Origin of the sequence: Paenibacillus sp. Root444D2 (assembly GCF_001426375.1) — a bacterium.
Lineage (GTDB): Bacteria > Bacillota > Bacilli > Paenibacillales > NBRC-103111 > Paenibacillus_E.
Map to the genome: position 1 here is coordinate 115,344 of NZ_LMEO01000051.1, position 115,343 is coordinate 230,686.

115 protein-coding genes, 1 tRNA gene and 4 pseudogenes (2 of these 120 cut by a window edge) are annotated in these 115,343 nt (G+C 44.5%); 91 read left to right on the forward strand and 29 right to left on the reverse strand.

Features of this window, described 5'->3' with window-relative positions; genetic code table 11:
• The 7 genes from ASD40_RS31955 to ASD40_RS31985 form a co-directional block, all read left to right on the forward strand.
• On the forward strand, window positions 1-228 hold the 3' end of the coding sequence (locus ASD40_RS31955) for a HEAT repeat domain-containing protein (RefSeq protein ID WP_057307187.1). Its footprint begins 1,587 nt before the window's first position; only the last 228 of its 1,815 coding nucleotides appear in the window; the start codon falls outside the window, past its left edge; it ends in the stop codon at window positions 226-228.
• Window positions 204-1,295, forward strand: a complete 1,092-nt coding sequence (locus tag ASD40_RS31960; RefSeq protein ID WP_057307451.1) for an ATP-binding protein — start codon at window positions 204-206, stop codon at window positions 1,293-1,295. Before ASD40_RS31955 ends, ASD40_RS31960 begins: the two co-directional genes overlap by 25 nt.
• Window positions 1,253-3,625: a DUF5682 family protein gene (locus ASD40_RS31965; RefSeq protein WP_057307188.1), complete on the forward strand. Its 2,373-nt coding sequence runs from the start codon at window positions 1,253-1,255 to the stop codon at window positions 3,623-3,625. The genes ASD40_RS31960 and ASD40_RS31965 overlap by 43 nt, the downstream gene beginning before the upstream one ends.
• A 3-nt stretch (window positions 3,626-3,628) precedes the next feature.
• The gene (locus tag ASD40_RS31970; protein ID WP_057307189.1) at window positions 3,629-4,837 is read left to right on the forward strand and encodes a VWA domain-containing protein; all 1,209 of its coding nucleotides are present in this window, start codon (window positions 3,629-3,631) and stop codon (window positions 4,835-4,837) included.
• Window positions 4,838-4,912: 75 nt separating this feature from the next.
• Window positions 4,913-6,163: a stalk domain-containing protein gene (locus tag ASD40_RS31975; RefSeq protein ID WP_057307190.1), complete on the forward strand. Its 1,251-nt coding sequence runs from the start codon at window positions 4,913-4,915 to the stop codon at window positions 6,161-6,163.
• Window positions 6,164-6,248: 85 nt separating this feature from the next.
• Window positions 6,249-6,557, forward strand: coding sequence for a hypothetical protein (locus ASD40_RS31980; protein ID WP_057307191.1), 309 nt, complete (start codon window positions 6,249-6,251; stop codon window positions 6,555-6,557).
• 96 nt (window positions 6,558-6,653) lie between these two features.
• A complete protein-coding gene (locus ASD40_RS31985; RefSeq protein ID WP_057307192.1) occupies window positions 6,654-7,610 on the forward strand; it encodes a 3'-5' exoribonuclease YhaM family protein in 957 nt (318 codons plus the stop codon).
• Between the two features lie 63 nt (window positions 7,611-7,673).
• On the opposite strand, the gene ASD40_RS31990 is transcribed toward ASD40_RS31985, so the two are convergent.
• Window positions 7,674-8,135: an Lrp/AsnC family transcriptional regulator gene (locus ASD40_RS31990; RefSeq protein ID WP_047676635.1), complete on the reverse strand. Its 462-nt coding sequence runs from the start codon at window positions 8,133-8,135 to the stop codon at window positions 7,674-7,676.
• A 268-nt stretch (window positions 8,136-8,403) separates the two neighbouring features.
• Between ASD40_RS31990 and ASD40_RS31995 the strand changes: the two genes are divergently transcribed.
• The 11 genes from ASD40_RS31995 (at window position 8,404) to ASD40_RS32045 (ending at window position 21,674) form a co-directional block, all read left to right on the forward strand.
• Window positions 8,404-9,789: an amidohydrolase family protein gene (locus ASD40_RS31995; protein WP_057307193.1), complete on the forward strand. Its 1,386-nt coding sequence runs from the start codon at window positions 8,404-8,406 to the stop codon at window positions 9,787-9,789.
• Window positions 9,790-9,846: 57 nt separating this feature from the next.
• A complete protein-coding gene (locus ASD40_RS32000) occupies window positions 9,847-10,842 on the forward strand; it encodes an aromatic ring-hydroxylating dioxygenase subunit alpha (RefSeq protein ID WP_057307194.1) in 996 nt (331 codons plus the stop codon).
• A gap of 199 nt (window positions 10,843-11,041) precedes the next feature.
• Window positions 11,042-12,142 carry an ABC transporter substrate-binding protein gene (locus tag ASD40_RS32005; protein WP_057307195.1) on the forward strand — a complete coding sequence of 367 codons (1,101 nt, stop codon included), beginning with the start codon at window positions 11,042-11,044 and terminating at the stop codon, window positions 12,140-12,142.
• 37 nt (window positions 12,143-12,179) lie between these two features.
• Window positions 12,180-13,559, forward strand: coding sequence for an amidohydrolase family protein (locus ASD40_RS32010; protein WP_235549465.1), 1,380 nt, complete (start codon window positions 12,180-12,182; stop codon window positions 13,557-13,559).
• Between the two features lie 8 nt (window positions 13,560-13,567).
• The gene (gene wrbA, locus ASD40_RS32015) at window positions 13,568-14,284 is read left to right on the forward strand and encodes an NAD(P)H:quinone oxidoreductase type IV (protein ID WP_057307196.1); all 717 of its coding nucleotides are present in this window, start codon (window positions 13,568-13,570) and stop codon (window positions 14,282-14,284) included.
• A gap of 119 nt (window positions 14,285-14,403) precedes the next feature.
• Window positions 14,404-15,219, forward strand: a complete 816-nt coding sequence (locus ASD40_RS32020) for a creatininase family protein (RefSeq protein ID WP_327205317.1) — start codon at window positions 14,404-14,406, stop codon at window positions 15,217-15,219.
• 37 nt (window positions 15,220-15,256) lie between these two features.
• The gene (locus tag ASD40_RS32025; RefSeq protein ID WP_057307453.1) at window positions 15,257-16,054 is read left to right on the forward strand and encodes an ABC transporter ATP-binding protein; all 798 of its coding nucleotides are present in this window, start codon (window positions 15,257-15,259) and stop codon (window positions 16,052-16,054) included.
• 21 nt (window positions 16,055-16,075) lie between these two features.
• On the forward strand, window positions 16,076-17,413 hold the full coding sequence (locus ASD40_RS32030) for an FAD-binding oxidoreductase (RefSeq protein ID WP_235549467.1): 1,338 nt from the start codon (window positions 16,076-16,078) through the stop codon (window positions 17,411-17,413).
• Window positions 17,414-17,547: 134 nt separating this feature from the next.
• Window positions 17,548-18,327 carry an ABC transporter permease gene (locus ASD40_RS32035; RefSeq protein WP_235549482.1) on the forward strand — a complete coding sequence of 260 codons (780 nt, stop codon included), beginning with the start codon at window positions 17,548-17,550 and terminating at the stop codon, window positions 18,325-18,327.
• A gap of 59 nt (window positions 18,328-18,386) precedes the next feature.
• Window positions 18,387-19,607 carry an amidohydrolase family protein gene (locus ASD40_RS32040; protein ID WP_057307456.1) on the forward strand — a complete coding sequence of 407 codons (1,221 nt, stop codon included), beginning with the start codon at window positions 18,387-18,389 and terminating at the stop codon, window positions 19,605-19,607.
• Between the two features lie 168 nt (window positions 19,608-19,775).
• Window positions 19,776-21,674, forward strand: coding sequence for a sensor histidine kinase (locus ASD40_RS32045; RefSeq protein WP_057307198.1), 1,899 nt, complete (start codon window positions 19,776-19,778; stop codon window positions 21,672-21,674).
• Between the two features lie 46 nt (window positions 21,675-21,720).
• Here the strand turns inward: ASD40_RS32045 and ASD40_RS32050 are convergent, their stop codons facing one another.
• The gene (locus ASD40_RS32050; RefSeq protein ID WP_057307199.1) at window positions 21,721-21,960 is read right to left on the reverse strand and encodes an NHLP leader peptide family RiPP precursor; all 240 of its coding nucleotides are present in this window, start codon (window positions 21,958-21,960) and stop codon (window positions 21,721-21,723) included.
• A gap of 76 nt (window positions 21,961-22,036) precedes the next feature.
• Window positions 22,037-22,969 carry a hypothetical protein gene (locus ASD40_RS32055; protein WP_057307200.1) on the reverse strand — a complete coding sequence of 311 codons (933 nt, stop codon included), beginning with the start codon at window positions 22,967-22,969 and terminating at the stop codon, window positions 22,037-22,039.
• 157 nt (window positions 22,970-23,126) lie between these two features.
• Between ASD40_RS32055 and ASD40_RS32060 the strand changes: the two genes are divergently transcribed.
• The 6 genes from ASD40_RS32060 to ASD40_RS32085 all read left to right on the forward strand — a co-directional run bounded on the left by ASD40_RS32060 (window position 23,127) and on the right by ASD40_RS32085 (window position 28,866).
• Window positions 23,127-23,567 carry a MarR family winged helix-turn-helix transcriptional regulator gene (locus tag ASD40_RS32060; protein WP_057307201.1) on the forward strand — a complete coding sequence of 147 codons (441 nt, stop codon included), beginning with the start codon at window positions 23,127-23,129 and terminating at the stop codon, window positions 23,565-23,567.
• 35 nt (window positions 23,568-23,602) lie between these two features.
• A complete protein-coding gene (locus ASD40_RS32065; protein WP_057307202.1) occupies window positions 23,603-24,523 on the forward strand; it encodes an AEC family transporter in 921 nt (306 codons plus the stop codon).
• 89 nt (window positions 24,524-24,612) lie between these two features.
• Entirely contained in the window at window positions 24,613-24,915 is a 303-nt protein-coding gene (locus ASD40_RS32070) for a hypothetical protein (protein WP_057307203.1), read from the forward strand.
• Between the two features lie 38 nt (window positions 24,916-24,953).
• Window positions 24,954-25,316, forward strand: coding sequence for a DUF423 domain-containing protein (locus tag ASD40_RS32075; protein ID WP_056835112.1), 363 nt, complete (start codon window positions 24,954-24,956; stop codon window positions 25,314-25,316).
• A gap of 134 nt (window positions 25,317-25,450) precedes the next feature.
• Entirely contained in the window at window positions 25,451-26,974 is a 1,524-nt protein-coding gene (locus ASD40_RS32080; protein WP_057307204.1) for a PAS domain-containing sensor histidine kinase, read from the forward strand.
• Window positions 26,975-27,000: 26 nt separating this feature from the next.
• Window positions 27,001-28,866, forward strand: a complete 1,866-nt coding sequence (locus tag ASD40_RS32085) for a putative bifunctional diguanylate cyclase/phosphodiesterase (protein WP_057307205.1) — start codon at window positions 27,001-27,003, stop codon at window positions 28,864-28,866.
• Between the two features lie 48 nt (window positions 28,867-28,914).
• Here ASD40_RS32085 and ASD40_RS32090 read toward each other — a convergent pair whose 3' ends face one another.
• Window positions 28,915-29,412 (reverse strand): hypothetical protein, encoded by a 498-nt coding sequence (locus ASD40_RS32090; RefSeq protein ID WP_057307206.1) that lies wholly within the window; start codon window positions 29,410-29,412, stop codon window positions 28,915-28,917.
• Window positions 29,413-29,643: 231 nt separating this feature from the next.
• Here ASD40_RS32090 and ASD40_RS32095 point away from each other — a divergent pair, with 231 nt between their 5' ends.
• From ASD40_RS32095 to ASD40_RS32160, 13 genes and pseudogenes are all read left to right on the forward strand, one after another.
• The gene (locus tag ASD40_RS32095; RefSeq protein WP_057307207.1) at window positions 29,644-30,156 is read left to right on the forward strand and encodes a DUF1003 domain-containing protein; all 513 of its coding nucleotides are present in this window, start codon (window positions 29,644-29,646) and stop codon (window positions 30,154-30,156) included.
• Window positions 30,157-30,292: 136 nt separating this feature from the next.
• Window positions 30,293-30,595, forward strand: a complete 303-nt coding sequence (locus ASD40_RS32100) for a YunC family protein (RefSeq protein WP_057307208.1) — start codon at window positions 30,293-30,295, stop codon at window positions 30,593-30,595.
• 233 nt (window positions 30,596-30,828) lie between these two features.
• Complete coding sequence (locus ASD40_RS32105; RefSeq protein ID WP_057307209.1) at window positions 30,829-31,617, forward strand: basic amino acid ABC transporter substrate-binding protein; 789 nt, start codon at window positions 30,829-30,831, stop codon at window positions 31,615-31,617.
• Window positions 31,618-31,700: 83 nt separating this feature from the next.
• Window positions 31,701-32,348, forward strand: coding sequence for an amino acid ABC transporter permease (locus tag ASD40_RS32110; RefSeq protein WP_047676658.1), 648 nt, complete (start codon window positions 31,701-31,703; stop codon window positions 32,346-32,348).
• Between the two features lie 13 nt (window positions 32,349-32,361).
• Window positions 32,362-33,084, forward strand: coding sequence for an amino acid ABC transporter ATP-binding protein (locus ASD40_RS32115; RefSeq protein ID WP_057307457.1), 723 nt, complete (start codon window positions 32,362-32,364; stop codon window positions 33,082-33,084).
• 256 nt (window positions 33,085-33,340) lie between these two features.
• On the forward strand, window positions 33,341-34,009 hold the full coding sequence (locus tag ASD40_RS32125; RefSeq protein WP_057307458.1) for an ABC transporter ATP-binding protein: 669 nt from the start codon (window positions 33,341-33,343) through the stop codon (window positions 34,007-34,009).
• Window positions 33,993-35,033: an efflux RND transporter periplasmic adaptor subunit gene (locus ASD40_RS32130; RefSeq protein WP_063860178.1), complete on the forward strand. Its 1,041-nt coding sequence runs from the start codon at window positions 33,993-33,995 to the stop codon at window positions 35,031-35,033. The genes ASD40_RS32125 and ASD40_RS32130 overlap by 17 nt, the downstream gene beginning before the upstream one ends.
• 19 nt (window positions 35,034-35,052) lie before the next feature.
• Window positions 35,053-37,947, forward strand: a complete 2,895-nt coding sequence (locus ASD40_RS32135; RefSeq protein WP_057307211.1) for an ABC transporter permease — start codon at window positions 35,053-35,055, stop codon at window positions 37,945-37,947.
• Window positions 37,948-37,949: 2 nt separating this feature from the next.
• Window positions 37,950-38,834, forward strand: coding sequence for an ABC transporter ATP-binding protein (locus ASD40_RS32140; protein ID WP_057307212.1), 885 nt, complete (start codon window positions 37,950-37,952; stop codon window positions 38,832-38,834).
• A gap of 176 nt (window positions 38,835-39,010) precedes the next feature.
• The gene (locus ASD40_RS32145; RefSeq protein ID WP_057307213.1) at window positions 39,011-40,306 is read left to right on the forward strand and encodes a homocysteine synthase; all 1,296 of its coding nucleotides are present in this window, start codon (window positions 39,011-39,013) and stop codon (window positions 40,304-40,306) included.
• A gap of 569 nt (window positions 40,307-40,875) precedes the next feature.
• Window positions 40,876-41,263, forward strand: a pseudogene (locus tag ASD40_RS39560) (M15 family metallopeptidase); the annotation flags it as partial.
• 174 nt (window positions 41,264-41,437) lie between these two features.
• A complete protein-coding gene (locus ASD40_RS32155) occupies window positions 41,438-42,457 on the forward strand; it encodes a Gfo/Idh/MocA family protein (protein WP_057307215.1) in 1,020 nt (339 codons plus the stop codon).
• 30 nt (window positions 42,458-42,487) lie between these two features.
• On the forward strand, window positions 42,488-43,444 hold the full coding sequence (locus ASD40_RS32160; RefSeq protein ID WP_057307216.1) for an AraC family transcriptional regulator: 957 nt from the start codon (window positions 42,488-42,490) through the stop codon (window positions 43,442-43,444).
• 57 nt (window positions 43,445-43,501) lie between these two features.
• Here ASD40_RS32160 and mtnA read toward each other — a convergent pair whose 3' ends face one another.
• Complete coding sequence (mtnA, locus tag ASD40_RS32165; protein WP_057307217.1) at window positions 43,502-44,593, reverse strand: S-methyl-5-thioribose-1-phosphate isomerase; 1,092 nt, start codon at window positions 44,591-44,593, stop codon at window positions 43,502-43,504.
• Window positions 44,590-45,816: an S-methyl-5-thioribose kinase gene (gene mtnK / locus ASD40_RS32170; RefSeq protein ID WP_057307218.1), complete on the reverse strand. Its 1,227-nt coding sequence runs from the start codon at window positions 45,814-45,816 to the stop codon at window positions 44,590-44,592. The genes mtnA and mtnK overlap by 4 nt, the downstream gene beginning before the upstream one ends.
• 206 nt (window positions 45,817-46,022) lie before the next feature.
• Between mtnK and ASD40_RS32175 the strand changes: the two genes are divergently transcribed.
• From ASD40_RS32175 to sufB, 8 genes are all read left to right on the forward strand, one after another.
• Complete coding sequence (locus tag ASD40_RS32175) at window positions 46,023-46,475, forward strand: Dps family protein (protein ID WP_057307219.1); 453 nt, start codon at window positions 46,023-46,025, stop codon at window positions 46,473-46,475.
• A gap of 90 nt (window positions 46,476-46,565) precedes the next feature.
• On the forward strand, window positions 46,566-46,736 hold the full coding sequence (locus ASD40_RS37625; protein ID WP_156390256.1) for a hypothetical protein: 171 nt from the start codon (window positions 46,566-46,568) through the stop codon (window positions 46,734-46,736).
• Between the two features lie 766 nt (window positions 46,737-47,502).
• On the forward strand, window positions 47,503-48,072 hold the full coding sequence (locus tag ASD40_RS32185) for a DUF1802 family protein (RefSeq protein ID WP_057307221.1): 570 nt from the start codon (window positions 47,503-47,505) through the stop codon (window positions 48,070-48,072).
• 167 nt (window positions 48,073-48,239) lie between these two features.
• Complete coding sequence (sufC, locus tag ASD40_RS32190) at window positions 48,240-49,070, forward strand: Fe-S cluster assembly ATPase SufC (RefSeq protein ID WP_056834503.1); 831 nt, start codon at window positions 48,240-48,242, stop codon at window positions 49,068-49,070.
• An 88-nt stretch (window positions 49,071-49,158) separates the two neighbouring features.
• On the forward strand, window positions 49,159-50,454 hold the full coding sequence (sufD, locus tag ASD40_RS32195; RefSeq protein WP_057307222.1) for a Fe-S cluster assembly protein SufD: 1,296 nt from the start codon (window positions 49,159-49,161) through the stop codon (window positions 50,452-50,454).
• Complete coding sequence (locus ASD40_RS32200; RefSeq protein WP_057307223.1) at window positions 50,451-51,677, forward strand: cysteine desulfurase; 1,227 nt, start codon at window positions 50,451-50,453, stop codon at window positions 51,675-51,677. Before sufD ends, ASD40_RS32200 begins: the two co-directional genes overlap by 4 nt.
• The gene (gene sufU / locus ASD40_RS32205; protein WP_056834496.1) at window positions 51,664-52,098 is read left to right on the forward strand and encodes a Fe-S cluster assembly sulfur transfer protein SufU; all 435 of its coding nucleotides are present in this window, start codon (window positions 51,664-51,666) and stop codon (window positions 52,096-52,098) included. Before ASD40_RS32200 ends, sufU begins: the two co-directional genes overlap by 14 nt.
• A 66-nt stretch (window positions 52,099-52,164) precedes the next feature.
• A complete protein-coding gene (gene sufB / locus ASD40_RS32210; protein ID WP_056834494.1) occupies window positions 52,165-53,562 on the forward strand; it encodes a Fe-S cluster assembly protein SufB in 1,398 nt (465 codons plus the stop codon).
• 73 nt (window positions 53,563-53,635) lie between these two features.
• On the opposite strand, the gene ASD40_RS32215 is transcribed toward sufB, so the two are convergent.
• Window positions 53,636-54,064 (reverse strand): PH domain-containing protein, encoded by a 429-nt coding sequence (locus tag ASD40_RS32215; protein WP_057307224.1) that lies wholly within the window; start codon window positions 54,062-54,064, stop codon window positions 53,636-53,638.
• Window positions 54,065-54,287: 223 nt separating this feature from the next.
• Between ASD40_RS32215 and ASD40_RS32220 the strand changes: the two genes are divergently transcribed.
• From ASD40_RS32220 to ASD40_RS32245, 6 genes are all read left to right on the forward strand, one after another.
• Complete coding sequence (locus ASD40_RS32220; protein ID WP_057307225.1) at window positions 54,288-55,391, forward strand: C40 family peptidase; 1,104 nt, start codon at window positions 54,288-54,290, stop codon at window positions 55,389-55,391.
• A gap of 114 nt (window positions 55,392-55,505) precedes the next feature.
• On the forward strand, window positions 55,506-55,727 hold the full coding sequence (locus ASD40_RS32225; RefSeq protein ID WP_057307226.1) for a hypothetical protein: 222 nt from the start codon (window positions 55,506-55,508) through the stop codon (window positions 55,725-55,727).
• Window positions 55,724-56,386 (forward strand): hypothetical protein, encoded by a 663-nt coding sequence (locus ASD40_RS32230; RefSeq protein WP_057307227.1) that lies wholly within the window; start codon window positions 55,724-55,726, stop codon window positions 56,384-56,386. The genes ASD40_RS32225 and ASD40_RS32230 overlap by 4 nt, the downstream gene beginning before the upstream one ends.
• Window positions 56,387-56,391: 5 nt before the next feature.
• Complete coding sequence (locus ASD40_RS32235; protein ID WP_082562596.1) at window positions 56,392-57,588, forward strand: glutathionylspermidine synthase family protein; 1,197 nt, start codon at window positions 56,392-56,394, stop codon at window positions 57,586-57,588.
• Window positions 57,585-58,232, forward strand: coding sequence for a hypothetical protein (locus tag ASD40_RS32240; protein ID WP_057307229.1), 648 nt, complete (start codon window positions 57,585-57,587; stop codon window positions 58,230-58,232). Before ASD40_RS32235 ends, ASD40_RS32240 begins: the two co-directional genes overlap by 4 nt.
• Window positions 58,229-58,618: a DUF350 domain-containing protein gene (locus ASD40_RS32245; RefSeq protein ID WP_057307230.1), complete on the forward strand. Its 390-nt coding sequence runs from the start codon at window positions 58,229-58,231 to the stop codon at window positions 58,616-58,618. Before ASD40_RS32240 ends, ASD40_RS32245 begins: the two co-directional genes overlap by 4 nt.
• Here the strand turns inward: ASD40_RS32245 and ASD40_RS32250 are convergent, their stop codons facing one another.
• From ASD40_RS32250 to ASD40_RS38905, 3 genes are all read right to left on the reverse strand, one after another.
• Window positions 58,619-59,668 carry an HD-GYP domain-containing protein gene (locus ASD40_RS32250; protein WP_057307231.1) on the reverse strand — a complete coding sequence of 350 codons (1,050 nt, stop codon included), beginning with the start codon at window positions 59,666-59,668 and terminating at the stop codon, window positions 58,619-58,621.
• 45 nt (window positions 59,669-59,713) lie between these two features.
• On the reverse strand, window positions 59,714-60,736 hold the full coding sequence (locus ASD40_RS32255; protein WP_057307460.1) for a ThiF family adenylyltransferase: 1,023 nt from the start codon (window positions 60,734-60,736) through the stop codon (window positions 59,714-59,716).
• Between the two features lie 64 nt (window positions 60,737-60,800).
• The gene (locus ASD40_RS38905; protein ID WP_057307232.1) at window positions 60,801-61,502 is read right to left on the reverse strand and encodes a molybdenum cofactor biosynthesis protein; all 702 of its coding nucleotides are present in this window, start codon (window positions 61,500-61,502) and stop codon (window positions 60,801-60,803) included.
• A 127-nt stretch (window positions 61,503-61,629) separates the two neighbouring features.
• Between ASD40_RS38905 and ASD40_RS32265 the strand changes: the two genes are divergently transcribed.
• From ASD40_RS32265 to ASD40_RS38915, 18 genes and pseudogenes are all read left to right on the forward strand, one after another.
• Window positions 61,630-62,100: a hypothetical protein gene (locus tag ASD40_RS32265; protein WP_057307233.1), complete on the forward strand. Its 471-nt coding sequence runs from the start codon at window positions 61,630-61,632 to the stop codon at window positions 62,098-62,100.
• Between the two features lie 68 nt (window positions 62,101-62,168).
• The gene (locus ASD40_RS32270) at window positions 62,169-63,629 is read left to right on the forward strand and encodes a bifunctional metallophosphatase/5'-nucleotidase (RefSeq protein ID WP_057307234.1); all 1,461 of its coding nucleotides are present in this window, start codon (window positions 62,169-62,171) and stop codon (window positions 63,627-63,629) included.
• 112 nt (window positions 63,630-63,741) lie between these two features.
• A complete protein-coding gene (locus tag ASD40_RS32275) occupies window positions 63,742-64,554 on the forward strand; it encodes an undecaprenyl-diphosphate phosphatase (protein WP_057307235.1) in 813 nt (270 codons plus the stop codon).
• A 118-nt stretch (window positions 64,555-64,672) separates the two neighbouring features.
• Window positions 64,673-65,806 (forward strand): HD-GYP domain-containing protein, encoded by a 1,134-nt coding sequence (locus tag ASD40_RS32280; RefSeq protein WP_057307236.1) that lies wholly within the window; start codon window positions 64,673-64,675, stop codon window positions 65,804-65,806.
• A gap of 64 nt (window positions 65,807-65,870) precedes the next feature.
• On the forward strand, window positions 65,871-68,099 hold the full coding sequence (locus ASD40_RS32285) for an MMPL family transporter (protein WP_156390257.1): 2,229 nt from the start codon (window positions 65,871-65,873) through the stop codon (window positions 68,097-68,099).
• A 129-nt stretch (window positions 68,100-68,228) separates the two neighbouring features.
• Window positions 68,229-69,356: a radical SAM/CxCxxxxC motif protein YfkAB gene (gene yfkAB / locus ASD40_RS32290; protein ID WP_057307237.1), complete on the forward strand. Its 1,128-nt coding sequence runs from the start codon at window positions 68,229-68,231 to the stop codon at window positions 69,354-69,356.
• A gap of 25 nt (window positions 69,357-69,381) precedes the next feature.
• On the forward strand, window positions 69,382-70,719 hold the full coding sequence (locus ASD40_RS32295) for a hemolysin family protein (protein ID WP_082562597.1): 1,338 nt from the start codon (window positions 69,382-69,384) through the stop codon (window positions 70,717-70,719).
• Between the two features lie 14 nt (window positions 70,720-70,733).
• Entirely contained in the window at window positions 70,734-71,780 is a 1,047-nt protein-coding gene (ytvI, locus tag ASD40_RS32300; RefSeq protein ID WP_057307238.1) for a sporulation integral membrane protein YtvI, read from the forward strand.
• Window positions 71,781-71,809: 29 nt separating this feature from the next.
• Complete coding sequence (locus ASD40_RS32305; protein ID WP_057307239.1) at window positions 71,810-72,517, forward strand: HAD family hydrolase; 708 nt, start codon at window positions 71,810-71,812, stop codon at window positions 72,515-72,517.
• Between the two features lie 378 nt (window positions 72,518-72,895).
• Window positions 72,896-73,132 carry a spore coat associated protein CotJA gene (locus ASD40_RS32310; protein ID WP_442952756.1) on the forward strand — a complete coding sequence of 79 codons (237 nt, stop codon included), beginning with the start codon at window positions 72,896-72,898 and terminating at the stop codon, window positions 73,130-73,132.
• Window positions 73,129-73,395 (forward strand): spore coat protein CotJB, encoded by a 267-nt coding sequence (locus ASD40_RS32315; RefSeq protein ID WP_047676707.1) that lies wholly within the window; start codon window positions 73,129-73,131, stop codon window positions 73,393-73,395. The genes ASD40_RS32310 and ASD40_RS32315 overlap by 4 nt, the downstream gene beginning before the upstream one ends.
• Before the next feature lie 15 nt (window positions 73,396-73,410).
• Window positions 73,411-73,641: pseudogene (locus ASD40_RS32320) on the forward strand (manganese catalase family protein); the annotation flags it as partial.
• A 75-nt stretch (window positions 73,642-73,716) separates the two neighbouring features.
• Window positions 73,717-75,192: a recombinase family protein gene (locus ASD40_RS32325; RefSeq protein WP_057307240.1), complete on the forward strand. Its 1,476-nt coding sequence runs from the start codon at window positions 73,717-73,719 to the stop codon at window positions 75,190-75,192.
• A gap of 202 nt (window positions 75,193-75,394) precedes the next feature.
• Complete coding sequence (locus tag ASD40_RS32330) at window positions 75,395-76,021, forward strand: HNH endonuclease (RefSeq protein WP_057307241.1); 627 nt, start codon at window positions 75,395-75,397, stop codon at window positions 76,019-76,021.
• A gap of 18 nt (window positions 76,022-76,039) precedes the next feature.
• Window positions 76,040-76,612, forward strand: coding sequence for a hypothetical protein (locus ASD40_RS32335; RefSeq protein ID WP_057307242.1), 573 nt, complete (start codon window positions 76,040-76,042; stop codon window positions 76,610-76,612).
• A gap of 86 nt (window positions 76,613-76,698) precedes the next feature.
• Complete coding sequence (locus ASD40_RS32340; protein ID WP_057307243.1) at window positions 76,699-76,935, forward strand: hypothetical protein; 237 nt, start codon at window positions 76,699-76,701, stop codon at window positions 76,933-76,935.
• 89 nt (window positions 76,936-77,024) lie between these two features.
• Window positions 77,025-77,849 carry an AbiJ-NTD4 domain-containing protein gene (locus ASD40_RS32345; protein WP_057307244.1) on the forward strand — a complete coding sequence of 275 codons (825 nt, stop codon included), beginning with the start codon at window positions 77,025-77,027 and terminating at the stop codon, window positions 77,847-77,849.
• Window positions 77,850-77,863: 14 nt separating this feature from the next.
• The gene (locus ASD40_RS38915; RefSeq protein ID WP_057307245.1) at window positions 77,864-78,466 is read left to right on the forward strand and encodes an NUMOD4 domain-containing protein; all 603 of its coding nucleotides are present in this window, start codon (window positions 77,864-77,866) and stop codon (window positions 78,464-78,466) included.
• Between the two features lie 172 nt (window positions 78,467-78,638).
• Here the strand turns inward: ASD40_RS38915 and ASD40_RS36790 are convergent.
• Window positions 78,639-78,832 (reverse strand): annotated as a pseudogene (locus ASD40_RS36790) (recombinase family protein); the annotation flags it as partial.
• A gap of 133 nt (window positions 78,833-78,965) precedes the next feature.
• Here ASD40_RS36790 and ASD40_RS32355 point away from each other — a divergent pair.
• Window positions 78,966-79,045: transfer RNA gene (locus ASD40_RS32355), tRNA-Gly, on the forward strand.
• A 33-nt stretch (window positions 79,046-79,078) separates the two neighbouring features.
• Here ASD40_RS32355 and ASD40_RS37635 read toward each other — a convergent pair.
• Complete coding sequence (locus tag ASD40_RS37635) at window positions 79,079-79,246, reverse strand: hypothetical protein (protein WP_156390258.1); 168 nt, start codon at window positions 79,244-79,246, stop codon at window positions 79,079-79,081.
• Window positions 79,247-79,450: 204 nt separating this feature from the next.
• On the opposite strand from ASD40_RS37635, the gene ASD40_RS32360 reads away from it, so the two are divergent.
• The 5 genes from ASD40_RS32360 to ASD40_RS39565 all read left to right on the forward strand — a co-directional run bounded on the left by ASD40_RS32360 (window position 79,451) and on the right by ASD40_RS39565 (window position 85,278).
• Complete coding sequence (locus tag ASD40_RS32360) at window positions 79,451-80,590, forward strand: hypothetical protein (protein ID WP_057307246.1); 1,140 nt, start codon at window positions 79,451-79,453, stop codon at window positions 80,588-80,590.
• Window positions 80,591-80,602: 12 nt separating this feature from the next.
• Window positions 80,603-82,579, forward strand: a complete 1,977-nt coding sequence (locus tag ASD40_RS32365; protein ID WP_057307247.1) for an McrB family protein — start codon at window positions 80,603-80,605, stop codon at window positions 82,577-82,579.
• A complete protein-coding gene (locus tag ASD40_RS32370; protein WP_057307248.1) occupies window positions 82,563-84,395 on the forward strand; it encodes a DUF2357 domain-containing protein in 1,833 nt (610 codons plus the stop codon). The genes ASD40_RS32365 and ASD40_RS32370 overlap by 17 nt, the downstream gene beginning before the upstream one ends.
• A gap of 504 nt (window positions 84,396-84,899) precedes the next feature.
• Window positions 84,900-85,142 carry a hypothetical protein gene (locus tag ASD40_RS32380; RefSeq protein ID WP_156390259.1) on the forward strand — a complete coding sequence of 81 codons (243 nt, stop codon included), beginning with the start codon at window positions 84,900-84,902 and terminating at the stop codon, window positions 85,140-85,142.
• On the forward strand, window positions 85,135-85,278 hold the full coding sequence (locus ASD40_RS39565) for a lecithin retinol acyltransferase family protein (RefSeq protein WP_082562598.1): 144 nt from the start codon (window positions 85,135-85,137) through the stop codon (window positions 85,276-85,278). Before ASD40_RS32380 ends, ASD40_RS39565 begins: the two co-directional genes overlap by 8 nt.
• Window positions 85,279-85,458: 180 nt before the next feature.
• On the opposite strand, the gene ASD40_RS32390 is transcribed toward ASD40_RS39565, so the two are convergent.
• The 6 genes from ASD40_RS32390 to ASD40_RS32415 form a co-directional block, all read right to left on the reverse strand.
• Window positions 85,459-86,043: a recombinase family protein gene (locus ASD40_RS32390; RefSeq protein WP_327205316.1), complete on the reverse strand. Its 585-nt coding sequence runs from the start codon at window positions 86,041-86,043 to the stop codon at window positions 85,459-85,461.
• Window positions 86,044-86,997: 954 nt separating this feature from the next.
• Window positions 86,998-87,828 (reverse strand): helix-turn-helix domain-containing protein, encoded by an 831-nt coding sequence (locus tag ASD40_RS32395; RefSeq protein ID WP_057307253.1) that lies wholly within the window; start codon window positions 87,826-87,828, stop codon window positions 86,998-87,000.
• Window positions 87,829-87,941: 113 nt separating this feature from the next.
• Entirely contained in the window at window positions 87,942-88,730 is a 789-nt protein-coding gene (locus ASD40_RS32400) for a hypothetical protein (protein WP_057307254.1), read from the reverse strand.
• Window positions 88,717-89,154 carry a phBC6A51 family helix-turn-helix protein gene (locus tag ASD40_RS32405; protein WP_057307255.1) on the reverse strand — a complete coding sequence of 146 codons (438 nt, stop codon included), beginning with the start codon at window positions 89,152-89,154 and terminating at the stop codon, window positions 88,717-88,719. Before ASD40_RS32405 ends, ASD40_RS32400 begins: the two co-directional genes overlap by 14 nt.
• The gene (locus ASD40_RS32410) at window positions 89,151-89,348 is read right to left on the reverse strand and encodes a hypothetical protein (protein WP_057307256.1); all 198 of its coding nucleotides are present in this window, start codon (window positions 89,346-89,348) and stop codon (window positions 89,151-89,153) included. The genes ASD40_RS32405 and ASD40_RS32410 overlap by 4 nt, the downstream gene beginning before the upstream one ends.
• Window positions 89,349-89,367: 19 nt before the next feature.
• Window positions 89,368-89,619, reverse strand: coding sequence for a helix-turn-helix domain-containing protein (locus ASD40_RS32415; protein ID WP_057307257.1), 252 nt, complete (start codon window positions 89,617-89,619; stop codon window positions 89,368-89,370).
• Window positions 89,620-90,035: 416 nt separating this feature from the next.
• Between ASD40_RS32415 and ASD40_RS39180 the strand changes: the two genes are divergently transcribed.
• Both ASD40_RS39180 and ASD40_RS36800 read left to right on the forward strand, forming a co-directional pair.
• Window positions 90,036-90,164: a hypothetical protein gene (locus tag ASD40_RS39180; RefSeq protein WP_268795941.1), complete on the forward strand. Its 129-nt coding sequence runs from the start codon at window positions 90,036-90,038 to the stop codon at window positions 90,162-90,164.
• Between the two features lie 35 nt (window positions 90,165-90,199).
• A pseudogene (locus ASD40_RS36800) lies at window positions 90,200-90,550 on the forward strand (manganese catalase family protein); the annotation flags it as partial.
• Window positions 90,551-90,934: 384 nt separating this feature from the next.
• Here the strand turns inward: ASD40_RS36800 and ASD40_RS32425 are convergent.
• The 3 genes from ASD40_RS32425 to nagB all read right to left on the reverse strand — a co-directional run bounded on the left by ASD40_RS32425 (window position 90,935) and on the right by nagB (window position 93,768).
• Complete coding sequence (locus ASD40_RS32425; RefSeq protein ID WP_057307259.1) at window positions 90,935-91,693, reverse strand: YdcF family protein; 759 nt, start codon at window positions 91,691-91,693, stop codon at window positions 90,935-90,937.
• Between the two features lie 177 nt (window positions 91,694-91,870).
• Window positions 91,871-93,043: an N-acetylglucosamine-6-phosphate deacetylase gene (nagA, locus tag ASD40_RS32430; protein WP_057307260.1), complete on the reverse strand. Its 1,173-nt coding sequence runs from the start codon at window positions 93,041-93,043 to the stop codon at window positions 91,871-91,873.
• A complete protein-coding gene (gene nagB / locus ASD40_RS32435; RefSeq protein ID WP_057307261.1) occupies window positions 93,040-93,768 on the reverse strand; it encodes a glucosamine-6-phosphate deaminase in 729 nt (242 codons plus the stop codon). Before nagB ends, nagA begins: the two co-directional genes overlap by 4 nt.
• A gap of 265 nt (window positions 93,769-94,033) precedes the next feature.
• On the opposite strand from nagB, the gene ASD40_RS32440 reads away from it, so the two are divergent.
• From ASD40_RS32440 to ASD40_RS32455, 4 genes are all read left to right on the forward strand, one after another.
• Window positions 94,034-94,702: an HAD family hydrolase gene (locus ASD40_RS32440; protein WP_057307262.1), complete on the forward strand. Its 669-nt coding sequence runs from the start codon at window positions 94,034-94,036 to the stop codon at window positions 94,700-94,702.
• Between the two features lie 75 nt (window positions 94,703-94,777).
• Complete coding sequence (locus tag ASD40_RS32445; RefSeq protein ID WP_057307263.1) at window positions 94,778-95,002, forward strand: spore germination protein; 225 nt, start codon at window positions 94,778-94,780, stop codon at window positions 95,000-95,002.
• A 208-nt stretch (window positions 95,003-95,210) separates the two neighbouring features.
• Window positions 95,211-96,209, forward strand: coding sequence for a cation diffusion facilitator family transporter (locus ASD40_RS32450; RefSeq protein ID WP_082562600.1), 999 nt, complete (start codon window positions 95,211-95,213; stop codon window positions 96,207-96,209).
• A 28-nt stretch (window positions 96,210-96,237) separates the two neighbouring features.
• Window positions 96,238-96,612: an ArsR/SmtB family transcription factor gene (locus ASD40_RS32455; RefSeq protein WP_057307264.1), complete on the forward strand. Its 375-nt coding sequence runs from the start codon at window positions 96,238-96,240 to the stop codon at window positions 96,610-96,612.
• A gap of 46 nt (window positions 96,613-96,658) precedes the next feature.
• On the opposite strand, the gene ASD40_RS32460 is transcribed toward ASD40_RS32455, so the two are convergent.
• From ASD40_RS32460 to ASD40_RS32480, 5 genes are all read right to left on the reverse strand, one after another.
• Window positions 96,659-97,792 carry a YheC/YheD family endospore coat-associated protein gene (locus tag ASD40_RS32460; RefSeq protein ID WP_057307265.1) on the reverse strand — a complete coding sequence of 378 codons (1,134 nt, stop codon included), beginning with the start codon at window positions 97,790-97,792 and terminating at the stop codon, window positions 96,659-96,661.
• A 6-nt stretch (window positions 97,793-97,798) separates the two neighbouring features.
• A complete protein-coding gene (locus tag ASD40_RS32465; RefSeq protein ID WP_057307266.1) occupies window positions 97,799-98,926 on the reverse strand; it encodes a YheC/YheD family endospore coat-associated protein in 1,128 nt (375 codons plus the stop codon).
• A complete protein-coding gene (locus tag ASD40_RS32470; protein WP_057307267.1) occupies window positions 98,926-100,290 on the reverse strand; it encodes a YheC/YheD family endospore coat-associated protein in 1,365 nt (454 codons plus the stop codon). Before ASD40_RS32470 ends, ASD40_RS32465 begins: the two co-directional genes overlap by 1 nt.
• Before the next feature lie 100 nt (window positions 100,291-100,390).
• Window positions 100,391-101,518 carry a YheC/YheD family endospore coat-associated protein gene (locus ASD40_RS32475; protein WP_057307268.1) on the reverse strand — a complete coding sequence of 376 codons (1,128 nt, stop codon included), beginning with the start codon at window positions 101,516-101,518 and terminating at the stop codon, window positions 100,391-100,393.
• Between the two features lie 9 nt (window positions 101,519-101,527).
• Window positions 101,528-102,904, reverse strand: coding sequence for a YheC/YheD family endospore coat-associated protein (locus tag ASD40_RS32480; protein ID WP_057307269.1), 1,377 nt, complete (start codon window positions 102,902-102,904; stop codon window positions 101,528-101,530).
• Window positions 102,905-103,188: 284 nt separating this feature from the next.
• Between ASD40_RS32480 and ASD40_RS32485 the strand changes: the two genes are divergently transcribed.
• The 5 genes from ASD40_RS32485 to ASD40_RS32505 all read left to right on the forward strand — a co-directional run bounded on the left by ASD40_RS32485 (window position 103,189) and on the right by ASD40_RS32505 (window position 108,035).
• Complete coding sequence (locus tag ASD40_RS32485) at window positions 103,189-103,524, forward strand: YlbF family regulator (RefSeq protein WP_057307270.1); 336 nt, start codon at window positions 103,189-103,191, stop codon at window positions 103,522-103,524.
• A gap of 189 nt (window positions 103,525-103,713) precedes the next feature.
• Complete coding sequence (locus ASD40_RS32490) at window positions 103,714-104,769, forward strand: acyltransferase (protein WP_057307271.1); 1,056 nt, start codon at window positions 103,714-103,716, stop codon at window positions 104,767-104,769.
• Between the two features lie 241 nt (window positions 104,770-105,010).
• Window positions 105,011-105,739 carry an oxygen-insensitive NADPH nitroreductase gene (gene nfsA, locus ASD40_RS32495; protein ID WP_057307272.1) on the forward strand — a complete coding sequence of 243 codons (729 nt, stop codon included), beginning with the start codon at window positions 105,011-105,013 and terminating at the stop codon, window positions 105,737-105,739.
• Window positions 105,740-106,239: 500 nt separating this feature from the next.
• Window positions 106,240-106,527, forward strand: a complete 288-nt coding sequence (locus ASD40_RS32500; RefSeq protein WP_235549470.1) for a hypothetical protein — start codon at window positions 106,240-106,242, stop codon at window positions 106,525-106,527.
• Between the two features lie 179 nt (window positions 106,528-106,706).
• Window positions 106,707-108,035: a DRTGG domain-containing protein gene (locus ASD40_RS32505; protein WP_057307274.1), complete on the forward strand. Its 1,329-nt coding sequence runs from the start codon at window positions 106,707-106,709 to the stop codon at window positions 108,033-108,035.
• Here ASD40_RS32505 and ASD40_RS32510 read toward each other — a convergent pair.
• From ASD40_RS32510 to ASD40_RS32520, 3 genes are all read right to left on the reverse strand, one after another.
• A complete protein-coding gene (locus ASD40_RS32510) occupies window positions 108,032-108,325 on the reverse strand; it encodes a YtpI family protein (RefSeq protein WP_057307275.1) in 294 nt (97 codons plus the stop codon). The genes ASD40_RS32505 and ASD40_RS32510 overlap by 4 nt on opposite strands.
• A gap of 95 nt (window positions 108,326-108,420) precedes the next feature.
• The gene (locus ASD40_RS32515) at window positions 108,421-108,822 is read right to left on the reverse strand and encodes a hypothetical protein (RefSeq protein ID WP_156390260.1); all 402 of its coding nucleotides are present in this window, start codon (window positions 108,820-108,822) and stop codon (window positions 108,421-108,423) included.
• An 86-nt stretch (window positions 108,823-108,908) separates the two neighbouring features.
• A complete protein-coding gene (locus tag ASD40_RS32520) occupies window positions 108,909-109,241 on the reverse strand; it encodes a YtrH family sporulation protein (RefSeq protein ID WP_057307277.1) in 333 nt (110 codons plus the stop codon).
• Between the two features lie 124 nt (window positions 109,242-109,365).
• Here ASD40_RS32520 and ASD40_RS32525 point away from each other — a divergent pair, with 124 nt between their 5' ends.
• From ASD40_RS32525 to ASD40_RS32545, 5 genes are all read left to right on the forward strand, one after another.
• Window positions 109,366-112,995 (forward strand): DNA polymerase III subunit alpha, encoded by a 3,630-nt coding sequence (locus ASD40_RS32525; protein WP_057307278.1) that lies wholly within the window; start codon window positions 109,366-109,368, stop codon window positions 112,993-112,995.
• A gap of 71 nt (window positions 112,996-113,066) precedes the next feature.
• The gene (locus tag ASD40_RS32530) at window positions 113,067-113,567 is read left to right on the forward strand and encodes a phosphatidylglycerophosphatase A family protein (protein WP_057307279.1); all 501 of its coding nucleotides are present in this window, start codon (window positions 113,067-113,069) and stop codon (window positions 113,565-113,567) included.
• A 175-nt stretch (window positions 113,568-113,742) separates the two neighbouring features.
• Entirely contained in the window at window positions 113,743-113,931 is a 189-nt protein-coding gene (locus tag ASD40_RS32535; protein ID WP_057307280.1) for a hypothetical protein, read from the forward strand.
• Between the two features lie 67 nt (window positions 113,932-113,998).
• Window positions 113,999-114,865, forward strand: coding sequence for an acetyl-CoA carboxylase, carboxyltransferase subunit beta (gene accD, locus ASD40_RS32540; protein WP_057307281.1), 867 nt, complete (start codon window positions 113,999-114,001; stop codon window positions 114,863-114,865).
• Window positions 114,855-115,343, forward strand: partial view of an acetyl-CoA carboxylase carboxyltransferase subunit alpha gene (locus ASD40_RS32545; protein ID WP_057307282.1) — the 5' portion only. Its footprint extends 486 nt past the window's final position; the window shows 489 of its 975 coding nt (coding positions 1-489); its start codon is at window positions 114,855-114,857; the stop codon falls past the right edge of the window. The genes accD and ASD40_RS32545 overlap by 11 nt, the downstream gene beginning before the upstream one ends.

Below are 115,343 nucleotides of genomic sequence, written 5' to 3' on the forward strand. Positions count from 1 at the left end.
CAGTTCTATTATTTGGATCGAGTCCAGCTTACGTTGCTTTCATTACTGCCAAAGTCTTATGCAGAGAGATTGCAGCTATTCGCAGAAGGGCTATCCTATCAAGGCATGAAAAATCAACTGCTAGAAATCGCGGAAACAATAGCTGCGAAGCCGGAACAAAACGAACGCTCAGATAACGAAGAGAAGGGACAGGGATTATGGGGATGGATCAAAAGCAAGATGTCGTAAGGTTACCCGCTGAACGTTTATACATCGAAGAATTGGAAGCTTTAAAGAAATTGGATCAGGACACGAAGCCGGCTGGATGGCAGCTTTCTCCGAAGGCAGTACTGACGTTCCTGATAGGTGGAAATGTAAAAGGGGTCGCAATTACGTCGAAATATATCGGCAACAAGCGGCTGGTAGAAATGGCAATAGCCACGCTGTTGACAGACCGAGCTCTCATGCTGATCGGGGAACCAGGGACGGCTAAGTCTTGGCTTTCGGAAAATTTGACGGCAGCGATCCATGGGGATTCTGGCAAAGTCATTCAAGGAACGGCGGGTACGAGCGAGGAGCATATCCGTTATTCTTGGAATTATGCCATGCTGCTGGCACAAGGACCCTCCGACCAAGCGATTATCAAAAGCCCGATTTTCCGCGCAATGGAAACAGGCGGGATCGCCAGATTTGAAGAGATCTCGCGCTGCGCATCCGAAGTACAGGACGCTTTGATCTCCATCCTGTCGGAGAAGACGATCTCGATTCCGGAGCTGGGCAGAGAAGTGTTCGCTGCAAGGGGATTCTCTATCATCGCAACGGCCAATACGCGCGATCGTGGAGTGAATGAGATGTCAGCCGCCTTGAAGCGGCGTTTTAACATCATCGTGCTTCCATCCCCTTCGGATATTGATACGGAAGTGGAGATTGTTCGCAAACGTGTCAGAGAAATTTCGACGAGCTATGAATTGAGAGCGTCGCTCCCAGAGGAGGAGGCGGTGCGCAAGGTTGTGACGATTTTCCGCGAGCTGCGCAGCGGGATGACACTCGACGGCAAAGAGAAGGTGAAAGGGCCGAGTGGCGTGATTTCGACTGCTGAAGCAATCTCGCTGTTAACGGGCAGTATGGCGCTTGCAGGAAGCTTTGGCAGCGGACAGATCAGTGAAGAAGATATTGCCGCTGGGCTCCAGGGAGCTATTGTGAAAGATGAAGAGAAAGACCGCCTCGTGTGGAAGGAATATCTCGAAAATGTGATGAAAAAGCGGGGATCGACATGGAGAAATCTGTACTTCGCGTGCTCGGAGATGAACAACTAGATCGCAGTCAGGGGTTTCATGTTTTTGGTATACGGCATTTATCTCCTGCAGGTGCTTTCCACCTGCTTGCTTTCTTAGATGAAGTGAAGCCTACGGCCGTGCTCGTTGAAGGACCTAGCGATGCAAGCGGTTTTATTACTGAACTGACTTCGCATGGCGTAGTCCCGCCGATTGCTATTTTGGCGTATACGGATCAACTGCCTGTGAGGACCCTTTTGTACCCGTATGCAGATTATTCACCGGAATATCAGGCGTTTCAATGGGCTAGCCGCAACGGTTCTCAGGCAGAATTTATCGATCTACCGTCCGAACACGCCTTGGCTATTTACGAGCAAAGGAAACGGAGGTCAACTTCTGCTGAAGGCGAGAGCAATCAGTCTGAGGTTGACGATTTTCAGGCTTATGTCCTTGGACAGAGGACGCTTTATCAGCAGCTTGCTGAATTGTCGGAAGAACCGGACTATGAAGCTTACTGGGAACGGCATTTTGAACATAATTTGCAAAAAGACGCCTACCGCCATGGCATTTATCAATTCTCGGCTCAAATGCGGGAGCTGACCGCGCAGCAGGAGTGGCAATTTGCGCCACAAGAAGCGGCTTACAATGAGATTCGGGAAGCTTACATGCGGCGCAGAATTCAGGATGCTATTGAAGCTGGGCACGCTCCTGAGAAAATAGTAGTCGTAACCGGCGCACATCATGCCTCCGCATTAGACTTCCGCTTTCCAGTGATGACGGATGAAGAGATGAAGGGGCTGCCCAAGACGACAACTAAGATTACTTTAATGCCTTATTCTTACTACAAGCTGTCTTCGCACTCGGGCTATGGGGCAGGGAACCAGGCTCCCGCTTATTTCGAATTGTTTTGGCAGTGCCTTCAAAAAGGTGATCTGAGCAGGCTTCCTTCCTTGTATTTTTCTCAGGTAGCTGCTTATCTCAGGGAACATGGCACTTATAGATCCACAGCCTCGCTCATCGAAGGTGTGAGGCTGGCAGAGGCTCTTGCTGCTTTGCACGAAGGTAATCATCCTACGTGGAAAGATCTTCGGGACGCAGCAATGGTATGTCTCGGTCATGGGGAGCTTTCGACAATTGTGGAAGCTTTGGCAAGAACGGACGTGGGTACGGCCATCGGCAGATTGCCAGAAGGAGTTAGCCAGACGCCGATTCAAGATGATTTGAACAGAGAACTCAAGCGGCTCAAGCTGGAGAAATTCAAGTCTACGGTTGCTTCAACCTTAGAGTTGGATTTACGTGAAAACCGCAGGGTGAAGTCAGAAGAAGCTGCATTTCTGGATTTGAAGCGGTCTGTTCTGCTGCACAGGCTGGAATTGCTTGGCATTAACTTTGCCAAGAAGCAAAGAGTGAATCAAGACTCCGCATCGTGGGCGGAGAATTGGGTGCTGCAGTGGACGCCGGAAGCTGAGATCCAAGCCGTGGAGTCGACCTTGAAGGGGGAGACGATTGAGCTGGCCGCGGCTTTCGTGCTGAAGGAGCGGCTCGATGTTTGCAGTGATATCGCGGAAGCTTCGCGCATCATTCGGGTCGCCTGCGACTGCACGTTGACGGAGCTGATGGAGCAGGCCAAATCTATGCTGCAAGGGCTTGCGGTGGATGCAGGCAACTTCGAGCAGGTCGCAGGGGCGGCCTACGAGCTGTCGGTGATGATCCGTTATGGATCGATTCGCCGAATCGAAACGGATACCCTTGTTCCGCTGCTCCAGCAGTTGTTCCTGCGGGGAACGCTGCTTCTTGTAGATAGCGCGGGTTGTAACGATGACGCCGCTCAGGGCATGGTTCGGGCGATTCAGTCGCTGCACACAATTGCCCAAGACCATTTTGAAGCGGTAGACGACGCTCTGTGGTTGAATAAACTGCAAGAGCTGGCTTCTCGCGATGACCGAAATGCAAAGCTGTCGGGCTTCGCTTTCGCTATATTACTTGAGCGAAATGAGATACCAGATGAGCGTGTTGCGATGGAAGTTTCGCGTCGCCTGTCACCGGGAATTCCTGTTGATCTGGGGGCGGGGTGGTTCGAAGGCATGTCGATGCGCAACCGATACGCGCTGCTGTCTAGGGTATCGTTGTGGCAGCAGCTCGATGCCTATATCGGATCGCTGGATAAAGAGGCATTCCAACGCTCGCTTGTGTTTCTGCGCCGAGCTTTCGGTTCATTCGAGCCGAGGGAGAAGGCAACAGTAGCAGAGATGATGGGCAATATTTGGGGTGTTGGTGCTGATAACGCCGGAACTGCTTTGCAGCAGCCGTTAAGCGAGGAAGAGAAGGAGAAGCTGGATGAGCTCAACGATTTTGATTTTGGGGATTTGTAGCCTATGACCATGATAGATCAAGAACAATTGAAGCGATGGCGGTTGATCCTAGGTGCTGCTTCCGAAGAGAAGCTGCAGTCTTTTGGCGCTGGAGACGGAATGCTCGACGAGGAGTCGAGACTCATGGATGAGGCGCTTGCCGCGATCTATGATGAGACATCCGGCATTAGTGCTGGTGACTCGAACGTAGGCGGCCCTCGCAAAGCGGGGCTGGGGCCTTCGTCCCCGAAGCTTGCCAAGTGGCTGGGCGATATCCGCACCTTTTTCCCTCCGGACGTGGTCTCCGTCATCCAGTCCGATGCTATTGAGCGCAAAGGCTTGAAGCAGCTGCTCTTCGAGCCGGAGCTTCTTTCCCAAGTGAAGCCGGACATCCAAATGGTAGCCACGTTAATGGCGCTCAAAGGGAAAATTCCGGAGAAAACGAAAGAAACAGCAAGGCAATTAGTGAAGGCTGTGGTAGATGAAATTGTGAAGCGGCTTTCTCAGGATTTGCGCCGGGCTGTCACTGGTGCCTTGAATCGCAGGCAGCATTCGCCGCTGCCGTCGTCCACGGGACTGGACTGGAACACAACCATCCGCAAAAATCTTAAGCACTACGACAAGGAGCGCGGTCTCCTGCTGCCCGAAAAAGTCTACTTCTTTGACCGAGCACGTCGAAGCAAAGAGTGGACGGTCATCCTGGATATTGATCAAAGCGGTTCGATGGCGGGCTCTGTCATTTACGCATCCATTATTGGTTCTATTTTCGCCAGTATGCCGGTTCTGGACACGCGAGTAGTTGCTTTTGACACCGAGGTCGTTGATTTAAGTGAGCAGTGTGCAGAAGATCCCGTCGATATGCTGTTTGGGATTCAGCTTGGCGGGGGAACAGATATTAACAAATCCATCGCTTATTGCGAGCCTTTTATCACGGAGCCGAAGAAAACGCTGTTTATCTTGGTCTCAGACTTATATGAAGGCGGCAATCGGACAGAGATGATTCAAAGACTTGTCGACATGCATCAGGCTGGCGTGAAGACGATCTGCTTACTCGCTTTATCTGACCAGGGCGTGCCTTCTTATGACGATGCTGTTGCTAAAAAATTGGCTCAATACGGTATCCCTTGTTTCGGATGTTCTCCCGAGAAGCTCCCGGAATTCATTGAAGGTGCATTGAAAGGGCATGATCTTACGTTGCTTGCGGAGAAGGTGAAGCATGGTAAGGGGATATAGCTTATAATGCTAGCAGCCGAACAGTCCTAAGCGTAAATTCAATGAGCAGTATTTTTGGGGAAAGGGAGTGTGCTCTTGAAAGGTAGGATTCACGGATTGCTGTGTTTTGTTTGTTTACTGGGTCTGTTTATCAGCTTTATGACGCCTAAGGCGTATGCTTGTTCCCGCGGGCCGACAACGTTTGAGGAAGATTTTCTGGAAGCGAGTGCGATCTTTACGGCTAAAGTCACGAGCGTGGATGCCGTGTATCCGTCGCAGAAAATAGCAGTGGTGGAACCAGATAAAGCATTCAAGGGGCAGTCTTCGACCTTTGTTGTGACCAATGATGATTCGGACCAATGCGGTGCTGGTATCGAAGTTGGGGAAACCTATCTATTTTACTCCCGCGGATGGGATTTACCCTACGTTAGTGTATTTGATACACATCTTCTAAGTACAGAAAGAGCAGAAATGCTGACGCACTGGCTCTTAAATAGGACTGAGAATCAACAACCAAAGCCTCCCCGAACGGAGACTATTCTTGCCTACAGACAAGGAGAGATCCGGATATTTGTTGAACATCATGATAGAGGGTACTCAAAAAAGTCCTTCATAACAAACAACTCCATTTATGTTCCTCTTTCCTTTTTCAACGATACACTTTGGCATTCGGCGGACTGGAATGAGGATAAGAATGAAATTGTCATCGATACAACCAACCGTCTAGAATTCGAAGAGCCAGATCCCAATGCCCTTCTTGCTCCCCATAGAGGGGCGCCTAAAGAAATTAGCGCAGCGTATAATGATATTAAAATCAAAGTGAAAAGTGAAACCCTAAAGGAACATCCGGAAGCGTTTGTTTCGGGTGATGAAATCTTTGTCCCTTTACGCGTCGTCGCAGAAAAGCTTGGTTATGAAGTCGAATGGGTAGACACTTCTTCTTCTGTCATACTCCACATCCCTCTTGAAAAGCAAGGTGGGCCCAAAACTTTGGCCATGAGATATATCAATAATACCGGGTTGGAAGGCAAGCTTGAGATAGAGCGGCTAACAGCGAATGAGATCACTTATCGGGTTTACCACGAGCTTCTTCCGAAAAGCATTGAAGTTAAGCCGGAAACGGTCCCTTTTGCGGAACTGTTAAAAGAAGAGCTTGGATATCGAAAGTATGGCGTACAATTTTATTTGAAAATGGATAAACAGGACATACGGCTGTTAGTGTCTCATGAACTCCTTCACAAAATCGAAAGTGACGCTTCATTTCGCGAAAAAGTCGGGGCAAAATTAGGACAGCCGATGAGCGAGATACCTCGCAACAGGATACTAGCTGTAAAAGACTTTGAGTGAGATTACAATCACAAATATATAAGGTATAGCAGGATAATGATGTATGGGTGGTGGGAGTCCCCCAAAACAAGGAGGACCGGGTTTGATGGATCAGAAAGCAAATTCTGACTTCAGTAAATCGCTTTTCAACGATTATCCCTTATTGACCACGAAATTGTATATTCCGCAGCAGCCATCGTATCATGTGTCCAGAGAACATTTGATGGAGAAGATGTCTAAGGCGTTGAATTGCAAAGTGACTCTGGTCACTTCCCCTCCGGGATTTGGTAAGACGACGATGGTAAGCCATTGGTCACAAAACCAACAGTTACCCGTAGCATGGGTCTCTTTAGATCAAGGCGAGAATGACGTGCTTAGGTTTTGGCTCATTTATGATTTTACGAGTGGATGTTGACCGACATAACGTCTCCTCAAATTTCTATCATTTTCTATTCATTAATTCGATCCTATTCGTAGTATAATGTTCCTAATGACATATGGAGGAACTAAAATGACGTTAATTAAGCAATTGCAAGCACCAGAAGAGTTTGTAGGTTACTACCTCATTAAAGAATTAGAAGTTAAACAAACGAATACCACACCTGCCAAAGATTTCATGGACATTGTGTTATGCGATGCTAGTGGGCAGATCTCTGCAAAACTATGGGATGTTAGCGCGACCGATAAAGAAACATTTTTCCCGATGACGTTGGTCAAAGTTCAAGGCTTAGTTCAAACCTATCGCGATAAATTACAGGTGAAAATCGGTAGATTACGCAAGGCGCTGCCAGAGGATGGCATACATATTACAGATTTCATCCGATCAGCACCGATTAGTCCGATCGATCTTATTCATACGATCAATCAAGTTTTAGAAAGTATTACAAATCCGACCATCAAGTCGATTGTTACGTTTTGTGTGAGCAAAGTGGAGGAGAAATTAAATCATTCCCCAGCCGCCAAGACTCATCATCATGCCTATTTCGGCGGCCTTGCTTATCATATTGTGCGGATGCTGGAAATTGGTGAATTTATTTGCAAACAGCGGCCATTTCTCAATCCCGATTTAATTAAAGCGGGCATCATCTTACATGATATCGCCAAACCCGAAGAGATGATCGCGCAGCTAGGAATTGTTTCGGATTACAGTGTGCAAGGAAAGCTGCTCGGACACATCTCGATGGCGTCGAACTGGATTACGGAAGCTGCCTTGCATCATGAGATTGATCTCCAATCCGATGTTGTCATTGGCCTGCAGCATATTGTGCTGTCCCACCACAACTTGCCTGAATGGGGGAGTCCGGTACTGCCTCAAATTCCAGAAGCTGTTGCCTTGCATTACATTGATTCGATGGATGCGAAGCTGCAAATGGTGGAGGATACCTTGCTAACAACGCCAGAGACAGAAGCATGGACACCAATGATCCGCGGACTTGAAAATAAGGCGATGTATCGTTTGAACTTATAATCTATCTCAAAATAACGAAAACTGCGTGAGCTCCGATGCTCGCGCAGTTTTTTTTGTCTTTTCTCACAGTTCCAATCCTGTCCCTTGTTTAAATCGTTTAATGACGACCTGCGTGTTAACGCGTACGACGCCTTTCAATTTGTAGATATTTTGGTAAAGGAAGTCTTCGAGCGCAGCATCATCTTTGAGCAAAGCATGCATATGCAGGGAGCTGCTCCCTGTCATTTGGTAAATACTGATAACGTTGGAGTCAGCGGAGAGCAGATTACCTACTTCCTCGGCAAAACGCGGCTCCACTTCGACTTCGAAAAAAGCGCTGACGACTTTACCTAATTTCGTTGCGTTCAACCGAATGGTAAAGTTTTCAATGACTTCCTTTTCGATGAGGTTTTCGACTCGTTTTTGAATCGCAACACGAGAGAGATTGAGTATTTCTCCGATTTTTGCATAGGATATCCGGCCGTTCTCATGTAGTAACTTGATGATTTCTTGATCTACTTGATCGAGGTGAGGAAGCTCCAACATAGGCAAGACTCCTTTTTCGTAAAATATATACAGATGTAAATATTATCATAGTATTCTCATAAAAAGAACCGATTTTTCGTTCGAAATCAAATTATGTTAATCGATATTACTAATATTATGTTAAAAACGTAACTATATCTATTTATTTCATTTACAAATGGAGTTGACGATAAAAAGCTTCATCCATATATTGATGTTAATTAACATAACACGTAAATAAAATAATAAAATTAATGTTAGATTATATAACGTACAAAAAGGTGGTAAAATGTCAAACAAATTAATTTACAACGGTACGGTGTTGACCATGAATGCCTCCAATCAGATTTTCAAACCTGGCTATGTATATATGGAACACGATGTGATCCGTGAAGTGGGGGAATGGAGGGCAGACGGGAGCTTAGACCATTTAATCTCACAATCTTCGTATACGTACAATGCTTCGGGTAAAGTCGTCATTCCTGGGATCATCAATGGCCACACCCATTTGTTTCAAACGTTCATGAGAGGGGTGTCGGATCACTCACCGCTCGCACAGTGGCTGAAGGAGATTATTTGGCCGATGAGTCTCGCGATGGAGCCAGAAGACTTTTACTTAGCTGCTTTAATCGGGTGTATCGAAAATTTAAAATCGGGTGCGACATATATGATGGATCACCATTATATCCACACGTATCCAGAGAATGATGCAAGTGTACTGCAAGCGATGGTGGATTCGGGGATTCGCGGACATTTAGCCAGAGGCGGCTCGGATTTGGCCGGAGAAGTCCGATTAAGGGAGACGGAGGAACAGATCTTTGACAGTACAGATCGATTGCTCGATGAATGGGATGGCGCTGCTTCCGGCCGGATTCGAATTGCATTGGGGCCGCTAAATTTATATGGATGTTCCCGAGGGTATCTAGAGCGGGCGGCTGTCTTTAGCCGGGATCGCAAGCTGATTTCTCACGTACATGTCGCTGAAACGAGTGAACAGATCGACACAACGATGACCCGCTATGGGCTTCGCAATTTGGAATTACTGAATGAAGTTGGTCTGCTCGGCGAGCAAACTCAAGTTGTTCATGGTGTGTGGCTCGATGATGGAGAACTAGAAATGATTCGTGCAAAGCAAGCTTCCGTCATCCATTGTCCAGTATCCAATATGTACTTAGCTTCTGGTGTTGCCAGAGTACCTGAAATGCTGCGAATGGGCATTAACGTTGCCCTAGGTACGGATGGTCCTGGCAGCAATAATTGCCAAGATAACTTAGAAGTGCTGAAGTTCACGGCATGCTTACATAAGGTAAATGAGCTGGATGCTACCTTATTGCCTCCGATGGATGTGCTGCGTATGGCTACAGTGAATGGTGCCAAGGCCGTTGGAAGGAGTGCTGATTTGGGCAGTCTTGAGCCAGGCAAGAAGGCAGATGTAGTGACCGTAGATATGATGAAAGCCCATATTAGTCCCGTGCATCGCGCTTCCTCAGCACTGGTTTATAACGCGAACGGCAATGATGTCGATCTCGTTATTGTTGGCGGTCAGGTTGTCGTAGAGAAGGGTAAAAGCACGTGGATCGATGAGCAGGAAGTTCTAGAGAGAGCACAAGCAAGGGTTGATCTTCTACGCAGTAAGCTGTCTGGTCAGTATCCTATTTTTTCAAATATAGAGTAATTCATCTTAAAGCTTGCGCTAAACAAATGTTCAGAAACCCAAAGGAGGATGATTTCAATGGCTTTACAACGTCTGCATGATCCTGTACTTGAAAATGATTGGCATGCTGTGTATCTCGCGTCTGAACTGAAAGACCAACCTGTAGGTGTCATCATTTTGGGGGAAAGAGTAGCCATTTACCGCTCTAGCAAAGGGGTTCATGCCCTGCAAGATCTATGCGTTCACCGTGGAGCCATGCTTTCCAAAGGGTGGGTACAAGATGATGTCCTAGTCTGTCCATACCATGGCTGGCAGTATGATTCATCTGGGCAATGTGTCTGTATTCCAGCTCAGCCTAAGGGAGAGAAGATTCCTCTCAGAGCTAAAGCGCAAACCTATGCCTGTGAAGAGAAGTACGGCTTTATCTGGGTATGTATGGGTGAACCCGTGGCGCCTTTGCCTCATTTCGAAGAGTTTGCTAATCCGGAGTTTCGTCCATTACCTTGCGGCCCATACAAAGTTGAAGCAGCTGGAACGAGAGTGATTGAGAATTTTACAGACTTCGCACATTTGATGTTCGTTCATCAGAATCTGCTCGGACACCCCGACTATGCGGAGCTGCCTGACTTTCAGGTTATCAAGGAGAAGGAACGCATTTATATCGAGAATATTCCGATCTTTCAACCCGTTGCCCATTCTGGCTCAGATAAGAGTGAAGGTACGACTTACGTCTATATGAAGGAAGTTTATCGGCCTCTATCCGCTCGATTATCCAAAGCAGATCCAAGTAATGGCCAAACCTTGTGGATTATGTTGACGGTATTGCCTGTGGCCGCAGAAGAATGTGTTGTGTTCATGATGGTATCGCGGAATTATGCCTATGACGTAGATGACGCGAATTTTATTCGCTTCCAGGATATCGTGTTTGAACAAGATGCGAGGGTAATCGAGACTCAGAAACCGGAGTTACTACCACTGGATCTACAGGTCGAACTCAATCACAAGGTAGATCGTTTCTCCATTGCGTATCGCCGATGGTTGAAAGAATTAGGTGTGGTGGTTGGTACAATCTGAATAATGTTCGTCTTTTGTGTAATTATAATGTGTTTTACTGAAATAACTCTTGTAAAAGTAATAAAAACACGTACTTTTGTTGTGTAAAAACACAAAACGTTAGTCTATTCGTTGACTTGAACTGGCCTTCAACTCTATATTTGACTAAAGATTGATAAGTGCTTTTGTAGAGAAAACCAAATATGGAGGGGAAGTTTATATGAAACCATTTAATCTTACTAATCCGCTTGCAGCGAAACGCCCAGTTGTTTTGTCCATTAGCTTAGTTATGATCTCAAGTATGCTTGCCGCATGCGGTAACGCAGGCTCCTCGGTTTCAACGTCAGCGCCATCTACACCACCATCGGCGCAAGCGACGGCTTCCGCCGCTCCAGCAGCTTCACCGGCTGCAACTGCAGCTACCAAGGCAGTCATACCTGCAACTGTTGTTTTAAACTGGTTCGCCGAACCAGAACATGGCGGGAACTTTGCGGCCGTGGCCAAAGGATTCTACAAAGACGCAGGATTTGATATGACGCTTATGCCGGGTGGTCCGCAGGTTTCTTCTACACAAATCGTCGCTTCTGGCAAAGCGCAGTTCGGAATGGCCAATGGCGATGATATCCTAGTAGCCAGACAAGAGGGTATTCCGATTGTAGCCATCGCGACCTCCATGCAAAAAAGTCCGCAAGCTGTGTTTTATCATAAAGAAGATGCTGCGATTAAAGATTTTGGTGATTTAAACGGACATAAGGTATATGTGGCATCAACGGCCAGTTTCTGGCAATTTATTAAGAAGAAATACAAATTAGACAGTGCCCAAGAAATGAAATACACAGGTCAATTAGTTAACTTTGTCAGCGATCCAAAAGCTCTTACGCAAGGGTATATAACTTCTGAACCGTTCACTCTTTCTCAGCAAAAGGTAGAGCACGGCACGCTCTTGGTTGCCGATTCCGGTTATAACATTTATGCTGGCGTATACTTCACAACGGAGAAAATGATTGCTGAACATCCAGACCAAGTGAAAGCTTTCGTCGAAGCTACGGTTAAAGGCTGGGATTATTACAAGGATCATTCCGATGAGATCAATCCTTCCATCCAAGTGAAGAATCCAGATATGGGCTTAGATATGATGAAATATAGCGCTGCTAAAGAGATGGACTTTGTATTCGGTGGAGATGCAGGAACCAAGGGCACAGGAGTAATGACCAAAGAGCGCTGGGCAGAAGTTCAGAAGCAGCTTGTTGATGTAGGTGTTTTGAAAACAGCAGAGAACATCGACAAAGTGTTCACAACGCAATTTTTACCTAAAAAGTAAGGGGTAAAGGATAAGAAATAATCAGGGGGTGGCGGCATTGGCTTCTAGCAAGAATATGGATTTAGTGAACGTTCGATTGCCAATGGAGGATGAGGGGCATTTGTTTCGTCTCTCGATTCGTGAAGGCGTCTGGACTCAGATTCAGAAGCAAGAAGCTAATGCTGCCTATTCTGGTGCAATGTCATTGGAACAATGGAAACCGCAGCTTGGAACAGGAGAATCGGGCGTCTCGTTCATTGACCTTGAAGGAAAAATAATACTGCCAGGCTTCGTAGATGCTCATATGCATTTAGACAAATCTTTCTCGCTAACGTCAGTTGAGAACCGGAGCGGGACCTTAGAAGAGGCTGTACGCAATTATTCAAGTGCATCACCGTCTTTTACCAAAAATGAGATTAAATCAAGAATCATGCGTTCGGCTTTGCAAGCTTTATCATTTGGTACAACACACATTCGTACACATCTTGATTTTAATTTGAGAGCCTCACGAGAGGTAGCCTTACGCACAATTGAGGCTGCTTTGGAAGCCAAAGAAGCATTATCGCCTTACATCAGCTTACAGCTGTTTCCGATGTGTCCTTATAATTTCATGTCACTAGATGTTGATGCTGTGGAGGAAGCACTAAAGATGGGCGTCGATGGGATTGGTGGAGCACCGCATTTGTCATTAACCCCTAAGGAAGATATCGATTATATATTCAAATTAGCAGAGAAATATGATGTGCCGATTGATCTGCATTGTGATGAAACAGACAATCCAGCTATGCGCACCATCGATCATATCGCTTTGCGAACGAAATCAGAGGGTTATTCTGGAAGAGTTACCGTCGATCATTTATGTGCATTAGCTTCAATGACGGATCAAGATGCTCACGGCATCATTGACCGTATGGCTGATGCAAGCCTCAAAGCAGTCTCATTACCAGCAGTCAATTTGTATTTGCAAGGAAGACATGACGGATTCCCCGTTAGACGTGGTGTAACTCGCTTGAAGGAAATCTGGGAAGCAGGCATTCCAATTGCAGTGGCTTCTGATAATATTCACGATCCCTTTCATCCTTTTGGCAGAGGCGACTTATTACAAATTGCTCTTATTGGCTCTTATGCCGCTCATATGGGGCGACCGAATGATCTTCGCACACTGCTGCGCATGATCACAGATGTGCCCGCCAAGGTGCTGGGTCTAACTTCCTATGAGGTAAAGGTTGGTAATTATGCGAATTTTATTATTATAGACGGAAGTACACCGGAAGAACTCTTTACCATGCTGCCTGAACGCCGTTGGGTTTATAGTCACGGAAGCTTTGTGCGAATGGCTTCAAATAAAGCAGAGTGGCAGGATAAGACCTTAGCTCATTATTGGCAAGAGGCAAGCGAGAGTGTATCCTTCCATAAACCTGAATTCGCGAAAGGGTGAGAGTCTTAATGGCTAACCTGTTGGTCATCTATTACAGCGCATTCGGTCACGTATTTCAAATGGCGCAGGCTGTTGCAGATGGAGCTAGCCAATCCGGAGCGCATCAGGTCAGGATCGTTCGTATTCCGGAAATGATTGCTGTTCAAAATCGTGTTATTCAGCAAGATAAAGAAAGATCCAGAGCGGGAAATGAGCAGTTGGCAAGCGCAGCGACGCTTTCTAAGCAATTTCGCTTAACAGATCGTTACAGTAAATATGAAGCTACACAAGCCTTACAGCAGGATATTCCTATTGCGACGAACGATGATTTGCGTTGGGCGGATGGCATTCTATGGGGATTTCCTACGTATTATGGCACGATGCCTGCCCAAGTTAAGCTATTTCTTGAAATGGCTGGAGAGCTTTGTATTGAAGGTGCTTTGGAAGGAAAACCGACAGGCATTTTTAATAGTACAGCTTCCATTCATACGGGACATGAAGCTGCTATTTTAACCGCTATGGTTCCGTTATTTCATTTTGGCATGATATTCGTTGGACTGCCATATTCGGAGAATCCCGAATATTTAACCGCGGATGCGATTGGTTGCTCGCCTTATGGGGCATCCACTTTAGCAGGGCCAGACAGTTCGCTATCTCCGGATCCAAGAGAGCTTCTGATGGCCGCTCGATTAGGAGAGAGGGTTGCTGATGTAGCCGCTGCTTTACAGCTATTCCAATCAAGATAAGCTTAATTTTCTTAATTTTGAACGATGCTAATTTGAAAACTTAGGATCCGCTCTTCACTTTGAGTCTGGGTCTTTTTTCATAAGAGCTTATGCGTACTATAATGTCCACTTACTTGGAGGTGCTCAGCTTGTCATTCAGTCGTTATCAAGGTAAGACGTGGGATCGCTGCTTTTTTCCCCGTTTAAGTAAGCTCGAGGTTGCTCAGGTTCCCAAAGATAATGCGCTCATCGTTCTGCCGGTTGGCGCGATTGAGCAGCATGGTCCGCATATGCCAGTGTTTACCGATACATTAATTTCCGAAGTGCTCTTGACCGAGGCTTTCGAACAGCTTCCCGATGATGCGAATATATGGTTGCTGCCGGCCATTCCGTATGGGAAAAGTACAGAGCACCTTGGCCATCCAGGGACAATAACTTTATCTGCTACTACGTTAATGGCTGTCGTGATGGATATAGCGAAAAGCGTGAGCAAAAGCGGATTTCAGAAATTAGTACTAGTGAATACGCACGGGGGCAACACGGATTTATTAAATATGATGGGCCGGGAAATTCGTATTGAAACGGGATTGGCTGTATTTCGATTAGATCCCGGCGGACTCGGTGGGGCTGATGAATGGATAACACCGCTGGAGAAGCAGGCTGGTATTCATGCGGGTGATATGGAAACTTCCTTAGTGATGTCTGCTAAGCCCGATTGGGTTCATATGGAGCTTGCTCCTACGGAATATCCGAATTACCCGGATTCGCGTTATTTGGGCCTTCGCAATCGTGCTTTTGCTTGGGTGATGGATGATTTATCCCATTCAGGCATTTCTGGCGATGCTACGCAAGCAACGATAACGAAAGGCCATGCGATGGCTGAAAGGTACGGTGCACATATTGCTGAGGCGCTGCTCATCTTCCAAGCTTTTGAGATGACGTCTTTGAAAAATTAGCCCCAAAAAACATATACAGGAGATGAAGAAAATGGCTATGAATTCTTCTCTGATCCATACATCCAACTCACAAGTATCCGGTTCAAAATTCGTAAGTATGGAGAATCTCTCTAAGACGTACCCAAATGGAACAATTGCCTTGCAAGATGTGAATCTAACGATACAAGAAGGGGAGTTCCTTTGTTTTGTTGGTCCGTCTGGTTGTGGGAAATCAACGATTTTCAAAATGATCACAGGGCTTGCCAAGCCGAGTAAAGGGACGTTAGATGTATTCGGAACGACGCCGAAAGAAGCACGAAAACAAAGTGATATCGCCTTTGTTTTCCAAGATCATACGCTGCTGCCTTGGTCTACGGTAGAAGCTAACGTAAGGTTACCGCTTGAATTGCGCGGTGTAGATAAGAAGACACAGAAAGAAGAGGCCCAGCGCGTATTGGAGCTAGTCGGCTTGAAGGACTATATGAAGGTGCTGCCTAGACAGCTCTCCGGAGGAATGAAGATGCGTGTCTCCATCGCGCGCGCTCTCATTTCAAGACCAAAGCTGCTTCTCATGGATGAGCCCTTCGGCGCCTTAGACGAAATTACGCGTCAAACCTTGCAAATGGAGCTGCTCAATATTTGGCAGCAGGATAAATCCATGACCGTGCTATTCGTTACGCATAACGTATTCGAATCGGTATTCTTATCCACAAGTGTTGTTGTGATGACACCGCGTCCCGGTAAAATATCAGCGAGGATGGATATCCCAGTCCACTTTCCTCGAGATGAAAGCTTCCGCACAACGACGCAGTTCAGTGATTTAGTTCGAGAAGTATCTGCAGCTTTGGATCATTGATATGAAAGGGTGAATAAGCTCATGGCCATGAATATTAGCTGGGAGAAAGAGATACAGGAGCAGCTTGCTAAAGAAATCGTGTTTGTCGATGGCGAAACGAGAGAAAAGCTCTCTAAAGATTATTACTGGTACTCCCCAGTGCTTAATCGCCAATTGCAGAATATAAAGGCGGCCGATGCCGTTGCCATACCGCGCAATGAAGCCGAGGTGGCGGAAGTATTAGCCTTTGGTTACCGCCATAACATTCCCGTTACGGTTCGTGGGGCTGGTACAGGTAACTATGGTCAAGCGGTCCCCTTGCAGGGCGGTATTGTCTTAGATTTAAGCCGAATGGATGAAATTCTTGAAATCGGACCTGGGTTTGCTCGTTTACAATGTGGAGTTCGTCTAGGTGTCATTGATAAAAAGGCTCGCGAAGTCGGGCAAGAAATTCGCATTTACCCCAGCACCTATGTGAAAGCGACGGTGGGCGGCTTTGTGAGCGGTGGTTCCGGTGGAATTGGCTCGATTACTCACGGAAACCTATGGGATGGCAATGTGCTGGAAGCCGTCATTTATACGATGGAAGAATCTCCGCAGCGTTTGGTTATCCAAGGCCGTGATTTATTTGATTATATTCACAATTATGGGACGACCGGCATTTTGACCGAGGTGACCATCCCGCTTTCTCCTCGAACCGAGTGGGCTCAGGCTATTGCTAATTTCGACACCTTCGAGCAGTCGATGCGATTCGGTGAGGCTCTTGCCAGAGAAGAAGCTATTCTGAAACGACTCATTGCTCCGATGGAGTGGCCAATTCCCTCGTATTTCGTTCCGTTTGCCAAAGTGATTAAGTCTGGTATGGCCGCTGTCATGCTTGAATTCGCTGAGGATTCACTGCCGTTAGTTGAAGCTCTAGCCCAAAGTTATGGCGGGCACATCGGCCATCTTATTGAGGCTAAAAATTACCGAAAAACGATCGGGGTATCGGATTTCACATGGAATCATACGACACTATGGGCAATGAAAACGGACCCTTCCATGACATATCTCCAAGCTGGATTTAAGCTGGATAGCTATATGGAACAAATTCAGAAGATTAAAGACAAATATGGGGAAGAGGTTTACCTGCATTTTGAATGGGTACGCAGCGGTGGAGAAATCTCGCCTAACTCGCTTCCAGTTGTTCGCTTTGAAAGCGAAGAACGTTTATACGAAATCATTCGATATTGTGAATCTATCGGCGTGAAAATATTTGATCCTCATACCTGGGTGTTGGATCATGGTGGACGTGGTGAAGTTGGCAGCATGGAGCGTAAGAAACGTGAGAATGACCCAAGAGGGCTGCTTAATCCAGGGAAAATCATTTGTGAGATGTAAATGAAGGAGGACGTACAATGGCTGTAGATTCTAAATACCTGCAAATACTGCCGGATGAAATATTCCCTGCCCGCGAACGGGCAGCTTGGGCTAGTCGATTGGAAGACGGGGCCTCGCCAGGGCGTCGACTCCTGATGCTGCTTAAGAATCTTTTGCCGCCCTTAGTTGCCTTTGTTGTTTTCATCGGAGGCTGGGAACTTATTGCTTATTTAGTGAAAGCTCCTGTTTATCTTGTACCGAAGCCTTCCGATATCGTAGCAGCAGCCGTAGAAAACAGACACGGACTATGGGTATCTGTAAGGACAACGACGCTGGAAGCTGTGCTTGGATTTTTCCTCAGTATTATATTAGGGATTACAGGTGCCATTCTATTGGCAAGCTCCAAATGGATTGAGAAGAGTGTTTATCCTTATGCGATTATTTTACAGACCATTCCGATTGTCGCCATTGCCCCTCTCATTGTGATATGGTTCGATGCGGGTGTGAATGCGATTGTCATTATTACATTCTTAATCGGATTCTTCCCCATGCTTTCGAATACGTTAATCGGTCTAAATTCCACGGATCAAAATATGAGTAACCTGTTTTATTTATACAATGCGAATGCGATTCAAACGATGTGGAGGCTGCGCATACCAGCTGCCCTTCCTTATATCGTAGCCGGTTTGAAAATCTCATGTACTTTATCCGTAGTCGGGGCTATTGTCGGTGAATACATTGCCGGTATTGGCGGAGGACAAGGCGGACTTGGTTATGCGATAACATATGCCGCTGCTCGATTAAAAACACCTTATTTATTCGCTTGTGGACTTTCAGCATCAGCACTGGGCATTATTTTCTTTCTATTAGTCAACGCTTTCGCCAAATGGCTGCTTAGTTCTTGGCATGAATCAGAGATGAAAAAGGATAACTAAATGGCACCAAAGTAAAGAGGGTGAGTTAGCTGCTTGATATTGTATTTCGTAATGTGCGAATGCTTGGACATTCGGAGGACCGAGGTCTTATAGATATCGGTGTAAAAAACGGGAAAATCGCCATACTTGGAAGTATTGCCGAGCATGGGGAACGTGAAATCGATGGTATCGGTCACCTGGTGCTCCCTCCTTTTGTGGAGTCCCATATTCATTTGGACACCGTCCTAACGGCGGGGGAGCCATCATGGAATGAGAGCGGGACCCTATACGAAGGTATAGGATTATGGCAAAAGCGGAAAAAAACGCTCACCTACGAAGATGTCACCGAACGAGCAGAGAAGGTGCTTCGGATGCAGATGGCTGCCGGCATCCTGCATGTGCGTACCCAAGCAGATATCTCTGACCCAAATTTGACTGCTCTACGTGCGCTTCTTGCCTTGCGCGAGCGCGTAAAGCCATACATGAACCTGCAGGTTATCGCGTTTCCTCAAGATGGTATTCGTGCTTGTCCGGATAATGAAAGCCGTCTGGAGCAGGCTTTGGAGCTTGGCGCAGATGGCATTGGAGCGATTCCGCATCTAGAGCCTACGCGTGAGGAAGGGCTATTATCGCTTGAAATTTGCTTCAATCTAGCAGAGAAGTATGGCTGCTTCGTTCATGTTTTTTGCGATGAAATGGACGATGCGCACTCCACTTTCCTAGAAAACGTGGCCCATCTCGCGATTCGTTCTGGACTACGCGAGCGAGTGACAGCTGCGCATGCGAACGCTGCAGCCTATTATGGTGAAGCTTATTACCAGAAGGTGCAGGGGGTGCTGGCGCGTTCAGGTGTGAATGTCGTTTGCTGTCCACTCATCAATAGTGCTATGCAGGGGAGATACGATGGCTATCCCAAAGGCCGAGGCATCACCCGGATAAAGGAATTATGGAAGGCTGGTGTGAATGTAAGCATCGCCCATGATGATATTCAGACGCCTTTCTACCCGCTGGGTACAGGGAATATGCTGCAAGCAGCCCATATCGCTGCTCATTTAGCACATATGACGGGGCGTGAAGAAGTGGCGGAGCTTGTGCGTATGATTACGACTCGTGCAGCGAAAACCTTGCAGCTCAAGGAATACGGGCTCGAGATTGGCCATCCTGCAAGCTTTATCTTGCTGCCTGGAGATGATGCTATGGCTCTTGTTCGTAAGCAGCCTGGTTGTCGTTATGTTGTGAGCCAAGGCAGCATTGTCGCTGAAACTGTGCCTGCAAGGAGTCAATTGTTCACTACATTATAAATGTAAAAATTTATACAATAAGCTGTACCCCCTGATGATATTTTGCAGGGGGTTGTTTATGTTTTGTTTTTCAAATGTTTACCGTGTAATAAAAAGGGAATGCAAAGAAACCTGTCGAATTTATTATATTGTTAATTACTTACAGTTTTCTTCGGGGGAGGATAATAAATGAAATGGATATCTCGAGAACTCTGGAAAACGATGTTGGTTATGATTATTTGTTGTGGATTTATGTCTTCCCATGCGTATGCCGATGATCAAGCGGATTTGAAACCGATTCCAGCGTGGAGTATATTGTGGAGTGATTCAGCCGAAGGAATTGATCATGTCGTGATTCCTTCACCTACCAATAAATGGATAACAGTCAGGAATGGCGACTTGCCTCCCGAGAAACCGAAAGAAATTTCCTCGGCATGGGTTCGATTCCAGCTTCCGCCTGATGTACCCAAAGACTATGGCATTTACATTGAACAAATTTATGCCCAGCAACTCTGGGTATATATTGGCGATCGATTAGTTCGAGAAATAAACTTTGATTTTCCAACTGATGAACAGAGAAGCTTATTTCCTGTAGGTAGTGAAGATGGGGGGGAATTCGTATATTTAAAGCTGGGGACATCAATGGATCGATTAGGTTTACATTCAGAAATTAAACTGGATCATTATTCAGCTTTGACTCGATCATTTATATTTCGGGATTTGCAGAACATCATTCTAGGCTGTGCATTTCTTTTTATTGCAGCGATTATGCTGATATGTTCTTTCTTTTTGAAGCAAATTCAACTTGCAAGTTGGGTTTCACTTAGTTTACTTATTTTAGCTCTAGGAACTATTTTTATTACGTATTCGCCTTTCATGTACGCAAATTTCACGAGTTATGGCGACCTATTTCTTGATTTATTTGATATTTCACTTGCTGTTTTTTTACCAACACTCACCTATTTCTTTGAAAAAATATTTGATAATGGGAATTTTAAGTGGATTAGAGCGTTTAGGAAATTCCAGATTATTTATTCCGCTATTTCAATTGCATTTATGTTTATTAATCAACTCAATGATTATCGATTTATCAAAGCGTATTTCTTTGCGTCTGTTACCGTTTTGGGGTCTATTATGATTATTCAATTCATTTTAATTATTGGCTTATCCATTGTATTCGTGAAAAGAGGGAACAAGGAAGCTGTTATTTTTTCAACCGGTTTTGCCTTATTGGCTCTAATGAGTGTCCTAGATTTAATGTGCTACTATGCCAGTTCTCAAAAATATCAATTTTTCTTGTGGAAATGGGGCGTAGTAGGATTTATAATTGCCCTCATTGTTATATTAGGTAGACGCTTTGCAATCAATCAAGAGCATATGATCAACTATTCTAAGGAATTAGAGTTTTACAACCATCAGCTTCAGCTCTCGGATAAGATGGAGATGATAAGCTCGTTGGCGGCATCTGTCGCGCATGAGGTGCGAAACCCTTTGCAAGTAACGAGAGGATTCTTACAGCTTGTCGCAGCTAGAACAGATGATAAGAACAAAGAATACATGGGAATAGCAATAGAAGAATTAGATCGGGCTTCGCTAATCATTACGGACTTCCTGACATTTGCAAAGCCACAGCTGGATGAACTCGTTGATTTAAATGTTTCGAAGGAAATTAGTCAAATTGAAGGTATTATAGTACCATTGGCCACATTACATGGTGGGCGGATTACGGTTAGTGTTCCTAATGATTTGTTTATACAAGGGAATTCATCAAAGTTGAAGCAAGTGCTTATAAATATTATCAAAAATAGTATCGAAGCCTTTCAGGTTGATGGCCAGATTCATATATGGGCATATGAGAAAGATGGAGAAGTATATATTCATTTCAAAGACAATGGAGAAGGAATTGAACCTGCGCAGTTAACCAAATTAGGAGAGCCTTACTATTCCACGAAAACGAAGGGGACCGGATTAGGACTCATGGTTACTTTCCGAATTATTGAAATTATGAAGGGCCACATTGAATTTAAAAGTCAAAAATACATAGGTACTGAGGTAGTCCTTAGGTTTCCATCCATAGCTGTAAAATAAAGAAGAGGTGCTGCGTAATTACGTGGCACCTCTTTTATATTTTGTTTTACCAGATACTTTCAACGGCATTCGAAGTAACTAATACTTTTGCAGGGTTCGTAGGAATGACGAGAACAAATTCAGTAGAAGTTTCTTCTACAGCTTTAACTTTGATGTCATCTGGGAGTGTGATGCCAAATGCTTGTTTTAATGCGGCTTTGGGATCAGCAATAAGTTGGTTCTTGAATGCTTCGTCTTCCCAAGCCTTTTGGATAATTTGAGCTTTCAATGTTTCATTGGATGACATGACTAATCACTCCTCAATTGGGTAAATTTACCTACAAAAAAATTATAGCACGAATATTCGGAATAATCTATCAAAATTAACTGGTTTTCGACAAAAAATAATAGAATCCCCCTGATGCTAACATTTTTCTATTTTCTTTGATTTCCAGTGCTACTTTTTGAATGTTTTGCACAAGCGAATCATGGAAATTGATCATTTGCGTCATAGATATTTGTAAGTCTAACAATTGCTCATGATGAGTAATTGCGATTTGCCCATAGAAATCCAGAAAGTCATGCACGTACAGCTGCTGCTTCACCATTTCAGGAGATATAGCACTATCCGTTGAAAGCCGCAACTGCTTACGCATCGAAGCTAATAAACAGTTGTAAGAACCTTCTTCCAAATCTTCTTCCCAGTCAGCCCAATCATCCAGCATTTGTAAAGTGATAAGCGTTTGTTCAACAGCCGCAGTAACGACAGGGATAAGGTGAGCTTGGTTAGCTAATAGAAGTGCTCCTGTGCTGGCATTTTTGACTGGACTTGCTTTCTTAGCGACTTTGCTAATGTCGTGATGGAAGTAATCGGATTGCTGCTCATTGGAAACAGCTTCAGACCATTCCATGATATACGTCTCATAGTTACCCCAGAAAGGCGACGCGGCAGGGAACATCTCTCTATAAATGGATATGAAATGCATATGGAATAAATTGGCGAGAGGCAGCTTGTCCTTATGCTCACCTTTGGCTGAATCCATAATATCATCTTGTATAAAATAGTAGAGCATGACGAAAACATTCGCTAATGAGAGTTTATTCATTGACTCTGGTGGCAGATCACTAATGTCTTTCATCCAATATGGTAGAAGGTAACAGATATAATTTTTAGTGCTTTCTTCTTTTCTTCCGTCAAATGTAGCAAGATAGGCAAGCCCGAGGTGATCTAACGGTGCTGGAAATGCGCTAATGATGCCCTCTGCCTCTGCAAATACGTCGGCAAGTTCTTTCTCATGAGCAAGAAACCAGTTCATAGGTCATTATCCCCTTTATTGGTATATTCTTGAAACTAGCCTAGCATGAATTCACAGAGTATACAATTAGTATTTTCTTGACAGAGGGGGTAATTTTATATACATTTGAAACAAATCGATTGTTCACAATATGACTGATAGAAAGGAAACCTATCCAATGAGCAGCAGTGAATTTTTAAAGCTAGAAAATCAACTGTGCTTTAGTCTATATGCAAGCTCGAGAGCCATTACTCGCATGTATCGCCCTTTTCTTGAAGGTTTGGGGATCACCTATCCGCAATATTTGGTGCTGTTGGTTCTCTGGGATCAAAAGGAAAGTACAGTTAAAGAGCTTAGCGAGAAGCTTGATCTTGATTCGGGTACTTTGACACCTATGCTTAAGCGGATGGAAGCTCAGCAATTGGTTCAAAGGAAACGATCTTCTGAAGATGAGCGTGTCGTGAATATTCAAATCACAGAAGCGGGTCTTGCCCTCTACGAGAAGGCGCTTTGTATCCCACAGTCGCTGCTTGCGTCAAGCGGGTTATCTCCTGAAGAAATTCACACGTTCAATGAACAGTTGAAACGTATTATCAGCAGCGTAAATGCGTTCGACTAAGGAACGACTATAGGTTTTTGAAGTGAGGCTCTGGAATGAGTTATTTCATATACATTTTGGTGAATAACATTGTACCTATTAGTATTATGATTGCTATCGGCGCGGCGATGTACCGAGCTTTCCACATTGATATTAAGACATTATCGAAGCTTAATTTCTACGTGTTTTCACCTGCGCTCGTTTTTGTTAAGCTGTATGAGTCCGAAATGAACTTGCATGTTTTAATGCAGGTTCTCTTGTTTTTTGTCCTTTTCTTTAGCCTCCTTTTTGCAAGCATTGAGGTTATTATTCGTTTGAAAAAGATGCAGCGCGGTATGCGTATTGCCATGCGTAATAGTGTGATCTTCTACAATAGTGCAAATTACGCACTGCCGCTGAATCAAACTGTTTTTGGTGGGAATGCTTATACCTTATCTATCCAAATTGTGATCATGATTTTGCAAACGCTAATTCCCAATACCTATGGCATTTATACCTTAAACGCACATAAATCAACATGGAAAGCTACGATGAAAACCATACTTTCCTTACCGGTCATTTATGCCATTCCAATTGCTCTGCTGCTGCGATATTTCCATTTGCCTGTTCCAGAATCGGTTCATATACCGCTGCAGTATATTTCAAACGCTTTTATGGCGACAGCCTTACTTACCCTGGGTGTGCAGCTTGGCGGCATGAAATGGGAATTTCATTTTTCTAACGTGCTCGTTTCTAATATACTAAGACTTGCCGCAGGACCATTGCTCGGATTTTTCGTTGTTTGGCTGCTCGGGATTGAAGGAATTACGGCCAAAGCATTGATTCTCTCGTGTGCTGTGCCCACCTCTTTAAGCAGCGTATTGCTGGCCATTGAATATGAGAATGAACCGGAGTTTTCTTCACAGGCTGTCTTTACTTCAACTTTATTTAGTATGTTTACAATTCCAGTTGTTATCTTTTGTTTGGATTTTATATGAACATGGATGGGAATCATGAAATTAGCAGGAATTTCGACATTTTTCGGCGAATGGGTAACCATACTTATCTATAAAGGGGGACTTCCTTCATGCGTTACCAATTTTGTCAGTATGTTACGATTGTGGATATGAATGAAGAAATTTTGTCAGAGGTATTATTTGAGCATGGCGAGTTTGAATCGAATGCATTAACGATTGGTTCATCTGTTGTGATTTATCAGCTTGGTCTGAAGCAATTTGATGTTGTTTATGACAAAAGAGAAGGCAAAACCGCTCGTAATAAGGTTGTAGACATTGAACTCGATCTTATCAAAAAGCCTTCGATAACACGTGTGTTTTTGGAGCCCGTGCGGTTAATTGTCGGTCAGCATGATATTGGCGAAGTGGAGTAAATAAATGAATCGTTACGGAAGGAAAGTAGAAGAAAATGATGAAACTTTTTTTGCTATTAGGTAGTGTGAATGCGTTTCTTTCAGTCGCTCTAGGCGCTTTTGGGGCTCATTACTTGAAACAAAGAATTCCGGATAAGATAGATGTGTTTCAGACCGGCGTTCAATATCACATGATTCATGCGATAGCTCTCATCCTTATTGCACTTTTGTCGGACAAGCTGGCAAATAGCTCTATGGTGAATGCATCGGGGTGGGCCATTTTTATCGGTATTATCCTGTTCTCAGGTAGTTTATATGGCCTGAGTTTGACTGGACTCAAGTTTTTTGGACCCATCACTCCGCTAGGCGGGTTGAGTTTCTTGGTTGGATGGATACTTCTGGCTGTGGCCGCTTACAAATAAAAAAATGGAAAGAGTCAGGGAATCTGACTCTTTTTTCATTGTCTTGTGTCTTCTTAGCAGGAAAAAGCGCGGATCATGTAGAAAGTAGTCATGACGGAAACGAACATTCTTCCTTAATTGAAAGGATGTGGCGCATGGCTGATTTCACGGGGAACCAATCAGAAACGGGTAAGTCAATTGCTTCGGAACTAAAGCTACTCACAAGCCATGAGCTATATCATCAATTGTTTGGTTGCGCAGTCATTGCAATGGCAATCGTTAGTCTGGACGGCAGGTTACTCATGGTGAATACATCATTATGCCGCCTCTTAGGCTACACAGAAGAAGAAATGATTGGTCTGCCTATTCAGGAGTTTTCGCATCTTGATGATGTGGAGACCTATGCAGAACTATGTGAGCAAACTCTTCGTGGTGAGCGGGAATCTTCCCAAAAAGAGAATTGCTACGTCCATAAGGATGGCTCCATGATTTGGGGAATAGTTCAAGTTTCCTTCATTCGTGATACGGATGCACAACCCCATCTTGCAGTGGTTCAGATTCAAGATGTATCAGAACGTAAGCGTTTGGAGCACAAGCTTGAGGAAAGCAGACGTGTTTATCAATCCCTGCTGAATCATAACCAAAATCAGCTCATTCTAAATGCCGTTTCAGAGGGGATGTTTGGCATCGATGAGCACTTTGGCACTACGTTTTGGAATAAGTCGGCTGAGTGCTTAACGGGTTACACCTATGAAGAAATGGTAGGGAAGAATCCTTATCTCGTATTGACACGTGCGTGTGGAATTGATGAAGATATGCAAAACAAGAATGCCAATATGTTATATCGAACGATGCTTGAAGGGGTTTGTGATTGTTCAAACGAGATCTTTTACAAAAAAAATGGAGACTCGTTTCCGGTTGAATACATAGCTTCGCCGATCTTGGATCAAGATCACATCATTGGAGTTGTCCTATCATTCAAGGATATTTCTGAGCGGCAGCGCACGGAAGAGCTGCTCCACAGGTCAGATAAGATGTCCCTTATCGGGCAGCTTGCTGCTGGGGTTGCTCATGAAATTCGTAATCCATTGACTACGCTCAAAGGATTTATGCAATTTCTGCACCAGGGTGCTGCAAATAAGAAAGAATACTACGATATTATGATGTCCGAACTAGAGCGGATCGAACTGATTACTACAGAAATGCTCGTTCTTGCTAAGCCGCATTTCATACATTACCAGCCCAAAAGCATCGAGAATATTATCAGAAGTGTCATTACCCTGCTTGAAACACACGCCTATATTAACAACATTGAATTCGTTGTCGCTTTGGAGCATCATTTGCCGCTTGTTCTGTGTGAGGAAAACCAGCTGAAGCAATCCTTCATTAATTTGATCAAAAATGCGATGGAAGCAATGCCAGATGGCGGACAAATCGATATTCAACTATTTTCAGTTGGAGACAAAGCGGTGCGTGTATTGTTTCAAGATAGAGGGCATGGGATACCGCAAGATGCATTGGCTAGGCTTGGAGAGCCCTTCTTTACAACGAAGGAAAAAGGGACTGGGCTTGGCATCATGATTACGAATAAAATCATTGAGGATCATCACGGCCAGTTTGTGGTTGAGAGTAAAGTGGGAGAAGGAACGGTTGTCAGTGTGACGCTTCCTAGTACCTAGAGTGAGCAGTAAGAGGAGGCTAATTTGTGAAAAACCGGCTCTATATTGGCGGATATCTGTTAGTCGCCATATTCGTAAGCTTTTACGTAAAGCCGTATGCTGCATGGATTTGTTTGCTTGCCTCACTAGTGCTGCTTATCGTGCTGCTTAGAAAAGGTGGAAGTACTCAGTCCTTAATAATGGAAATGCCGCGGGATCACACGTATTTAAATGTGCTTGATTCCTTATTCGAGCACAATCCGAATGCAATTGGTATATTTAATCAAGAAGGTAAATTTGTTCGGATTAATCTAGCGGCAGAAACCATTCTAGGATACTCCGTATCGGAGCTGCTCAATCAACCGTTTATCAGCTTTGTTACACAAGAGCAGCTGGAGCGGACAGGCAGCCAGCTTGAACAAGTGAGAAGCGGGTCTCCTGTTACCTTTGAAACTGCTGTCATACATAAAAGCGGCTATCGGGTGGATTTGAGTGTTACGGCCGTTCCTGTTGATTTGCAGCCTAATTCCAAAGGCAATATTCTCATTTGCCAGGATATCACAGAGCGTAAGCGCGGCGATGAGCAAGTTCGCTATATGGCTTATTATGATGATATGACAGGGCTGCCGAACAGGCGCATGTTCAGAGATAACTTGAATGAGCGGCTAAGTATTTCCAAATCCATTGGACAAAAGGTAGCTGTCTTTTACTTGGACATTGATCGCTTCAAGCTGGTCAATGATAGCTTCGGTTACGATTACGGAAACATGCTGTTGCTGCAGCTAGCAGAGCGTTTCACGAGATGTGTAACGGACAATGATTACTTGGCTCGCACAGAAGGCGATGAATTTGCCTTTTTCTATACGAATGTAGCCGATTCAAATGACGTAATTGCAGTTATCGCAGAGATTAATCGTGTCCTCGAAAAGCCGTTTCTTTTAGAGCAATATGAACTGCACATTACAGCTAGTATCGGCGTTGCGATATCTTCAGATGATGCCGACGAAGCGGAAATGCTTATGAAATATGCTGACATTGCACTAGCCAGAGCCAAAGAGAAGGGGCGCAACGACTTTCAGATCTTCAATACGGATATGAAGTCGGTTTCAATAAACCGACTCAAGCTGGAGAGTGAGCTTCGCAGGGCGATTGTCGGGGATGAGTTCGTCTTATACTATCAGCCTCAGGTCGATATTGAGACAGGGCGTATTGTCGGTGTTGAAGCTTTGATCCGCTGGGATCATCCGGAGAAAGGTCTCATCTCACCAAACTATTTCATTCCCTTTGCTGAGGAGTCTGGATTGATCGTGCCGATCGGCGAATGGGTACTGCGCGCTGCATGTAAACAAAATAAAGCATGGCAGAACCAAGGCTATGCGATGATGCCAGTATCGGTGAATCTGTCTATGCGGCAGTTTTTTCAACACAATCTCAAAGGCAAGATCAGACATGTTTTAGAACAAACAGGACTTGATCCGCAGTATTTGGAACTTGAAATCACCGAAAGCATGACGATGGATGTTGATCATGCTATTCAGTCCTTACTTGAGCTTAAGGAACTGGGTGTGAATGTAAGCATTGATGATTTTGGGACAGGCTACAGTTCGCTGTACTACTTAAAGAAATTTCCGATTGATAAGCTGAAGATCGATCGTTCCTTTGTTAGAGATATCATGGTGGATCCGAATGACGCGGCCATCGTGGCCACAATTATTGCGATGACCCACCATCTGAATTTGAAGGTCATTGCTGAAGGCGTAGAAACCGAAGATCAACTGCATTTCCTGCACCAGAACCGTTGTAATGAGGTGCAGGGCTATTGGTTTAGTCCACCCGTAAGTGCGGATGAACTAGAGAAAATGCTAAGAACGGGCATCCCGAATGCATCAGCTGCATCTGTCCATGCTAAATAAATAAAAGTAAGAGGGTATCCTTATTCTGGGATACCCTCTTACTTTTATTTAGAATGCGACATAATCATCAATTTCATTCAATTTGAATAAGTAGACCTTCTTCTCATCTACATGATACACCGATACATTTTGATTACTGCTATCATAATTCAAAATACGGCAAGGAAGATTAAGCTTGATTCCCTGACCTTTGATAACCGTTAAACGGATTAGCGTATTATTCACTTTGAAACTTTCCAATTGCTCAATAATTTTATCTGAAGCTCCACTGTTGGCGGTGGCTTTCGCCGTGGCTGTTACAGTTGAAGGCGGGACAGCAGCCGTTTTTTTGCTTTGTTGTAACGGAGGGGGGCTCTCTTTTGTCGTGTTAAGTTCAATCAGCTTGCCAAGTTGAATACCTTTAATAATTTGGTAATCCTTGACTGCATCCACATTCAGAAGATGAAGCAGCTTTTCCATGGCAAGGCCATTGGTGGCTTCTTCAATCAGAATTTCTACGGTGAATAAATGTCCATTCGGACTTGTGTCTGCTTTTCCTTGACTCATATAGCCTCCTTGCTGCCTAGAAACTGCTCTTGTACTTACTATATCATGATATCATACCCAAATATAGCTTGCTTCCCCCAAAGATCAAAAGTACTTTCAACATACACTACAAGAACCCTGTTGGAATGTTGGAGATGATTAATAAAATGAAGGTAATCAAAGTATGATATGATGTTTTAGTTATATGAGAATAAAAATCCATTTCAATAACAAATAAAGGCAGTGATAACAATGGAAAATGAAAATACAAAGGATTTAAAAGAGTATGCAGGTAGAATTCAACGATTGGTTGATAATTTTCAAAGCAATATCCATGAACATTTAAATGCGGATTATGTAAAATCAACAAAATGGTCGGATAGACTCGCCGATAATGTTGCAAGTTTTGTCGGAAGTTGGAAATTTATTAATATTTTCATGGTGTTTTTGGCTATTTGGGTTATTTTAAACTCTCTGGCGATCACGAAGGTTATTCATTTTGATGAACCGCCTTTTATTTTGTTAAATCTTCTATTATCCTTTCTTGCTGGATTCCAGGCTCCAATTATCATGATGAGTCAGAATAGACAGTCAGCAAGAGATAAACAAGAGGCTATTATTGATTTTGCGATTAACTATAAAGCTGAACAAGAAATAGTTGATATGCAAGGACATTTACATAGACTTGAGGCGGATTTTGCTGAGTTTAGAAATGAAGTGAAAGAAGAACTCTCAGAGATTAAAAAACTTTTACAAGGAAAATGAAAATCCATTTGAAGGTATGTCAATTGCTTTCCCCGCGAATTTGAAATTCAGCAGAAACTTTTCAAACCTTTCTCACACCGTACTAGCCGAGCGCGCATATACTAACGTAAGACTGCGAAGAGGAGCTGTGCAGAGCATGATGCGCGTTGAACCCATTCTCCTTGAAGGACGTACTGCAATTGCTATTGAAGTGAAGCTGCCGAAAACGACGCTGTTGGTTGTGACAACGGATAAAGGTTATATTATGTGTGGCGCTCTCGATGTTGCGCTGCTTAATGAACGCTTGAGCGACAGGAATATTGTAGCTGCACGGGCAACGGGGGTTCGTACGATTGAAGAACTTCTGGAAGCGCCGCTTGAATCGGTGACACACACGGCAGAAGATTTGGGCATTGTAGCTGGGATGACGGGACGGGAAGCTATTTTGAAAATGATGTAAAGGTGTTTTGAATGATGAAATTAGAACGCTTGGGATCTTAGGATCTCGGCGTTTTTATTTGTTTGAGCACGATGACCAACCAGCCACCTATTCATTGTGCACATTTCTAAAAATGAAAAAAAATAACCATTTTCAATATATTTCTAACGAATTTTCGCAATGAAGGCGTTGTTATTTTATTGACCAAGTGTTAAAATATGATTCGTCCATTACATAGAACGGGGGGAATTATTTTGAAAAAATTATTGTTTTTTGTATTAACTGTAGTTTTAGTTGTGGCGCTAGCAGGTTGTGGTTCTAAGGAAAGTGGTGGCACGAAGTACAAATTTGCTACTGATGCTGCCTATGCACCAATGGAATATATGGATAAAGATAAGATGACAGGCTTTGATATCGATTTTCTTGCTGAAGTGATGAAGGAAGCAGGTCTTTCCTACGAGGTCACGAACACAGGCTGGGATACTATGCTAACAAGTGTGAAGCAAGGTAAAGAGTTTCAAGCAGGAATTTCCAGTGTTTCAATTACAGATGAACGTAAACAAACTTACGATTACTCCATCCCTTACTTCGAATCTACGAACATGATTCTTGTTAAAGAAGGCAGCCCGATTAAAAGCGCGGCAGACTTGAAAGACAAGAAAGTAGCTGTTCAAATTTCTACAACGGCGGATACGCTGATGAGTAAAATTATGGGTGATAAGAACCCATCCTTGAAACGTCTGGATAATAACACATTAGCTTTAATGGAGCTTGAGAATAACGGTGTTGATGCGGTTGTAGCTGATATTGCTATTGTTCGTGAATATGTGAAAAATAATCCGAACAAGAAATTCACTACGATTTCTGATCCGAAAAGCTTTGAGTCCGAATACTACGGTATTCTGCTTCCAAAAGGGAGCGAGCTTAAAGCAAAGCTAGACCCGGCGATCAAGAAAGTTATTGAGAACGGTGCTTATGCAAAAGTGTACAAAAAATGGTTCGGTCAAGAGCCTGATACAAAGAAATTACTTGAACAAAAATAATAGGTCAACAGCATGCGTGACTTCAACCTTGCGCATGCTTTTGTTCTTTAAATAGCAAAATAATTGATGAAAGGAAGTGTGGAATGGATTTTCGTTTTGACATCATTATTGAATATATACCTTTATTACTGAAGGGTACACTTTGGACGATTGGTATATCCATTCTTTCCATCCTGTTCGGCTCTGTTTTAGGGCTAGCTGTTGGATTAGGCAAAATGTCGCACCGTGGTTACCTAAGATGGCCAACTAGTATTTATGTAAACTTTTTCCGCGGCACACCGCTGCTCGTTCAAATATTACTCGTCCACTTTGGAATCGTTCCATTATTCATAGGAACAACGAATGCGATCATCGCTTCAATCGTTGCTTTATCTCTGAATTCAGCAGGCTACATGGCCGAGATTTTCAGAGCTGGTATTCAATCCATCGATAAAGGACAAACAGAAGCCGCGCATTCGCTAGGATTGACCCATTTCCAAACCATGAAATCGGTTATTTTGCCTCAGGCGATCAAACGTATGATTCCTCCATTTGGAAATGAGTTTATCGTGCTAATTAAGGACTCTTCCTTATTCGCTGTTATTGCTGCACCAGAATTGATGTATTGGTCCAATGCGATGCGCAGCCAGTACTTTAAAGTCTGGGAACCTTATTTGACAGCTGCTCTTATTTATTTCATTCTCACTTACTCTCTAAGCAAGCTGCTTGCTTATCTGGAAAGGAAAGTGTAGACATATGACAGCTATGATCGAAGTTAAAAATCTTAAGAAATCGTTCGGGGATAATGTCGTCCTGCGAGATATTAGTGCCGATATTCAGAACCAAGAGGTTCTTGTTGTGATAGGACCTTCCGGATCAGGGAAATCGACATTTCTGCGTTGTCTGAACCTGTTAGAACAGCCGGATAGCGGCAGTATCTTGATTGATGGTAAGTCGATTATGGATCCGACGAATAAGATCAATGAGATCCGTATGGAGCTCGGGATGGTCTTCCAGCGATTTCATTTGTTCCCGCATATGAAAGTCATTGATAATATCATGTTAGCGCCTGTTCAGGTGAGAAAATGGCCGGAAGATAAAGCGCGTAAGAAAGCGCTAGAGCTTCTTGATAAAGTTGGGCTGGCGGATAAAGCCAACGCCCTTCCGGACTCGCTCTCGGGCGGTCAGGCGCAGCGTGTTGCTATTGCACGGGCACTCGCTATGGAGCCGAAGATTATGCTGTTCGATGAGCCTACATCGGCTCTTGATCCTGAAATGGTCGGGGAAGTGCTTGCTGTCATGAAGCAGCTGGCCAAAGAAGGGATGACAATGGTTGTCGTCACGCATGAAATGGGCTTCGCCCGCGAAGTTGGTGACCGCGTTATGTTTATGGAACAAGGCGTTATTGTCGAAGTAGGAAAGCCCGAGCAGATTTTTGAAAATGCCACGCAGGAACGTACGAAATCATTTCTGTCTAAAGTGCTATAGTACTTTATAAAAGAATAGAAGTAAGCAAGGAGGATCGCATGCCGATCCTCTTTTTTATTTGTATCTTTTTGGCAAAAGATAGTTTTATAATGAAGGTAACTTATCTTATATTGAAAATAAAGGTGATTTATTCCATCGCTTTCGGTCATTTATTTAAGCGCTTCCAAAGAAGTGTATTTCTCTATCCATTCTTGGTCATTTCGATTCCAATTCTAAAGAGGTGTTAGCATTGAAAACGTATGAAAATCAAGTGCCCATGGTACAAGCAATTGGCGTTACGCGTGTTTTTGGGAAAGGGCCGGGAGCTGTTCACGCATTGCGGGGAGCTCATTTAAGTATTCCCAGAGGCAGACTAGTGGCGTTGCGCGGGAGATCCGGATCTGGTAAAACAACGCTGCTCAATATATTAGGGGCGCTCGATCATCCGTCGGAAGGAACCGTTTATTTAGAAGGCTTGGAGATTAGCCGTTTATCTGATTCCAAGCGCAATGAAGTCAGACGGAAGCAGATTGGTCTTATTTTTCAATCTTTTGCCTTGGTGCCGTATATGTCAGCCTACGAAAATGTAGAGTTTGGATTGCGCATTTCGGGTATTCACCCCAATCAATATAAGAGTTTGGCGGAAGAAGCGCTGGATTTCGTTGGATTGAAGCCGAGAATGAAGCATCGTCCCTATGAACTTTCCGGCGGAGAACAGCAGAGGGTTGCGATTGCCAGGGCCATTGCGCACAAGCCGAAGTTGATTTTGGCAGATGAGCCTACAGCTGAGTTAGATAGCAGAATGGGCCTCCAGGTGCTTAAATTGTTCAAAGATTTGGTGCAAGAAGGAATGACGATTATTTTGACCACGCATGATCTCGCTATTATGGAAATTGTAGATGAAGTGTATGCACTGGAGGATGGTACCATTGTCGACGAAGGTTAATAAATTCGCTTCTCAGCTCGTTCTATTAACAAGTGCTGTGTTTTTACTAGCGGGATGCTCTCTGTTGCCCAAAGAAGAGGAAGCGCTTAAACCGCCTTTAATCAAACCCGTGAAAGAAAATTTCGACCTTTACGAAGTGAAGAAAGGCAGTATAACGAAGAAAGTCAGTGTTATTGGGACCTTTAAGTCTAGTCAAACGACCAACTATTATTTTAAAGAGTCCGGTCATCGGTTAGCTGGATTGCGCGTTAAACTAGGAGATACCGTTAAGCCGGGGGATGTGCTCGCTGAACTGGAAAAAGGCGACTTAGAAACTCGGATTGCCCTTCAAAAACTGAATCTGGAGAAAGCCCAGATTGCTAGTGTGCAAACGAGACAGGTTGACCCCGATCAAGTGCTAGCCAATCGTTTGAAGGCCATAGATGTCGAAGCCGCGCAGCTTCAATTGGCAGCCCTCCAAGCCGAGCTGGACAAGACAAGGCTGACGGCCGATTCCGCAGGAGTAGTAACTTACTTAACCGATGCACAGCAAGGAAATGTCGTGGATGCCTTCAGTACGCTTGTCGTCATCGCTGATCCTACAAAGCTGCAGCTATCTTACGAATCTTCAGATACAAGCACTCTTTCCGGTATTGAAGTTGGCATGGATGTTGAAGTGAAGATTGGTTCCTCTGGAAATAAGATACAAGGTAAGGTGCTGCGGACGCCATCAAGCTCACCGCCAACGGACAACAAAGCGCAAGCCGAAAGAAATGCGAAAACGATTATCGTTGGGGTTCCCGATCGAACGGAAGGAGCAGCGATCGGTATATCCGGAGACATAACAATCATCGTCGAGAAAAGAGAAAATGTCATTGTCCTCCCAAGAACAGGTCTTCGAAGTTACCTAGGTAGGGATTACGTTCAAGTGTTGATTGGTGAAAGTCGGAAAGAAGTCGATGTTGAGAAAGGGCTTGTAACACCGACAGAAGTGGAAATCCGAACCGGACTAAAGGAAGGTCAGAATGTTATTTTAAATAACTAGCATCTTTAGGAGGATAGCAATGGCTTTATTTCTGATGATTCTCCGTAAAATGGTCAAAAACCGCTGGCTAGAGCTTAGTTTACTGGTGGGACTAATTATTTCGGTCGCACTTGCCAGCTCAATGCCCATTTATACACACGCCATTTTACAGCGTATGCTGATCAAAGATTTGGAAGTTCTACAAACCAACTCGCAGCAATATCCCGGGCATGCCTACAATTCTGCCTACATAATGGGAGAAAGCGGAGATCAATTTTTAACGGAAACGGATTCATTTATGGCAGAACAAAGCCAGCAATTCGGCTTGCCGATTCTCCTATCCACGATAACGCGCAGCACATCAAATTTCGAGCTTACACCTAGCGATCCAAGCAAGGTAGACCCTAAAGTAAGCCGCGCAGCTGAATTAACAGCGATGTCGGAGTTGGAAAAGCATATACGTATTGTTGACGGTGTCATGCCTTCTAAGGAACCTGTGGATGGTGTATATGAAGCGTGGGTATTTCCTGAGCTGCTGACTCAATTAAAAATCGTTCTGGGCAATGAATTAACCATCGCTAACAAAGATTTGAAACAAAATATTCGAATAAAGCCTGTTGCTGTTATTGATCGTACAGATTATGCCGATCTTTATTGGACGAATAATATGAGCGATTTGCGTTCAAAATTTTTCATTCCCTTTACCTTATTTGAAAAAGATTTTACGAAAAACAACAGTTTTCCCAATACATTTTCCTATTGGGATTACATTTTGGATTATCATCAATTAAAGTTGGAAGGGCTTGAAGCCTACACCAGCACAGATGAAAGGATAACCAGCTATTTAAGCAATCATTTCAACACATATACAGTCAAAAATCCAGCGATTACTACATTGAAATTGTATGGTGAGAAAGAGAAAAAACTCCGAATTATGCTGTGGTCGCTTAATGTGCCCATTAGTATTTTACTAGCCTTCTATTTATTCATGGTTGCCAATTTGATTACAGAACGACAGAAAACAGAGATTGCCGTGCTTCGCAGCAGAGGAGCAAGCCGGACTCAGATTCTGCTGGGTTATGTGCTGGAAGGTATTTTATTAGGGGGAGTTGCACTTCTAGTTGGTCCTCTAATTGGCCTTCAGTTAACCAAAATACTGGGTGCATCGAATGGATTCTTAACGTTTGTCCAGCGCACAGCGATGGAAGTTAAGCTGAATAAAGAGGCCTATCAATACGCTTTAATTGCTGTAATCGCATCGGTATGTATGACTCTTATTCCCGCTGTACTCGCCACTCGCGCTACAATTGTTAGCCATAAACAAACCATGGCGAGGAAGAACAAGCTCTCTTTTGTACATAAAATGTTTCTCGATGTTGTTTTATTGGCTGTTTCTATTTATTTATTACAAAGCTTTAACCGACGAATGAATGATCTCGTTGCCTTAGGGCTGGACTCTATGGACATGAAAGTAGATCCACTTCTTTTCGTAGTCCCTGCATTATTTATATTTGCCATGGGCCTATTCCTGCTTCGGATATATCCATGGGTCATTCAACTGTTGTATCTCATAGGTCGAAAATGGTGGCCTCCTTATTTGTACTCAACGCTGCTCCAAGTTGGCAGATCAACCACACAATATCAGTTCATTATGCTGTTTATCATCATGACACTTGCAACGGGGTTGTTTAGTGCCAGCGCAGCAAGGACGATGAACAAAAATATTGAAGAGAAGATCCGTTATAAGAATGGGGCCGATATCGTTCTGCAAACCAAATGGGACAATGATGCACCGCCCCCAGATTCAGGCCCATCTGGCCTTCAGTCAGAAGCGGGTTCCAGTGCTAGTCAACCCGTTATTAAGAAGCGAGTCCAATATACGGAGCCGCCGTTCTTGCCCTTCACACAGCTGGCAGGTGTGGAGTCAGCGGCGCGAGTGTTTAATAAGAAAGATGCTTATTTCGCGCTTGGCAAAGAAACGAAAAAAACAGCGTTCATGGGCATTGATACCGATGAATTTGGTCAAACGGCTTGGCTCCGCGACCATTTGCTCGATCATCACTTTTACGAGTATTTAAACCTATTGGCTGGCGATTCCAAAGCGGTGCTTATTTCCAAGTCTATTGCCGAGGAAACTGGAGCCAAAGTGGGCGATGTGGTGCATTTAGGATGGAATGATGTTGAGGGAGCTACTTGTGTTGTGTATGGGATTATCGATTACTGGCCGAGCTGGAATCCCAATCCGATCTTAACTGCTGGAACCCAAACAGGGAGCAGCTCTAACACGACGAAGCAAAGTAAAGTGGATGCGCCGAAGTTAGTGATTGGCCATCTCTCCTACATTCAAAATAATATGGCTGTAGAGCCGTATGATGTTTGGCTAAAGCTAAAACCGGATATGACAAGTCAAGCTTTGTATGAAGAGCTAGAGCTTAAACATATACCCCTCTCAAATTTAATGGATACGAAGCAAATGTTGGTTCTGTCCAAGAATGATCCATTCCAACTGGCTGTGAATGGCGTTATGACGCTTGGCTTCCTGATTGCTATTGGCATAAGCTTTATTGGGTTTCTCCTGTACTGGGTGCTTTCGTTGTCCGGACGGATCTTACAATTCGGCGTGCTACGGGCGATGGGAATTTCTTTTGCGCAGCTGATCGGAATGCTAATCGCTGAACAATTATTAACTTCTGGCGCAGCTGTTCTAATTGGCATGATAACGGGGAATACGGCCAGCAAACTGTTTGTTCCGTTATTCCAATTAACTTTCGATTCATCAAGTCAAGTGCCGCCTTTTCAAGTGAGCTTTGATCCGAATGATCAACTGCATTTGTACGTCATTGTCACTGTGATGATAGGGACGGGGCTATTACTACTCGGGACGATGCTTTCCAGAATTAAGATTCATCAAGCCGTTAAGCTTGGGGAGGATTAAGGATGATTCACTGTGAAAATCTAGTGAAAATTTATAAAGCGGCTGACATTGAAGTCGTCGCCCTGCAAGGGCTTGATCTCCATATTGAGGAGGGAGAGCTGATGGCGATTATCGGCAACAGTGGCAGTGGCAAATCGACTTTGTTGAATATGCTGGGAGGGTTAGATCGTCCTTCGGCGGGTAATCTCCACGTAGATGGGAAGGATTTGTTGAAATTTAAGGAATCGGATCTGGTGAGGTATAAAAGGGAAACCGTTGGCTTCGTCTGGCAAAATAATGCGCGTAACCTGATTCCCTATTTGACAGCTTTGGAAAATGTAGAGCTGCCTATCCTGCTGCAGGGACGACGCAAGCGTCATCGAGCACTAGATTTACTGGAAGCTGTAGGTTTGAGCCATCGAAGAAATAATAAGCTAAATGAGCTTTCTGGCGGAGAACAGCAGCGTGTGGCCATTGCTATTGCACTCGCTAATCAGCCGAGGCTCTTGCTCGCTGATGAGCCGACAGGTTCTGTCGATACGAAGATGGCGAATCAAATTCTGGATCTGTTCCGTGAGCTGAACCGCAGCTTCGGTTTAACGGTTGTTATCGTCACACACGATCCGCTTCTTGCTAAGAAAGTAGACCGTGTCGTTGCCATTCGTGACGGCAAAACCTCCTCGGAGATATTGCGGCGCAAATCCTACCAGGAGGAATTGCTGGAACTGGAGCAAGGCATCGTTGCTGCCGAAGATGATTCTCATATCGAATACGCGGTCATTGACAAGGCAGGCAGACTGCAAATTCCTGCAAACTTCCTCGAATCGATTGGTGCTTCGAATACGAATAAAATTCGCGTTGCGATGGAAGATGGACGAATTGTTCTCCTTCCGCCAGATCAATCTTGAGAAAGGCCCGCTCTTGCATGTACATTTTGGTATAGAAAAAAATCGCAATATGTTAATATTGACTTTACCTAGATATTTCCATTAGAATAATTGTATACTATTCCAGTAGGAATTATCAAATTTAATGTAAATGACTGCTATTATTCAATTTATTTTTATCCTAGGAGGCTTGTGCAATGTCAGATTCAGAACGCCAGTACTTACCGGAAACGTTAGCGATTCATGCAGGTCAACAGGTTGATCCAGCGACGAATTCAAGGGCTGTACCGATTTATCAAACGACGTCCTATGTGTTTAACGATACGGACCATGCTGCAAATTTATTTGCGCTCAAAGAATTTGGCAATATTTATACGCGTATAATGAACCCTACGACCGATGTATTTGAGAAACGGATTGCCGCGTTGGAAGGGGCCCCAGCCGCACTTGCTGTAGCATCCGGTCAGGCAGCCATCACCTTCTCCATTCTGAACATTGCTGAGGTAGGAGATGAAATCGTTTCAGCTTCTGCCTTGTATGGCGGTACATATAATTTATTTTCAAATACATTAGCTAAACTAGGCATTAAAGTGAAATTCGTTGATTCGAGCAATCCGGAAAACTTCCGAGGTGCGATTACGGACAAGACCAAAGCCATTTATGCGGAATCAATCGGTAATCCTAAAGGGGATATTCTCGATATTGAGGCTGTAGCGGCTATAGCTCATGAAAATGGAATTCCTTTGATTATTGATAATACATTCCCGAGCCCTTACCTGCTGAGACCGATTGAGCACGGGGCCGATATTGTTGTTCACTCCGCAACCAAGTTCATTGGTGGACATGGAACAACGATTGGCGGTGTTATTGTAGATAGTGGTAAATTTGATTGGGCTGCAAGCGGTAAATTTCCTGGTTTGACGAAGCCTGATCCAAGCTATAACGGCGTCGTCTATACCGAGGCTGTCGGTCCAATTGCCTACATCATTAAAGCACGGGTTCAACTGCTTCGAGATTTAGGGGCTTCGTTATCTCCTAACAGTTCGTTCCTTTTATTGCAAGGACTTGAGACACTGCATCTGCGTTTGGAACGCCATAGTTCCAATGCCCTTAAGGTTGCTCAATTTTTAGAGTCACATGACTCCGTCGAATGGGTTAGTTATGCTGGTTTAGAAAGCCATCCTTCCTATAAACTTGCTCTGAAGTATTTGCCGAAGGGTCAAGGCGCTATTTTGAGCTTTGGTATCAAAGGCGGTATTGAAGCCGGTAAGAAGCTGATACATTCCGTTAAACTATTCTCGCATTTGGCGAATGTCGGTGATTCGAAGTCATTGATTATTCATCCTGCCAGTACGACGCATGCACAATTGAACGAGCAGGAACAAGTATCTGCCGGTGTGTCTCCAGGACTTATTCGATTATCCGTTGGTACAGAAGCGATCGAAGATATTATCTATGATTTGGAACAAGCGATTGCATCAAGTCAAAGCTAGAAAATTAAAAAGAAGTTATTTTACGAATTCTAAGCTTGTAACCATACACGAATACGCATAAAATAAGAAGGCTGTGATTTAGGCTCAAAACCTAAAATTGCAGCCTTTCTCATTTGCGATGCAACTTTTGCACGCGATCAGAAGTCTATTCATGTGTAATTTTTTTTATTTGAGGAGGCAACTAGAAGATCATGAACAACAAGTCGACATATACGCTCGCCATACTCTTGGCGTTAAGCATAGCAACAGGATGCAGCAAGGGGGAAGTAGCTCCTTCAGGTAGTCCCACTGCAACGGCTACTCCGCCGGTTAGTTTGGGAAGTCCTACACCTTCTTCGAACCCATCTCCATCGCCTGTAGTAACCCCGAAACCCACAGTAGTTCCTACGGCTTCCCCATCAACCTCTACCGTTCCGCCAAAGAGTGGAGCTATCCAAGTTGTAGCCAAACCGGAGAGTATAACGGTTCTTGTAAATAAGCAAAATTCACTGCCTTCCAGCTATGAGCCGACTGATTTGGTATATCCTGACATTCCGTTTATTTTTTCTGAGAAAAATGAAAAACGTAAAATGCGTAAAGCCGCTGCAAGTGCGATCGAAAAACTCTTTGCTGGAGCTGAGAAGGACGGTATCCGCCTATCTGGAGTTTCGGCATATCGCTCTTATGCAACCCAGAAAGCTCTTTTCCAGCGTTATGTGCTTAAAGACGGCGAAGAGAAAGCCAAAATGTACAGTGCTGTCCCTGGGACGAGTGAGCATGAAACTGGGCTAGCCATAGATGTTACGGGCAGTGATGGGAAGTGTGCGGCGGAAGATTGCTTCGCTGGAACCAAGGAAGCGAAATGGCTTGAAACACATGTGGCGGAGTACGGGTTTATTATTCGTTATCCCAAAGGTAAATCAACGATTACCGGTTATCAATACGAGCCATGGCATATTCGTTATGTGGGTATAGATGTTTCGAAAGAATTGGTAGCCAAAAGCTTGACAATGGAGGAGTATTACAATGCGGTGCCTGTAACCAAGTAGTGAAGGTGTCACTATTTTGCACCTTATTCTGTCGTTAATTCGAAATTTATCAGGACGTTATGTCATGTTACAATGAAACCAAGTCACTTATTTGGAGGTTAACATGATTAAAGTAGCGATGTTAAGTTTTTGGCACGTGCATGCAAATGACTATGCAAAACAAGTAGAGGGGCATCCAGATACTCAGATTGTTGCAGTTTGGGATGAGCTTCCAGAACGTGGACAAGCGGAAGCCGCAAAGCGCGGTGTGAGCTTTTACTCAGATCTAGCAGAGTTATTAGCAAATAAGGAAATTGATGCTGTTGTTGTGGATACACCGACCAACCTACACCGAGACGTAATGATCGCCGCTGCGAAGGCAGGTAAACATATTTTCACAGAAAAAGTTATTGCACCAACCTTACATGAAGTGAATGAGATTCTGAATGCTGTTAATGAAGCGGGAGTGACATTGACAGTTTCATTGCCTCGTTTGAATCCAACGTATACGTTAGCGATTCAAGAAATTATCCAGAAAGAATTATTGGGCCAGATTACACTCGTTCGAACACGCTTATCACACAATGGCGGCATTTCCACGAATGAAAATCCGAACGGATGGCTGCCAGAGCATTTCTACAATGCAAAGCAATGTGGCGGAGGAGCCCTTATTGATCTCGGTTGTCATCCTATGTATTTAACTCGTTTATTGTTGGGGCTGCCTGAAGCTGTAAGCGCTTCTTATGGCTACGTAACAGGTAGAGAAGTTGAAGATAATGCGGTAGCAACCCTCCAGTATGCAAATGGTGCTCTTGGCATCGTAGAAGCTGGTTTTGTGAACGCATTTTCACCATTTGTAATTGAAGTTCACGGTACGGATGGCAGTGTCCTTTATTCCGACCATGATGGAAGAGTCTTACTTCGTACGAAAAAGCTTGCAGATGCAAGCACGCAATGGGTGGCGTATGAGAACGGTCCAGAAGCGAAGCCATCCGCGTTCGATCAATGGGTAGCTCATATTCAAAATGGGACAAAAGCGGTTGAAAATATTGAGCTTGCTGTGGATTTAACGAAGCTGATGGAGGCTTCTAATCGTTCCGTTGCAACCAAACAACAAGTGCGACTTGATTCACTGAACCAGTAATTTTTGCAGGAAAAAAAGGAGGGGCTACAGATGAGTCAGCCATTTTACTTTGAACCCATGGTCGAGAATCCAATGGCATTGGATCGCTTGGAATTAAGCTTCAGGTGGGGTTCTTATGGACTTCGAGTACTGCGTTGTCATCTGACCTCCTTTCCTGCAGGAACGATCATAGATTTCCACCAACATTCCGAGTATGAAATTCATTACATCCCCTATGGCAAAGGCAGGGTGATCCTGGACGGCGTCACGCATCCCCTTCAAGAAGGCATGCTTTATGTAACGGCACCAGGCGTTAGTCATCGCCAAGAAGCGGATGAGCGGGAAGCGATGGGTGAACTATGCCTGCATGTGGATATCGTAAAGCTGGATCAAGGTGAAGATGAGCGAGGGTCTATGCCCGTCCCAGAAGCATGGGGAGAAGCTTGGGAGATTGCTGAGGCAGATGCATGCTTAAGGCAGCTGAGCGAGCTTCCTCATGTCCCTGCTTTAGACCGACAGGAAGCCATGAAGTGCTTTCTTATCGCTTATGAAGCTTGGAGAAGCAATCAGCTGGGGCAGTACACGATCATTAAGCAGTCCATTGTGCAAATGTTGTTAAGGACAGTGGGGGCCTATAAGGCGGACCAGCAAGGTGTGAACCTGCCTGCACGTGATATGAAGAGCTATCGGTATCAGCTAGCCATTCAATTCATTGAGGATAACTTCCGTAGACCACTGACGCTTGAAGGAGTAGCTGAACGCTTACAGATCAGTTCGAGGCAGCTTCAGCGCATCTTTAAGGAGCAAGCGAACATCTCGTTCAGCGAATACTTGGAACAGGTGCGTTTGAAACATGTTTGCAGCGAGCTGCTTCAAACCTCATTGACCCTTGACAAAATTGCGGAAAGCAATGGTTTTGCTTCTAGTAATTATTTGCACTATGTCTTTAAGAAAGCGCATGGTGTCACTCCGAATCAATATCGTGATCAACTATTGAACCTTGTATAAAAGAAAAAGGCTGTTCCCTCGTAGTGTGAACTATCTACGCAGGGAACAGCCTTATTTTTATTCGAACAGCTTCCGCAAGTTTTCCGTATAAGGAGCTTGTATAATGCCTTTTTCGGTAATAATGGCTGTCACATATTCGTTAGGTGTCACGTCGAAGGCTGGGTTGAACACTTTTACCCCTAGCGGAGCTGTTCGTTTACCGAAGCCTTGTGTAATCTCATCCTCATGACGCTCTTCAATGGGGATGTCTCCGCCCGTAGGCGTATTCAGGTCGATCGTGGAGAGCGGGCTCGCCACGTAGAACGGTATGCCATGCGCTTTCGCCAGCACAGCTACGCTGTAGGTGCCGATTTTGTTGGCGACGTCACCGTTAGCCGCTACACGGTCTGTTCCTACGATGACCGCCTGGATCCAGCCCTTCGACATGACCGCGCCGGCCATGTTGTCACAGATCAGTGTCACGTCAACGCCTGCTTGCTGCAGTTCAAAGGCGGTCAGCCGCGCGCCTTGCAGCACCGGGCGGGTCTCATCTGCGAACACTTTGATGTTCATGCCTTTTTCTTTGGCCAAGTAGAACGGCGCTAGCGCCGTGCCGTACTTGGCTGTTGCTAAGCCCCCGGCGTTGCAGTGCGTCAGCACGCCGAACCCATCCTCGAACAGCGTTAGCGCATGTTCGCCGATAAGGCGGTTCGTCTCCTCGTCCTCGGCTTGAATCTTCTGCGCTTCGTCGAGGAGAGCTTCCTTGAAGGCAGCCGGGCTTCCGCCCGCTGCTGCCAAAGCAACAGCCTGCGCTCGCATGCGATCGAGCGCCCAGAACAAGTTCACGGCTGTCGGACGCGACGTCGCCAGGTAATCCGCTTGCTTCTGGACTTCCGCCAGAAGCCCGTCCAACTGAGCATCCACTTCACGGATGCCGAGGTATACCCCATACGCGGCGGCGATTCCTATCGCTGGTGCGCCGCGAACCTTCAAATGCCGGATGGCTTCCCACACCTCTATCGGTGTCTCCAGCGGCAAATACAGAATCTCTTCCGGCAGCAGCCGTTGATCGAGCAGATCAAGCTGCTGGCCATTCCAACGCAAGGATTGCAAGGCACCTTGGTTCTCAAGGTTTTGCACTTCTAAATCTTTGTTGTTATTGTTCGTCATAGGACTAAGCCTCTTTCTGCAGCAGATTCTTGGGTGGCGATGGCAATAAGCTCATCGATGGATTTCACTTGCCGATGGGTACGAATGAATGAAGTGCCAATGGCTAACGCCAAGCGCTGTGCACGCTCTCTTGCAGCTGCATCTTCGATTTTATCAATATCAGCCACATGTGCAAGTCCAACAATACGGCGCACCATTTTGGCTCCGGCGAATCCGATTGCGTCTTGCAGCAGATTGGCTAAGAAGTAGTTTTGATAGCCAGGTGTTTGGAATACACGATCTACACCGTGCTCATCCCATAACGCGCGGAAATTCGTTTCGAAATGGGTCCATACGTCCTTCACGGTTTGAAGTAAATACTCGCGGTAGGAAGCACGGCTCTCACTATCTTTACTCCAGCCCTCTTGGGCAGCGTAATTAAGGAGCAGATTCCCGAGTACAGCGCCAATATCGAAGCCCATCGGCCCGTAGTAAGCGAACTCAGGATCAATCACCTTCGTGGAATCAGGTTTGATAAAGATGCTTCCTGTGTGCAGATCGCCATGTAGAAGCGCTTGTGCACTCGTAAGGAATTTATTGCGAAGGATAGCTATCTCAAAGTGAAGCTCGCTGTCCACCCAAAGCTTTTCTGCCGCATCGCGGATGTGAGCTTCGATATTGTTCGTTTCTGCATCGCGATACGGATCATCGAAGATTAAGTCTTCTGTAATTTTGCAAAGCTCGGGGTTGATAAATCGACCCTGCTGGATTTTCTTTTCTTGTTGGTTTTTGCCTAGATCCGATGTGAAAAATAACGTATTTGCTAGAAAGCGACCGATATGCTCAGCAAAGAGTGGGTACTGGTTACGTTCAATCAACCCTCTGCGCATAATGACATGGTCACTCAGATCTTCCATTACGGTAAGCGCCAAATCAGCATCATAGGCATAAACGTGAGGTACGAGGTCTGGATTCAAGCCTTCTTCGATCAAGAGCGCTTCACTTTCAATTCGTGCGCGGTCCAGCGTTAACGGCCAGGATTCGCCGACAACTTTGGCATAAGGAAGGGCTTGTTTTAAAATAATACTTTTTCCTGTAGCTGTTTCCGATATGCGAAAAACGAGATTTAAGTTGCCGTCGCCGATTTCATGACTAGTTAAGTCTGAGCCCGGTTGAAACAGATTTGGAATTTGACGTGCGTATTCAATAGCTTGGGCTTCGCTTAAAGGATGATAAGTGGACATGTAGTAACCTCCTATGGTTCATTGGTTTAATTCCAACTAATTTACTGTGTTTTAATCGTCTTTTCCTAGTATAAGACAAAATGTAGCTGCTTGAAATACTAACTTAGGAAATGTTGCACAAATTACATAAAATAAGTGCTTCTAACGTAAATTAACGTGTACATGAACAGAATAAAACCAATTAATAAAAGATCAGGAGGCTTAATATGGTGACAACGTCCTTAACCCAATCTATCCAAGTTGTTCTGAATAAGCAAATTGCAAACTGGGGTTTACTTTATGTCAAGCTGCACAACTTTCATTGGTATGTAAAAGGCAATCAGTTTTTCACCCTGCATGTTAAGTTTGAAGAGCTATACAATGAAGCTGCCCTGCATGTGGACGAGCTGGCTGAACGGTTGCTTTCTATCGGTGGTCAGCCGGCAGCTACAATGAAGGCTTTTTTGGAAATATCGTCCCTAAAAGAGGCTTCAGGTACAGAAACCGCCACGAAAATGGTCGAAGCTGTTATTGAAGATTTCACGATCCTTACGCAAGAATTGAAAGCAGGTATGCAGGCTTGTGAAGAAGTTCAAGATGACACCACGTCCGATATGCTTCTAGCCATTCAAACTTCATTGGAAAAGCACCGCTGGATGCTGCAGTCGTTCCTAGGCTAGTCCAAGTTTACAAAATCTTTAACCAGAACAAACATGTACTTGATGAAACTTGGCTATACTTGGAGCAAAACAGTTCTGGAGGATGTCATTGTGATGAAAATCCTGAATCTGCTGCTTGTTGTGGCTGCTTGCTTCTTCTTGCTCCTGATCGCTTTCGATGCTGATGTTCCTAGCGCGACTGCTGATCCTAATCCCATGAAACAAAATCAAGATCAGTTTACGCGCATGCAACCAACATATTACGCTGAAACTTCGAAATAAAAGAGAGTAAAGGGATGGCCCAGTTTAGTAGGGCCATCCCTTTTTTACGCTGCATTCACTTATATGGAGCAACTTTAAGCGCCTATTCTTCGGTTTACGTGTAATGAAAATTTTGGTACCTACATCGGTAAATGATGTTTTGTTCACTGCCAAGTCGCAAGCCGAAACTTGGAGGCTCCCATCGTTTTGGACTAATAAACGAAATGATTTGCAAAACGCAAACCTGCCGATGATCTGTTCCCAGGTTTACTATCCCGCTCTAGTGGTGATGGAAATAGGAAATAAGCATAACCCAAAATTTTTTATTAGGGTCATTCAGCATTCGAGAGGGCTACAGTGGTTACCAATGTTGTATTTTCTACAACAATTCACACGCCTAAAGGCTATTTTGAAACTTGAAGTTGCAATTTGTACAACATTTTGTGCCCATTTATAACGAAATGGCCTGGATACGACCAAATTGTTGTACATGATGCAACAACGAAGGGGGAGAGGCGAGATTTAGGCCGCAATTGTTGTACTTACTACAACATCATTCAATCAAACATATGGATTTATTCATCGAACAACCCCAATTGAGCATAGATGACGATTGATCCCGATTTAAGACACATCAATCTAAGATCATATTGGTTGAATGAATCGACGGTCTCTAACGTCAAACAGGAGTTTCTAGTTTAGCCACACGTCTTTATGTCACATTGTTTTGCTTCTTGATATTCCTTATAATAAATAAGATTAATGAGGAGAACGAGGTGTTTGCGTCATGGGGAAACCAAAGGCTCTGAAAGAATGGGCATCGGCTGTTAAAGCATTGGAAGATGGGACACAAATATTTATTATGCGCAAGGGAGGAATTGTTGAGGAAACAAAAGATTTTCAAGTGGAATCTGCTGATTTCTTTCTCTATCCGACGTATGAACATCAAAGAAAAGAATTATTGAAGGAAGATTATCGCGGGGTTATCGATGAATCCCTCAACGGCTGGAGTGCAGAGGATACACACGTAACGATTAGCAGCTATGCTCGAATGGTCGAAGATATTGAGGTCAGCGATCAAGAGCAGTTGAATAAACTGTACCCTTATCACATTTGGACCGAAAATTTCACGGAAGAAAGATTAAAGTGGAAACGCAAGAATCCGCTTCATATCATGCTGTTAAGGGTATATACATGGGTACAACCCTTGCAGATTCCGATCGAACACGCCTATATAGGCTGCAAATCATGGATTGAGCTTGGGGCAGCTATCCCGGAAGAGTCTTCCTTGGTTCCAGTCTTGAGTAATGAGGAGTTTGCTGCGAGGGTTGCTGAAATTAAGCGCACTTTGGCGTAATTAAAAGGTAGCATTTTCAGAAAATGACCAGCTTTTTCATGCAAATGCCCTTTCTTGATTTAGCATAGTAAGTTATAATAGAATTATTCTAATGAGAATCAATGATAATCATTTGAAATGATTGTCGTTTATCTTGTACATTCAAACACATTATGGAGGCTTAAGAAATGGCGAATTCATCAACATTTACAATAGACGGTCTAAAAGCGAACGTCGAAGGGAAGGAAATTTTGAAGGGTCTTAGCCTGGAAATCAAAGGCGGCGAAATTCATGCCATCATGGGACCAAACGGTACAGGTAAAAGTACATTGGCTTCTGCATTGATGGGCCACCCGAAATATGAAGTAACCGAGGGCTCTGTAACATTAGACGGTGAAGATGTTCTAGAAATGGCTGTTGACGAGAGAGCACGCGCTGGTTTGTTCCTAGCTATGCAATATCCAAGCGAAATCACGGGTGTAACGAACGCTGACTTCTTGCGCAGTGCAATGAACGTTCGTCGCGGTGAGGGCAACGAAATTTCGTTGATCAAGTTCATTCGCCAAATGGAAGCGAAGATGAAGCAGCTGGAAATGAATCCAGAGTTCATGCACCGTTACCTAAACGAAGGCTTCTCCGGTGGTGAGAAGAAACGTAACGAGATTCTACAAATGCTTTTGCTTGAGCCAAAGTTCGTGATTCTAGATGAAATTGACTCCGGACTTGATATCGACGCATTGCGCATCGTAGCTGAAGGTGTTAATGCTATGCGCAGCGAAGAGCGCGGCTTCTTGATCATTACGCATTACCAACGTTTGCTGAACTACGTTAAACCCGATTTTGTACATGTTATGATGCAAGGTCGTATCGTGAAGTCCGGTGGTCCTGAGCTTGCAGAGCGTCTGGAAGCGGAAGGTTACGATTGGATCAAAGAAGAACTCGGTATCGTGGATGAAACGGTTGGTCAAGATACGGAAGAATTCAAAGTTCCAATGAACACGCCAGGACCGAAGTACTAAAGGAGGAGAGACTTTGGTCTTCGACCCAAGGTCCCAGAAAGGAGAGACTTTGATCTTCGATCAAAGATCCCTATAAATGGAGGAAATCATGAGCATTCAAACAACACTTTCCATAGATACTAATGCTGTCATCGAGCTCTCCCGCAGCAAACAAGAGCCGGAGTGGTTGACTGCCCTTCGTACAGAAGGGTTAGCGTTAGCGAATTCTTTGGAATTACCCGCACTAGAAAAGACGAGAATTGACCGTTGGAGCATCTCCTCCTATGGTTCATATAAAACGCAAGCTCCTTTGACAACCCTCGATGCTTTACCCGAAGTTGCCAAAGGATTAGCCAATTCCGACAACTTGATCGTACAACGCAACTCCGGTATCGTGTTCAACCAAGTATCGGCGGAATTGAAACAGCAAGGCGTTATTTTCACCGATTTGGAAACAGCAATTCGCGATCATGAGGAGCTTGTAAAGCCTTATTTCATGAAAGCTGTAGAATCAAATGAAAATCAATTAACAGCTTTGCACGCGGCTCTATGGAACGGTGGTATTTTCCTCTATGTTCCGAAAAACGTTCGTGTGGACCTTCCAGTTCAAGCGTTATTCGTAACCGATGATGCCGAAGCTACATTCGCGCCGCATGTCTTGATTGTTGCTGAGCAGTTTAGTTCAGTTACTTATGTAGATAATTTTGTATCTTCCGTATCAGGTGTTCCAATGGTACAAAATGGAATCGTTGAAGTATTCGTGAAGCCAGGTGCTCGCGTTAACTTTGCGTCCGTTCATAACTTGGAGGAATCCGTTACCGACTTGACATACCGCCGTGCGATCATTGATAACGATGCGAGCATTCAGTGGGTAGTTGGTGAAATGAACTACGGCAACACACTTTCTGATACAACTTCGATCCTCAAAGGCAAAGGTTCCGACTCCGATGCTAAAGTGATCTGTGTAGGAACTCAGGAGCAGAAGTTGAACCTGACAACACGCGCTGTTCATTGGGGCAAAGCTTCGACAAGCGACATGATTACTCGTGCCGTTATGAGAGATAGCTCAACAGCGATCATCAATGGGATTACGAAGATCGAAAAAGGCGCACAAGGCTGTAACGGTCAACAAACAGAAAAAGTGTTGATGCTTAGCCCGAAAGCACGCGGCGATGCGAATCCGATTCTCCTTATTGATGAGGACGATGTAAAAGCTGGTCACGCGGCGAGTGTTGGCCAAGTCAATGCTGAGCAAGTTCACTATCTGATGTCTCGCGGGATTACGAAGGAAGAAGCTCAGCGCTTAATTATTTACGGATTCTTGGCGCCAGTCGTTTCCGAAATTCCAATTAAGAGCGTTGAAGAACAGCTGCAAAGCTTAGTGGAGAGGAAGCTGGGACAATGAAACCTGCCGAGATACGTGAACTTTTTCCCATTCTGAAGCAAGAAGTGAACGGTCATCCGCTGGTGTACTTGGACAGTGCTGCTACTTCCCAGAAGCCTATTCAGGTGATTGAAGCGCTGAAGCACTACTATGAGTGGGACAATGCGAACGTTCACCGCGGGGTTCATACCTTAGGTTCCCGTGCAACGGATGCATACGAAGGAGCTAGAGCCAAAGTGGCTAAGTTCATTGGTGCATCCAGCGAGCAGGAAATCATTTTCACTAGAGGCACGACAACGGCAATCAACATTGTAGCAAGCAGTTATGCGAAATCTGTTCTGCGTGAAGGCGATGAAATCGTCCTTACACCGATGGAGCATCACAGCAACCTGATTCCTTGGCAGCAAGCTGCTAAGGCAACAGGCGCTACTTTAAAATATATTCCTTTACAGCCTGATGGTTCGATTTCGCTTACAGATGTTGAAAAAACAATAACTGATCGTACGAAAATCGTTTCGGTTGTGTATGTTTCGAACGTTCTGGGTGTCGTAAATCCGATCAAAGAAATCACCCAAATCGCCCATAAACATGGAGCGAAGATGATGGTCGATGGCGCACAAAGTACACCGCATATGAAGGTGGATGTACAGGATTTGGATTGCGACTTCTATGCGCTTTCCGGTCATAAAATGTGTGGTCCGACCGGAATCGGGGCATTGTATGGGAAGAAGGCATTGCTAGAAAATATGGAGCCTGTCGAGTTTGGCGGTGAAATGATTGATCATGTGGATCTCTATGAGTCCACTTGGAAGGAACTGCCTTGGAAGTTTGAAGGTGGAACACCAATCATCGCTGGAGCAGTAGGTCTTGGCGCGGCTATTGATTTTCTACAAGAAGTCGGTATGGACAATATTTATAAACATGATATTCAGCTTACGAACTATGCGATGGAGCGGATGGCTCAGATCGAAGATCTGACTATCTATGGTCCTACAGCTAATCGTGCAGGACTCGTTACGTTCAATCTAGGTGATGTTCATCCTCATGATGTGGCAACCGTCCTGGATGCGGAGGGAGTTGCTGTACGCGCTGGTCACCATTGTACTCAGCCTTTAATGAGATGGCTTGAAGTAAGTTCCACGGCTCGTGCTAGCTTTTATCTGTACAATACAGAAGCAGATATTGACCGTCTTGTGATGGCCTTACTAAAAACAAAGGAGTACTTCGGCCATGCAATTGGATGATTTATACCGTAGAGTGATTATGGATCACTATAAAACACCGCGCAACCGTGGGAAGTTTGAGTCAGGCGAAGCCGTTACGATTGATCTGAATAACCCAACGTGTGGTGATAAAATCTCGCTGCAAATGCAGGTTGAGGATGGAATCGTGAAAATGGCTAAGTTCACAGGTGAAGGCTGCTCGATTAGCTTATCTTCCGCATCGATGATGACGGATGCTGTCAAAGGTAAAACAATCGAAGAGGCGCTGAAGATGGCCGATAATTTTTCTGGCTTGATGAAAGGCGAACCTGTCGAATTTGAATATGAAGATATTGAGGCATTATCTGGGGTAAATAAATTCCCAGCACGCATTAAATGTGCAACCCTGGCTTGGAACGCACTTCGCAAAGGGATTGAACATTCTCAAAAAACCGATAACTAACGCAAAAGCGATGCATAGATTAGAAAGCTGTTTATGCTGCACAAAAATTCTAAGGAGGAATTAACCATGGCTAAACAAATGCCAGATCTCGAGGATTATAAATATGGTTTTAGAGATGAGCATAAATCGATTTTTCAATCGGGTAAAGGCTTAACTCGTGAAATCGTTGAAGAAATCTCCAGAATTAAAGGCGAACCTGAGTGGATGCTAGAGTTTCGTCTGAAATCCCTGGAGCAATTTTTCAAAATGCCAATGCCACGTTGGGGCGGAAACATGGATGATCTGGATTTCGATGATATCCAGTACTATGTACGACCGTCTGAGAAGCAAGGTAAAACGTGGGAAGAAGTTCCTACAGAAATTAAAGAGACATTCGACAAGCTCGGTATTCCTGAAGCGGAACAAAAATTCTTAGCTGGTGTATCGGCTCAGTATGAATCTGAAGTTGTTTACCACAGCATGCAAAAGGAACTAGAAGACCAAGGCGTTATCTTTACAGATACGGATACGGCGCTTCGTGAGTACCCAGAGCTGTTTAGACAATATTTCGGAACTATTATTCCGCCGAGCGACAATAAATTCGCTGCGTTGAATAGTGCGGTATGGTCCGGTGGTTCCTTCATTTATGTCCCTAAAGGCGTAAAATGTGAAGTTCCATTGCAGGCTTACTTCCGTATTAACTCCGAGAACATGGGACAATTCGAGCGTACTTTGATCATTACCGATGAGGAAAGCTTCGTGCACTACGTAGAGGGCTGTACAGCTCCTATTTACAGCACAAACTCCCTTCATAGCGCGGTAGTTGAAATCGTATGTCTCAAGAACTCCCGTGCACGTTACACAACGATTCAAAACTGGGCACCGAATATCTACAACCTCGTTACCAAACGTGCAGTTGCAGAAGAAGGAGCTACAATGGAATGGGTCGATGGTAACATCGGTTCCAAACTTACGATGAAGTACCCAGCTGTTGTGCTAAAAGGCCGCGGCGCTAAAGGGATGGTTCTTTCCATTGCTGTAGCTGGTAAAGGGCAGCACCAAGATGCTGGCGCGAAAATGACCCATCTGGCGCCTGACACAACTTCAACGATCGTATCCAAATCGATCTCCAAGCACGGTGGTAAAGTAACATACCGTGGTCTGGCTTCCTTCGGACGCAACTCCCAAGGTTCCAAAGCGAACATCAAATGTGATACCTTGATTCTCGATAACGAGTCAACGTCAGATACGATTCCATATAACGAAATCATGAACGACAACATTACGCTTGAGCATGAAGCAACAGTATCCAAAGTATCTGAGGACCAATTGTTCTACCTCATGAGCCGCGGACTTACTGAGGCTGAAGCGACGCAAATGATCGTTATGGGCTTCATCGAGCCGTTCACGAAAGAACTTCCAATGGAATATGCCGTAGAAATGAATCGTCTCATTAAATTTGAGATGGAAGGTTCCATCGGTTAATCGATATGTACAACTAAAAGCGTGCCCGAGTTTCTCGGGCACGCTTTTTTAAGTGCAAATAAGTCTCTCTGATTTAAGCGTTAATACGTTTACGATTCTGTGTCGCTAGAGTCAGAATTGCAACATAGAAAGGTTGTAGGTTGAATTTTTTACCGAACTCAAATTTATAGGAAGTCGTTACAGCATTGTTGGCTTTGTAATAAGGAGATGTAATGTAATGGATCGTTAATTCACTATCATCGAAGCCTGTGCCGCCTGTTTCCATCGTGACCTCATAGATGGAGTCAAGATCAATGGAAGCTATCCTTGTTTTTTTGCCAGTAACACCTTGATGGTCAATAAGAATGATTCTTTCGTCCGTCACGATAAATGTATCTCGGACTAACTTAAAGCCTGTTGTCACCTTTTCGCTGGGCATGAGATAGATGCCATACTGCTTTGTGAGCTCATCAACGGAAACCTCTGAAAAATTGCCTAAAAGTCCATTCAAAAAACCTGCCATTTCGATCACTCCTTCATTCAATATATTCCCATATTCGACAAATAGATTGGGATTACCTTCTTCTCTCCCTCCCTCGGTATGAGATGGTACAGCTAGCGTTCGGTCTAATCTAGAAGCTTCCAAGATGATCCAAGCTGTTCAAATGGCCCTTTATGCATATTTGCAAGCCACTTGTCTCACTCTATAGAGGATAATTATGAGTCCCCAAAGGAGAATAGAAGCGATGTGGAAAAGGCTAAAAGTAGCAGCAATTGGTAGCATAGTAGTCATGATGGCAACTACAACCGCTTGTGGGAGGAATAATGTTAGCCCCTATAATGCGGCACCAACGCAAAATCCTACCACACAGTCAGGTACAAGCAATATGCAGTCTCAGAGTTTGTCACAAGCTGGACAAGGAACGACATTAGGTAATGATGACGCAGTTGTGCCCATTAAGGTGATTAACAATGTAAATTATGTAGCCGCACGTGAACTCATCCAAACCCTAAAGTTCCAGTCAAACTGGGAAGATGGCAATCAGAAGCTGTTAATTGGCGATAATGATGCAAACTTTGAAGTGACCATGAATTCGACGAAAGCCATGAAGGATGGTTCAGAAATCAAAGTTAGCCAGCCCTTTATCAAGGAGGGGGATTCGGCCTATTTGCCAGTCTCCGCTTTGGCCGATTTGTTTCAAGAAGACATGTCTTATGAAGTGCAAAATGGCCAATTGTTGATTCATGCTGCTCCGGTTGCTCCAATTGAGCGTGAAGATGACAATGACCCCCGTGGTAACATACCGGAGCTTGAATTTGGCGATGATCCAACGGATCCTTTCAAAGGTGAAGGTACGGGAGCGAATCCGGCATCAATGCCACAAGATGAGGGTGATCTTGAAGTGTGGGCATCCACTAATCATGAAGAAGTAATTCCAGTCCTTAAGAACATTGATATTAATGCAATGATTAACAAAGGCAAGCAATATTTAGGTGTGAAATATCTATTCGGTTCAGGACCTTATCCGCAAACAGGAAAATTTGATTGCTCGACGTTTACCCAATATGTATTTGGAAAATATGGTGTAAAGCTACCGAGGCTTGCTCGTCAACAAGCGACGCAAGGACAATTAGTTAGCCGAAAATCCTTGCGCAAAGGTGATTTATTGTTTTTCTATGTACCAGGTCGATTCAAAACCAATAAAACAGTTGGACATGTAGGTATTTATATAGGCAACATGCAAATGCTAAATGCTTCACCTGCACCAAAGAATGGCGTTCAGATTATTAATATCAATAAACCGTATTGGAAATCAACATTTCTACGAGCAAAACGCGTCGCATATTAATCCAATAAAGTCTATCCTTAGGGATAGGCTTTATTTATTTTCACTAAATTGAAACAAAAGGTCTGTTCACGCGTTTTATTTAGTATACAGATTTGGATGGAGGAAGATGAATCGATGAATATTACACTTTTTGAAAAATTGGTGGACGGACAACTGCAAAAAATTAGTGAACGCCCGTGGGATGAGCAGCTCATTCAGGCCTTAAATGTAGCTAACTTTGTTCTTATTGGCGGTAAGGAATATGAGATGATTGAAGGAAGATTGAACTTAGATCTTAATGTTTTTGAACTTCTGCTGGTTACAGTAGGCTCAGAAGGGGGAGGGAACAGGCAGTGAAACGACCGCTTAAAGTACTTTCAGCTTCTATAGGCATCATGCTCGTTAGTCATATGCTGCTGCTATCTGCGCATGCTGTAGAGTCTCCTAATCCGAGTGCTGCTGGAGCCGGATCATCTAAGCTAGTTGAATGGTCATCAGAAGACGTCAAAGCTTATTATGACCCCTCGGTTGACTGGAGTTTGCCCGTACCCGTGTTATCGGATAATAAAGCGTCGTCGCCTTCTCCGTCTCCTACACCTGCAGCAGGGGGGAGCTCAACGAGCTCTGGAGGAAGTACGACCCCAATCATTGTGAACCAAGTAACTGGTGGCGGTGGTTTTGGTTGGGATGATCTATTACTGTATCATTTGATCTTTAATACAGTAAGTCCTTACTCATCGAGTAGTTGGGGAAGCAATCACCGTTCCTATCATTACCGTTCAAATACACCATATGTGACGAAAACCTATCAACCGAATTCATTCTCGAATCGATCCACAACGAAGACACCAACAACCTCAAGTGGAACAGGTTCGTTTACAACCAATAAGTCATCGTCAAACAGTACGAGCGGCGGAACAACATCAAGTTCCAAATCGACCTCAACCTCTTCCGGTAGTATTGGCGGTAAATCAAGTGGTTTCAGCTCTTCGTCAAGCTCCAGTTCGGGAGGTTAACTTCTGTGATATTTGAAGTTATAGGGACGCCATTTGCCGACAGAGATCATAGGGTGCAGCAGTTGGCGGACTTGGGATTTACATGGGCAGATATGGAAGAGGAAGCGTACTGGATTGACCAACTTGTGGTCATGGAGCGACATGCATATGAAGAACTTATCCATGCGGCTGGCGCTTTGTGGCTCGTGTTTGATAAGACCGTTCGTTATGTGAAAGGGAAAAGGGAGTTATATGAGCTCTTGTCTATTCCTGAAGTGCTGTGGGATGGGTTAGATCGGCTCGAACCGGGTGCCGCGGGCTTCATTAGTCGATATGCCAGATTTGACTTTACCGTGAATCAGCAAGGAGAAATTAAGCTTTTAGAGCTGAATGCAGATACACCAACAGGCTATGTAGAAGCAGCGATCGCTACACCTTGGTTATGTGATCAAATGGGAATAGAATCACCGAACCGTGCTATGAAAGAATTCATACGCTCAGCGTGGGAGATCGAAGCGCCTGACTTTGCTGCCTGCATCGCATATGGAAAGCATGTTGAAGATACAGGAACCATTGATGCTCTTGTAGCGCATAGCGGAAGAAGGGTAACCTGTGTCGATTGTTTGGATTTATGGATTGACGAAGGCGTCGTTAAGGTCGGAGAGAACCAAATCATCAGCAAAATGTTTGCACTATATCCGAAGGAATGGATGGGCATTGATGATGGAGGAGAGGCCTTCTCTTATGCAATTGAAGAACAATTCATACAACTTTTCAATCCATTACATGCGGTTATCTTGCAGTCAAAAGGCTTGCAAGCCATCATATGGGGCTTGCATGAGGAAGGCGCAGAATTGTTCACCTCAGATGAGCATGAGGCAATAAGGACCTATATGCTGCCTACTTATATGACGCCTGATCTTACAGGTGATTACGTGTCTAAATCCATGTTCGGTAGAGAAGGCGGCTCGGTTGAGTTGTATAACGCGCAGGGTGAATTAGAGGTCAAAGATGAAGTTGGCTTTGACACGAGTGTATTTTTCAAGCGTGTTTATCAGCAGCGAGCTGATTTGCCTGAGCTATCTTTTGCTCATGGAATTAAACATTTATTAACAGGTCTCTTTGTCCTTAATGGAACACCGTGCGGGCTATTAGGGAGAGCAGGCGGGAAAATTACAGGAAATGCGAGTCAATTTGTAGCGATAGGAGTGAAAACACCTTGAAACAAGGACGATTTTGGCTAATGGCCGCGGGCCTCATTGTATGTATCCTAATCATTTGGGGCATTAGCAGTGCTTTTCATAAGAAGCCAGCTGTTCTGAGTAAGGCGACGGTGGGAAGTCCGGCAAGCACAAGTGATAGGAGTGGTGAAGTGCCGTGGGATTATCAAGTACAGCAGGCGAAAGTAGGGGATTTATTGGATGGGGATATGGTCCTGCTGCCGAATAATGAACGGATTTCGAATGATCAGAATTTTGCTACAGGGGATCAAGTATGGGTGCTGAGCTATATGCAGGCAACAATGAAAACAAATGATCAAGGGAAGAACGATGTAACACTTTCGCAATGGAAGCCTATTAAGACGTTCAAAACGAAAGAAGAAGCTGAAAAAGATGCAGGGGAGTTAAAAATAGAAATAAAGACGGATGTAAAATTAGTAGGGGTTTACAAAACGGAGTTGGATGGCAAATTCCGCTATTTCGCGGTAGCTGATCTACCAACGGGACAGAAAGTGAAGCAGCCCATTCCAGAGGAGCGCTATGTAAGCTTTAAAAACAAGAAGGAAGTACAGGTTATTCTAGAGGAAGTACACGATTACAGCAATTTTGATCAATCCATGGCGAAATTTCGGGGGTGGGCAGAATGATTGTTTTGGATATTGTAATTAGTTTATTTGTGATTGTCCTGCTGCAATTCGCAGGTATGTATGTGTTTAGTTTAATGACGCCCTACCGCGATATGGAGGAAATAAACAATGGCAATGTAGCCGTCGGCATCACCATGGGTGGTAAATTTGTAGCTACGGCGATAGTATTAGGTATCTCAGCTTATACAAATTCATCGATTTGGCATATGAGCTTATGGTTCGCGGTAGGGTATGTATGTTTGGTTGCTACGTATTGGATCTTTGATTGGCTTACACCTGGTGTGAAGCTATCTGATCAACTAAAGCAAGGAAATGTAGCGGTTGGCACGCTGCTAGCTGCCGTCTATATTGGAATCGCAATTGCAGTCAGCAGTCTTATCATTTAATTAGATCGCGATTTTCGTTATTTCCACATCGCCAAGCTGTGATAGATCCAAGAATTGATTATTAATGTTAATGAGCGGTCGGAAGAAATCAGTTGGATTTGTCATAACAATTGTACCGACGCGTCCGTCACTGAGGGATACTTTCTTACCAATAAAATTAGGAATCATGTTGCGGATAAAGACTTGCGTTATTTTCGGATCAAGCTGGCCAAAACTCATGCGGTGCAGTTCCTTAAGAACGATCAGTAGATCACGTTTTTGCTGGTAAACCCGGTTGCAGATCATAGCACTATAAACGTCTGCAACCGAAATAATAAGCGAGTACGAATGGATTTCCGTACTCTTTTTGCGTAAAGGATAGCCTGTACCATCCATACGTTCATGGTGCTCTAGAGCAACGAGAGCAAGGGTATTGTCATTTAAGGATTTTTTGATGATTTCATAGCCATATATCGTATGCTTCTGAATTTCATTGTACTCATCATTGGTTAGCTTTGCGGGTTTATGTAGAATGTCCGAATGGATCTTGCTTTTGCCAATATCGTGGAGATAGCCTGCTTTTCCAATATGAAGGGCTTCTTTCTCACTTTTATTCATCCACTTGGCAATATAGTAGGATAACATACCTACTTGTACACTGTGTTGATATGTATAATCATCATTGCTGTTCAAAGAAATCAGCAGTGAAACAACGTCTTTCTCCTCCTGAAAGCTTTCTATCATCGGATTGAAAGCGGATTCTATAAGTTCATTATGAATAGATTCCCCGTTTTCGACGGCAGCAAATAAATCTTTTATACCGGTGATTGCATCGTTAAAAGTGTGTAATTGCGTGCTATTTGCTTGTCGGACTGTAGGCTCTTCAAGCACATTTACGGCTTCATTCCCTCTAGGGTGTATATCTACATATTCTACATTGTGGCGATTGAGCATCAAAATATCTCCGCTATCAACGACAGTACCTGATGAAAGAAGATGAAGTCCTACCATATTGTAGGAATCAGAACTAAGTTTATCACCAACAATAAGTTGAAGCACATGTATACGCATAGAAGCTCCTCTCCTAGTCCTATAATCCGTAGGTATATAGTTATACTACATCCCAATATATCGGCTGTAAAGACTTTTAGCCTGAATTAAATCGTCGGTTCCTTGGATGAGAACACGGCCATCTGGAAAGATGATCATGTGCAAATCGGGGGCTGCTTGGAACTTTAGAAGGAAGCGATTTCTCTCAACCGGACCAAGTGGTTTTAATCGTTCTTCCCAATATTCAAGCGGTTTATCGGATGGAATTATCGGATGAATCTGGACGGAATTACGGCCGCATAAGGATTGAATCGTGTCACTTTCTACACCGACTTCTAAGTAATCGTACTGCTTCATTGCGCAGGCGGGACAGTCTGATTTAAGCGCTCCTGCTACACTAATTGCTGAATTCTGATTGAACCATAAGTCCCATTGCTGCATTCTAAGATTAAGCTGTTCGTTCGCGCCAACAAGTAATTTAAGAGCTTCCGTTGCTTGAAAGGAAGCTACAACATGAATGATTCCGCCAATAACGCCAGCAGTATCGCAGGTTTCAGTCGTACCTGCGGCGGGGGCTTGTGTGAAAAGGCAGCGAAGGCATGGTGTTTGTCCTGGAATGATCGTCAAAGAGACTCCTCTAGAGGCGACCGCACCGCCATAAATCCAAGGAATCCCTAGTTTGATACTCACATCGTTAATCAGGAAGCGAACCGAGAAGTTATCGGTTCCATCTAGAATTAAATCTACATCACTTAACAGCTGTTCAGCATTCAAGGAATTCAGATCGGTTACATGAGGCTCAATCGTTACCTGTGAATTTACGAGTTGTAACCGTTTAGCTGCTGCAATCGCTTTGGGTGTGGTGGAAGCTGCATCCTCTTCGTCGTATAGCATTTGCCGTTGTAAGTTGCTAGTATCGACAAAGTCTCGATCAATCAGTCGTACATAACCGACCCCTGCGCGAACCATATGGTTGGCAAGAACGGTGCCTAGAGCACCCATGCCTACGATAGCTACTCGACTTCCTCCAAGTTTGCGCTGTCCTTCTTGGCCAATGGGGGAAAACAGGACTTGTCTGGAATAGCGCATGTCAACGTCATCATTTTGATCTATATGTAAATGTGTGTCCAAATGTGGTCATCTCCAGTCTGGTTTATTCGAATCGTGGCGTTTGGAGCGGGTTCCAGGGACCTGTTTGGCTGCCTTTCCACTCCGAACCATCTTCCCAAATTTCTTTTTTCCAAATGGGTACGATTTGTTTCAGGCGTTCAATCGCATACCGACTCGCTTCATAGCAATGGACACGATGCGGGGATGAAACGGCAATTACGACGCTAGCTTCGGCAATAGCGACCTTGCCCAAACGGTGTGTAATTGCACAAAGTGTGCCTGGCCACTGATTTTCTATCTCTTCACCTATGGTTTCCATGGTCTTGAGTGCCATCGGTATGTAAGCTTCGTATTCCAAAAGGACGGTCCGCTGCCCATAGGTCATCTCTCTTGTTGTCCCTATGAAGGCAAGCGAAGCGCCGTGATTGGGGTGGTTGACTTTAGAAGCTACCTCGGATGGATCAATCGTATCATGGGTGATTTCATATTTAGAAGGTTGACCGCCTGACACAGGGGGAATCAGTGCAATTTCATCTGCGGCTGTGACAATTTCCTGATCTCCGGCATAGGCTTGATTTTTAGCAAAAAAACAGGCTGCAAGTTGAGTGGAAGCCGCCGGATAAGCTGCTGAGATCTGCTGTTTGAGCTGCTCAATAGAAATGGATTCTTGTTCGATATCTATAATTAGGACGGAAGTCCCGAATAGGTCTACCAAACCTGCAAAGAGTTGGATGTGTATGTTCACGGCTCTGCTCCTAATGACTTAGTGTTGGAATCCTTTACAGCATATCATATTTTGACCTGAAAATGGTATAATGGGTAGAGCATTTGGATGACAAATGGCGCTTAGGGATGAAAGGGGAAATGTATTCATGCAAGAAGATTTACGCATACAAGTGTCAGACCTACATATAAAAAATGAAGCATTCACGATATCCGAGATGGTTGAACTTGCGGAGCAAAAGTTAGCGCTTCAGGAGCGTGTACCGAATGTGCAGGGGGACGCTTTTGATTTGAAATCATGGTATCGGAGCTGGAAGATCAGCCATAATGGGACGCATGCTGAAGAACCTACGCATCTAAAGGTGGAGGCAGTAGACGAATTTGAAGCTCTAATGCCTTGGTCACAATTAGATTCCGCTTTATTTCTATATGCTCAAGATGGACAGGCGCTCAAGAAAGGTTATCCGATTCGTCTTTATGTGCCGGATGGCAGCAGTGAATGTCTCAATGTCAAAAGTGTTATTAAAGTGTGGTTTCTTCATGATCAGGCGCTCGGGGAAGAAGCGACCTTCGGCTTCAAAAACAGAGTGGCGCTTGATGAGCTAAAATTCAAGAAATGAGAGGAGATTCTGCTGCATAAGATTAGACATGCTTCGGATCTGGTTTACAAAGAAAAGAGGTGAACGGTGTGTCTGAGCCCTTGCAAAGACTTGTTATTTTACATACGAATGACATTCATAGTCATTTTGAACAGATGCCCAAAATTAGCGCTTATTTTGATCGCGTACGTCGACTGTGGCCGGCTGATCAGGTGTTGACACTTGATATTGGCGATCATATGGACCGGATGCGCCCTGAAACGGAAGGCACGAATGCTTCTGCCAATTTGGAAATTATGAACGCGACCGGCTACGAAGCGATGGTCATGGGGAATAATGAAGGGCTAACGTTCACGCCGGAATTGTTAAGAACGGTAGTGAAGGAACATGCCAAATTTCCAATTATAGGCAGCAATATTGTAGAAGTGGCGACGAATAAAACGCCCGATTGGATGCTTTCTACACTTACGATTGAGAAATCGGGTCTCACCATTGGAATCATTGGGGTAACCGCGGCTTACCAAGCGTACTATGAACTGCTTGGATGGCATGTAACGGACCCAATCGAATCTGTAAAGGCCCATACTAGGCTTCTTCGCCCAAGTGTGGATATCATTGTTGTCATGTCCCACTTGGGATTGCGATCGGATCAACGAATGGCTGAGGAGCTGGAAGGCATCGATGTGATCCTCGGCGGCCATACGCATCACGTGCTTGAGGAGCCGCTCCTGCTCAGCGGCACCTATATTTGTGCGGCCGGCAAGTTCGGTCAGTATGCCGGCCATATTGAACTTGCCTACGACCCGGCGCAGCGCCGGATCGTAGAATTGAACGGCCGCGTCGTCCCTATGACGGACGCAAGTGAAGAAGACAGCAGCGTTACCACGCTGCTGGAGCACTACCGCATCGCCAGCGCGGCGGCGCTGGATGCGGAGGTGGCGCAGCTGCGGGAACCGCTGCGCCTGGATTGGTACGGCGAATCCCCGCTCGGCAACTTGCTTGCCGCAGGGATTCGCCGCTGGACCAGCGCCGAGATCGGGCTGGTCAATAGCGGCCAGCTCCTTCAGGGACTGAAGGAGGGGCGCCTGACACGCGGCAGATTGCTGGAAATCTGCCCGGGTCCGATCAACCCCTGCCGGCTGCTGCTCAGCGGGGCGGACCTGCTGCAAGCGCTCGAAGAGTCGCTGCTTGACGAGTTCATGGAGAAGCCGATTCGCGGCTTCGGCTTCCGTGGCGAGGTGCTGGGCGTACTGTGTGTCGACGGATTGACCGTCACGACCGACAGCACCCGTGCACCTTACGAACGTATCATCGCTGTGAACGTTGGCGATGAGCCTTTAGACCCTAACCGTGATTATGTTGTTGGCACGATCGATATGTTTACTTTCGGCTCAGGTTATTTATCGCTCAGCCGAGGTAAGCAGGTGACGTATATGCTGCCTGAATTTATCCGTGATGTACTTGCTTCTGAGCTTCGGGATGAAGACGCGATCCTAAGCAGTCATTTCCTAAGATTTACGGATAGAAGGCCTCCTGCTAATAATGAATAAGTCGAACAACCACGACCTTTGTCGAAGGAGTTGTCAGATCTACCAAGTTACAGGTAGAATAGATAATTGGACAGGAGTACAACTATAAACTCTCAATTCATAGGGGGAAAACATGCATACTATTTTTGAAGCGATCATTATCGGGATCGTAGAGGGGTTGACCGAGTTTTTACCGGTTTCTTCTACGGGGCATATGATTCTAGCACAAAGCTTATTAAACACCCAAAATGATGAAGTCATGAAAACCTTTGATTTTGTTATCCAGCTTGGCGCCATTATGGCCGTCGTCCTCATTTATTGGAAACGGATTTTATCTTTATTCGGGTTAGTGAAAAGAAAAAGCGAGAGTAAGTCAGGAAAGAAACTGAACTTGCTGCACATTCTTATCGGGATCATACCAGCTGGTATCATCGGAGTCTTGTTTAATGATTTCGTCGACGAGAAGCTTTTTAACTCAACAACCGTGTTAATTGGACTTGTTCTTGGCGGTATCCTATTGATCATCGCAGAGAAGAAGAAGGAACAGCCGAGTGCTGTCGTTTTGGATGATTTGACTTATCGTCAAGCGTTCTTCATCGGTTTGTGGCAATTGGTATCCATTTGGCCAGGATTCTCCCGGTCTGGATCGACAATTGCGGGTGGCATGCTGTCCGGCGTAAGCCGAGCTGCTTCTGCCGACTTCACGTTCATTATGGCGATTCCAATTATGTTTGGAGCTTCAGGTGTCTACTTTCTTAAAAACTACGAAGCACTCTCTTCGAATGACTTAGGTTTCTTTATAGTCGGTTTTGTCGTTGCATTCATCGTTGCATTGTTAGCGGTTGTTACTTTCATAAAGCTTGTTCAAAATATGAAATTAACGTATTTTGCCTACTATCGATTTGCAGTAGCCATCATTTTCGCACTTTATATGTACTTAAAGTAACCATAACTGTTTCGTTTATCGAACCGCGTCGAATGATGCGGTTTTTTTTATTGAACTTTTTTGTGAAATCTATTACATTTAGATAGAAAGTAACGCTCACCTATTCGGGGGTCCTGAAATGCTGTTAATGCCGATCAACATGTGTCATCCTGGAATGAGGTTGGCCAAGAATATTTACAACGACGATGGTATGGTCCTGCTGGCCGTTAATGTTGAGCTTTCTCAGAGACTCATTGATCGACTTTTTACATACGGGATCGACTACATATATATTCAAGATTCTCGGACCAATGACATCATTCAAGAGGATATTATTCAAGATGAAACGAGGACGAAGGCTGTTCTCGAAATCCGAAACACCTTTAAGAAAGTAATGGAAGATTCGAACAAACGCGGAGCCGTTAATTATTATGATATCGGACGTAACTTCCGCGATGTGATGAAAATGATTATTGACGATCTAAGCGCTCATCAAGGGGCAATGGTTATGCTCAATAATATGAATGTAAAAGATAATTACTTATTTCAGCATTCTGTGAATGTAAGTATTTATGCCATTATGCTGGGAATTAGCTTTGGGTACAGTCGTGAGAACCTAGAAACACTTGGATTAGGCGCTTTGCTTCACGATATTGGTAAGACGAAAGTACCACTTGGTATTCTTCGCAAGCCTTCGCAATTGACCGAACAAGAGTTTACTGAGATGAAGAATCATACGACATACGGGTTTAACATTTTGAAAGACGAACCAAACATTCCTCTTTTGTCAGCGCATTGTGCTCTTCAGCACCATGAGCGAATTAACGGAAGCGGTTATCCGCGTGGGATTCAAGGTACAGACATCAACGAATTTGCCAAATGGGTTGGGTTAGTCGATTCTTATGATGCTATGACGACAACAAGAGTATATAGAAGACCTTTACTGCCGCATGAAGCTATGGAGCAACTGTTCGGGGGCTCTGGCACGATGTATGATCAAAGTCAGATTGCCTTATTCCGTGATAAAATCGCGATTTACCCATTAGGCATAACCGTTCGATTGAATACCGGAGAGTTTGGCATCGTATCTAAGTTAAACGTGACCGTGCCTCATAGGCCGATCGTTCGCGTGCTGCAGGATGAATCCGGTCAAGAGCTAAAGGAACCGTACGAAATTGACCTGTCATCGAAGCTTTCTACATTAATTTCAGAAATTGGGGAAATTAAAGTAGGCGAGTTTGATACGGATGAAAGTATGCCGACCATATTTTAAGATAAAATATAGATAACAAGCACGAAGAACCTGGGAATCCAGGTTCTTTTTGCAAATTAGGGGGATGCGTGTGAGAGAATCAGCTGTGAAAGGAAAGTTCTGGAGATGGGGATATGCGATGCATCGTTTTCGATGGCTCGTGCTGGTAATTGGCGTACTCCTGCTTCTCAGCTTTGCTTTTTTTGCTCAGCAAACACCGGGTATGCTCAAAGACAACGGCTTTACGCCTAAAGGTAGTGAGTCTGATCGTGGCCTCATTCAAATGCGGGATGAACTGGGTGTCCCACTTACGATGTTGAACCTGGTTTATACGGGGGCAGGGCTTGATATGACGGACAAAGTCCATCAACAAGCCATTTTGGATTCGCTAAGCGAACTTACGAAGCTGCCGTATGTGGAAAGTGCGAAATTCGTCGCGACACCTCGTAACGAAGGTCATTTGGATGTACTAGCCGTAACCGTATCACTAAATCTAGATACCGACCCTGCTTTGGAGAAATATCCGGAGCTTAAAGAACGCGTGCACCCGCCAACTGGCATGAACGTATATGTGACTGGTGGACCTGCTATTTTGCATGATATGCAGGAAGCGAGTAAACATGATATTGCCAAATCAGAAGCCATTGGTTTGCCGATTGCGCTGATTGTATTATTAATCGTGTTTGGCACCCTAGTCGCGGCGCTATTACCGATGATCGTTGGGCTTATGAGCGTAACACTTACGTTAGGGATTACCTATTTTATCGCCCAGAACCAATCCTTATCGAACTTCCTTCCGAATATGGTGACGATGCTCGGTCTCGCCGTAGGAATTGATTACGCTTTGTTTCTAGTTAGTCGCTTTCGGGAGGAACTCAAGGTACAGAAGAATGTGGCTGAAGCTGTGGCCATGACTTGTCAGACGGCTGGGAAATCGATCTTTTTTTCCGGTATAGCGGTGCTGATTGGGCTGCTTGGCATGTTATTCGTAGATCTCACCTTTTTCCGCTCCTTGTGTTTGGGCGGTGTAATTGTCGTGTCGATATCCGTTATCGTTGCGAATACGATGCTGCTGTCACTCCTCGGTATACTTGGTGAAAGGATCAACTCTTTGCAGGTCGTTCCTAAACGCTTTCGCAAGCAAGAAACGTCCCGCTTTTGGGAACGGATCGCTTATGCTGTAATGAAACGACCCGTTCTGCTGGTTGTCATCGTCGGGGGTGCCCTGATCTACACGATGACTCCGATGGGGCAAATAAAGTTAAACGTACCGAATGCTGAGGTGCTGCCTCCCAGCTACGAATCCCGATATGGCTCGGAATTATTGAAAGCGGCCTATGATCCGCGTATGATGGGGCCCATCCAAATTGTTATTCATACAGAGGGAGAAGTGTGGGAAGAGGCTTCGATTCGTAAAATTCGGGCTTATGGTGAACAGGTTAAAGGGGTATCAGGTGTAAAAGAAGTACAGAGTTTCATCAGTTCACTGGGTCAACATTCAGATGCCGAGTTAGCAGTCATGCTAAGGAATTCAAATGTCAAAGCACAAATAGAAGGCAATAAATTGGCAAAAGGACACACGGCTCTGATGGTTGTAGTGCCTGAGAAAGATACCGATGATCCTTCGACGGATGGCCTTGTCCGAGAACTCCGCAGCTTAAGTAAGGACGGACTTGATATTGTAGTCACGGGTGGACCGGCCTATAGGCTGGATATTATAGATCGCATTCAGAATGAAATTCCTGAAGTATTAACTTTTGTGATGGGAATTACCTACATCGTTCTATTGCTTGCCTTTAGGTCCGTTTTGCTACCGCTCAAGGCTGTATTAATGAACATGCTCAGTCTTGGCGCGAGTCTAGGTGTTGTGGTGTTAGTGTTCCAGCATGGCTACATGGCTGATTTGCTGCACATAACGTCCATTGGTTATGTCAGTGCAACGCTGCCAGTTATCATTTTTTGTGTAGTATTTGGCATATCCATGGATTATGAAGTATTCCTGATTTCTCGCATTATGGAGGAGTATGAAGCAAGCGGTGACAATGATAAGAGTACGGCTGAAGGGCTTAAGAAAACGGGAAGTTTAATTACAAGTGCAGCTTTCATTCTAGTTGTAGTTGTAGGATCATTTATTTTTACAGATATCGAAATCATGAAGGCGCTGGGGCTTGGTCTAGGTCTCGCCGTGCTGATAGATGCGACCATAGTTCGAGTGATGCTCGTTCCGGCACTCATGAAACTGCTTGGGGATGCGAACTGGTGGGCACCTAAATGGCTGCGAATGGGTTCGCAATCGAAAGCAGAGAAGCGGTAGCGAAGCTTCACAATAACTTGCTGCCGTTTCCTTTTTTGCGAATCATAAGTTACAATAAAGGGCATAGGTATAGGCATGATAGGAACAATTAGCTTGTGAATAGGAAATGATAGGTCAGGTGTAAACAGCATGAATATGAATGGAACAAGCTCCATCCTACCGGAGCTAACCCCCGATTACGATCCATGGGACCCTATTCGGTCTTATCGCAAATACGGGAAACACGTACTAACAAGTGTAGAGCTTACCATAACGAATTTGTGCAATATGCGATGTGAGCATTGCGCGGTTGGGGATTCGTTAACCATGTCGGAAGGACCGCGTATTCCCTTGCCGATCATTTTGAAGCAGCTCGATCAGGTTGAGCATTTAGAAACGATCAGCTTGACCGGTGGAGAGCCTTCGTATCACATCAAGATCGTCAAAGACTATATGCTGCCAATCCTTAAATATGCTCGAGAGCGTGGTATTCGTACACAAATCAATTCCAATTTAACGCTTGACTTAGCCCGGTATGAACTTCTCGCTCCATATCTGGATGTCATGCATATTTCTTTCAATTACTTGAACGCTGACGATTTCCATCAAGTCGGCTTTGTGAATAGCGGGCATCCGGTTAGTCATGATACCGCGGCGCGCATGTATGAACGCATGGTTGATAACACGATCGCGCTTAGCAAAGGCGGACTTTATGTCTCAGCGGAATCGATGATCAATACACGCACACATGAGAAATTACCGCAGATTCATAAGCTCATTGAGGAGATGGGCTGCAAGCGCCATGAGGTTCACCCGATGTATGCCAGTTCCTTTGCCTCTCATCTTCCAATGGTATCTCTGGACGAGTTAAGAACGAGCATTCATCGGTTGTTAGACAGCCGGAATCGTGACATGTGGATGCTGTTTGGCACACTGCCATTCTTTGCTTGCAACGATCTTCAAGAGGATAGAATATTGGTTAAAAGGCTTCGCGAGGAGCCGAATGTAACCGTTCGTAATGATCCGGATGGACGCAACCGCTTGAATGTGAGCACTTTTACAGGAGAGGTGTTCGTCACGGATTTTGCAAATGAACCCGCTCTCGGTAACATTCATGACGACCAGTTAGATACCATTTTTGCCCGTTGGGAGAATAATCCGCTGAATCAGCGTGTAAATTGCTTCTGCAGCAGCGCTTCTTGTTGTGGTCCTAACCTGCTGGTAGCCGACTCGTATTACCGTTCTGTTGATTTCAAAAGCCGCAAAGCTATCATCTAATCATATTACTGAAGGAGATATACGCTTGCCACATACTTCGTTTGATTTCGGTTCCATTGTTCTTAACCTGATAGTAGTTATTATATTAGTCCTGCTCAATGGTTTCTTCGTTGCTGCTGAATTTGCGCTTGTGAAGGTTCGACAATCCCGCATTCAACAGTTAGTCAATGAAGGCAGCGGCAAAGCAAAGTATGCTATCAAAGTTACGTCGCAGTTAGATACTTATTTATCAGCAACACAATTGGGGATTACACTTGCCTCCCTGGGACTAGGCTGGGTTGGTGAGCCTGCCATCTCGGAGTTGATCATGGAACCCCTCTTACATAAGCTTCAAGTAGAGACTTCGGTTTATACGACGACATTATCTTTCATTGTTTCATTTGGATTTATTACGTTCCTGCACATTGTGCTTGGTGAGCTGGCTCCGAAATCGTTCGCGATTCAAAAAGCGGAATTAACCTCACTATGGCTCTCAGCGCCGCTGCTCTTCTTCTACAGGCTGTTTCGCCCGATTATCTGGGTGCTGAATGGTACGGCCAATAAATTTCTATCATGGATTGGTGTTGAGCCTGCAAGCGAGCATGAGGCCGCCCATACGGAGGAAGAGATTCGTATCCTGATGGATGAGAGTGTCAAAAGCGGCCATATCGATCAAGATGAAATGGTGCTTTTCGATAATATTTTTGAATTCTCAGAACGTATTGCCCGTGAGGTTATGCTGCCGCGGACAGATATGGATTGTCTATACCTTGAGCAGAGCTTCATTGATAATTTGCGTATGGTCCATGTGACGAAGCATACACGTTACCCTGTGGCTGATCAGAATAAGGATAACATCGTCGGTTTCGTTCACATTGCTGATTTACTGACAGCAGATCCGGATGAAGAACAGGAAATTAAAAATTTTATTCGTCCAATTCTTAATGTTCCAGAGTCGATGGAAGTCAGTCGCGTATTGAAATTAATGCAGAAAAAACATTCTCAACTTGCTATCGTTATTGATGAATACGGCGGTACTGCAGGACTTCTAGCACTAGGGGACATTCTGGAGGAAATTGTTGGCGAGATGCACGATGAGTTCGATATCGATGAGCGGCCAGGTGTTGAGGTGAAAGAAAAGTATACGTCCGTAGACGGCCGTGTCCTGATTGAAGACTTGAACGATATGCTGGATTTGGACATCGAGGACGAAGATGTAGACTCTATCGGTGGTTGGTTGTTTAAGAAGCTTGAAGGTGCACCTGTAAAAGGCAAAAGAGTGGCTTTCGGCAACCATGTGTTTGAAGTATCCGAAGTTGATCGACTGCGTATCGTACGCATTCACATAACGAAAATCAACTCTGTCAAACCTGTAGATGAATAAGCGGAGGAGTACTGATGTCGCCTAAGACGATCTTAATCATGGTGCTTGGATTGCTGCTATTGTACGGATTGTTCACCATAGGTTTGCCATTTTTACTCGCGCTCGTGACAGCTATTTTCTTGGACCCTTTAACCGTACTTCTCATGCGTGCTGCAAGGGTGAACCGATTAATTGCAGCTACGATCATTTGTACCGTCTTTACGCTGCTGACGCTGACCTTATTTTATTTCATTGGGTTAAATGTCGTCACAGAGCTCATTGATCTTGGCCGCAAAGCGCCAAATTATATGGATGAAGTGAATAAGTATATGGATCAAGCTGTCAACCGCACACAGTTGTTCTACGATTCCTTGTCACCAGACATGGCGGCACAAGTGCAAACTTGGCTGGAAAGCAGTACAGAAACCTTAACAGGGGCTTTAACCAATGTATTAAGCGGCATTTCTGGCTTCTTTTTAAATATGGCTGGAAAAATACCGAATTTATTTATCTTAATGCTCATGTACGTCATTGCTTTATACTTGTTTATGTTTAGTTTGCCAAAGCTTAGGATGTCTTTTCTGTCCATGTTTGAAGAGCATTCCAAAGGGAAGATGGAAAACGTGCTGACTTACCTGCGAGAAGCTATCTTTGGCTTCATTCGAGCGCAGCTCATCATGGCCGTGTTAACCTATTTGGTCACGTTTATAGGCTTGCTGGTCTTAAGCGCTGAATATCCGCTAGCCATTTCCTTATTAGTAATGGTTATGGAGTTCGTTCCTGTGATTGGTACCGGGCTTGTGTTTATTCCTTGGCTCGTCTATCAACTTCTGATTGGACATACGGGAATGGGTGTAGGATTGTTAATCCTTTTCCTTGCTTTGACGATATTCCGCCGCATTGTAGAGCCAAAAGTGCTCAGTGATGCTGTTGGAATTAATGCGCTCGCTGCTTTGATCAGTTTGTACGTTGGTTTCGAGTTATTAGGAATAACAGGTCTCTTTCTGGGGCCTTTGGTTGTTATTATTTATCAAGCTATGCGTAAAGCAGGCCTGTTGAACTTAAATATTAAGCTGGATTGAGCCACAGTAGATGAACAGGGTGGTAGGGTATGAAGTTAATTTTATTTGATTTGGATGATACGCTGTTTGACTTCTCAAGTACGTGGAATGTCGTGATGAAAAAGATGTTTGCGGAGCATGAGGTAACTAAAGAGTATGATAACGAGGCGTTCTTCTCCGCATTTCAAAAGAAAAGCGATGAATTATACTACCTATATGAACAGCGCATTTGCACGGTTGAAGCATATCGCAACCGAAGGCTGATCGAAACATTAGCAGACCACCAGTATACGATGTCGGAAGATGAGGCAGAAGCTTTCAACCTACAATACGTCCAACAATATGAAAAAAGCTTAGAGCCTGATCCTCACGTGTTGGAGCTGCTGCTAAAGCTCAAGGAGCGTTATCAGCTAGGAATTATTACGAATGGACCTCATGATATGCAAGAGGGTAAAATAGTGCGTCTAGGCCTGAAGGAATTATTTCCTCCTGAGCAGGTATGGATCTCTAATGTCGTTGGTATGGCCAAACCTGATCCACGTATTTATCAACTGGCGCTTGATTATTTCAATGTGCTGCCAGAGGACACCTTATTCGTTGGTGACTCATGGGAAGCGGATGTAGCTGGTCCGCTGCAAATAGGCATGAAGGCAGTTTGGCTCAATAAATATGGTAAAACGCCTCCCGCCTCTGCCTCCGATAAGAAACCGCTCGCGATCGTTAGTCAGCTTCATGAACTTATTGATTTTCTAAATTAGTAAGCCTCTGATTCATAAATTGAAGTCCCTGCTTAGTTGCCCGATGGCAACGCGGCAGGGACTTTTTTTTCAATATACGCGCTTGGCTCCTAAATATTTAGGTCCCAATACGAACTCATCATACTCTGAGGATAAATGCCAGCTGACCTAGTGGCTGATAAGAACTGTCCATTCCCCATGTAGAAGCCTACATAGTCTACCACTCCCGAAGCTGCAAATTGCAAAGAAATCCAAATCGCCTGGCCGTCAACGATTAACTCATACAATATGGAAATGTTGGAAAACATGTGATTTTGGCCAAGTCATGCCGCATATAACGAGCATATAGGCCTTTGTTGCTACGCCTGTTTACTCCCAAGACAGAAGAGGAGGAGAGATATGCATATGCATGCGGATTCACAATTCAAAAAATATTTTCCATTCATCGGTCCGTTTGATCCTTGTCCACCCATTCGAGTGAAATTGTATAACACACCGCCTCAATTATATATTACCTTTCAACCACCCGGCTTGCCACAGTTTAGCCCCTATGAAGCATTGAGAAAAGGAACGCTCTGGCCAGCGCTTTACGGGCCTTATGAGTCCAAAGCGGTAGAAGGAGGCCCATTGACATGAGTGAACCCATGTTACCAGACTCGTATTACAGACAGCTTCACGATCTACAAGCCGTAGATTTCGTCTTAGTCGAGCTGACGCTGTATTTAGATACTCATCCTGATGATCTGGGTGCCATTCAACAATACAACCAATTCGCACAGAAGAGGAAACAAATTGCTGGGCAGTTTGAGATGGAATTCGGCCCCCTCATGCATTTCGGTCATAGTTATACCAAACAACCTTGGCAGTGGTGTGAACCTCCATGGCCATGGCAAGTCTGAGAAGGAGGAGAGCGCATGTGGATTTATGAAAAAAAGCTGCAGTATCCAGTCAGAGTCAGTAAATGCGACCCTCGGATGGCAAAACTGCTCCTTGAACAATATGGGGGTGCTGACGGGGAGCTTGCTGCGGCATTGCGATACTTGAATCAACGCTATTCGATCCCAGATAAGGTGGTGGGGCTTCTAACGGACATTGGGACTGAGGAATTTGCCCATTTAGAAATGATTGCAACGATGGTGTATAAATAAACAATCGCTTAATTGCAACGAATATGATATACTCCTCTCAGGTAATACTGTACCGTGAGGAGAAGGAAAATCATGTCAATAAAGAAAGTGGCAATCTATTGCAGAAAGAGCCGTGAAGCTGATGACAAGACAACTGCATCAATAGATGGACAAGCTAATTCTCTGATAGAGCTATGTGAAAAGCGTGGATATGTTTATGATCTGTACAGTGAGACAGGATCGTCCCAAGAGTGGGATCGTCCTGAGTTCCAGAAGCTTCTGTCCAAGATCAAGCATTATGAATACGATGCCATCGTTTGTACTGAACAATCTCGCTTGACTCGGAACACGAAACATTACGAGGAAGTCAAAGAGATCATGATTAAGTCAGGTTGTGTCCTTGTTACACCAACATCTATGACGGACTATACCAATGAGGATCAAATGTTCAGCGGTGACATTATTGCACTAATCGAAAAGCGAGAATGGCAAACCACTAGAAAGCGTCTTATGAGAGGTTCTAGGGAATCGGCAAAGAAGGGCAATTGGATGGGCAAGAAAGTGCCTTTTGGTTACCAGTACAATCGTGACACCAAGAACCTTGAGATCGTCCCAGAGGATGCTCAGATCATTGTCCATATGTTCAATGAGTATGTGTCCGGGAAGTCCACCACTACTATAGCATACGACTTCAACAATCAGGGGATCACTACCATGCAATGGAGTTCATCCTCTGTGGCACGTATGATCGCCAATGTTGCATATGCTGGACATTCTTCTTACGGACGTACCAAGCAGTACAAACAAGATGGAAAGCGTATAACAGAACGGACTTCAACGGAAGATCAAATCTTGATTAAGGATGCCCACGAGCCAATCGTTCCTCAGGAGTTGTTTGATAAGGCACAGAGAATTAGAAATGAACGAAACACTCGTCCTCCTGCGCTGAAACTAGGGAGACATAAATTCTCAGGACTTGTCCGTTGTGGTCTGTGTAATGGCATCCACTCTTTCCAGACTGCACACGGCATGAAAAGAATCACAAGCTGTCAAACTCGGACTTACCTTGACAATGAGACGTATAGTACATGTACCAACGGGGGAATATACGTGAAGGATTTTGAGATTCTCTTTCACGAATACTTCGCCCAGTATATAGATCAATTGGAACAATACATTCACCTATTGTCCAATGACGATACCCAGAACTTTGATGAGGAGATCAATCGGAAAGAAAAGCAGATCGAGAAGCTCCGGAAGGATATTAAGAGGGTTCAACAGGGGTTCGTTATGGAAATATTCAGCCAAGAAGAGGCACGAGACCAGATCGCATCCTTTAAGGAACAGATCGCAATACTGGAAGACCAGATCGAATCCATGAAGGCAGAGAATAACATGTCCGAACATGATAAAGTCTCTGCTCGACTTGACAACATGAGACGTTTTTTAACACACGGCGACAACATTCCAGAACGTGAAGCGAATGAGATTTTACGAGATTTCATAGATACGATCATATACACCAAGAATGGAAATGAGATCGAATTGAAAATCATTATCAAGGATTGACCCGAGCGTTCCCGATTGACTGGTTAAAATTAGGATTCCGAGCAAAAGTTCGCCGGAATCCTTTTTTTGTTTGGAATAACATATATAGACTCGTTTTGAGAGCCTGTGATATACTGGAAATAAATCCGAAAGCATCGGTCGAAAAAGACTCCGCGCGTTCATTCGCCGGAGCCTTTTTCGTTACATATTGGGAGGGAATACTATGGCTCAGTCTAGACCGTGGTTGGATGAGATTATTGACGCATTGAAAGATTTAGGTGGACATGGAACGCTAGATGATATTTACGCAAGGATTCTTGATCGGGGTAAAATGGATTTCACTCCTTCGTGGAAGGACGGAGTAAGAGGAACGATATATCAATATTCAAGTGATAGCGAAGTTTATAAAGCAGGAAGAACGGATATTTTTTATGCGGTCTCAACTAAAGGATTAGGACGCTGGGGTATACGCGATTTTGAGCCTGACGAGGCTCATGTGGATATTACTGAGGACGACGCTGGATTCGTTGAAGGTAAAAAGAAATTGATTCAGCACGTTGTGAGGGAACGAAATCCTAAAGTAATCCGTTTGGCTAAACAGAAGTTTAAAGAAGAGCATAACGGGCAACTTTTCTGCGAGATCTGCAAGTTCAATTTTGTTGATTTCTATGGCGAGATCGGCGAGGATTTTATTGAGGGTCATCATACTATCCCTGTATCGGAATTGCAGGAAGGACAAAAGACAAAAGTTGAGGATATCGCTGTTGTTTGCTCGAATTGTCATCGGATGTTGCATAAGCGCAGGCCGTGGCTAACAAAAGAGCAGTTACAAAGTCTAATTTCTCGTTAGGATCTGGAGGGTATGGTTTTGAAAATAACTGATTGGATACAAGCAATAGGTTCAGTTGCATCCGTGGCTGTCGCGTATTTAGCATTTCGCATCTCTAAAAATGCGCTAAATATATCAAAAGAAACCTTAGACGTTTCAGAACAAGCTAAAAACATCGCTGAAGCTGGAGTTCGGATGGCCAATTCGTCATTGTATCTAACAAAGGAACTATCTCATATTGCCCATCGTTGCATTATTTATCCGGAACGATTCTATCTTCATAATGGACAATGGGCTATTACATTTAGAAATAATGGCGTCGGACTAGCTTTTAATGTTCGGGTGGAATTGTACGTTAGAGATCGGGAGAACGTTTTCGGTGATCCCAATAAAAAAACTGCCATTGGTTCGAGGGTCATAAATCCAAACTCGGAACAAACGTTTATAGTTGAAGAAAGCGGACTCTCGCTTCTAATTTTTGAAGAAACCCCTGCGACGATTTCGTGGGAGACACTAAGCGGAGCTAAGTATGAGGCAAAGTGGATCTTCTCTCAACGGGCATCAGGTGAAGAATTATTTTCTCTTTTAGAGGAAACAAAAATAGAAGAGTAAAGCTCGTGAAGATTCAGTATTGGAGGGCATATCAATGATCGGACAAGAGCCGAAAAACGAACGGGAGCGGCGCGCGGAGGATCAGGATGCTGGATCTCGTCAAACAAGACGACGAGCATTTATTAGTGATCGATGAGGATCCGCTCATCAATGATGTGTGGACTTGGGAAAGCGATCTCGGTAGCTTGATCGTAGCTATGCAGCGCGCCGGAGTCGCTAGGGAGCAGATTGCAGAGGTATTGAAACAAAAAAAGAAGGTCAATCGGTTGTCGTCTCAGGAAGCGACGCGGATCTATCGCGAGTTTATGGAAATGAAGAAATGACGTGTGGCGCTTGTGTGGCGCTTTCAGTAATCTAAATATTTAACAGTTAGATTTGTAATATACCAGATATTATAAGGAGAGGTTTTGATTTGTCTAGATTTTCGCAAAGAATAGGCATTAACAAAATTAAAGAAGTTCAAAGAGAAGGTATGGACGAGGCATTAAGAACTGGTTTGTGGAATGTTTTTTTTAATGATTTTTGGATACGGACTGGAGCATTTGCACCCTCTTTTTTAATTCATGTTTATAAGGAGTTCCTTAATGTACCACTGGATGATGGAATTAGAGCAGGTGAGCATGGAAAAATACTTAGAAGTTTATTTTTCGATTTTGATTGGTATGTAGTTTATGATTTTCTTGAATTTACCGTTGAGGTTCAATCTGAAGGGCCAAATTACACATTCTTCCAAGAACAGTGTAATAAAGTACTCACTAGGGAACAAGCAGCTTACCGCTTTTTGGATGGCTTGATTACACCTATAACTAGCGAAAGTGAGATCAATAGCATATACGAAACGATAAATAATACAGAACATTTAGCGCCCGTAAGAACTCACCTTAAAGATGCTTTACGTAAGTTATCTGATAGGTCTCAGCCTGATTATCGAAATTCAATAAAAGAATCCATTTCAGCGGTAGAAGCCTTATGTAAAATCATTTCAAAAGATGATTCAGCCACTTTAGGTGAAGCATTAAAGAAAATAAAAAAAGATGATAAAGTAAAAATTCATGGAGCTCTAAATGGTGCACTAAGCCAATTATATGGGTATACGAGCGATGCCAATGGAATACGGCATTCATTATTAGAAGATTCAGATCTGGACTTTGAAGATGCCCAATTTATGCTAGTTTCCTGTTCAGCCTTTATAAATTATCTACTAGTTAAATCGGCAAAATCAGGAATCCAATTGTGAAGGGGTGATATTCAATGATCGGACGCGAACCACTGAACAAACGCGAGCGCCGCGCTGAGGATCAAGCGCGTGAGCAGTTAGATAATCTACCGCCACTGCTAATTGATGAAATGGAGTCTAGTGTGAACGACGTTATGAGCTGGGATGCGGAACGAGGCTTCTTGATTGCAGCGCTTCAAAAAACCGGACACGACGATGGTTCCATTCTTGAGGTGCTGCGTGAGCTGGTGAAGGTCTATAAACAGAAGTCGCCACAATTTGGCTATAAGACATACTATACATTCTGCGAACGGACGGAAGTCATTCAATCTCTTGTTAAGGACAAGCATGAAGAAGCGGATCTGAATCTCGAGGCTAAATCAATAAATGGGGGTATAAACGTGCTGGACGAAGAGCGGGCACCGATTAAGGGCTATGAAGGGCTATATGAAATAACTGTATCTGGACGAGTTTTCAGCATAGCCAGAAACCGTTTTCGAGAGCGAGAAGGAGATGGATACGGCTTTAAGTGGGTTAAGTTATCTAAGGACGGAAAATCCCAAAACTTCCTAACAAAAGAGTTATGGGAAAAGGCGTTTGAGCGTCGTTTACCAGAATGTGATTATCGCGGCGAATAGGGTGTGTGCGAGGTAGCGGATACACTTCGATTATAATTACTACATGCTACGCACTCTCGACAGAACGTAACCATAATGACGGACGATGGCGAGCAGCTGCCGAACGGGATCATGTACATCCCGTTAAGTGAATCGAGGCATTTACATATGAAGAAGCGAGGGTAGTACCTCCTGTATCCTCGATCATACCCATGTTTAATACGTACGATTAAATAATTCTTTAACCGTTGTGATCGCGTCGACTGTCGATCTCACGAAACGATCCAGTTTAGTTACGATAAGTGTATCTCCAGCCTTTAGATTACTAAGGAGCTACTGAAATTCTTGGCGATCCTTCTTTGTTCCAGTAAACTTCTCCGAGTAGATCCGTTCAGCTCCGTCAGGCGGAGCTACGTTTCAAGATCTTCACAAAGTTACTATTTATCTTTCTTGCAACTCATTCTTTATAAATGGTTTTTTTATGATAAAAAGCAATTGCAATGCAATGTGTCATTCATATATGGTGTGGTGGAATGGCAGACACGCTAGTTTACCAAACTAGTGGGTAAAACCGTACGGGTTCGAGTCACGTCACCCTCATTAAACCTCGGACTTCGGTTCGAGCTTTTCATATTAAAGCAAAAGCGCCTCTACTTCCGAGGACGCTTTTTTTGTACGGGAGTTTTTCGGATAAGGACATACGAGACGTGTAACGCGGTTAATAGTATCTTTTCCATCGTACCGTAGATAGCTTCCAATCCATGTCCAGTAACCTCGAGGCAGCGAAATCATCCTATTCATGAAATTACTCTCCTCTATTAAAAATTTTTTGTGCCCGGGGGGAACGTCTACTTAATGCACCTGTATAGGAAGAAAACGACGCTCTAGTGCCAGGTCGAAGGAGTGAAAATTTGATTAGTGACATTATTTATTTCTAATTTGATAGATTTCGACTATAATCGTTATCAATGCCAAAAATAAATTACAACATTAAAGGAGAAAAAAATGGAGAAAGATGTCTGGAAGTGGTTCTTCAATGAGTTGTCTGATAAAAGTATTGTGAGCCTAATATGCGGTATCAACCAAACTTTAACTTCTAAGTTAAGAATAGCAGTCAAAGGGATTAGCGATATAAGTAAATTAAAAACAGATCAAATACGTTTGTTCCGAAGTCGAATTGAAACTGAATTAAACAAACCACAAAACACTAACAAAGTGAAGGTTTTCCTCCGCAAATCCAACGAACTAACTAATCCAAAAAACAAAGAAGCGATGAAAGCGCTAAGCGTGAAGGATGCTGACGTAATCTGGGAAGAGATTCAAGCTTTCGACAGTATAACTGTGAATGAGATGATCATGTATCTGATGATCCAGAATGATCAAGTGCCGATTAACAAGGGGATACAACTTCATGAAAAGATTATGGCAGAAGTAATAAATGATGACGATCGATCGGAGTTCGTATTGGAGGCAGAAGATACGGAATCAAAAGTTACGATATTCGATCTAGAAGAGAGGCAAGAATTACTAAATGAACTTGAGCGATTTAGGGAAGAAAACAAGATAATTCAAGAACAAATTAAGAAGCTTCAAGAAGAGAAAAAAGAAGCTCTTAAAATAAACAGAGACTTAAAAAAGAAAATCAGCCAAGTTGAAGGAGACAAAAATGAGGCAGACAAAACGATACAAAGGCTAGAGAAAGAGAACAAAACGAGAAAAGATGAGACAAATGTTTGGATTACTAAATATCAAGAACTTCAAGAAGAATTAAGACAATCGCAACAAGAGCAAGTTGAACTAAAAAACGAAACGGCTAATTTAAATCAGCATTTGAAAGAAGTAACTGAGGAAAAAAACTTGTTAGAAAAAAATGAAAAGTTGGTACCAAAAAGGTCGGTCATGATAATCGATAGAAATATGCCAGACGGATTAAAAACTCGTGAATCAACTAATATCCATTTAATTATGCCTAACCAATTAGAACAAATTATGCTTACTGATTCGTTAGATCATTCAGACGAAATTTGGTTTTTAACATTCAAATTGTCTGCTCAAAAACAGAGTTTGTTAAATAAGAAATATGGAACAAAGGTAATGGGCTTCAGTACGTACAACGAATTGAAAAATTACTGTAATTCACATTAAGGAGGAATTTAAATGTTACAGCGGAAAAAGTGGGACGTCGATTTTTTAGGTGTACTTTCAACAAATGAAGAAGTCTTTGAAAGCATTGGGCGACATAAAGCGGTATTTATCAACTCTCAGAACTATTTGCAATTTTTCATTAAAGTGATAAATGAGACACCTGAAAGCTTTCCTCGAAATCAAGTGCTTTTTACATGTTATTCGAGTGAACTTGAAAAATATGGATTTGAAGAGAATTACCAAAATCATGAATTTAATCGGATAAATGATCTAACGGAATTTTTGATGGATAGTCTTGTTTTGTTTAAGCCGGGTAAAAAGATTCTCAGTAATCGCGAAGAAGTATTTATTGCGACAGACATTCGCCTTATCCCAAAATTGGAAAGCTTTAAGGTGAACCAAAAATTTAAAGCGGTACCTATTTTCACTGAAATGGTACATAAGATGTCACAAGAAGAATTTGTTGAATCCTTAATGCAAGGGAAGTATGTTGGAACAGCTGATGGCATTTCAATAGAACCGGATGATACTCCGTCATTAGTGCTTTGGAAAGAGGATACTTCATTTACTGCTTATGGACTGTTCGATAAACACGAATATGCACACGGTGGCTTTTCGTTTGTCTCGAATAGCGGAGTGAGAGAGATTCAATATACCAACTGGTTGGATAGGGTATACCTAGAAGGTGATCAAACGTTATTGTTTATGGATCAAGAGGCGTACTCAGAGATAGAAAAGGAGCTTGAGGCTGTACGTCCAATTGTTGATGTTCTTCGCGAAACAATTCAGCCAGAGGAGCCTAAAGTGACTATCATAATGGAAGAAGAAAGAATGAAGAAGGAAGATAAGGAAGACGATAAGGATGATAGTAATATGGCAATAGAAGAGGAACTCCTTGATAAAGAAGAAGAATTTATGGAGCATTTCATCCAGATAACACGGGAAATGGGGCTTCAATATAGCGAAAAGGATTTGTATAATTTCCATACTGCAATGAAATCGAATGCTCTGACGATACTTGCTGGTATGAGCGGAACTGGGAAGTCACGTCTGGTGCAAGCTTATGGCAGAGCGCTTGGGCTTGATGCCAGTCAACTAGTTTTTGTTCCAGTACGGCCGTCATGGGCTGACGATGCGGATTTACTCGGATATGTGGACACCAAAAACATGTTATTCCGTCCTAGTAATTCCTCTCTTATTGACGCTTTATTCCAAGCGCAATCAGAGCGGAACAAGTTATTCATAATCTGCTTCGATGAGATGAACCTTTCTCGTGTTGAACATTACTTCTCTCAGTTTCTTTCAGTATTAGAAATGGAACCAAATCGTCGTATGCTAAGACTTTATAGTGATCGCATTGCACAACAAATCTATAACTCGGCACAATACGGGCCAGAGATAAATATAGGTGGTAACGTTGTGTTTGTCGGTACAGTAAATTTGGATGAATCGACGTATCATTTTTCAGACAAAGTACTCGACCGTGCGAATGTCATAACACTAGATGTGCAGCCGTATTCCATGCTTAAAAATCGAAACACTCGAGAAGCAAAAGAGAGAACTCGTAAACCATACACCTATGAGCAGTACAGTAAATTCAAAAAGCAAGAAAGCCCAGTATCTTTAAATGATGATGAATTAAATCTTTTATGGGAATTGCACACGATCATGCAAATTGAAAATAAAAACTTAGGTATCGGACCGCGTGTGGTGAAGCAGATTGACCATTATATTAAAAATCTTCCTTTAAACACATTCCTAAGTCGTGAAGAGGCGTTTGACATTCAAGTGGTGCAACGTATTTTAACAAAACTAAGGGGTCCGGAGGGATTGTTGAAAGGGCTTATTGGAAAAGTTGCAGAGGATAGGGTTGAAGGGTCTTTTTACGAACGGATAGAACGATACAGCGACGTTTCTAACTTCAAGAGAACCAAAAGTGTATTATTACAAAAAGCGAAAGAGTTGAAGGTCAATGGCTTTACTGTATAATTCCGAACCTATGGCTGAAGTGATCTCACTAGGTTCCGTCGACCTCTCTTTTCTTTATGATTATGAACAACCAGTAAAGGTACAACAATTTTATACAAATGAATACATTTTAGATGATGTGATTTCCTTCGAGTTGAAAGAGAACAAACCGGTCAGCATTTTGTTTCAGGCTAATGATAATAATGCTAGATTTTATATGTATGGTTTAGAATCCCTCTCAAACGAGAATCTGGAAATCGATGAGAATGGTGACGTTTTTCTGCAGCCTTCTGCTATTCCCATCGTTTTGTATGCGAAGGATTATTACCCACTAATTCCAGGTTCATATTTGGCAAAGGTAATAACAGGCGAATTTACTTATTACCTTCCTTTTACAGTACGTCCGAAACAGGTGACAGATGATCAGTTAAAGCTGATGAAAGAAGAATTGGAAGATGTTGTGAAAGGTCTTGCAATCGATTTCGTAAAAAAGGTGTATTCACCTGCAGATAACGATTTTAAAGCACTGCCTCCGCACCTTCTAAGACAATTTATGACTATTAAAAAACATTATCCATCTGTTATGGCTGCATTAACGGATATTTATAAGAAAGCCAACTATAGAATTAAAAAGGATTATCGTTGGACGAGGGAGAACCGCGCAAGTCAGGTTGACCATGTTACAGTGCGAACGGCGCAAACGAAATCCTTTTATGAGGATCAACTACTAACTCCATTTAGCTCAATTGATTATGATTTGCCGGAGAACCGTTGGGTCAAATTTATAATACGAAACGTTCTGACACTGCTGAATCAGTTTGTGGATTCATTGGACAATTATAACGAGCGAGTTATAAATGAGTTAAAGGAGCTGCAGCGTTTTCAATTTCAAGAGAGCACTAGAAGGGAATTAGTGGAGAAAGAACGAGTAACCATTTTGTTAGAGGATTACAGACAGTTGGTACATCGGATGAAGATAGGCTTTCAGATGATTGTTCATGCGTCTTGGTATCAAGAAATTACAAACAAAACGTTCACGCATATCCCTCACAATTTATTATCAGATTCTAGATATCGTGCGTTGTTTCAACTTCATCGGGATCTTAACGATGATGAGCTTGAGGTAACTATTGATCCAGCCTTCACGTATCAGTGGAAGCGAACCGATAAACTGTATGAAATGTGGGGATTTCTTCAAATTTTAAAACTTTTAAGAGATTTCGGTTTCCAGCCAATATCAGGTTGGGTTTTTGACCAAGCTGTTCAGGAGGACAAGATCTTGTTAATCCCTTATCTACCGAGCGGTGAGCAGATAGTATTGAGTAAGGGAGATTTGCTTATTCATTACGTTTATGACGGAGTACTTCCGCTTGCGAGTAGTGGAACCAATTTGGAGAGGGCACCACTCTATATGGGTAAGCATAATAGACCAGATGGGAGGATGGATTTTTATAAGAATGAAGTATATGTCGGAAGCCTGATCATAGATTTTAAGTATCGCCCGATCAACAACTTCTGGAAGAATGGTAAGTATAACTCGATGTCTCGACTCGGAGAGATGGAGCAGCTGATAGCATATAAACGAGACAGCAACTCCAAATATTTATATGGTGAAGAAAAAGGAAGGCATATTCGAGAACTACTCAGTCCTAGGCCGGTTCGTGAGGTGTGGGCGTTATACGCAGAAGCGAGAGACGAATGGCAAAGTCATCTTCATCTTATCGATGATTCAATTAGAATCATCCCAATGAATCCGGGACAAGAATATTCAGCGATACTAGAGCATTTACAAGCAGTTATTGAGTTTATGGATGGAATGCTAGACCGTATTTTGTAACTGAAAAACATTATTATACTGTAAACAAAAACAGCATCTACATTTGTTATTGGATGCTGTTTTTTGTGTTTATTTAATGTTTTCATTTCCGGAACGTTTAGTCGTGAGATTTATAGATTCGCTCAGTTCGTTTTCTCCTCAGCCTTAGGTCTCGTCGACAGCATTGAATATCAACCTTTCTATTTCGTTTATATCTAACGAATAAAGGAAAGGATTTAATAAAATTGCATGGCGCGAGCAAATCGAGTCGCCACGACGAGGGCGAAGCCTGAGGAGTATAAAGAACGCCGATCCCGAAGAACTGAAAATACTTTCAACGCAAAACCGGAAGTCGAAATTTTCCATTTGAATTCGAGATTGAATACTTTTGATATATCGTTCCCTGTTCCGAAATACGCAACGAAAAAGCTTGAAATACAAATGTTTTTATTGCAAATTGAATAGCTCTAAGAACATCAGGTGCTTGGAGAAACTGGCTCAGAAAGAATTTGATGAGGTGGTTAAATGATGATCGGACGAAGTGAACCGAATAACGACCGTGAGCGCCGCGCGAAGGCTCAAGCGAGGGAGCAGTTGAATAATCCGCCAAGTCCGAACGTTGAGATCGTTGCGCTGGAGGATGGGAGAGTTATGATCCGAGAGCTTGACGAGTCTGGCCAGTTGATCTGGGAGACGTTCGGATTCTTTGGAGGCGAAATCGAGTATAGAAAGGTTTGCGTTAGAAGAGACCGTGTACAAAATGTCTGATAAATATAGTCCCTTCAGCTACAGAAACGATGAAGTTGTGCGCCGTGCATATTCCCGTAAAAGCGAGTCCAGCTATAAGCTGTCTGTAAATAATTGCGAGCATTTTGTAAGATGGTGTAGGAATGGGAGTAATTAACGCCTCCAGCGAAGAAATGACGTGAATGACGAAAATGGAGATGGATCCAGATTCGTCTTTTTCTTTGTCTTTCCCCGTAATCTGAAAAATTTCATAAAAATTCTCGGTGTGGTTGAGCTGGGCGCTAAAAGGGGTGGCTCCCCCGTGCATACCCCCTTGACAAAGCAAAAACCCAGCCACTTAGGACTGAGCTTTTATCGCACGATATAGAACGGATTTACTGACTTGAGTCATCTCATGTATCTGTTTGATTGTGTACTGCATGGATGCGTGGAGTTTGAGTGCCTGAGCGAGCTTGTCGCTGTCCTGTGGCTTACGGCCTCCCACACGTCCGCGCGCTCTAGCGGCCTCTAATCCGTCTCTCGTCCGTTCCCTGATGAGATCTGCCTCTAGCTGGGCGAACGCGCTCAGGATCGTGAGCATCGCTTTCCCCATAGCTGTGGACGTGTCAATCTTGTCAGTGACACTGGCGAACATTATCTCGCGCTTATTCAAGTCATCAACGAGGTTGACGAGCTTTGCTGTGGAACGTCCTAGCCTATCGAGTTTATAGACGATAAGCGTGTCACCGGGACGGAGATAGTCGAGGCAAGCAGCCAGCTCCTCCCGGTCATCATTCCGTCCACTTTCCTTCTCTTGAAAAATCCGTTCGCATCCTTCTGCTTTCAATGCGTCGAGCTGGAGAGCGAGGCTCTGCTGGCTTGTACTTACGCGAGCATATCCAATTTTGGCCATTTTGTTTCCCTCCCGATATGTATATACCAAGTATTCCCTAAAACGTTTATTATGTCAAGTATAGGGAAAATGATTTAGGGACGGATATTGGGAAGGGAAAATAGCTGTTTTCGGCGATCCCTAGACTGCTGGAAGATGTTTCCCGGAAATCACCGTTTAAGGGAGATGGATCCCTTAACTGATCTGGTCTTTGGCAGGATTTCTGAAAACGGACATAAATGGCATCTTATTTGCTCTCTCTACATACATATTCATAGAGCGGAATGATCTCCTTGGGAGAGGAGAAGCCGGACTGAAGAGCTATCCTATTAAGATGGAGGAGAGCTGAATGAGTGTTTCAGAACTCATCGCTTTGCTTACGCTCATAGTCATGATCGTGGAGCTGGCTCGCAGAAAGGACTAATCGTAATGTTCCGGAAAAGGGAGGCACTCCTCTGAGTGACGCTCCCTTTTCTGTTTCTATAAGTTCGCTCCTCAGTATAAGCGGCGAAAGGCCGCTGAACGAATCAGCGACCTTCCCCTGTAAGCGAACACGCACATAGTACGGATCGGCCTCCAATATAGCATAAATTTGAAATACGTGTCCATACCCCCGATGTTTAATGAAACCGGAAGTATTCGGCAGCTCTTGCGGCTTTTTCAGCCTATCATAAGCTCGCTCCGCTCGCTTTCTCCTCAGCCTCCGGCTTCGTCGATAGCATTATTTCTTTTCTCCGTTTCGTTTGTTAACGAATAAAGGACAGTGTTCATAATAGCATGGCGCGAGCGAAGCGAGTCGCCACGACGAGGCCGGAGGCTGAGGAGATAATAGAACGGATATCCCTTCATATCCTCAACTCTGTTAGATAAAAGATTTATCAAGATAAAGAGAAAAGTCCGGATGGAAAAATGCTGAATTCCTTGCCGCTGTAAGGAAAAACGCTGATTTTCGCATAGGGATAAATGCACGATGTTAGCCTGATTTTAGGGGGTAAATGCACGATGTTAGCGGCGAGATTTTATCAGGAAGTCGGCTCGGAGCGTCACCGGAGCCTCACCGAATTGACGATAAAAGACGAATGGATTCAATTTGTAAAAACGTTCTTTCCCTCGCTTGACTTCCGCGAGGACGAACATTCCGTCAAATTGGAGTCTCGATATTTTACGATAGACGGTGCTTTCGTTCATCCCGGTTATTTCAGCGATTTCCTGCTTTGAAAGCGCCTCAATACTTTCGATTTCAGGCTCGTTCGGATTCCGACAGATTGTATTCGTCCAATAATGTACGAACGGCAGGAGCTTAAATATAAAGCCGAGATCGCGCGGATCGTATTTCCCATAAAGATCACGGACGCGAGTCGAGAACGATTTTATCACATGTGTATTATCCGTTTTTCCGCTGAAATGGTATCGGTCGTTTATGGCAAAGCCTCCATTTTCGACGGAGATAACTATTCTATACCGCTCCATTGCATTGAAGAACGCTCCGAAACTTTTATCGTCGAGGCCGAGCGTCTCCTTTATATCGCGTTTACTCATCGGCTTTTTACCTTTGACGAGCCGATTCGTGTTCCTCTCGACAAACGTTTGAAGGAATAGGAGGCGACCGCACTCTGTTTCGTTCAGTACTTCGATAACGGCGCGGATCTCGTCCATATCAGTAAAGACAAATTCTCGATCTCGACCGGGGGTTCGCTGGCGTTCCTTCTTTTGTTTAAAAGCCTCTCGCTGTTCTGGAGTCGTCCAGCGGATTCCACTCCCAAAAGGGATGTGGAGGCCGAGTTCACCTGTTTCGAGGCTGACTCCTTCTGTAATTTGCGATTTTCTGATTCTCATGGTCTATCTCCTCCGTCTTAAAACTGTTTGATTCACGATTCCAATATCGAATTAACATGTCTCCTGTGTCGTTCAGACAAAAAAAGAGCCAGAGGATTTCTCCCCCGGCGCGTTTATCTGCGGCTCTCTGCGAAGCTCATCGCTATTTCGAGTTGCAGCTCCTCGTCTTTGCTTTTCTGTTCGTCCTCAACAAACTCCTGAGCCGTGAAATAATCGTCCGGCGAATCCACGAACGAGGCCACTCTCCATCCCATCTCCTGCGAGATCGTGTCTTTGACAATCTGCGGATAGATTCGACTTTGCAGCATGGCCTCGGCTGTCTCATGCAGCTCGACCGCCTGACGTGCCTCCGCGGTCAATGCCTGAGCTTTCAGCTCCTCGAACGCGCTGGAAAGCTGCATCTTGAAGGATCCGGCCTGTGTCCCGGCTGCTGCAATGATTGGAGCCACTAACGATCCGTATTCCTGTTTAACTCGCATTGCTGCCCACGGATCATTGATTGATCCAATGAAGGAGCGGAGGTGTTCGCTGGCTCTCTCAGGAGTCGGGGCGATCAGGATCTCCGTCCGCACGTCTGCGAGGCGGTTCTCGAAGCGTTCGACGATCTCATCGGATGGACGAGGTGCGGCGCTGTGAGCGATCTGCTCGGCAGCTGCGGCGGCGGATCTCAGAGCACTCCTGTACTGATTCGTTTCATTTTGGATCATGCGGAACAGCTCACGGCGACTCTTGCGGTCGAAAATGCTGTTTGCTTGCTGGCGGCCTTCTCCGGGAAAAAGTCGGCTGATTCGCGCTTTCCCACTCCGGAAGCTGTCGAGGCTGCGGCGATAATTCCCTGTCGCGTGTTCACGGATTTCGCTCGCTTTCTCGATAAGTGATCGGATCTCTTTAATCTTGCTCATTGTCTATTTCCTCCTCGTTATTATCAATCTCGCCTAACTCAATTTTGAGGCGCTCGATCTCGGCCTCAATGCTTTCATTTGATCTATCATCTTCCAGCGCTGCCGGACGGATTACCATCTCAGCGGATAACAATCCCTGTGCTTTCAGCCACGTTTCGACTGCGCGGATCGATGAGCCTTCCATCGCTTTCCGAGTTAACGTGTCCATGACAGCTGGGAGATGTTCAGCGACGCGTTGCATCGTCCTGCGACGTACCTCAACCGCGAATACCTCAGAGGATCTCCAATCATATAAAGTACGGACGCTGATCCCTATCTCTGCCGAGATCTCCTCCAGTGAGCGTCCTCCGTTGCGTGGCATGGAAAGATACTCGATTGCTGTGAGTTGCTCATTTGTCAGCTCACCTTTTCTGACGATTTTCATTTCTGTTTCCTCCGTTTTCGTTGTACGTCATCGCCATATTGCTCCCGATCAACGAGCATCGGCAGTAGCGCGGAAATTCGTCGTTGACTGATATCAGGCGATAAGTTGAAATAATGTATCGTGCCATTCCCGAGCAATACCCTCGCGGCTACTGGCATGTTTCTGTCCCGGCATATTGTTACGCGTTCAATCATGGTCAGAGTCTCCTCTCGATTATTCGTAACGTGGAATGTTTCCGAGAATGTTCCCACGGTTGAGGGATTGGCTAAGCTCGTCCAGCTCGCGAACGTCATCATCAGTTAATCCAAGCTCAGAGCGGATTCTAGCATTCATTGACGGCGTGACAGAACGCTTTCCATTCTCCATATAAGCGATCAAGACGTCAGAACAGCCGACGCGATCTCCAAGCTCTCGCTGAGAAAATCCACGAAGGATGCGAACGATTCTTATCATGTTTCCGTTCATATTGATTCACCTCTTTTTGTCGTGAAATGAAAAAGAGCGCCTATCCGGTTAAGGAGAAGCGCTCAGGTACAGGGGGAAATCTTGCATGTGTTTTTATAAGACAAGAGGCGAAATGCTCTCCGTCTTCACTTACTAAAGGAGCTGTTCGTCTATCAAACAAGTATGTGATTGAAAAAAGTATGATTTTCTTTTTTACATAACGACACAATTAAAATCCCTTATCGATATTAAATCGCGCATGTACGACAGCGTTATCAGGACAACGTGGTTCGACATAGCTTGATATTATGGTGATGCAGCATGGTGGAAAAGCGCGACGAAAGTATTATCTCTGAGTCTTGGGGTATTAAGGAATCTTTACAAACATGGGACAATCGTGAACCTTCATATGCTCATTGTGGGGAGGCGATCTGACCATGACGACGGACAAAACATTGACATTTGAGAAGACCATCGAAGGCAAAGGAACTGTGCAAGTGTTCGGAACGCTTGATCTCGAAAAACTCATACAACGGTTATTATCATCAAAAGCCTTAGTAAAATAGGGCTTATTCTTTTACTGTTTTGTTGCATATAAGAAATAGTTTATAAGCTTACAAAAGACGCAACCATCGATCAACTGAAGGCCGCTGGTCTCGACGATCACTATGTAAGTCACGACAAAGCGCTCTTCTATCAGAATGCATCCGGTGTACCTTGGACAGCCGCTTACATACAAGCCAAAGGAGACCCCATCGCGGACCTCTATGAGGACATTGCCGCAGAGGAGAAAGCAAGAGCCACCTATCAATGGTTGATTGATGTAACCGATGACGTTGACCTGCAGGACAGTCTAAAGTTCCTCCGCGAGCGGGAGATTGTGCATTCCCTGCGATTTAGAGAAGCTGTTGAAATCTTGAAGGATGATCGGGAGGCACAGAAGGTTTTTTAAAAAGGAGGAGCGGACAAGGACGAGGTAGCTAATTTAGGGATAAAAAAGCGGGCCGTGAGGCCTGCTTTTTGTTGTTGTGCGCAAGTTGTAGTAAGTGCAACAATTGGTGCCTAAAGCTCGCCTCTCTCCCTTCGTTGTTGCATCATGTACAACAATTTGGTCCTATACAGGTCATATCGCAACATATGGGCTCAAAATGTTGTACAAACGACAACTTCAAGTTGCAAAATAGCCTTTGGACGTGTGAATTGTTGTAGAGAATACAACATTGGTAACTACTATAACCCATTTGCCCTCACGAAGCTGGATGACTCTCAATCGAATAATGATACAAAAGGAATACCAGTGCTGTTATTGTATGAGTGGCAATAAGAGGATATCCGTCTAATTATTCCTAGCTGCAAACAAGCCTAAGAATTCCTTCAGCGCAATGGTTGTAGTGGATAAACCGCTGGAGGATGGAATGAATTTGCTGATACTTAGGAGCTGATTCTGCTGGGAAATATAGTCGGTAGGATATGGGACTACATCTATTTTGAGTTTTTGGAATTGCTTAACGGATCGGGCCATGTGGAAGGCAGATGTGATGAGAATTGGAGATTTCCAGCCTTTTTCTGTGAGAATCGCTTGTGTATTCACGGCATTTTCCTCGGTATTGCGACTCTTATCGTCCATAGCAATGGATGATTCGGGAACGCCAAGCGCGAGAAGGTGCCGTTTGGCAATTTGGGATTCATTGCCCGTATCACGAAACACTTGACCGCCAGACAAAAGGATAGGCAGCTTTGTGCTTCGGTATAGCTCAGCAACAGTTAATACACGCGCGGCCGTGTTTCCAGTCAGATATCCTTCCCCTTTGGTAAGAGGGTCTGGATTTTCCAAGGTTGCGCCTCCAGTTAGTAGAACTAGCACGTCGCCGGACACTTGAACTGGTGGTGTGTACCTTCTTTCAATGGAATTTAGTAATGCATTGCCGAAATAAGGCATGGAGGATACGCCTAAAAGAAGTGCGGCTAGACCCACAAGTAGCGTACCGAGGTACTCCTTTTTTTGCTTCAGCCATAAAGCTATAGCCAAGAGTAGAAGTATGATAATTCCAGGAGGGAATAATAGGGTGTAAGCGATTTTTATCAAATAAATCATATCAGGTGTCAGACCCTTTCTTATGAAAGCTTAAGTATGGTTTTAGGGGTTTTCGACAAAAGTTGGTACTTTCCTGCAAATTTACAAGAGCTTCAAAGAGGCGAAATGAAAAAAGCCCCGGCTTCGCGATTAGAACGAAGTCGGGGCTATATCAACGAATATGTGTGTCAAGCCTACTTATGCTGTAATTTCTTTGCCGCGAACCCATACTTGTTCGAGCTCTAATTCAGGGCTGACGAGCAGCAAGTCAGCCTGCTTGCCCTGCGCAATCGAGCCGTGCGACCCCTCGAGGCGCAGCAGCCTCGCAGGGTTGCCGCTCGCGAAGCGGCTCGCGTCTTCGACGCTGACACCGACCTCGCGCACCATAAACCGGAGCGCCTCGATCATCGTCAGCGTACTGCCGGCGAGCGCGCCGCCTTCCGTCAGCCGGGCTACGCCCGACTGTACGGTCACGGCTTGCCCGCCTAGCTTGTACTGCCCGTCGCCGAGTCCCGCGGCTGACATGGCGTCCGTGATCAGCAGCAAGCCATGCGGCTGCTTCACCATAGCCAGCAGGCGAATCGCTGCTGGGTGCACGTGGTGCCCATCAGCGATCACTTCGCCGCTGATACGTTCGTCGGTGAGTATCGCACCGACGGTTCCAGGTTCGCGATGATGCAGCGGCTTCATCGCGTTGTAGGTGTGCACCGCATGCGTAAGCCCCTCGCGAACCGCCGCCTGAATGTCGGCATAGGTCGAGTCCGTGTGGCCGCAGGCGGCAACGATGCCATGATCGCGCAGCCACGCGATCATCTCAAGGCCCCCCTCGCGTTCGGGGGCTAGGGTCAACTGCTTCATAAGCTGCGGATAGCGCTCGTGCCAGTCTTCGATCCATGAGAGCTGAGGCGGTACCATGAGGTTCGGATCTTGCGCGCCTGCCCATTTGGGTGAGATGAAAGGACCCTCTAGATGTACGCCGAGCAGCTGAGCATATGGCATCTCCTGGTTCTTATAGCGGTCTACTTCACCAAGGACCCGATCTATTGCATCTCGAGTCGCTGTCATCGTCGTAGCCAGCATGGAGGTTGTGCCGTGTAAGGCATGAAACCGAGTAATAATGTCAAGTGTCTCTGGATTCGCATCCATGAAATCGGCGCCGTATCCACCATGAACATGAACATCGATGAACCCTGGCAACAACCAGCTGCCATGGGCATCGATTGACCTAGCAGCAGAACCGGCAGCAGACGGGTCCCACTGTGACATATCGCCCACAAAAGCGATAAAGCCATCCTTCACATGAAGGATGCCTCGCTCGATGATTCCCTGCTCAGTTACGATTTTAGCCCCCGAAATCACAAGTTCACTCATTCAAAAAGCCTCCCCGCCTCAGCATCAAGAAGAACGACAAGGTGTGGGTGAGTTTGCAAAAGGGTTGCCGGAATTTCCGTTGTTATCGGACCTATAAGTGCGCGATGTACGATTTCGGCTTTATCGGCTCCACGAACGATCAAGAGGATCGTTTTGGCTTTCAAAATAGTACCTACCCCCATAGTTAAGGCATGAGTCGGAACTTCATCGATGGAGTTAAAGTAACGTGCATTCGCTTCGCGAGTTTCCTCTTTTAATTCTACGCGGTGTGTACCGCTGATTAAGGAATGATCAGGTTCATTAAAACCAATATGCCCGTTATGGCCTAACCCGAGAATTTGCAAATCGATTTGTTTCGCTTCTTCTAAAAGTTGGTTATAACGCTCGCATTCCGCTTCTAGATCCGCTGCATTTCCGTTTGGGATATGGGCTTTAGCAGCAGGTAAGTCAATATGTGCAAACAAATGCTGCTGCATATAAGCGTGATAACTTTCTGGGTGATCTACCGGTAAACCGCAATATTCATCCAAATTAAAGGTTGTGACGGATTTAAAGCTAACCCGTCCTTTATCGTAGGCTTTAACTAGCTCCTCATAAACGCCTACAGGTGTTCCACCTGTGGCTAGACCCAATACCGCTTTAGGCTGCATTTGGACAAGCGAGGTAATAATGCCAGCTCCAGCTTCATTCAGCTCTTGTTGATTTTGAAAAATATGAAGATTCATGATCGTCTTCCTCACTTTCAAGATAAGTTATCGAATAGGGATATTTGCAAGATGTGATGCCTATTTTGATTAATTATGATGGTATTTTGCATAAAAATATCATTTTCAAAACAAATTACTCTCATTTCAATCATAACTGAATTTTTTCTTATCGGCAACAGGCTTTTTCCTAAATATGAATATTGACTTACATGGGTATGTTTGCCATTCTTATCTAAGATCATAACAATTATTTTCTATACTGAGCATAAGAAGGAGCTTGATAATGAGTAATCAGAGAAACCAGCCCGAAGCGATGCTTTTTGACTTGGACGGAACATTATTTCAGACGGAGACCTTACTTCTGCCTGCTTACCATAAGACGTTCGATGAGCTTCGAGCTAAAGGCCTTTTTACTGGTGAGACTCCACCGGAAGAACGAGTCTTAGGGGCGCTAGGTATGCTTCTCGAGCATATCTGGGAGCGGGTCATGCCAAATGAGCAGATGGCAACTCGTCAGGAAGCCGATAAGCTGCTGATCAAGTATCAAGTGGAGGGACTGCAGCAGGGGCAAGGCGATCTTTATAAAGGAGTAGCTGAAACCTTAGAAGTTTTACATAGTAAAGGAATTCGTTTATTTGTCGCAAGCAATGGACTCGAAGATTATGTGCGGCATGTGATTGAAGCTAAAGGTGTAGCGCATTTATTTGAAGGATTGTACAGTGCAGGGCAATATCGAACGAGATCTAAGGTGGATTTAGTAAAAATACTGCTGGAAACACATCATATCCAATCAGCCTGGATGGTTGGCGATCGCTCATCCGACGTAGAGGCAGGACTCCAGAATAACCTAACCGTAGCGGCTTGCGATTATGCAGGCTTTCGTGAGTCGGGAGAGCTAGAGGGTGCGCATATACGAATCCGCAGCTTCGCCGAACTGCTTGAATATTTGTAAATAAGGGCTAGGCAGTCGCAAACATGGCTAGATGGGCATACACTGTAGAACTTTGATAGAAAAAGGGTGATCAGAATGCCTTCTTTTATAGGAATATTAAACGTTATTAGGAATGAAGGAAATCTGGTGAATGGCGATACTGGCATACTTGCTCCGACAAGTGCAACCAAATCCTATGCCGGCGGCGGCGGCGGAATAACGGGAGATTTCGGGGTAACCAATACGCTAGTTAGCGCAACGATCACGTTTGACCCGGATGGGATAGAGGCTGGAGCGAACAAAGCCGCAACGGTGGCATAGCAGTTAGACAAACATTCGTTAGATCGATTCAGGCTCAAGTGAAATTGAGCAAATGAATCGATCTTTTTTTTGCAGATACGATATTGACATCAGCATGTTTAACTTACTATTATGTATATATGAGCAATTGCTCATATATAGTGGTGCCATGTATAAAGCAAACGGCAGCATTTCATTCTAAAGGATTGAGAGACAGGGAGGGAAATCCATGCAGCATCATGAGTCTGAAGTACAATCAAATCAACACAAAGATCACTCTAATTGCAGCGGTCACGTGGGTCACCAAGGACACGATCACGCTCACCATGGACATCATCATGGACATCACCACCATGGCCACAGCGGAAATAAACAAGGACTCCTAATTGCACTATGTATTACAGCGGGCATCATGATTTTAGAGTTTGCAGGGGGATTATGGACCAATAGTTTAGCGCTGCTCTCGGATTCAGGCCATATGTTAAGTGATGCAGGCTCTCTTGTATTGAGTCTCACCGCCCTTTGGTTCGCTGCCAAGCCATCATCAGCTCATAAATCCTATGGTTTTCATAGAATTGAAATCTTAGCGGCTCTTTTCAATGCTGTCACCCTATTTGTAATAGCAGGGCTCATTATCTGGGAAGCAATTGGGCGATTTATGGATCCTCCTACTGTTGCCAGCGGTTCAATGATGCTCATTGCATGCGTCGGTTTAATGGCCAACTTACTTAGTGCTTGGGCACTTATGCGTAAAGGGGATGTGCATGGCAATATCAATCTGCGCAGCGCTTATCTGCATATTCTAGGTGATGCTTTGGGCTCTGTGGGCGCTATATTAGCCGGTGGGGCTATGCTGATCTTCGGTTGGTATGCGGCGGATCCAATCATTAGTATTATTGTATCTCTTCTTATTCTTAAGGGGGCTTGGACTGTCCTGAAATCGACGATCCATATATTGATGGAGGGAACTCCAGCAACTGTTTCTTATGGGGATGTCAAACACGTACTGGAGAGCATTGATGGTGTTATTAATGTTCATGATTTACATATTTGGACGATTACTTCAGGCCTTGATTCTCTGAGCTGCCATTTACTCATTGCCGATGATCATGATAGTCAGGTAGTCCTCCAGAAAGCTATTCATCAAATAGAGGAACGATTTCAAATCACTCACGCTACTATTCAAATTGAAAATTCGACTAACGCCCATCCGGAACTAAAAGTATAACGAATCAAAACGCTAAGGAGGGATGATCATGGAAAAAATAGAGATAGAAGCAATTGAAGATGAGGACACATGTACTTGTATAAGGGTTGATTCGGTACAGCTTATACAGGAACCTCAAATAACGGAGGAGCAGGCGGTAGGGATTGCGGAGGTATTCAAAGCCTTAGGCGATCCGACAAGGGTTAAAATGATCTATTACCTGCAGCAAAAGGAGCTATGCGTACATGATCTTTCAACGCTTCTTGCGATGGGGCAGTCGGCTGTTTCACATCAGCTCCGCTACTTGCGGGATTTGCACATTGTCAAAAGACGTAAAGTGGGGAAAACGGTCTTTTATTCGCTAGACGATGACCATATTGAGCAAATTTTTATTCAGACTTTGGGGCATCTTCAGCATATGTAAGCCGGAAGCTGGCTAGTTTTTTAGCTGACGCTTCCGATTGCTTGCCTTATGATTCGGCTTTTGTTTCTTCTATTTGTTGTTCTTCTATTTTTATTTTCTTTTGTTTCATCATCCAGACAGCATATTCAAGTGGCCTTGTAACCGCCTTCTGATAGATCGAATGTTGACCAATTTTGCGAAATACTTCTCGTGATGGCTTAGGATTGACTTCAAGCAGCCAAATATTTCCTTTGGGATCTACAGCAATATCCATGCCTAACTCGCATAACTTACCGAATTTACTTTCCAAATAGTTAGCGAGCTTATACGCGAAGCTGTTCATCTCTTTCTTAATTGCATCCATTTTTTCTTCAGAAGAAAAACGGTAGGCTAACAATTTATCCTGGGTGACTGCACTCCCGCCGCCATGAAGATTTGAAGTGATGCTGCGATGAGGACCAATACGGCCCGCACAACCAGTCACTTCCCACTCACCATGGCCATTTTTCTGAATTAGCAAACGATAATCGTGCACACGGCCATCCCTCAGTGTTAGCTGGATTCCTTGCTGAACCACATAATCGGGGCTCAATTTCAGGGTATGCAGTTTGATTGCAAGCTGTTTTTCCGTCGCACGGAATGGAGCGATGATAGTTCGTTGCTGATTCCTTCCTTGTAATAAATAAAGATCAGAACCGAGCTGTTCAATTCGTAATATTCCTCTTCCACCCGTGCCATTCTTTGGTTTTACATAGATTAGCTTATGCTTCTTTAGAACCTTTAGCAGCTCCTGCACGGAGCTATATCGGACAGTAGCAGGTAAATAGGGGCGAATACTCTCATTCTCTGAAAGGATTTGATGCATCGACCATTTGTTAGCTAAAGGTTTACTTAAATAGGTAAGCTTGGCATGTTGATTACGAAATGCTTTGAGCATCTGATAATTTGCGGCCGCTTTATACCGGCAGCGATCATAAATAATAGGTGGAAAAGAAGTCCGCTTGCGAATCCATTTCCCCAGACCGGAATCATACGTCAACGTACGAACGGAGTTGTCATCTTCGACGTCATCCGGGGTAAATACCTCAACTTGCACACCAAGTTTCTTTCCCTCCCTACTTAACCGCTGAAAGTAAGAGAGCTCTTCGAGCCGAGATTTACTTAAATAGATAGCGAGTACGCCCAGTCGTTTCGATGACAAGCATAATCACCTTCTTCTCCCATGATTGATCAAGTAAAGGCTGTAACGGATAATGCGTTCAAGTGACTTTTGACGAATTTTGGGTTCATCGAATTTCATTGGTTTAGAATTAGCTTCGAAGAACCAGATGTGTCCAGCGGTATCGACACCAATATCCATCGACATTTCGCCAAGTTGATTGCCGGATGATTTCTCAATTTGCGCAGCGAGTGTAACAGCGGCTTTGCGAACTCGTTTCAAAATATTTTTGGCTTCCGTGACACCAAACGCACTCGTAAGCAGCTTGAGTGGCTCGTCGATTGATCCGCCGCGAGGTACATGTGTCGTGATGCTAGCTTTACCAGCTACACGAGCTCCGATACCGGATACACTCCAGACGCCTTTGGACGTCTTCTGGACCAAAGCGCGTAAATCGTAAGCTCGCCCTTTGTATCTCGTTAAAGCGATACCTTGCTGCACAATGTAGTCATGGGTACCACGGTATTTATTCCATTCATTCCATAGTTCATCCGTGGAATTGTGGTAACTATAAGCCATCTTCTTATCTTCTTGGCGGCTCAGCCGATAACGGCGGCCATTTGCAGTCGTTAATCGATCAATGCGCATAATGCCTCTCCCTGCTTTACCTTTAACTGGTTTTAAGTAGAGAACGACATGTTTACGCAATAGCTGAGTCAGATCATTTGCCGAGTTTAATTGCTGCGTATCGGGCATATAGGGTTTGCTTTCTTTGGCACTATTTAACCACCCGAACAAGGTCCATTTGTTGAAGAAGGAAGGATTAAATAACTGAATGCTGGAGCTGCGATTGCATGATTGAATGGTTTGCTGGACCTCAGGCCTCATTTCCATCTTTCGATAGGGTATACGATTATATACGACTTGTGGAGCGGGAACGAGTTCCCTGCTCCATTTTTTGGTTTCGGCATTGAAGCGATAGCCGTATATTTCGGGGCTGGATAAGGTGAAGTCCTTCGTAGTCACGATGTATACATCAACGCCAAGCTGTTCGCCAGTTTGAATTAAATCCCGGAAATTGTCCAGATTGCCACGAAATACACGCTTACTATCCTTAACGGTGAGAATGGCCAGAGTAGGCTTCTTAAGTACTATCTCATGAAGGAAGAAGCCCATTAGTTTTCCCTCCTAGAGCGGAAGCGACTCAAAAAGAGGCAGTGCTCGTAAATATTTTGTAGGGTAGCGACGTCCCCTTCTTTCAAAGAGGGATGCTTGAAAATGGATCTCCCCGGTTTGGCATTTGCTTCGAACATCCAGATTTTCTCGCTTTGATCAATACCGATATCGAATCCGAGTTCTCCAAGTAGATGGTCATAGTTATTCTCGATACCCTCAGCGAGCTTAATAGCTGTTTCTTTGGCATTGGTAAGCACTTGCTCCGCGCGACTGCCGTAGATTTGACGCAGTACCTGTTCTGGCGTCATTAATTGACCGCCATTGCGGATATGGGTTGTGACGCTGCCTTTACCGGATTTCTTTGCGCCGATCGCTGCTACGACCCAATTGTTATTACCGTTCTTCGTTAAATGGAAGCGAAAATCAATAGGGCAGCTGTCAATTTCAATGAGACGAATTCCTTGCTGTGCGACATAATTCGTGAGGCGGCCACGTCCAGTTCCAAGCATTTGCATTAAACCGTCGAATTTTCCGTAACGGATGAGAACATTTTTACCGCCCTTGCGGTACCGAACGAAGTAGCCTCGCTTAGGGTTATAAGTCACACGGAAAATGCCGATGCCCAAAGAGCCTGCCGTTGGTTTCAAGTAAATGAATTTATGCTTATCAAGCATTTCCTTAATTTGATCAGCAGACGGATTGATCTTGGATTCTGGGACGAAGCGGAAAGCATCATCGCCATCTAACATCTTGTAAACGTCCCATTTATCAAAGAAGCTCCAGTTAAAGAGGGGAATCCCCCTTCGAACAAATCGGTCTTTAAAGCCTTCCATCCCGGCAGATTTCTCTGCTTTGCGGCTAGACATTCGATTATAGACAACATCAGGCAATGGGAATGTTTTACGTACCCAACCTCCGCCTTCTTTTGGAATAATGCCTGTAACCGTTTCTTGAATCCAATTTACGCTGCTGGGGCTGAAAGCGAAAGCGAAGGATTTCGATGAGGATGTACTCATAACTTGGCGAATGAATCCAGTTTTTGTACCGAATGGTGATGTACCGCTCGCTACGTTGGTCAAGATACCAATGACAGGACCAATACGAAGTTCTTTATTATTGTTATTGGTTACGAACACACTCCCTGTTCGAGGAATGCGTAAGGAGGCCATTAGGGAAAGCGGAATGTACATATGCTGACCACTTTTTTTGATCAGACGGATCGGTAGGGTCGCTTTTTTACTGCCAACTTTTACAGTTATCGATTTATTGCCGGTTAACCGTAAAGCTTTGACGAGTTCACTTGTTAAGTAGACCGATCTATCTGTTCGTTGTACGGCGTGGAGCATACACGTTGTCAAACTCATTAGGTTACCCTCCTAAACTTGTTGCCCTACGGGGCTTTCCGTGTCAAAACAGGCAGATATGACCATCTGCCTACTTTGGCACATACCAGCAAAGCCAAGCTCAACTCAGCTTTTTGTGGAGTAAGAATCCAGCATAATGTATAGGGTTTGCAATGGATGTCGTGCGTGCTTTCTCGTTACACATTCGTGCGAAAATCATCCTGCCCGGCTTCGAGTTCACTTCAAGAATCCACACGCGACCACAGGAATCAATCCCTAGATCTATACCAAGCTCAGCCAGTCGCCCGTGATGAGCTTCCAGAAAAGGGGGAATTCGGCTTGAAAGCATATCGAGTGTGGCTATAAGCTCATTTGCCTTCGAGTAACCAAACTCCTTGGTAAGGAACGAGGTCACATCTGCAGCAGTGCCTCCGCCATGTAGATTGGAGGTGATGCTTCCAGGTTTACCAATACGTACGGCCATGCCAGTACTTTCCCATAAGCCACGGCCGTTTTTTTGCACGAGGGAACGTACATCGTAAGCCATTCCCTCTGTTGAGTGGAGAGTTAGGTATTCTTGTATTAGATAGGGTCGCATACCAATCAGGTTGCGAAGCCAAAACCAGCACGAGTCAAAGTCTTTAAAATCACGCTCTATAGGGTGATTATGGGCGTCGCGCCCTTTTATATGAAAAGAGCAGTTATCGTGTATAGTACTTATCTTGTGAATGTGCAAGGCACCTCTGCCTTGGCTGCCACCCTGTGGTTTCAGGAAAACGTCGTTTCTTGTACGAAGCCACTTTCTTAGCTCGGTGCCACTTGTCAGCATACTCGTTTCAGGTAAGTAGAGATGCAAAGTGCTATCTTTCTGTAGGATCTGACCCACTTCCCATTTTCCGCTCAAACCGTAACCGAGAAAACGAATATGGGGTTTCGCACGCAGCTTGCCAACATGGTAACGGTACTGCCTATAGCTGTGTTTATTGCTAAAGAAGCATCGATCATAGATTAGTGAAGGAAGAGGGAAGAGTTTCATGACCCACTCGTGTGTGTCACTCAAGTAGGTGTAACCTTTCACCATATCTTGCTTCCAATCGATACGATTCGGTGAGAATACGAACACGTCGAGGCCCTCGCTATCACCATAAGAAATGAGATGTTCAAAAAAGCCCGAACTTGCAAAAGGCAGCTTTCGATTCTGTTCCGTCACCATGATCCCTAACAAGGGACGAGTTGCGCTAAACCGCATGTTTTCACCTCAGAACTTCGCTAAAAAACGCGCATACTGCACGATTTGTTTCACAGACGGTCTAATTTTCCGTTCATTGTTAAGAGGGGTATTATCATCCTTGGATGGTTTGGAGTTTACTTCAAGCAACCAAACTTTCCCCATTTTATCTACAGCAAGGTCGATTCCTAGCTCTCCAAAATGATTAGGAATTTGTGTTTCAATCCCTTTGGCGATGTCTAGAGATGCCTTGCGCAAACGTCCCGAGACTGAGACACGTGTAGCAGACGAAAACGATGATTTAGCAAGTGCTCCAGTCACGGTCGTAAGGCTTCCGCCACGAGCCAAGTTAGAGACAAAATGCTGCGTTCCTGCAACGCGGCCAACAATCGACGTTATCGCCCATTGCCCTAGGGCTCCCCTCTGTACAAGCGCTCGGAAATCAACTGGGTTACCGTCGGAAGTGATGAGATCGAGTCCTTGTTGTAATTGATAACGTTGTGTCTTGAGCTTGCCGGATAAGGCCTGGAACACAGCGGTTAGCGAAGGGAAAGATTGTTTGCGAACCCCAGCTAGGTTCGTAAAATGGCAGGTAAAGCCATCTCCTGCTTCCTTGCGAATGCGAATGATTCCTTTACCTAAACTTCCGGTAATCGGTTTAAGGAATAGGACCGGATGGCGTGCAGCCATGGATTTCAACATCTGATAGTTTTTGAAAAGATAGGATTCGGGTAAATATCCATGGAGGGTGTTATCTTTGCGCAAGGCCTCGAATACTTCGGTTTTGTTCAAATATTTCTCATTAAAGATGTCAGTGGCATGGCGAGCTTTGACGTCTTTCATGAATTGTTGAACATTTGTCATGTTTTCATATTTGCGCGAGGTGAGACGATTATAGATGACATTGGGGATCGGAAACGTTTTTTTGCTCCAGGAACCATTGGAATAAGAATACGCAGATAGAGTTTGGGCATTGGCATGCATTTCATCTGGCGGAAAAAAGCACACAATAGCCCCAAAAAGGTCACACGCGTCCGTCATTTCTCTACAAAAAGCAGTGATAGCACCGAATGGGCGATCATTTGAGCTAGCATAAACTCGGCTAATCATTACGCCAATCAAGGGTCCGATCGACAAGGTGCTTTCTTTTTGCCTATAATAAAGATTGAGTTGGGCCCCATGATGAAGACCGATTTTGGAAGCGAGAGCAGGGTTTATACGTAAACTGTTCGACGTTGATGCGGTGACAACTTTGACATCCTGCTTGGCAGAGCCAAATCGCATAGTAATCGTTTGATTGGACGGAACTTTCCATTTTTTTGCAATGGCTTCACTTAGAACAACGGTCCGATCATCCAAATAGATGCTGGTGCCTTGAATGGATATTCCAACTTTCGTCCGGGTCAATAGCGAACACTCCTTCCAGCATGAGAAAACCCCTATCGAGGCCATTCATGGATGATCGACCGCGTTTAAAGGTGGTTTTTATCGCCAATAAGAAAGCTGTTTTCGGTAACCGAAAACTTAATCTTTCTTATGTGGGCAAAAATGGCATTGCTGCTTAAGCAAAGTAAACTACTCCATCATATGAGGACATATTTCCCTTGGTGCCTAGGCATCTGTCCGAAAGTGCCTTTTATTCGTTGAGTAAGTACATAGGCCATTACAAATAAAAATGAGGAGGAAATAAAATGAATGTACATGATAAGGCTTACGAATTGGCAAAAGCAATTAAGGAAAGCAGCGAATATAAGGATATGAAGGAGTGCCGCTCCATCATTAACGGCGATGCATCCAGTAAGAGCTTGTTGGAAGATTTTCGCAATCGTCAAAATGAGCTGCAGCAGAAAATGGCGGGAGGCGAAATGCCAACGCAAGAGGATATGGATAAATTACAGAAACGATATGAGGAGCTCGCCCTCAATCCACGTATTAACCAATTATTCGATGCGGAGCGTCGATTGTCGATCATGCTGGAAGATGTGCAGCGGATTATTGCTGAGCCGTTAGAAGCAATGTTGAAATAAAAAAGAGTGTATCCCTGTAGAGAAGTCTAGTCATCTAGTCGTCTGGAAGTCTACTCCTGGGCTACACTCTTTTTTTAGTAAGCAATCTAAGAGCAGGGATACTTTTTTGCTAGGCCCGCTGTTGCGAAATAACTCGAAACTGTCTATAGTAAAAGGGTATTTATTAGGAAAAGAGGATTTGAAACCGTTATGGCAAAAGCAAAAATCACGGAGCTCGATCTCGTTAGAGCCTTCGCCATCCTTGCAGTCGTTATGATTCATGTTACCGCGGACTGGACAGTGGATCCGGCTTTGAAGGGGAGCAGCACAGAGCTAATCATTTTATTTTTGAACAAAATAAGCTATTTCGCTGTTCCGCTGTTTATTTTTTTGAGTGGCATTGTATTATTCTACATCTATACGGATAATTGGAGCGCGAAACAGGCCGGTATTTTCTACTGGAAACGTGTCCGCCAAGTGTTAGTTCCATATATTGTTTGGTCCTTCTTCTATTATATATATAATCCTTGGCTTTGGACGCCGGGGCACCCCATTAAGTTTGATCTGCGTGTTTTTCTAGAACAATTAAAATGGGCGGATTCCGGCTATCACTTGTATTTTATGATTATTATTGTACAGTTCTACCTGTTGTTTCCGCTGCTAGTTTGGGCTGTTAGAAATGCGCCATGGTTTCGCCGGACGTTGGCACTTTGGGGACTAGCCATTCAAGCGGGCGTTTACATTTACACCCACTGGTTCGGTACAATTAGTCATAAACCAGAGCTTTGCATAACGTACTTCGGGTATTTTCTCGTAGGCGGTGCAATTGGCATGAACTACGGTTCCTTTCGTTCTTGGATGGATCGGAACAAGGGTTGGGTGCTGCCAACTGCATTCCTCAGTGGTTTGGCCTATGTAATGCTTTACCTATTGGGACTAAAAGGATATAAGTTTGAAAATACGTGGTATGAAATTTTATGGCTGCTCTACAGCATTGGCATTGGTGTAAGCTTTATCTGGATCGCGAAATGGCTTCTCCAAAAATCAACCAAAGTTGCCCGCTTTTTCGTCTCGTTAGGTTCGGTATCGTTTGGTGTCTACTTAATGCATCCAGCGTTGTTATCACTTTGGAAATATAAGGTGAATACGCCCGGCTCGATTTTGCTTTTTAACGTGTATAATGGGATCGTTTTTGTGCTGATAATTGCGATACCGTGGGTACTCACGCTGTTATATAGAAAAGTAAGAAAAGTGTTGTCGATATGATGGAAGATTAAGACCCCGTTGGTTGGGTCTTTTTTTGTTTACTTCACAGTCGCACGTTTCCTACAACCAAAAGCGATTATTTATTGAAAATTCCTCTCGGGTGTCGGATAATTGCAAAGACGGATTGTTGGACAGTCTGGTTTCAGTGTAGTCGAGGTTGCTTCAATCGTGACAGTTTGTCGACCATATCGGTGGAGACTTTCTTAATATATTCTACATATAGAAGAAAGGTTGTTGAAGGATGAACGAAATCATTTCTTTATTGCAAAATCATCGCTCCATTCGTAAGTTTACGAATGAACCAGTAAGCTCGGAACAGCTGGATGCTATTCTGGCAGCCGCTCAAGCGGCATCTACATCCAGCAATATGCAAGCGTATAGCGTTATCCATGTAACGGATGACGGGCTGAAGAACCAGCTTGCCGCGCTAGCCGGCAATCAAGCTTACGTCAGCGAGTGTCCGCTGTTCATAGTGTGGTGCGCGGATCTGCATCGATACGCGCAGGCTGTCCACCGTCACGGGGACACTCCGGTTACTGGCAACGCTGAGAACTTCATCGTTGCCACGGTAGATGCTGCATTAGCTGCGCAAAATGCAGCCATCGCTGCCGAGTCACTCGGACTCGGCGTAGTGTACATCGGCGGGCTGCGCAATAAGCCCGCTGAGGTGTCTCAGCTGCTGGGCTTGCCGCAGCTGGTGTACCCGGTCTTCGGCATGTGCATCGGCATGCCGGATCAAGAGCCGCCGCAGCGCCCGCGGCTCCCGCGAGAAGCCGTATACCATGAGAATCGGTATACGGCTAACGAAGGAGCGGTCGACGTGTACGACGAGAGCATCCGCGACTATATGAAGGTTCGATCGGGCGGCAAAGTCGATACGACCTGGTCCAAGGACATGGCCGCCAAAGCGCAGCGGCCTAGAGAGCACATGAAACCCTTCCTTAGCTCCCAGGGTTTCGAGATTGAGTAAGCGAGACCGTCGATTCATTCGATCAATCGTGCTCTACATTAATTTGTCATAAATTGGGGCCAATCGCTATATAGGCAGAATTTGGGTTGCTGGATGAATTCTTATTCGCTGTTGAATGATGTTGTAGTAAGTACAACAATTTATGCCTAAATCTCGTCTCTCTCCCTTCATTGTTGCATCATGTACAACAATTTGGCCCAATATAGACCATTTCACAACAAATGTGCTCAAAATGTTGTACGGAATGCAACTTCAAGTTGTAAAATAGCCTTTTATCGTGTGAATTGTTGTAGAAAATGCAACATTGGTAACAACGATAGCCCATCTGCCCTCACGAAAGCTGAATGACGCTAAATTCGTATATTGGAGTTATGAATACCAGTTGTGAATCAATCGACAGTCTCTAAGCCTTAATCTTTCGCTTTGAACATATAACAAGAACTTGTCTCATACAATGAAAATAGGATGAGATAGGTTCTTGTTTATCTAAAGCGAAAGGAGTGATCATTTTGAAAGGCTTTAAAAATGTCGTTTACATGAGCTTAACGTTAGGTATGCTATTTTACTCCATTCCCCAATTGGAGTTTCGAGATGTAGGATCGCTGCCTATGGTGTTTAGTAGCATCTGGATCGTGATGGCCCTGCTGGTGACAGCCTCTCATTTGCACCAAATACTTGGTGTGGATGAAGAGAAACGCAAAGAGATGAACCGCATCAATCGGATGAAAAAATGGCAGTTGGAGCAGCTTGTTCAAGGTCGCCGGAAACTTCTGCAGTTTCGCAAGTAGCGAAGAAGAGATTTCCATTTTGACAACGAACGTATGTTTGCTATAATACAAATAAAGTATCCAATCCAATAGGGTTGGATTTTTTATTTAAGAAAAGCCGATTTCATTGTTCTTGCGCTTTGGAACGATTATACTAGTAGTACAGAGTAATACAGGAACAAGCGAATGAGGTGTAACAGTTGGATACACAATCCGTGGATACATTAACGAAGCATGAACAAATTTTACGCTATATTGAAAGCTTGAAGCTTGGCAGCCGGATCTCCGTTCGCAAAATTGCCAAGAACATGGAAGTCAGTGAAGGTACGGCTTACCGAGCTATTAAAGAGGCCGAGAATCAAGGTCTGGTCTCAACCAAAGAGCGAATCGGAACCGTAAGAGTCGAGAAAAAGCTGCGGCAGAACATTGATAAGCTCACATTTGCTGAGGTAGTGAACATGGTCGATGGGCAAGTACTCGGTGGCTCACGTGGACTCCATAAGACGCTGCACAAGTTCGTTATCGGCGCGATGGAACAGGATGCCATGATGCGTTACATTGAGGCCGGCAGCCTTCTAATCGTTGGTAACCGCAACCGTGCCCATATCTGTGCTTTGGAACAAGGCGCAGGCGTACTCATTACGGGGGGATTTAACACCAGTACAGAGGTGAAAGTCCTTGCAGATGAACTGGAGCTCCCCATTATTTCGAGCAGCTACGATACGTTTACAGTTGCCTCTATGATTAATAGAGCCATATACGATCGCTTGATCAAGAAGAAAATTATGCTTGTCGAGGACATCCTGGCATCAGGCGCTTCCCTTTATGCTCTTAAGGCAAATAGTACACTGAAGGACTGGCAGCGCATGTCAGAGGATACCGGGTACAGCCGTTTTCCTGTTGTAGACGAGTGGAACCGAATTATTGGAGTTGTGACCTCGAAGGATATGGTGGGAGCTAATTCTCTACAAACAGTAGATAAGCTTATGACGCGCAGTCCGCTTACTGTAACGCCCCAAACTTCAGTAGCATCAGCAGCCCATATGATGGTGTGGGAAGGTATTGAATTGCTTCCAGTCGTGGATACAAACCGCAAAATCCTTGGCGTTCTTAATCGCAGCGATGTGTTGAAAGCCATGCAGTATATTCAGAAGCAGCCGCAGAATGGTGAAACGTTCGAGGATTTAATCTGGTCCGGACTGGAAGAGGTCAGGGATGAAAAGGGGTCACTGCAGTTTCATGGCGTTATCACCCCACAGATGACGAATCATTTGGGGACGGTATCGGAAGGTGTTCTTACAACGCTGATGACCCAAGCGGCCTATCGCATCGTGCAGGAACATAAGAAAGGGGATCTCGTCATGGACAATATGTCGACCTATTTCTTAAAACCGCTGCAAATTGACTCCAAAATAGAAATACGACCCACCATCATTGAAGTGAGCCGTAAGTTTGGCAAAATTGATGTAGAAATTTATCATGCTGGGACTTTGGTTTCCAAAGCGATGCTAACCGCTCAAGTCATTTAACGCAGCATGCGATCGAAGTGCCCGTGGTTGCGAATGCCGGCGAATAAGTTGAACAGACCTAGCAAGACCAGCACGGTGCCGAAGATGCGGCGAAAGCTGGATTCACTAAAGAAGAAGATTTGGGTGATGGCAATAAGAACGAGCATCAAACCCATGCAAATATTCATGCGGGCCGAGAATAAACCGCGTCTAGCCGCAACCGTTTCACGTCGAGACCGGAAGCTGAAGTATACGGAAAGCCCAAGCAGTATGCAAATAAGAGAGAATAAAGTGATTTGAATGGCGAACATCTGGTTAATCCGTCCTTTAGGCGAGTTTACTGTTTACTTTAGCGATTTTAATGAAAGATTGCAATATTCTATCACCTAAAAAGTGCTCAGGGCGGTTATGTTCGCTTCTCTTGGGCTGTAATCCAGACAGTTAGTTCGGTTTGAATCAATATGATGGATTTGATCTCAACGACATATTTTTTATCATGCAAAATATAGGTCCGCTGGGTAATAATTCTTTCATAAAGGGGCTGTGAGTCCCGCACGAACGCGGCCTTTTGGCCAATAACGAGCTTGAGCTCACTCTTCACATCCACCTCGATTTCTTTCTGTATATCTTCACTGATGAGTTCATTTTGGTTTTTGGGAAGCAGATGAACATTGACTGTGTTAATTAATGCTTGTTTATTTTTTGTTTTATTTAAATTTTCGATATCATCAAGGAGATCGCGATTTTCCTCCAAATATTTATGCATTTGCACATAGAGCTGATTGTAGGTGTGCTGATGAATGCTCATATAAATTGCGCTCCCAATGATGGCTCCCGAAAGCATCAGTCCTAAACTCGAAAGCAGACGTTGATATCGGGCAAAAGGAGGGATCCTCAAGGCTGATTGCCCCCTTTGCAGATCATTTGAATAAGTGACGTGCCCATCTGAGCGCCTATAAAGGCAACAATAATCAGAATGATTTGCTTAATAGCGGGATTCAAATGCCCTATAGCTACATGGCTTTCAATATAGCGTATCGGATCAATCGTGCCGCCAACAGCAGCTACCATGGCCCAGATTTTAATGTTTTCTGAAATGGTTAGCATTTTTTCTGTCGGTGATTGAAGCGTGAGCACGGCTGCTATTCCACTTAACATGCTGCCTCCAAATACGACCCCGAATGCAATACAGAAATACACGATAATATTTGCCCAAAAGACATACATGTCCTTATCGCTTCCTTTCCAGCTAAGTTAAAGAGGACAAACTCTCTATACTTAATGTATGGGAATGCCTAGCTCCAATATGATAAAATATAAGGAATAAAATGAAAGAAGGGAGGACATGCTGATGAGTTCGTTTGTACACTTGCATGTTCATAGTGAATACAGTTTATTAGACGGTGCGGCACGTATGGAGGAGCTTGTTGCACAAGCAGCTAATCTTGGCATGACCTCTCTGGCATTGACGGATCACGGTGTCATGTACGGGGCCATTGCCTTCTACAAAGCCTGCAAACAAAGAGGCATTAAACCAATTATTGGTTGTGAAGTCTATTTCACAGCGGGATCTATTCGCGATAAAGGGACTAGACAGGAACAGCCGATTTATCACCTCATCCTGCTAGCCAAAAATTTCCAAGGCTATCAAAATTTAATGAAGCTCTGTTCAATCGGACATTTACAGGGCTTTCACTATAAACCGCGTATCGATTTGGAACATTTAGCCAAGCATTCAGAGGGACTTATTTGTCTGAGCTCCTGCTTAGGCAGCGAGGTTTCCCAGCATCTGCTTCACAATCGTCATGAAGAAGCCCGAAAAGCGGCTGAGCGCTATCGTGACATATTCGGAGATGATTTCTTTCTGGAAATTCAAGATCATGGGATGATTGAGCAGAAAAAAGTGATGGTCTCGATGATCGAGCTGAGCAAAGAAACCGGGATCCCGCTAATTGCCACGAATGATGTGCATTATGTGACTGAACCAGATCATGTGATGCAGGACATTCTCATCTGTATTGGAACAGGCAAAACGGTGGAGGACACCGATCGGCTTAAGATGGGTACAAGTCAGATGTATTTGAAAAGCGAGGAGGAGATGGGACGTTTATTCGTCCATGTCCCCGAAGCGCTTACGAATACAAGCGTTGTAGCTTCACGCTGTGAGCTCGAACTTACGTTCGGTAAATCGATTTTACCTAGCTTTCGTCCTATACCTGAGCACCTCACGGCTGGTGAATATTTACGAGAGCTTTGTATGCAGGGGCTGGAGCAGCGTTATTCTACTAAATCTGAGTGGCATACTGCGGATTCGCCGCTGCGGAAACAAGCTGAGGAACGTCTAGCTTATGAGCTCGGCGTCATTGAGAACATGGGTTTTTCTGATTACTTCTTAATCGTTTGGGATTTTATTCGTTTTGCGCACGAAAAGAATATCATGACCGGACCAGGTAGGGGATCTTCTGCCGGAAGTCTAGTTGCTTATGTACTCCGTATTACGAATGTCGATCCACTTAAATATAAGCTGCTGTTTGAACGTTTTCTTAACCCGGAACGGATTACGATGCCGGATATTGATATCGATTTTAGCGATGAACGCCGGGATGAAGTGATTGACTATGTGGTTGCCAAATATGGGCACGAGCATGTCGCGCAAATTATTACCTTCGGAACGATGGCGGCCAAAGCCGCGGTAAGGGACGTCGGACGCGTATTAAATGTACCCTATGGGGACGTTGACCGTGCGGCCAAGGCAATTCCGAATCAACTAGGTATGACTTTATCGGAAGCACTCCAGATTAGTTCTGATTTAAAGGGGCTGGTTGCAAGACAGCCCAAGACAGCAGAATTGCTGGAAATGGCGATGCGTGTTGAAGGAATGCCGCGCCATGCTTCAACGCATGCGGCAGGGGTTGTTATTTCCAGAGAACCGTTAACGCAGTATGTCCCTCTCCAAGAAGGCACGGCTCAGACAGCTCTTACCCAGTATACGATGGAGCATTTGGAGGCCATCGGACTGTTGAAAATGGATTTTCTCGGCTTGCGGACGCTGTCTATTATAGAACGAACGGTTGATTGGATAGCACAGATGGAAAATGTGCGTCTCAACTTTGATATGCTGGACATGGATGAGGATGCTGTGACCTACGGTATGCTTAGTAAGGGAGAAACGACGGGTGTCTTCCAATTGGAGTCATCGGGTGTACGCAAGGTGTTGAAGGATTTGAAGCCTTCTGTGTTTGAGGATATTATTTCCGTTGTGGCCTTGTACCGTCCAGGTCCGATGGAGTTTATACCTAAGTATATTTATGGGAAGCACGGACAGGTGGAGGTCGTTTATCCGCACCCCACGTTAGAGCCTATCCTTCGGGATACGTACGGCATTATCGTCTACCAAGAGCAAATTATGCAAATTGCCTCATCTATGGCTGGTTTTAGCTTAGGCGAAGCAGATTTGTTAAGACGAGCAGTGTCCAAGAAGAAGCGGGAAGTGCTGGATGAAGAACGGGCACATTTCGTTTCGGGCAGCTTGCGTCAAGGTTTTAATGCCAATGAGGCTAATCATGTGTATGATATGATCGTGCGTTTTGCTGATTATGGTTTTCCGCGTGCGCATGCAACGGCTTACGGGGTGTTGGCATTCCAAACGGCTTATTTAAAAGCGCACTATCCGATTTATTTTATGGCTTCTATGTTAACGGCTGTTATGGGGAATCATCGGAAGGTAGCCGAATATGTGGATGAGTGCCGGCGGGTGAAATTGGCTGTGCTGCCGCCTGATGTTAATGGCAGCGGAACGGTATTTACACCGGATCCTGCGGCCGGGGCTATCCGCTTCGGACTTGCAGCGATCAAAAATGTAGGCACTCAAGCTATCGATGCTATTCTTAATGAACGGAAAAAGTCACAGTTCGAGAGCTTGCTTGATTTCTGCAGACGTGTAGATTTACGCGTATGTAATAAACGAGTGATTGAATCGCTCATTCAAGGTGGAGCCTTTGACACTCTAGGCGGGCATCGCGCTCAGCTGATGGCTATTCTCGATGAAACCATCGCCTCCGCAACCAAATGGCGCAAGGAACGGGATGATCTGCAGCTTCACCTCTTTGGCTTCGTTGAAGAACCAAATTGGGAGGTGGAGGTTCCGAATATTCCTCCGATGCCGCAAAGTAAACAATTGGAGCTCGAGAAGGAACTTCTCGGCATGTATATATCTGGACATCCGCTTGATGCCTATGCGGAGCAGCTTAGTGAGATGGAAGCGGCTATGCTTCATCAATTAGCCGAGCTGCCAGATAACAGCGAGGTGCTTGTAGCGGGGATGATCCTCTCGAATAAGACGATTGTCACGAAGAAAGGGCAGCCCATGGCGTTCATGGAGCTGGAGGATCGCATTGACAAGATCGAGGTGGTGTTGTTCCCCGAGACCTGGAAGAATGCGGCTCCGCTCGTGCAGAAGGGCAGACTGGTCCTCGTCCGGGCGAAGCTGCAGCTTCAGGACGAGGACCCGCCCAAGCTGCTCGCGGAGCAGCTTGTCGCGCTGGACGACCCTGCAGGCGTCCAGCGGCTTCGCCGGCAGCCAGGGGCGCATAGGCGATCAGCTGACGTAGTCAGCGATCGGCCGGCGCGCACGGCTGCCATCTCAGGCGGCGCACGCAGCGCCGCCGCTGTCACACAGGCGGCCCCTGCGGCGGGCCGCCAGGAGTCCCGCGCCGCGGCGCAGCCGGCGCGCACGAACGCTGCGGAGCCGAAGGCGCAGCGGGTGTTCGTCAAGATCTCGGCTGACTGCGAGCAGCCGGATAAGCTTCTGCAGCTGAAGGCGCTGCTGAAGCTGCATAAGGGGGGGCTCGCAGTTGCGCTTTTCTACGAAAGGAGCAACAAGCTCTTGGCCCTGAGCGACCAATATTTGGTCGATCCTTCGAAGGATTTGTTCCGTATGATTGAGACCATAATGGGTAAAGATTCGGTCAGAGTGAAATAAAGATAGCATCCTTCGCATATGAATAGGAACCCGGTATTTCAAGGGCTTAATACATGCGTAGGAGGAGACTTATGACCGAACAACATATGATCCAGTTGCTGCAGAGACGTGGTGTAACGGTAGAGCAAATCTCTGAAATTGTGTTCAAGCTGCAAAAGCCCTATAATGATCAACTATCGCAAGAAGAGTGTATTGAGAGTGTGCTGGCTGTTCTCGCCAAGCGGGAAGTACAGTATACGCTTTATACGGGCATTGCTCTTGATGAATTGGCAGAGAAAAAGCTGTTGCCCGAGCCTTTGCAATCGATTCTTGAAGCGGATGAACCTCTGTTCGGCGTCGATGAAACTCTGGCCCTAGGCATTGTTCATGTATATGGGATGATTGGATTAACTAGCTTTGGCTATTTAGATAAAGAAAAAATGGGTATTATCCGAACATTGAATGATGATCGAAGTTCTGTTCATGTTTTTCTGGATGATTTGATCTGTGGTTTAGCGGCAGCGGCTTCTGCCAGAATCGCTCATCAGAATGAGCATGCGCCTGATTATAGCAGTAAATTACGTCTGGACTAGCTCAAAAAAGTTCAGACTTCACTTTTTTTCATGAACGTGCTCTGTTGCGGGAAAAAGAGAAATTATGATATCATTATTCCATTGTGTGCGCCTATGCTTATGTAGGATGTTAATTATCATCGTTGCTAACTTGCCCTAATCCATGTAGTTGCACGTCATAGGAGGTTTTTTTTTCATGTGGACGGTGATATACATAGCTCCTACCGCGAAGATTGCAGAGCGGATTAAACAGAGGCTGACGGAAGAAGGATTTCTCGTACAAGTTCGGGGTATATCCTTATCCAAAAATCAGTTCGAAATCGTCGTACCCGCAGGTGAAGTAGAGGAAGTTCAGGAAGTGCTCAATTCTATTTTACATAGATAATGAAAAGTAGAAGCAAGTAACGTGGCTTGTCAGAAGTTCAAGATAATAGCCAAGTAGAGGTGGAAATGTGCTAAAGGATTTATTTCAAAAGCGTAAATATGCAACGATTCCTTCCGAGAAAACAAAAAGGGATATTCCCGAAGGTTTAATGAATAAATGCCCGAAATGCGGTACGATCCAAACGAGTAAAGAGCTTGAGAAAAATCTAAAAGTCTGTACAGCTTGTGGCTATCATTATCGTTTAAGTGCCTTGGAACGAATCCAATTAACGCTCGATGAAGGTCAGTTTTTGGAATACGACGCAGACATGATCTCCGAGGATCCGTTGGAGTTCCCTGACTACGTTGAGAAATTGGATAAAGCGAAGAGCACAACGAAATTACAAGATGCAATTATGACCGGGGAAGGTACGATTGGTGGCTATCCGGTTATTGTTGCGGCTATGAGTTTTGACTTCATGGGTGGATCACTAGGCTCCGTTGTTGGGGAGAAAATAACCAGAGCAATCGAAGCTGCCATTCAAAAGAAAGTTCCAATTATCATTTACTCCACATCAGGTGGAGCTCGTATGCAAGAAAGCATTTTAAGCTTGATGCAAATGGCGAAGACAAGCGCTGCTTTGTCCAAGCTCGGCGCGGAAGGCGGATTGTTTATTTCTATTATTACAGATCCGACTTTCGGCGGTGTATCTGCGAGTTTTGCTATGCTAGGCGATATTATTATTGCTGAACCAGCTGCACCATTTGGATTTACAGGCCGTCGTGTTATTGAACAAACGATTAAACAAAAGCTGCCGGACAATTTCCAGACATCTGAATTCAATCTCGAGCATGGTCAGCTCGACAAGGTCGTGAGCCGTAAGGATATGCGTCCTACGTTAATCAAGCTGTTAGACATGCACGGAGTGAAGGGGGAGGCGACTTATGGCGGGTGAAATGCCGTTTGAACAGCCGCTGGCGGAACTAAAGAAGAAGATTGCGGAACTGCGTACTTTTGGCGCTGAGAAGCAAATTGACTTTTCAGAAGAAATCCGCCGTTTGGAAGAAAGATATGCTGAACTCGAAGATGATCTTTATGCGAATATGTCTTCTGCTGAGAAAATGCAGTTGGCTCGCCATCCGCAAAGGCCGACAACGATTGATTATATTGGAACCATTTTCACGGATTTCATAGAGTTTCATGGCGATCGCCTTTATGGGGATGACCTCGCGATTGTAGGTGGACTAGCCAAATTGAACGGCATTCCAGTTACGGTTGTCGGTCACCAAAAAGGGAAAGATACGAAGGATAATATCGCTCGTAACTTCGGCTGTCCGCATCCAGAAGGTTTCCGTAAAGCGCTGAGGTTGATGCGTCAAGCGAACAAATTTAAGCGTCCTATTGTGACGTTTATTGATACCAAAGGTGCATTC

Bases quoted from the DNA above. Each gene is read 5' to 3' on its own strand.
- ASD40_RS32025 (WP_057307453.1), top strand. From the start codon at position 15,257: ATGAATTCTTCTCTGATCCATACATCCAACTCACAAGTATCCGGTTCA.
- ASD40_RS32220 (WP_057307225.1), top strand. From the start codon at position 54,288: ATGTGGAAAAGGCTAAAAGTAGCAGCAATTGGTAGCATAGTAGTCATG.
- ASD40_RS32125 (WP_057307458.1), top strand. From the start codon at position 33,341: ATGGTACAAGCAATTGGCGTTACGCGTGTTTTTGGGAAAGGGCCGGGA.
- ASD40_RS32330 (WP_057307241.1), top strand. From the start codon at position 75,395: ATGGCTCAGTCTAGACCGTGGTTGGATGAGATTATTGACGCATTGAAA.
- ASD40_RS32140 (WP_057307212.1), top strand. From the start codon at position 37,950: ATGATTCACTGTGAAAATCTAGTGAAAATTTATAAAGCGGCTGACATT.
- ASD40_RS32050 (WP_057307199.1), bottom strand. From the start codon at position 21,960: ATGTCATCCAATGAAACATTGAAAGCTCAAATTATCCAAAAGGCTTGG.
- ASD40_RS32040 (WP_057307456.1), top strand. From the start codon at position 18,387: ATGCTTGGACATTCGGAGGACCGAGGTCTTATAGATATCGGTGTAAAA.
- ASD40_RS32030 (WP_235549467.1), top strand. From the start codon at position 16,076: ATGGCCATGAATATTAGCTGGGAGAAAGAGATACAGGAGCAGCTTGCT.
- ASD40_RS32080 (WP_057307204.1), top strand. From the start codon at position 25,451: ATGGCTGATTTCACGGGGAACCAATCAGAAACGGGTAAGTCAATTGCT.
- ASD40_RS32360 (WP_057307246.1), top strand. From the start codon at position 79,451: ATGGAGAAAGATGTCTGGAAGTGGTTCTTCAATGAGTTGTCTGATAAA.
- ASD40_RS31980 (WP_057307191.1), top strand. From the start codon at position 6,249: ATGGATCAGAAAGCAAATTCTGACTTCAGTAAATCGCTTTTCAACGAT.
- ASD40_RS32425 (WP_057307259.1), bottom strand. From the start codon at position 91,693: ATGATTTATTTGATAAAAATCGCTTACACCCTATTATTCCCTCCTGGA.
- ASD40_RS32175 (WP_057307219.1), top strand. From the start codon at position 46,023: ATGGTGACAACGTCCTTAACCCAATCTATCCAAGTTGTTCTGAATAAG.
- ASD40_RS32395 (WP_057307253.1), bottom strand. From the start codon at position 87,828: ATGAGAATCAGAAAATCGCAAATTACAGAAGGAGTCAGCCTCGAAACA.
- ASD40_RS32135 (WP_057307211.1), top strand. From the start codon at position 35,053: ATGGCTTTATTTCTGATGATTCTCCGTAAAATGGTCAAAAACCGCTGG.
- ASD40_RS32000 (WP_057307194.1), top strand. From the start codon at position 9,847: ATGGCTTTACAACGTCTGCATGATCCTGTACTTGAAAATGATTGGCAT.
- ASD40_RS32275 (WP_057307235.1), top strand. From the start codon at position 63,742: ATGCATACTATTTTTGAAGCGATCATTATCGGGATCGTAGAGGGGTTG.
- ASD40_RS32255 (WP_057307460.1), bottom strand. From the start codon at position 60,736: ATGCGCTATTCCAGACAAGTCCTGTTTTCCCCCATTGGCCAAGAAGGA.
- ASD40_RS32095 (WP_057307207.1), top strand. From the start codon at position 29,644: ATGGAAAATGAAAATACAAAGGATTTAAAAGAGTATGCAGGTAGAATT.
- sufU (WP_056834496.1), top strand. From the start codon at position 51,664: ATGCAATTGGATGATTTATACCGTAGAGTGATTATGGATCACTATAAA.
- ASD40_RS32115 (WP_057307457.1), top strand. From the start codon at position 32,362: ATGATCGAAGTTAAAAATCTTAAGAAATCGTTCGGGGATAATGTCGTC.
- ASD40_RS32215 (WP_057307224.1), bottom strand. From the start codon at position 54,064: ATGGCAGGTTTTTTGAATGGACTTTTAGGCAATTTTTCAGAGGTTTCC.
- ASD40_RS32535 (WP_057307280.1), top strand. From the start codon at position 113,743: ATGTGGACGGTGATATACATAGCTCCTACCGCGAAGATTGCAGAGCGG.
- ASD40_RS32370 (WP_057307248.1), top strand. From the start codon at position 82,563: ATGGCTTTACTGTATAATTCCGAACCTATGGCTGAAGTGATCTCACTA.
- ytvI (WP_057307238.1), top strand. From the start codon at position 70,734: ATGTCGCCTAAGACGATCTTAATCATGGTGCTTGGATTGCTGCTATTG.
- ASD40_RS32450 (WP_082562600.1), top strand. From the start codon at position 95,211: ATGCAGCATCATGAGTCTGAAGTACAATCAAATCAACACAAAGATCAC.
- yfkAB (WP_057307237.1), top strand. From the start codon at position 68,229: ATGAATATGAATGGAACAAGCTCCATCCTACCGGAGCTAACCCCCGAT.
- ASD40_RS31985 (WP_057307192.1), top strand. From the start codon at position 6,654: ATGACGTTAATTAAGCAATTGCAAGCACCAGAAGAGTTTGTAGGTTAC.
- ASD40_RS32055 (WP_057307200.1), bottom strand. From the start codon at position 22,969: ATGAACTGGTTTCTTGCTCATGAGAAAGAACTTGCCGACGTATTTGCA.
- ASD40_RS32245 (WP_057307230.1), top strand. From the start codon at position 58,229: ATGATTGTTTTGGATATTGTAATTAGTTTATTTGTGATTGTCCTGCTG.
- ASD40_RS38915 (WP_057307245.1), top strand. From the start codon at position 77,864: ATGATCGGACGCGAACCACTGAACAAACGCGAGCGCCGCGCTGAGGAT.
- ASD40_RS32485 (WP_057307270.1), top strand. From the start codon at position 103,189: ATGAATGTACATGATAAGGCTTACGAATTGGCAAAAGCAATTAAGGAA.
- ASD40_RS31970 (WP_057307189.1), top strand. From the start codon at position 3,629: ATGACCATGATAGATCAAGAACAATTGAAGCGATGGCGGTTGATCCTA.
- ASD40_RS32415 (WP_057307257.1), bottom strand. From the start codon at position 89,619: ATGAACGGAAACATGATAAGAATCGTTCGCATCCTTCGTGGATTTTCT.
- ASD40_RS31995 (WP_057307193.1), top strand. From the start codon at position 8,404: ATGTCAAACAAATTAATTTACAACGGTACGGTGTTGACCATGAATGCC.
- ASD40_RS31965 (WP_057307188.1), top strand. From the start codon at position 1,253: ATGGAGAAATCTGTACTTCGCGTGCTCGGAGATGAACAACTAGATCGC.
- ASD40_RS39565 (WP_082562598.1), top strand. From the start codon at position 85,135: ATGTCTGATAAATATAGTCCCTTCAGCTACAGAAACGATGAAGTTGTG.
- ASD40_RS32440 (WP_057307262.1), top strand. From the start codon at position 94,034: ATGAGTAATCAGAGAAACCAGCCCGAAGCGATGCTTTTTGACTTGGAC.
- ASD40_RS32090 (WP_057307206.1), bottom strand. From the start codon at position 29,412: ATGAGTCAAGGAAAAGCAGACACAAGTCCGAATGGACATTTATTCACC.
- nfsA (WP_057307272.1), top strand. From the start codon at position 105,011: ATGAACGAAATCATTTCTTTATTGCAAAATCATCGCTCCATTCGTAAG.
- ASD40_RS32340 (WP_057307243.1), top strand. From the start codon at position 76,699: ATGCTGGATCTCGTCAAACAAGACGACGAGCATTTATTAGTGATCGAT.
- ASD40_RS32325 (WP_057307240.1), top strand. From the start codon at position 73,717: ATGTCAATAAAGAAAGTGGCAATCTATTGCAGAAAGAGCCGTGAAGCT.
- nagB (WP_057307261.1), bottom strand. From the start codon at position 93,768: ATGAATCTTCATATTTTTCAAAATCAACAAGAGCTGAATGAAGCTGGA.
- ASD40_RS32530 (WP_057307279.1), top strand. From the start codon at position 113,067: ATGACCGAACAACATATGATCCAGTTGCTGCAGAGACGTGGTGTAACG.
- ASD40_RS32100 (WP_057307208.1), top strand. From the start codon at position 30,293: ATGATGCGCGTTGAACCCATTCTCCTTGAAGGACGTACTGCAATTGCT.
- nagA (WP_057307260.1), bottom strand. From the start codon at position 93,043: ATGAGTGAACTTGTGATTTCGGGGGCTAAAATCGTAACTGAGCAGGGA.
- ASD40_RS32305 (WP_057307239.1), top strand. From the start codon at position 71,810: ATGAAGTTAATTTTATTTGATTTGGATGATACGCTGTTTGACTTCTCA.
- ASD40_RS32035 (WP_235549482.1), top strand. From the start codon at position 17,548: ATGCTGCTTAAGAATCTTTTGCCGCCCTTAGTTGCCTTTGTTGTTTTC.
- ASD40_RS32070 (WP_057307203.1), top strand. From the start codon at position 24,613: ATGCGTTACCAATTTTGTCAGTATGTTACGATTGTGGATATGAATGAA.
- ASD40_RS32265 (WP_057307233.1), top strand. From the start codon at position 61,630: ATGCAAGAAGATTTACGCATACAAGTGTCAGACCTACATATAAAAAAT.
- ASD40_RS32520 (WP_057307277.1), bottom strand. From the start codon at position 109,241: ATGTATGTCTTTTGGGCAAATATTATCGTGTATTTCTGTATTGCATTC.
- ASD40_RS32490 (WP_057307271.1), top strand. From the start codon at position 103,714: ATGGCAAAAGCAAAAATCACGGAGCTCGATCTCGTTAGAGCCTTCGCC.
- ASD40_RS32145 (WP_057307213.1), top strand. From the start codon at position 39,011: ATGTCAGATTCAGAACGCCAGTACTTACCGGAAACGTTAGCGATTCAT.
- wrbA (WP_057307196.1), top strand. From the start codon at position 13,568: ATGGCTAACCTGTTGGTCATCTATTACAGCGCATTCGGTCACGTATTT.
- ASD40_RS32310 (WP_442952756.1), top strand. From the start codon at position 72,896: ATGCATATGCATGCGGATTCACAATTCAAAAAATATTTTCCATTCATC.
- ASD40_RS32075 (WP_056835112.1), top strand. From the start codon at position 24,954: ATGAAACTTTTTTTGCTATTAGGTAGTGTGAATGCGTTTCTTTCAGTC.
- ASD40_RS32045 (WP_057307198.1), top strand. From the start codon at position 19,776: ATGAAATGGATATCTCGAGAACTCTGGAAAACGATGTTGGTTATGATT.
- mtnK (WP_057307218.1), bottom strand. From the start codon at position 45,816: ATGTCCACTTATCATCCTTTAAGCGAAGCCCAAGCTATTGAATACGCA.
- ASD40_RS32380 (WP_156390259.1), top strand. From the start codon at position 84,900: ATGATGATCGGACGAAGTGAACCGAATAACGACCGTGAGCGCCGCGCG.
- ASD40_RS32005 (WP_057307195.1), top strand. From the start codon at position 11,042: ATGAAACCATTTAATCTTACTAATCCGCTTGCAGCGAAACGCCCAGTT.
- ASD40_RS37635 (WP_156390258.1), bottom strand. From the start codon at position 79,246: ATGAATAGGATGATTTCGCTGCCTCGAGGTTACTGGACATGGATTGGA.
- sufD (WP_057307222.1), top strand. From the start codon at position 49,159: ATGAGCATTCAAACAACACTTTCCATAGATACTAATGCTGTCATCGAG.
- ASD40_RS32445 (WP_057307263.1), top strand. From the start codon at position 94,778: ATGCCTTCTTTTATAGGAATATTAAACGTTATTAGGAATGAAGGAAAT.
- ASD40_RS32155 (WP_057307215.1), top strand. From the start codon at position 41,438: ATGATTAAAGTAGCGATGTTAAGTTTTTGGCACGTGCATGCAAATGAC.
- ASD40_RS32465 (WP_057307266.1), bottom strand. From the start codon at position 98,926: ATGGGCTTCTTCCTTCATGAGATAGTACTTAAGAAGCCTACTCTGGCC.
- ASD40_RS31960 (WP_057307451.1), top strand. From the start codon at position 204: ATGGATCAAAAGCAAGATGTCGTAAGGTTACCCGCTGAACGTTTATAC.
- sufC (WP_056834503.1), top strand. From the start codon at position 48,240: ATGGCGAATTCATCAACATTTACAATAGACGGTCTAAAAGCGAACGTC.
- ASD40_RS32285 (WP_156390257.1), top strand. From the start codon at position 65,871: ATGCGTGTGAGAGAATCAGCTGTGAAAGGAAAGTTCTGGAGATGGGGA.
- ASD40_RS32475 (WP_057307268.1), bottom strand. From the start codon at position 101,518: ATGCGGTTTAGCGCAACTCGTCCCTTGTTAGGGATCATGGTGACGGAA.
- ASD40_RS39180 (WP_268795941.1), top strand. From the start codon at position 90,036: ATGACGACGGACAAAACATTGACATTTGAGAAGACCATCGAAGGCAAA.
- ASD40_RS32065 (WP_057307202.1), top strand. From the start codon at position 23,603: ATGAGTTATTTCATATACATTTTGGTGAATAACATTGTACCTATTAGT.
- ASD40_RS32365 (WP_057307247.1), top strand. From the start codon at position 80,603: ATGTTACAGCGGAAAAAGTGGGACGTCGATTTTTTAGGTGTACTTTCA.
- ASD40_RS32315 (WP_047676707.1), top strand. From the start codon at position 73,129: ATGAGTGAACCCATGTTACCAGACTCGTATTACAGACAGCTTCACGAT.
- ASD40_RS32160 (WP_057307216.1), top strand. From the start codon at position 42,488: ATGAGTCAGCCATTTTACTTTGAACCCATGGTCGAGAATCCAATGGCA.
- ASD40_RS32510 (WP_057307275.1), bottom strand. From the start codon at position 108,325: ATGTTCGCCATTCAAATCACTTTATTCTCTCTTATTTGCATACTGCTT.
- ASD40_RS32060 (WP_057307201.1), top strand. From the start codon at position 23,127: ATGAGCAGCAGTGAATTTTTAAAGCTAGAAAATCAACTGTGCTTTAGT.
- ASD40_RS32525 (WP_057307278.1), top strand. From the start codon at position 109,366: ATGAGTTCGTTTGTACACTTGCATGTTCATAGTGAATACAGTTTATTA.
- ASD40_RS32200 (WP_057307223.1), top strand. From the start codon at position 50,451: ATGAAACCTGCCGAGATACGTGAACTTTTTCCCATTCTGAAGCAAGAA.
- ASD40_RS32225 (WP_057307226.1), top strand. From the start codon at position 55,506: ATGAATATTACACTTTTTGAAAAATTGGTGGACGGACAACTGCAAAAA.
- ASD40_RS32400 (WP_057307254.1), bottom strand. From the start codon at position 88,730: ATGAGCAAGATTAAAGAGATCCGATCACTTATCGAGAAAGCGAGCGAA.
- ASD40_RS32470 (WP_057307267.1), bottom strand. From the start codon at position 100,290: ATGAGTTTGACAACGTGTATGCTCCACGCCGTACAACGAACAGATAGA.
- ASD40_RS32185 (WP_057307221.1), top strand. From the start codon at position 47,503: ATGGGGAAACCAAAGGCTCTGAAAGAATGGGCATCGGCTGTTAAAGCA.
- ASD40_RS32110 (WP_047676658.1), top strand. From the start codon at position 31,701: ATGGATTTTCGTTTTGACATCATTATTGAATATATACCTTTATTACTG.
- ASD40_RS32410 (WP_057307256.1), bottom strand. From the start codon at position 89,348: ATGATTGAACGCGTAACAATATGCCGGGACAGAAACATGCCAGTAGCC.
- ASD40_RS32455 (WP_057307264.1), top strand. From the start codon at position 96,238: ATGGAAAAAATAGAGATAGAAGCAATTGAAGATGAGGACACATGTACT.
- mtnA (WP_057307217.1), bottom strand. From the start codon at position 44,593: ATGACGAACAATAACAACAAAGATTTAGAAGTGCAAAACCTTGAGAAC.
- ASD40_RS32280 (WP_057307236.1), top strand. From the start codon at position 64,673: ATGCTGTTAATGCCGATCAACATGTGTCATCCTGGAATGAGGTTGGCC.
- ASD40_RS32250 (WP_057307231.1), bottom strand. From the start codon at position 59,668: ATGCGTATACATGTGCTTCAACTTATTGTTGGTGATAAACTTAGTTCT.
- sufB (WP_056834494.1), top strand. From the start codon at position 52,165: ATGGCTAAACAAATGCCAGATCTCGAGGATTATAAATATGGTTTTAGA.
- ASD40_RS32515 (WP_156390260.1), bottom strand. From the start codon at position 108,822: ATGAGCATTCATCAGCACACCTACAATCAGCTCTATGTGCAAATGCAT.
- ASD40_RS31990 (WP_047676635.1), bottom strand. From the start codon at position 8,135: ATGTTGGAGCTTCCTCACCTCGATCAAGTAGATCAAGAAATCATCAAG.
- ASD40_RS32405 (WP_057307255.1), bottom strand. From the start codon at position 89,154: ATGAAAATCGTCAGAAAAGGTGAGCTGACAAATGAGCAACTCACAGCA.